Origin of the sequence: Streptomyces sp. NPDC016562 (assembly GCF_043076955.1) — a bacterium.
Classification (GTDB): Bacteria; Actinomycetota; Actinomycetes; order Streptomycetales; family Streptomycetaceae; genus Streptomyces.
On sequence record NZ_JBIBRZ010000010.1, the window covers coordinates 109,703 to 215,445 of the forward strand.

89 protein-coding genes and 13 pseudogenes (1 of these 102 cut by a window edge) are annotated in these 105,743 nt (G+C 69.6%); 52 read left to right on the forward strand and 50 right to left on the reverse strand.

What is annotated here, in order from left to right:
- Nucleotides 1-1,510: the 5' portion of a TROVE domain-containing protein gene (locus ACF059_RS30880; protein WP_392063678.1), read on the reverse strand. The gene continues 95 nt to the left of window position 1, outside the view; the window shows 1,510 of its 1,605 coding nt (coding positions 1-1,510); the start codon lies at nucleotides 1,508-1,510; the stop codon falls past the left edge of the window.
- Between the two features lie 739 nt (nucleotides 1,511-2,249).
- Here ACF059_RS30880 and ACF059_RS30885 point away from each other — a divergent pair.
- The 3 genes and pseudogenes from ACF059_RS30885 to ACF059_RS30895 form a co-directional block, all read left to right on the forward strand.
- Entirely contained in the window at nucleotides 2,250-2,672 is a 423-nt protein-coding gene (locus ACF059_RS30885) for an STAS domain-containing protein (protein ID WP_392063681.1), read from the forward strand.
- A 1,060-nt stretch (nucleotides 2,673-3,732) separates the two neighbouring features.
- Complete coding sequence (locus ACF059_RS30890; protein WP_392063684.1) at nucleotides 3,733-4,764, forward strand: hypothetical protein; 1,032 nt, start codon at nucleotides 3,733-3,735, stop codon at nucleotides 4,762-4,764.
- A gap of 131 nt (nucleotides 4,765-4,895) precedes the next feature.
- A pseudogene (locus ACF059_RS30895) lies at nucleotides 4,896-4,978 on the forward strand (VOC family protein); the annotation flags it as partial.
- A gap of 100 nt (nucleotides 4,979-5,078) precedes the next feature.
- On the opposite strand, the gene ACF059_RS30900 reads toward ACF059_RS30895, so the two are convergent.
- Nucleotides 5,079-5,447, reverse strand: a complete 369-nt coding sequence (locus ACF059_RS30900; protein WP_392063687.1) for a hypothetical protein — start codon at nucleotides 5,445-5,447, stop codon at nucleotides 5,079-5,081.
- Between the two features lie 978 nt (nucleotides 5,448-6,425).
- On the opposite strand from ACF059_RS30900, the gene ACF059_RS30905 reads away from it, so the two are divergent.
- The gene (locus tag ACF059_RS30905) at nucleotides 6,426-6,746 is read left to right on the forward strand and encodes a hypothetical protein (protein ID WP_392063689.1); all 321 of its coding nucleotides are present in this window, start codon (nucleotides 6,426-6,428) and stop codon (nucleotides 6,744-6,746) included.
- Nucleotides 6,747-7,059: 313 nt separating this feature from the next.
- Here ACF059_RS30905 and ACF059_RS30910 read toward each other — a convergent pair whose 3' ends face one another.
- The 3 genes from ACF059_RS30910 to ACF059_RS30920 form a co-directional block, all read right to left on the reverse strand.
- Nucleotides 7,060-7,314 carry a hypothetical protein gene (locus ACF059_RS30910; protein WP_392063693.1) on the reverse strand — a complete coding sequence of 85 codons (255 nt, stop codon included), beginning with the start codon at nucleotides 7,312-7,314 and terminating at the stop codon, nucleotides 7,060-7,062.
- Nucleotides 7,315-7,641: 327 nt separating this feature from the next.
- Nucleotides 7,642-7,992, reverse strand: a complete 351-nt coding sequence (locus ACF059_RS30915; protein ID WP_392063696.1) for an alpha/beta hydrolase — start codon at nucleotides 7,990-7,992, stop codon at nucleotides 7,642-7,644.
- Between the two features lie 207 nt (nucleotides 7,993-8,199).
- The gene (locus ACF059_RS30920) at nucleotides 8,200-9,270 is read right to left on the reverse strand and encodes an alkene reductase (RefSeq protein ID WP_392063699.1); all 1,071 of its coding nucleotides are present in this window, start codon (nucleotides 9,268-9,270) and stop codon (nucleotides 8,200-8,202) included.
- A 298-nt stretch (nucleotides 9,271-9,568) separates the two neighbouring features.
- Between ACF059_RS30920 and ACF059_RS30925 the strand changes: the two genes are divergently transcribed.
- Together ACF059_RS30925 and ACF059_RS30930 are read left to right on the forward strand one after the other, a co-directional pair.
- Nucleotides 9,569-10,021: a MarR family winged helix-turn-helix transcriptional regulator gene (locus ACF059_RS30925; RefSeq protein WP_392063942.1), complete on the forward strand. Its 453-nt coding sequence runs from the start codon at nucleotides 9,569-9,571 to the stop codon at nucleotides 10,019-10,021.
- Between the two features lie 308 nt (nucleotides 10,022-10,329).
- Nucleotides 10,330-10,911, forward strand: coding sequence for a hypothetical protein (locus ACF059_RS30930; RefSeq protein WP_392063702.1), 582 nt, complete (start codon nucleotides 10,330-10,332; stop codon nucleotides 10,909-10,911).
- 474 nt (nucleotides 10,912-11,385) lie between these two features.
- On the opposite strand, the gene ACF059_RS30935 is transcribed toward ACF059_RS30930, so the two are convergent.
- Nucleotides 11,386-12,693 (reverse strand): phytase, encoded by a 1,308-nt coding sequence (locus ACF059_RS30935; protein ID WP_392063705.1) that lies wholly within the window; start codon nucleotides 12,691-12,693, stop codon nucleotides 11,386-11,388.
- 695 nt (nucleotides 12,694-13,388) lie between these two features.
- Here ACF059_RS30935 and ACF059_RS30940 point away from each other — a divergent pair.
- Nucleotides 13,389-13,769 carry an FKBP-type peptidyl-prolyl cis-trans isomerase gene (locus tag ACF059_RS30940; protein WP_361950030.1) on the forward strand — a complete coding sequence of 127 codons (381 nt, stop codon included), beginning with the start codon at nucleotides 13,389-13,391 and terminating at the stop codon, nucleotides 13,767-13,769.
- 229 nt (nucleotides 13,770-13,998) lie between these two features.
- A complete protein-coding gene (locus ACF059_RS30945) occupies nucleotides 13,999-14,892 on the forward strand; it encodes a GyrI-like domain-containing protein (RefSeq protein WP_392063708.1) in 894 nt (297 codons plus the stop codon).
- 482 nt (nucleotides 14,893-15,374) lie between these two features.
- Here the strand turns inward: ACF059_RS30945 and ACF059_RS30950 are convergent, their stop codons facing one another.
- Both ACF059_RS30950 and ACF059_RS30955 read right to left on the reverse strand, forming a co-directional pair.
- Complete coding sequence (locus ACF059_RS30950) at nucleotides 15,375-16,451, reverse strand: tetratricopeptide repeat protein (protein WP_392063711.1); 1,077 nt, start codon at nucleotides 16,449-16,451, stop codon at nucleotides 15,375-15,377.
- A pseudogene (locus ACF059_RS30955) lies at nucleotides 16,448-17,814 on the reverse strand (ATP-binding protein). The gene ACF059_RS30950 and the pseudogene ACF059_RS30955 overlap by 4 nt, the downstream one beginning before the upstream one ends.
- Before the next feature lie 275 nt (nucleotides 17,815-18,089).
- Here ACF059_RS30955 and ACF059_RS30960 point away from each other — a divergent pair.
- A pseudogene (locus tag ACF059_RS30960) lies at nucleotides 18,090-18,280 on the forward strand (IS5/IS1182 family transposase); the annotation flags it as partial.
- 480 nt (nucleotides 18,281-18,760) lie between these two features.
- The gene (locus tag ACF059_RS30965) at nucleotides 18,761-19,354 is read left to right on the forward strand and encodes a hypothetical protein (RefSeq protein ID WP_392063714.1); all 594 of its coding nucleotides are present in this window, start codon (nucleotides 18,761-18,763) and stop codon (nucleotides 19,352-19,354) included.
- Between the two features lie 421 nt (nucleotides 19,355-19,775).
- Here ACF059_RS30965 and ACF059_RS30970 read toward each other — a convergent pair.
- Nucleotides 19,776-20,389 (reverse strand): annotated as a pseudogene (locus tag ACF059_RS30970) (IS5 family transposase); the annotation flags it as partial.
- A 512-nt stretch (nucleotides 20,390-20,901) separates the two neighbouring features.
- Here ACF059_RS30970 and ACF059_RS30975 point away from each other — a divergent pair.
- On the forward strand, nucleotides 20,902-21,987 hold the full coding sequence (locus tag ACF059_RS30975) for a hypothetical protein (protein WP_392063717.1): 1,086 nt from the start codon (nucleotides 20,902-20,904) through the stop codon (nucleotides 21,985-21,987).
- Nucleotides 21,988-22,148: 161 nt separating this feature from the next.
- Here ACF059_RS30975 and ACF059_RS30980 read toward each other — a convergent pair whose 3' ends face one another.
- The 4 genes from ACF059_RS30980 to ACF059_RS30995 form a co-directional block, all read right to left on the reverse strand.
- The gene (locus ACF059_RS30980) at nucleotides 22,149-22,937 is read right to left on the reverse strand and encodes a hypothetical protein (RefSeq protein ID WP_392063720.1); all 789 of its coding nucleotides are present in this window, start codon (nucleotides 22,935-22,937) and stop codon (nucleotides 22,149-22,151) included.
- A 737-nt stretch (nucleotides 22,938-23,674) separates the two neighbouring features.
- Nucleotides 23,675-24,400, reverse strand: a complete 726-nt coding sequence (locus ACF059_RS30985; RefSeq protein ID WP_392063723.1) for a dienelactone hydrolase family protein — start codon at nucleotides 24,398-24,400, stop codon at nucleotides 23,675-23,677.
- A gap of 183 nt (nucleotides 24,401-24,583) precedes the next feature.
- The gene (locus ACF059_RS30990) at nucleotides 24,584-24,793 is read right to left on the reverse strand and encodes a 4-oxalocrotonate tautomerase family protein (protein ID WP_392063726.1); all 210 of its coding nucleotides are present in this window, start codon (nucleotides 24,791-24,793) and stop codon (nucleotides 24,584-24,586) included.
- Nucleotides 24,794-24,829: 36 nt separating this feature from the next.
- The gene (locus ACF059_RS30995) at nucleotides 24,830-25,558 is read right to left on the reverse strand and encodes an SDR family NAD(P)-dependent oxidoreductase (protein WP_392063729.1); all 729 of its coding nucleotides are present in this window, start codon (nucleotides 25,556-25,558) and stop codon (nucleotides 24,830-24,832) included.
- A 119-nt stretch (nucleotides 25,559-25,677) separates the two neighbouring features.
- Here ACF059_RS30995 and ACF059_RS31000 point away from each other — a divergent pair, with 119 nt between their 5' ends.
- Complete coding sequence (locus tag ACF059_RS31000) at nucleotides 25,678-25,941, forward strand: LysR family transcriptional regulator (protein WP_392063731.1); 264 nt, start codon at nucleotides 25,678-25,680, stop codon at nucleotides 25,939-25,941.
- 341 nt (nucleotides 25,942-26,282) lie between these two features.
- Here the strand turns inward: ACF059_RS31000 and ACF059_RS31005 are convergent, their stop codons facing one another.
- Nucleotides 26,283-26,675, reverse strand: coding sequence for a hypothetical protein (locus tag ACF059_RS31005; RefSeq protein WP_392063734.1), 393 nt, complete (start codon nucleotides 26,673-26,675; stop codon nucleotides 26,283-26,285).
- A gap of 7 nt (nucleotides 26,676-26,682) precedes the next feature.
- On the opposite strand from ACF059_RS31005, the pseudogene ACF059_RS31010 reads away from it, so the two are divergent.
- The 3 genes and pseudogenes from ACF059_RS31010 to ACF059_RS31020 all read left to right on the forward strand — a co-directional run.
- Nucleotides 26,683-26,961: pseudogene (locus ACF059_RS31010) on the forward strand (Tn3 family transposase); the annotation flags it as partial.
- Between the two features lie 163 nt (nucleotides 26,962-27,124).
- Nucleotides 27,125-27,859 (forward strand): MerR family transcriptional regulator, encoded by a 735-nt coding sequence (locus ACF059_RS31015; protein WP_392063737.1) that lies wholly within the window; start codon nucleotides 27,125-27,127, stop codon nucleotides 27,857-27,859.
- The gene (locus ACF059_RS31020; RefSeq protein WP_392063740.1) at nucleotides 27,856-28,695 is read left to right on the forward strand and encodes a hypothetical protein; all 840 of its coding nucleotides are present in this window, start codon (nucleotides 27,856-27,858) and stop codon (nucleotides 28,693-28,695) included. The genes ACF059_RS31015 and ACF059_RS31020 overlap by 4 nt, the downstream gene beginning before the upstream one ends.
- A gap of 422 nt (nucleotides 28,696-29,117) precedes the next feature.
- Here ACF059_RS31020 and ACF059_RS31025 read toward each other — a convergent pair whose 3' ends face one another.
- Nucleotides 29,118-29,261, reverse strand: coding sequence for a hypothetical protein (locus ACF059_RS31025; protein ID WP_392063743.1), 144 nt, complete (start codon nucleotides 29,259-29,261; stop codon nucleotides 29,118-29,120).
- A 252-nt stretch (nucleotides 29,262-29,513) separates the two neighbouring features.
- Here ACF059_RS31025 and ACF059_RS31030 point away from each other — a divergent pair, with 252 nt between their 5' ends.
- Nucleotides 29,514-30,197 (forward strand): maleylpyruvate isomerase N-terminal domain-containing protein, encoded by a 684-nt coding sequence (locus ACF059_RS31030; protein WP_392063745.1) that lies wholly within the window; start codon nucleotides 29,514-29,516, stop codon nucleotides 30,195-30,197.
- Nucleotides 30,198-30,301: 104 nt separating this feature from the next.
- Here the strand turns inward: ACF059_RS31030 and ACF059_RS31035 are convergent, their stop codons facing one another.
- Nucleotides 30,302-30,439, reverse strand: coding sequence for a hypothetical protein (locus tag ACF059_RS31035; RefSeq protein WP_392063748.1), 138 nt, complete (start codon nucleotides 30,437-30,439; stop codon nucleotides 30,302-30,304).
- A gap of 255 nt (nucleotides 30,440-30,694) precedes the next feature.
- Here ACF059_RS31035 and ACF059_RS31040 point away from each other — a divergent pair.
- Nucleotides 30,695-31,197: pseudogene (locus ACF059_RS31040) on the forward strand (IS5/IS1182 family transposase); the annotation flags it as partial.
- A 121-nt stretch (nucleotides 31,198-31,318) separates the two neighbouring features.
- Here the strand turns inward: ACF059_RS31040 and ACF059_RS31045 are convergent.
- From ACF059_RS31045 to ACF059_RS31055, 3 genes are all read right to left on the reverse strand, one after another.
- Complete coding sequence (locus ACF059_RS31045; RefSeq protein ID WP_392063750.1) at nucleotides 31,319-31,648, reverse strand: hypothetical protein; 330 nt, start codon at nucleotides 31,646-31,648, stop codon at nucleotides 31,319-31,321.
- A gap of 309 nt (nucleotides 31,649-31,957) precedes the next feature.
- Nucleotides 31,958-34,411 (reverse strand): SpoIIE family protein phosphatase, encoded by a 2,454-nt coding sequence (locus ACF059_RS31050; RefSeq protein ID WP_392063753.1) that lies wholly within the window; start codon nucleotides 34,409-34,411, stop codon nucleotides 31,958-31,960.
- A 39-nt stretch (nucleotides 34,412-34,450) separates the two neighbouring features.
- Complete coding sequence (locus ACF059_RS31055; RefSeq protein WP_392063756.1) at nucleotides 34,451-39,022, reverse strand: HAMP domain-containing protein; 4,572 nt, start codon at nucleotides 39,020-39,022, stop codon at nucleotides 34,451-34,453.
- A 478-nt stretch (nucleotides 39,023-39,500) separates the two neighbouring features.
- Between ACF059_RS31055 and ACF059_RS31060 the strand changes: the two genes are divergently transcribed.
- Nucleotides 39,501-39,911 (forward strand): hypothetical protein, encoded by a 411-nt coding sequence (locus ACF059_RS31060; protein ID WP_392063760.1) that lies wholly within the window; start codon nucleotides 39,501-39,503, stop codon nucleotides 39,909-39,911.
- Here the strand turns inward: ACF059_RS31060 and ACF059_RS31065 are convergent.
- A complete protein-coding gene (locus ACF059_RS31065) occupies nucleotides 39,898-41,160 on the reverse strand; it encodes an MFS transporter (protein WP_392063763.1) in 1,263 nt (420 codons plus the stop codon). The genes ACF059_RS31060 and ACF059_RS31065 overlap by 14 nt on opposite strands.
- Nucleotides 41,161-41,591: 431 nt before the next feature.
- Between ACF059_RS31065 and ACF059_RS31070 the strand changes: the two genes are divergently transcribed.
- Both ACF059_RS31070 and ACF059_RS31075 read left to right on the forward strand, forming a co-directional pair.
- Entirely contained in the window at nucleotides 41,592-42,026 is a 435-nt protein-coding gene (locus ACF059_RS31070; RefSeq protein ID WP_392063766.1) for a hypothetical protein, read from the forward strand.
- 323 nt (nucleotides 42,027-42,349) lie between these two features.
- Entirely contained in the window at nucleotides 42,350-42,826 is a 477-nt protein-coding gene (locus ACF059_RS31075; RefSeq protein WP_392063769.1) for a hypothetical protein, read from the forward strand.
- 194 nt (nucleotides 42,827-43,020) lie between these two features.
- On the opposite strand, the gene ACF059_RS31080 is transcribed toward ACF059_RS31075, so the two are convergent.
- Nucleotides 43,021-43,518, reverse strand: a complete 498-nt coding sequence (locus ACF059_RS31080) for a hypothetical protein (RefSeq protein ID WP_392063772.1) — start codon at nucleotides 43,516-43,518, stop codon at nucleotides 43,021-43,023.
- A 604-nt stretch (nucleotides 43,519-44,122) separates the two neighbouring features.
- Between ACF059_RS31080 and ACF059_RS31085 the strand changes: the two genes are divergently transcribed.
- On the forward strand, nucleotides 44,123-44,401 hold the full coding sequence (locus ACF059_RS31085; RefSeq protein WP_392063775.1) for a GlsB/YeaQ/YmgE family stress response membrane protein: 279 nt from the start codon (nucleotides 44,123-44,125) through the stop codon (nucleotides 44,399-44,401).
- Between the two features lie 308 nt (nucleotides 44,402-44,709).
- Here the strand turns inward: ACF059_RS31085 and ACF059_RS31090 are convergent, their stop codons facing one another.
- The 5 genes from ACF059_RS31090 to ACF059_RS31110 form a co-directional block, all read right to left on the reverse strand.
- Nucleotides 44,710-45,033: a hypothetical protein gene (locus ACF059_RS31090; RefSeq protein WP_392063778.1), complete on the reverse strand. Its 324-nt coding sequence runs from the start codon at nucleotides 45,031-45,033 to the stop codon at nucleotides 44,710-44,712.
- Nucleotides 45,034-45,134: 101 nt separating this feature from the next.
- Nucleotides 45,135-45,278 (reverse strand): hypothetical protein, encoded by a 144-nt coding sequence (locus ACF059_RS31095; RefSeq protein WP_392063781.1) that lies wholly within the window; start codon nucleotides 45,276-45,278, stop codon nucleotides 45,135-45,137.
- 178 nt (nucleotides 45,279-45,456) lie between these two features.
- Nucleotides 45,457-46,209 carry a hypothetical protein gene (locus ACF059_RS31100; RefSeq protein ID WP_392063784.1) on the reverse strand — a complete coding sequence of 251 codons (753 nt, stop codon included), beginning with the start codon at nucleotides 46,207-46,209 and terminating at the stop codon, nucleotides 45,457-45,459.
- Between the two features lie 528 nt (nucleotides 46,210-46,737).
- The gene (locus tag ACF059_RS31105) at nucleotides 46,738-48,462 is read right to left on the reverse strand and encodes a BCCT family transporter (protein WP_392063945.1); all 1,725 of its coding nucleotides are present in this window, start codon (nucleotides 48,460-48,462) and stop codon (nucleotides 46,738-46,740) included.
- Nucleotides 48,463-49,341: 879 nt separating this feature from the next.
- Nucleotides 49,342-50,268, reverse strand: coding sequence for a CehA/McbA family metallohydrolase (locus ACF059_RS31110; protein ID WP_392063787.1), 927 nt, complete (start codon nucleotides 50,266-50,268; stop codon nucleotides 49,342-49,344).
- A 215-nt stretch (nucleotides 50,269-50,483) separates the two neighbouring features.
- Here ACF059_RS31110 and ACF059_RS31115 point away from each other — a divergent pair.
- The 3 genes and pseudogenes from ACF059_RS31115 to ACF059_RS31125 form a co-directional block, all read left to right on the forward strand.
- A pseudogene (locus ACF059_RS31115) lies at nucleotides 50,484-50,684 on the forward strand (IS481 family transposase); the annotation flags it as partial.
- Nucleotides 50,685-50,690: 6 nt separating this feature from the next.
- A pseudogene (locus ACF059_RS31120) lies at nucleotides 50,691-50,789 on the forward strand (IS5/IS1182 family transposase); the annotation flags it as partial.
- Between the two features lie 489 nt (nucleotides 50,790-51,278).
- A complete protein-coding gene (locus ACF059_RS31125) occupies nucleotides 51,279-52,448 on the forward strand; it encodes a DNA gyrase subunit B (protein WP_392063789.1) in 1,170 nt (389 codons plus the stop codon).
- 130 nt (nucleotides 52,449-52,578) lie between these two features.
- Here ACF059_RS31125 and ACF059_RS31130 read toward each other — a convergent pair whose 3' ends face one another.
- Entirely contained in the window at nucleotides 52,579-53,268 is a 690-nt protein-coding gene (locus ACF059_RS31130) for an SMI1/KNR4 family protein (protein ID WP_392063791.1), read from the reverse strand.
- A 249-nt stretch (nucleotides 53,269-53,517) separates the two neighbouring features.
- Here ACF059_RS31130 and ACF059_RS31135 point away from each other — a divergent pair, with 249 nt between their 5' ends.
- A complete protein-coding gene (locus ACF059_RS31135; RefSeq protein ID WP_392063794.1) occupies nucleotides 53,518-53,745 on the forward strand; it encodes a hypothetical protein in 228 nt (75 codons plus the stop codon).
- A 277-nt stretch (nucleotides 53,746-54,022) separates the two neighbouring features.
- Here ACF059_RS31135 and ACF059_RS31140 read toward each other — a convergent pair whose 3' ends face one another.
- Complete coding sequence (locus tag ACF059_RS31140; RefSeq protein WP_392063797.1) at nucleotides 54,023-54,337, reverse strand: hypothetical protein; 315 nt, start codon at nucleotides 54,335-54,337, stop codon at nucleotides 54,023-54,025.
- 437 nt (nucleotides 54,338-54,774) lie between these two features.
- Here ACF059_RS31140 and ACF059_RS31145 point away from each other — a divergent pair, with 437 nt between their 5' ends.
- Nucleotides 54,775-55,746 carry a quinone oxidoreductase family protein gene (locus ACF059_RS31145; RefSeq protein WP_392063799.1) on the forward strand — a complete coding sequence of 324 codons (972 nt, stop codon included), beginning with the start codon at nucleotides 54,775-54,777 and terminating at the stop codon, nucleotides 55,744-55,746.
- 627 nt (nucleotides 55,747-56,373) lie between these two features.
- On the forward strand, nucleotides 56,374-57,108 hold the full coding sequence (locus ACF059_RS31150; RefSeq protein ID WP_392063802.1) for a hypothetical protein: 735 nt from the start codon (nucleotides 56,374-56,376) through the stop codon (nucleotides 57,106-57,108).
- Nucleotides 57,109-57,111: 3 nt separating this feature from the next.
- Here ACF059_RS31150 and ACF059_RS31155 read toward each other — a convergent pair whose 3' ends face one another.
- Complete coding sequence (locus tag ACF059_RS31155) at nucleotides 57,112-57,621, reverse strand: hypothetical protein (RefSeq protein WP_392063805.1); 510 nt, start codon at nucleotides 57,619-57,621, stop codon at nucleotides 57,112-57,114.
- Nucleotides 57,622-58,057: 436 nt separating this feature from the next.
- Here ACF059_RS31155 and ACF059_RS31160 point away from each other — a divergent pair, with 436 nt between their 5' ends.
- On the forward strand, nucleotides 58,058-58,351 hold the full coding sequence (locus tag ACF059_RS31160) for a chaplin (protein WP_392063808.1): 294 nt from the start codon (nucleotides 58,058-58,060) through the stop codon (nucleotides 58,349-58,351).
- Nucleotides 58,352-59,924: 1,573 nt separating this feature from the next.
- On the opposite strand, the gene ACF059_RS31165 is transcribed toward ACF059_RS31160, so the two are convergent.
- Entirely contained in the window at nucleotides 59,925-60,323 is a 399-nt protein-coding gene (locus ACF059_RS31165; RefSeq protein ID WP_392063812.1) for a hypothetical protein, read from the reverse strand.
- A 237-nt stretch (nucleotides 60,324-60,560) separates the two neighbouring features.
- On the opposite strand from ACF059_RS31165, the gene ACF059_RS31170 reads away from it, so the two are divergent.
- From ACF059_RS31170 to ACF059_RS31185, 4 genes are all read left to right on the forward strand, one after another.
- Nucleotides 60,561-60,770, forward strand: a complete 210-nt coding sequence (locus ACF059_RS31170; RefSeq protein ID WP_392063815.1) for a hypothetical protein — start codon at nucleotides 60,561-60,563, stop codon at nucleotides 60,768-60,770.
- A gap of 603 nt (nucleotides 60,771-61,373) precedes the next feature.
- The gene (locus ACF059_RS31175) at nucleotides 61,374-62,468 is read left to right on the forward strand and encodes a serine hydrolase domain-containing protein (protein ID WP_392063818.1); all 1,095 of its coding nucleotides are present in this window, start codon (nucleotides 61,374-61,376) and stop codon (nucleotides 62,466-62,468) included.
- 286 nt (nucleotides 62,469-62,754) lie between these two features.
- Nucleotides 62,755-63,750, forward strand: coding sequence for a helix-turn-helix domain-containing protein (locus ACF059_RS31180; RefSeq protein ID WP_392063948.1), 996 nt, complete (start codon nucleotides 62,755-62,757; stop codon nucleotides 63,748-63,750).
- 120 nt (nucleotides 63,751-63,870) lie between these two features.
- The gene (locus ACF059_RS31185; RefSeq protein ID WP_392063821.1) at nucleotides 63,871-64,758 is read left to right on the forward strand and encodes an oxidoreductase; all 888 of its coding nucleotides are present in this window, start codon (nucleotides 63,871-63,873) and stop codon (nucleotides 64,756-64,758) included.
- A 126-nt stretch (nucleotides 64,759-64,884) separates the two neighbouring features.
- Here the strand turns inward: ACF059_RS31185 and ACF059_RS31190 are convergent, their stop codons facing one another.
- The 5 genes and pseudogenes from ACF059_RS31190 to ACF059_RS31210 form a co-directional block, all read right to left on the reverse strand.
- Nucleotides 64,885-65,757: an NAD(P)H-binding protein gene (locus ACF059_RS31190; protein WP_392063824.1), complete on the reverse strand. Its 873-nt coding sequence runs from the start codon at nucleotides 65,755-65,757 to the stop codon at nucleotides 64,885-64,887.
- Nucleotides 65,754-66,686: an alpha/beta hydrolase gene (locus tag ACF059_RS31195; RefSeq protein WP_392063827.1), complete on the reverse strand. Its 933-nt coding sequence runs from the start codon at nucleotides 66,684-66,686 to the stop codon at nucleotides 65,754-65,756. The genes ACF059_RS31190 and ACF059_RS31195 overlap by 4 nt, the downstream gene beginning before the upstream one ends.
- Before the next feature lie 124 nt (nucleotides 66,687-66,810).
- Nucleotides 66,811-66,954 (reverse strand): annotated as a pseudogene (locus tag ACF059_RS31200) (nuclear transport factor 2 family protein); the annotation flags it as partial.
- 265 nt (nucleotides 66,955-67,219) lie between these two features.
- Entirely contained in the window at nucleotides 67,220-67,624 is a 405-nt protein-coding gene (locus ACF059_RS31205; RefSeq protein WP_392063951.1) for a nuclear transport factor 2 family protein, read from the reverse strand.
- Nucleotides 67,625-67,885: 261 nt separating this feature from the next.
- Nucleotides 67,886-68,362 (reverse strand): annotated as a pseudogene (locus ACF059_RS31210) (hypothetical protein); the annotation flags it as partial.
- Between the two features lie 122 nt (nucleotides 68,363-68,484).
- Between ACF059_RS31210 and ACF059_RS31215 the strand changes: the two are divergent.
- Complete coding sequence (locus ACF059_RS31215) at nucleotides 68,485-68,934, forward strand: SRPBCC family protein (protein WP_392063830.1); 450 nt, start codon at nucleotides 68,485-68,487, stop codon at nucleotides 68,932-68,934.
- A gap of 534 nt (nucleotides 68,935-69,468) precedes the next feature.
- On the opposite strand, the gene ACF059_RS31220 is transcribed toward ACF059_RS31215, so the two are convergent.
- From ACF059_RS31220 to ACF059_RS31230, 3 genes are all read right to left on the reverse strand, one after another.
- A complete protein-coding gene (locus ACF059_RS31220; RefSeq protein ID WP_392063833.1) occupies nucleotides 69,469-69,798 on the reverse strand; it encodes a hypothetical protein in 330 nt (109 codons plus the stop codon).
- 396 nt (nucleotides 69,799-70,194) lie between these two features.
- A complete protein-coding gene (locus tag ACF059_RS31225) occupies nucleotides 70,195-71,031 on the reverse strand; it encodes a cupin domain-containing protein (protein WP_392063836.1) in 837 nt (278 codons plus the stop codon).
- Nucleotides 71,032-71,064: 33 nt separating this feature from the next.
- A complete protein-coding gene (locus tag ACF059_RS31230; protein WP_392063839.1) occupies nucleotides 71,065-72,387 on the reverse strand; it encodes a DUF2254 domain-containing protein in 1,323 nt (440 codons plus the stop codon).
- 146 nt (nucleotides 72,388-72,533) lie between these two features.
- Between ACF059_RS31230 and ACF059_RS31235 the strand changes: the two genes are divergently transcribed.
- On the forward strand, nucleotides 72,534-72,740 hold the full coding sequence (locus tag ACF059_RS31235; RefSeq protein WP_392063842.1) for a hypothetical protein: 207 nt from the start codon (nucleotides 72,534-72,536) through the stop codon (nucleotides 72,738-72,740).
- 131 nt (nucleotides 72,741-72,871) lie between these two features.
- Here ACF059_RS31235 and ACF059_RS31240 read toward each other — a convergent pair whose 3' ends face one another.
- Nucleotides 72,872-73,747 carry a hypothetical protein gene (locus tag ACF059_RS31240; RefSeq protein WP_392063845.1) on the reverse strand — a complete coding sequence of 292 codons (876 nt, stop codon included), beginning with the start codon at nucleotides 73,745-73,747 and terminating at the stop codon, nucleotides 72,872-72,874.
- A gap of 1,033 nt (nucleotides 73,748-74,780) precedes the next feature.
- Here ACF059_RS31240 and ACF059_RS31245 point away from each other — a divergent pair.
- Nucleotides 74,781-76,021: pseudogene (locus ACF059_RS31245) on the forward strand (IS110 family transposase).
- A gap of 3 nt (nucleotides 76,022-76,024) precedes the next feature.
- Here ACF059_RS31245 and ACF059_RS31250 read toward each other — a convergent pair.
- Nucleotides 76,025-76,720: a hypothetical protein gene (locus ACF059_RS31250; protein ID WP_392063848.1), complete on the reverse strand. Its 696-nt coding sequence runs from the start codon at nucleotides 76,718-76,720 to the stop codon at nucleotides 76,025-76,027.
- Nucleotides 76,721-77,662: 942 nt separating this feature from the next.
- Between ACF059_RS31250 and ACF059_RS31255 the strand changes: the two genes are divergently transcribed.
- Nucleotides 77,663-78,037, forward strand: coding sequence for a hypothetical protein (locus ACF059_RS31255; protein ID WP_392063851.1), 375 nt, complete (start codon nucleotides 77,663-77,665; stop codon nucleotides 78,035-78,037).
- A gap of 1,321 nt (nucleotides 78,038-79,358) precedes the next feature.
- Here ACF059_RS31255 and ACF059_RS31260 read toward each other — a convergent pair.
- Nucleotides 79,359-80,696: an MFS transporter gene (locus ACF059_RS31260; RefSeq protein WP_392063854.1), complete on the reverse strand. Its 1,338-nt coding sequence runs from the start codon at nucleotides 80,694-80,696 to the stop codon at nucleotides 79,359-79,361.
- Nucleotides 80,697-80,794: 98 nt separating this feature from the next.
- On the opposite strand from ACF059_RS31260, the gene ACF059_RS31265 reads away from it, so the two are divergent.
- Nucleotides 80,795-81,919 carry a DUF5937 family protein gene (locus tag ACF059_RS31265; RefSeq protein ID WP_392063857.1) on the forward strand — a complete coding sequence of 375 codons (1,125 nt, stop codon included), beginning with the start codon at nucleotides 80,795-80,797 and terminating at the stop codon, nucleotides 81,917-81,919.
- A gap of 650 nt (nucleotides 81,920-82,569) precedes the next feature.
- Nucleotides 82,570-83,298, forward strand: a pseudogene (istB, locus tag ACF059_RS31270) (IS21-like element helper ATPase IstB).
- 14 nt (nucleotides 83,299-83,312) lie between these two features.
- Here istB and ACF059_RS31275 read toward each other — a convergent pair.
- A complete protein-coding gene (locus ACF059_RS31275; RefSeq protein ID WP_392063860.1) occupies nucleotides 83,313-83,969 on the reverse strand; it encodes a class I SAM-dependent methyltransferase in 657 nt (218 codons plus the stop codon).
- Nucleotides 83,970-85,073: 1,104 nt separating this feature from the next.
- Between ACF059_RS31275 and ACF059_RS31280 the strand changes: the two genes are divergently transcribed.
- Nucleotides 85,074-85,796 carry an endonuclease domain-containing protein gene (locus tag ACF059_RS31280; protein WP_392063863.1) on the forward strand — a complete coding sequence of 241 codons (723 nt, stop codon included), beginning with the start codon at nucleotides 85,074-85,076 and terminating at the stop codon, nucleotides 85,794-85,796.
- 609 nt (nucleotides 85,797-86,405) lie between these two features.
- On the opposite strand, the gene ACF059_RS31285 is transcribed toward ACF059_RS31280, so the two are convergent.
- Nucleotides 86,406-87,170 carry a hypothetical protein gene (locus ACF059_RS31285; RefSeq protein WP_392063866.1) on the reverse strand — a complete coding sequence of 255 codons (765 nt, stop codon included), beginning with the start codon at nucleotides 87,168-87,170 and terminating at the stop codon, nucleotides 86,406-86,408.
- A 213-nt stretch (nucleotides 87,171-87,383) separates the two neighbouring features.
- Between ACF059_RS31285 and ACF059_RS31290 the strand changes: the two genes are divergently transcribed.
- Together ACF059_RS31290 and ACF059_RS31295 are read left to right on the forward strand one after the other, a co-directional pair.
- Nucleotides 87,384-87,692: a DUF6247 family protein gene (locus ACF059_RS31290; RefSeq protein WP_392063868.1), complete on the forward strand. Its 309-nt coding sequence runs from the start codon at nucleotides 87,384-87,386 to the stop codon at nucleotides 87,690-87,692.
- Nucleotides 87,689-87,949, forward strand: coding sequence for a hypothetical protein (locus ACF059_RS31295; protein WP_392063871.1), 261 nt, complete (start codon nucleotides 87,689-87,691; stop codon nucleotides 87,947-87,949). Before ACF059_RS31290 ends, ACF059_RS31295 begins: the two co-directional genes overlap by 4 nt.
- A 71-nt stretch (nucleotides 87,950-88,020) precedes the next feature.
- Here ACF059_RS31295 and ACF059_RS31300 read toward each other — a convergent pair whose 3' ends face one another.
- Nucleotides 88,021-88,155: a hypothetical protein gene (locus tag ACF059_RS31300; protein ID WP_392063874.1), complete on the reverse strand. Its 135-nt coding sequence runs from the start codon at nucleotides 88,153-88,155 to the stop codon at nucleotides 88,021-88,023.
- A gap of 582 nt (nucleotides 88,156-88,737) precedes the next feature.
- Between ACF059_RS31300 and ACF059_RS31305 the strand changes: the two genes are divergently transcribed.
- The 7 genes from ACF059_RS31305 (at nucleotide 88,738) to ACF059_RS31335 (ending at nucleotide 98,227) form a co-directional block, all read left to right on the forward strand.
- The gene (locus ACF059_RS31305; protein ID WP_392063877.1) at nucleotides 88,738-89,208 is read left to right on the forward strand and encodes a hypothetical protein; all 471 of its coding nucleotides are present in this window, start codon (nucleotides 88,738-88,740) and stop codon (nucleotides 89,206-89,208) included.
- A gap of 473 nt (nucleotides 89,209-89,681) precedes the next feature.
- The gene (locus ACF059_RS31310; RefSeq protein WP_392063880.1) at nucleotides 89,682-91,301 is read left to right on the forward strand and encodes a Mu transposase C-terminal domain-containing protein; all 1,620 of its coding nucleotides are present in this window, start codon (nucleotides 89,682-89,684) and stop codon (nucleotides 91,299-91,301) included.
- Nucleotides 91,298-92,041, forward strand: a complete 744-nt coding sequence (locus ACF059_RS31315) for an AAA family ATPase (protein ID WP_392063883.1) — start codon at nucleotides 91,298-91,300, stop codon at nucleotides 92,039-92,041. Before ACF059_RS31310 ends, ACF059_RS31315 begins: the two co-directional genes overlap by 4 nt.
- A gap of 131 nt (nucleotides 92,042-92,172) precedes the next feature.
- Nucleotides 92,173-93,306, forward strand: coding sequence for an AAA family ATPase (locus tag ACF059_RS31320; RefSeq protein ID WP_392063886.1), 1,134 nt, complete (start codon nucleotides 92,173-92,175; stop codon nucleotides 93,304-93,306).
- Nucleotides 93,307-93,420: 114 nt separating this feature from the next.
- A complete protein-coding gene (locus ACF059_RS31325; protein WP_392063889.1) occupies nucleotides 93,421-95,757 on the forward strand; it encodes a hypothetical protein in 2,337 nt (778 codons plus the stop codon).
- A 188-nt stretch (nucleotides 95,758-95,945) separates the two neighbouring features.
- Nucleotides 95,946-97,631: a helix-turn-helix domain-containing protein gene (locus ACF059_RS31330; protein WP_392063891.1), complete on the forward strand. Its 1,686-nt coding sequence runs from the start codon at nucleotides 95,946-95,948 to the stop codon at nucleotides 97,629-97,631.
- Complete coding sequence (locus tag ACF059_RS31335; RefSeq protein ID WP_392063894.1) at nucleotides 97,631-98,227, forward strand: hypothetical protein; 597 nt, start codon at nucleotides 97,631-97,633, stop codon at nucleotides 98,225-98,227. The genes ACF059_RS31330 and ACF059_RS31335 overlap by 1 nt, the downstream gene beginning before the upstream one ends.
- Before the next feature lie 107 nt (nucleotides 98,228-98,334).
- On the opposite strand, the gene ACF059_RS31340 is transcribed toward ACF059_RS31335, so the two are convergent.
- From ACF059_RS31340 to ACF059_RS31350, 3 genes are all read right to left on the reverse strand, one after another.
- On the reverse strand, nucleotides 98,335-98,901 hold the full coding sequence (locus ACF059_RS31340) for a hypothetical protein (protein WP_392063897.1): 567 nt from the start codon (nucleotides 98,899-98,901) through the stop codon (nucleotides 98,335-98,337).
- A 117-nt stretch (nucleotides 98,902-99,018) separates the two neighbouring features.
- Complete coding sequence (locus ACF059_RS31345; RefSeq protein ID WP_392063900.1) at nucleotides 99,019-99,246, reverse strand: hypothetical protein; 228 nt, start codon at nucleotides 99,244-99,246, stop codon at nucleotides 99,019-99,021.
- Nucleotides 99,247-99,271: 25 nt separating this feature from the next.
- Complete coding sequence (locus ACF059_RS31350; RefSeq protein ID WP_392063903.1) at nucleotides 99,272-99,604, reverse strand: DUF6233 domain-containing protein; 333 nt, start codon at nucleotides 99,602-99,604, stop codon at nucleotides 99,272-99,274.
- 363 nt (nucleotides 99,605-99,967) lie between these two features.
- Here ACF059_RS31350 and ACF059_RS31355 point away from each other — a divergent pair, with 363 nt between their 5' ends.
- The gene (locus ACF059_RS31355) at nucleotides 99,968-100,123 is read left to right on the forward strand and encodes a hypothetical protein (RefSeq protein WP_392063906.1); all 156 of its coding nucleotides are present in this window, start codon (nucleotides 99,968-99,970) and stop codon (nucleotides 100,121-100,123) included.
- A 62-nt stretch (nucleotides 100,124-100,185) separates the two neighbouring features.
- Nucleotides 100,186-100,950 (forward strand): hypothetical protein, encoded by a 765-nt coding sequence (locus tag ACF059_RS31360; protein ID WP_392063909.1) that lies wholly within the window; start codon nucleotides 100,186-100,188, stop codon nucleotides 100,948-100,950.
- A 770-nt stretch (nucleotides 100,951-101,720) separates the two neighbouring features.
- On the opposite strand, the gene ACF059_RS31365 is transcribed toward ACF059_RS31360, so the two are convergent.
- Nucleotides 101,721-102,167, reverse strand: a complete 447-nt coding sequence (locus ACF059_RS31365; RefSeq protein WP_392063911.1) for a hypothetical protein — start codon at nucleotides 102,165-102,167, stop codon at nucleotides 101,721-101,723.
- Between the two features lie 272 nt (nucleotides 102,168-102,439).
- Between ACF059_RS31365 and ACF059_RS31370 the strand changes: the two genes are divergently transcribed.
- Nucleotides 102,440-102,883: a hypothetical protein gene (locus tag ACF059_RS31370; protein ID WP_392063914.1), complete on the forward strand. Its 444-nt coding sequence runs from the start codon at nucleotides 102,440-102,442 to the stop codon at nucleotides 102,881-102,883.
- Between the two features lie 52 nt (nucleotides 102,884-102,935).
- On the opposite strand, the gene ACF059_RS31375 is transcribed toward ACF059_RS31370, so the two are convergent.
- The gene (locus ACF059_RS31375) at nucleotides 102,936-103,079 is read right to left on the reverse strand and encodes a hypothetical protein (protein WP_392063917.1); all 144 of its coding nucleotides are present in this window, start codon (nucleotides 103,077-103,079) and stop codon (nucleotides 102,936-102,938) included.
- Between the two features lie 366 nt (nucleotides 103,080-103,445).
- On the opposite strand from ACF059_RS31375, the gene ACF059_RS31380 reads away from it, so the two are divergent.
- Complete coding sequence (locus ACF059_RS31380) at nucleotides 103,446-104,678, forward strand: GNAT family N-acetyltransferase (protein ID WP_392063953.1); 1,233 nt, start codon at nucleotides 103,446-103,448, stop codon at nucleotides 104,676-104,678.
- 146 nt (nucleotides 104,679-104,824) lie between these two features.
- On the opposite strand, the pseudogene ACF059_RS31385 reads toward ACF059_RS31380, so the two are convergent.
- A pseudogene (locus ACF059_RS31385) lies at nucleotides 104,825-104,935 on the reverse strand (site-specific integrase); the annotation flags it as partial.
- Between the last annotated feature and the right edge of the window lie 808 nt (nucleotides 104,936-105,743).

The following is a 105,743-nucleotide window of genomic DNA, read 5'->3' on the forward strand; positions in this document are numbered from 1 at the left end:
TGTGCCGGTGGGGGCCCGAAGGGATGTGGGCCGGCTGGTACCCCGCCAAGTTCCAGGTGTACACGGGGACCTCGGACGGTACCGGTTCAACCGGCCGGCCGCGGCCGTCGTGTGCGGCCTGCTCGTCAGTGACGATCAGCACGCGGTCGTGGTCCCGGTAGTGGGCGCGGAGGGCCGCCGTCGTCTGTGTGCCCCCGAGGCTGTGGAACCGTTTCAGCACCTCCAGTACCGGTTCCCCTGCCGCGAACGGCACCGGCGCACTGGACCAGCCGAACTCCACCAGGTCCGCCTGCTGGGCGCGCATCGCCAGGGCGGCGCCGAAGACGGCCGCCGCGTCCGCGCGGCTCAGCGTGGACCGCTCGGAGACGGTGTCCCAGAACATCGAGTCGGACCGGTCCACCAGGATCAGCGTCCGGCCGGGCAGGGCCGGTACGTTGGCCAGGGAGTTGCCCAGTGCCCGTTCCAGCGGTGCGGCCCAGCGCGGCGACGGCGCCTGCCGGTGGGCGGCCAGGTACCGGAAGGGGAACTGCCGGGACCGGGCGACCTCGTCAGCATCACTGATGCGTGCCGCGACCCGCGCCGCCACCTCGTCCGAGACCCCTGCCTCGTCGAAGTTCCGCAGGTTCCGCAGGAGCGCCATGGGGCCCATCGAGGGGATCACCGCTTCCCAGACGGCGGCGTCCAACGGCCCGTGGAGCCAGCCCGCCAGGGCCTCCCAGGTCATACCCGCCGCAGCCAGCCGCTCAGCGCCGCCCGGCCCGGTCACCGCGGCAAGCCGCGCTTCCAGCGGCACCTCCATCAGCGCCCGGTGCTCGCTCAGCAACCGGTCGCCGGCCGGGACAGCCGCCTGCTCCGGGTGGTGACGGCGGTCCAGTGCGTGCCGGAAGAGGGCGCCCTGCCAGGGCTTGTGCGGGTCGGGGGACGCGTGCACGAGGTTCAGTACGTCCCCGAAGCGGAAGGCCTTGGAGGCAGTGTCGTACTTCAGCAGGGACCGCGAGGAGTACAGCCGGCGCACCGCGTCGGCGATGCCCCGCTTCACGGGCTGCGGCACATTGCGCCCGTACCGCGAAGTCCAGTAGGAGAGGAGCTCTCCGGGCTCATCGGCGCGCTGGAGCACCGAGTCGATCACGGACCGGTTGGAGGGACCGCCCACGGACCCGGCCTCGAGCCGGGCTCGGACGTATGTGGCCGCGCCCACCAGGGACGCGGTGCGCATGTTGCCCTCACCGCGGAGCCAGCGCAGCAGGCCGGCCGTCCAGCCGGGGTCCTCGACGGCGAGTTGTGCCACGAGGCCGGCGTATCGGCCGTCGCGCTCCTGGCCGCTCTCGTAGAAGGTCCACTGGGAGCCGAAGTTGCCGACGGCCAGGAGGAAGAGCTCCTCCCGGGGTTCGCGGACGAAGGCGGGACCGCCTTCGTAGGTGCGCGCGGCCCGGTTGGCGCGCCAGTGATGGATCGCGGGTGCGGACGGGGTACGAGCGGCGGCCGCCGAGACGTGCGGGGCCACGAGCATCTCGGACCAGACCTTGGAAACGCGCTGGGTGTAGCGAGGCAGTGAATCCCCCCGGATCCAGAGAACGGACGGCCCCGGCCAAGAGGTCCACCGGGGCGAGGTGCGGCCGCGCCGCCCGAGATCAAAAGGGGCGGCGGCATCACTTGGATGTCAGAAGGAAGTAGCCGCAGCCGGGCGCATCGGGGGCGCGGTCGCCATCACACTCAAGCACGCCAACTGACCTCCCGCCAGCGATTAAACGGCGGGAGTGCGCCGCCCTGCCGAGCGGGGCCTGCTGCGCGAGGCCTGCTGGGCGAGGCCGGATCGGTCCGCGGGACGAGCGACCAAGCCGCGATACAACTCCCTGGCGCGTCGTCATCTCCCCGAGCCGCCGGCCGTTGAGATGAAGTAGCAGGGGTGCTGGTACGGCGGCGGGCTCTACGGGTGGGGCGGAAACCGCTGGGTGTGGAAGCCCTCGCTTCGCCGACTGCTGCAGGATCTTGGGGGCCGCAGCGCCTATGGTGAGGGCCGCAAGGGCCCGGCAACCTGCCCTGAGGCGGCGAAGTCCGCGGTCAGCACCCATCCCCACACCCAGCGGGAGAGGAGGGAGAGCGCCGGGTGATGCCGGTCGTCTGGCAGGCGCCCGACTGCCTCATCCGGGTGGAATCTTTCCCCCTGTGGGGGATCGGTGCTGGTCGCATGGGGTGAAAGGGACGCTTCGCTCGTGTCCCGGCACCGGGCGGGAAGCGTTGAGGGGGACGTGAGTACCTCAAGCACCGCCCCGATACTGTCCGCCGATCTCCCCACTCAGGTCCCGCCCACCGTGCACGACTCCGGCGCGGACACCGAGCCCGGCGTCATAGTCGTCCACTCCTGCACCACCCTCGGCTCCACCCTGATCGTCCGCCTCGCCGGCGAGATCGACCACTTCAGTGCCGCCCCGCTGCGGGCGCTCCTGGCCTCCGCGGCGGACGACGGCTACACCGGTCTCGTGCTGGACACCCGCCGCGTCACCTTCGCCGACTCCGGCTTCCTGGCCGTCCTGGACGGGTGGCCCCGGCACGGGCGCCGACTCCGGCTCGCGAACCGTTCCCGGGCCGTGAAGCGCCTCCTGCGCGCGGCCGCCGCGACGACACAGCGGCCGGCCCAAGCCGGCTCACTGACGGCGGCGGCAACGTCATGACGTTCATACTCCTGACCTGCACTCCGATGCTCGCGGCGGTCCTCCTGCTGCACTGGGAACCCCGCGAGCCGCGCCGCCGCCGGCCTAGGCTGAGCCAGCCGCGTCGGCGTACACCCCGCAGGAACCTGATCCACTGTCCACTGGCACCCCCGGCCCTCACCCTGCCCGGCATGGCCTGACCCGGACAAGGGGGTGGGTCCGTGACGGCCACGGGCCCACCCCCTTGTCCTGAGTGGTTCTTGACCCCGCCCCGCCCGGACCCGCCCTGGCCATCACCAGCGACCGCCACCCAGCGAGGGACGGTGACCCGGCGCAGGACCATCGGTCAGCCGATGCTTCGCCCGCGGTCTCCGGTCCGCTGCGGTGGGACGCTGCGCAGCCGACGGGAAGGACGCCTGCTCGGGCCAGTCCCGCGGGCCTCCTCGTCGCAGGACCGGGGTGCGGCCTGGTCGGCTTCCGCAGGCGCCACCGCCGGGGCGAGCGCGATCGCAGCGATGACCGCCATCACTGCGACGAGGATGATTCCGATACTCACGGACATGAGTCCCGCCTTTCGCCTTGACCTCTACAGCTTGTGGCTACTCAGCGTTTCCAATATGGAGCCCGATAAACACAGCGAGTGATATTCGGGGTGGGTCGGCGAGGCAGGGCCGCCGTGATCGCCTAGCCGCCGCCGGGCGGCGGCTCCAACCTCCCAAACGGCCAACACCGCCTGCCGTGGCGTCGTCCATGACCCGGACCCTTGCAGATGCACCGTGCCACTGGGGAATCAACTGGAACGAGGCGTTCGTATGGCTGACCAACAGACGTTCTGAAACCCCTCATAGCCAGTGCAGGCTCCGAACTCCTCCTTGGGCGCGCCCCGCTCTCCTGCTGAAAATGCTGTCCAGGACGCATTGTCGATGTGATAGCGGCCGGTACGCACTCCCCACGGACGCCAGTTGACACGTCGCACTCCGCAACTCATACCTTGGCCTCAGAGGTCGCTCACCCGGCTGGGGGAGGGAGATCGTTCCGGCGGCCGACGCCACCGTGCCGAGGTCGATGCGACGTTCAGAACATGACCAGTGCGGAACGAACGATGAAGGCGCTCTGGAGCGCCTGGTGGCAGCGATGGCCGGGCTGGGTGGCCTGGGCAACGACGTTGTGGGCGGTGCTGTATACCGGCTTCGGCCTGACGTGCGTGCTGAGCGAAACCTCCTTGTTTCCCCACGGCGGTGACTCAGGTGCCTCCGGACTGGGCTGGGCCGTCGTCGCGGTGGGCGTGCTGGGGACGTTGGTCAGCGGGGCGGTTTTGCTGTTCGGGTTGTTGCCACCGTTACGGGTGCTTCTCTGGGTGGTCTGCAGCCTGGCCGGGATCACGGCATTCAGCTTGCTGATGGACGTGATCACGCTGATGTTCGGTCAGGGACTGGACAACCGCGCCTCCGCCGCCAACAAGGCCCTGGCTGCGGGCGGGGCGTTTCTGCTGGCGGCCACGGCCCGGTCCGACCACCGGCCCGCCGGTACTGCCGTACGCGCGCCGCCCACCTCACCCGATCACGTCCAACTCGCCGCATGGGCCGGCACGCTGGCCTTCGCCCCGTACGCAGCGATGAAGCTGGTCTGGGCGTCGGGCGGCACGTTCGCGGGGATCACCGGCGAGGAGATGCTCGCGGTCTCAGAGCGGAACGGCGCCTCGGGCATCTTCCTCACCCTGGAGTCCTGGGGCCTGGACCCCACCGTACTGCTGGCCGTGCTCGGCGTTTTCCTGCTCTGGGGCCTGGTCCGCCCGTGGGGGCGGGTCTTCCCGCGCTGGACGCTGTTCCTGCGCGGCCGACGGGTGCCGCGCTGGCTCCCGCTCGTGCCGGCTCTGCTCGGCGCTGCGACGCTCGCCCCGTACGGCGTTGTGGGGGTCGGATACCTGACCCTGGCCACGGCCGGCGTGGTGACGATGCGGCGCGGCGACTTCCACTCTTCGGGCGACGCCCTGCTGGTCGGCTGGATCGGGTTGGTCGCCTTCGCCGTTTACGGCATCGCCCTGACCATCGCGGCTCGCTCGTACTGGCTTATGACGCGTCCCGCCTGCCGGACGAGCACCAACGCCGAATAACCGTCTGCGGCGAGGTAGATCCGCTCGAACTGGCCGCCCGAGGGGGGATGCCAACTGGCCAGCAACATCCACGGGCCTGAAACCTTCCGGGAGATGGACGTCGACCAAGGCCTCGGCCGGGCCACGCGGGACTCGCCCTCGGTGCCAGGCCCGCCGACATCGGCGAGACCGGCACCGAGAACTGGTATGTCCTGGCGGTCCGGAGGGCAACTAATTCTGCCTGCTGCCAACAACCGGCTGCAGCCCCGCTGACCACCTGCGTCCTGATCCCGAGCCGCTCGGCCGTTCATGTCCGAGGCCGTGCCCGCCCCGGATCAGGAGACGCGCTTCAGCTGCCACGCGTTGTTGAAGAAGCTGGGGGTGGACGAGTAGACGCAACTGCTGCTGTAGTACGAGCTGGTCTGGATCCAACCGGCGGGCTGGTAGGTGGAGGCGCATGCCTGGACCACGGTGCCGACGGGCAGTCCGGTCAGCTGCTTGATCTGCTTGATGTTCGGGCTGAAGCTCTGCGTGCCGCAGCTGCTGCTGTAACCCCAGCTGACGTCGACGTAGCCGGTCGGGGTGAGAACGCTCGAGCAGGAGGTCGTGACGTCACCGGGAGCGGCCTGGGCGGGTGCAGCGGTCAGGGCGAACATCGCAGCCGCGCCGGCCAAGGCCATGGATGTGGTGCGAAAGCGAGTCATGGGTGGTGGCTCCTTCTCATCACGGACGGCCGGTCAGGCCGAGAACCCATTACTACGTGTCGTAATCGGCTCCGGACAGCGGGTTTCCAGCCTGAAGGTGCACGTATTTTCGAGCCGCGGCGCGCCGGCCGGGAGTCGGCGGCTCCCGGCCGCCTCCCTGGCGGCTCGGTTGCGGTGATCCCGAGCACGACTTGCGCTGCCGTCGTAACCGTCGTAGCCGGCGCCGTCGCCGAGCCCGGCGCCTTCGCGCGTGGAGGCGAAGGGGTACTCGTCGCACCACCAGCCGTCCAGTGGACGCGGCTTGACCGCATCGCAGGCAGCTGTACGGACACGGGCGGTTCCGCCCGGCGCCCGTTCGCCTCCGCCCGTTCGCCTCCCCGTACGAGGCAGTCTGGTTCGCTGGGCGGGACAGGGGCTCGCCCGATCCGACCGAGCCGGGCACGGCCTTGCCGGCCTTGCGTCCCGGATGTACGGCAACCTGGGCTGCCAGGCCGTCGAGTCCGGCGGGCGGTGGGTGGGGCGAGCGCCGCCGCGTTCCTCGACGATGCCGATGAGCGGGGAGGTGCGGCGTCAGACGGGGAGGTGTACCAGTTCCGCCACGTCGGTCCCGCTCCAGCGCTGCCTCGGACCCACGTTCCGCAGCCGGCACCGGGACGTCGCACAGGCCACGTCCACGCCCCCCGAGCAGCTCGCCACGACCACGTACAGGGCGCCGGGCGGCCCGGGAAGGGCGCGGACCGCGGGTCTTTCGGCTGCCGGTCACCAATGGCCGGTGGCGTGGCCTGTCGGCCGGGCGGCGCGGGACACCACCATCGGGACGTCCGGCTCGCGGCAGCTCACCCCCGCCGGAGCCTCCTCGACGGAAGGATTCCCCATGACGTTCCTGCGCCTCACCCCACTCGACCCCGGACCAGGACCTGCCTGTCTGATCGGGAACGCCCGTGTTCTTCCAGCAGCGTTCATGGAGGGCTGAACGCCATGACGTCAACCAGAGAGAACACGCCCGCCCAGGACTTCTTTGCGAGTCTCTTCTTCCTGGCTATCGGCGCGGCGATCATCTTCGTCGCGTACAAGATCAATAGCTCGCCCGCAGACTGCGGCGGCGAAACGATGTCAGCGGGCGACACCTGCGTCAGCTACTCAGGCAGCCACCAGACCGGGACCAACAATCTGGACGAGCAGAAGTCCGAGAACTCGACCACCGCGAACGTGGCCTTCGTCATCGGAGGACTCGTGGCGTTCGTCAGCGCCTGGTCGAGCGTCGGAGCCCTGCGACGTATGGCTGGTTCCTCGCGCTGATCCGTCCACTGCCTGCTCCCCTCTCTGGCATCGGTACCCACACAGGGGGCGACCGCGCCGGACCGGGAAGACACTCACCGCAGTCAGCTTGGCGGGCGGTCAGCGCAACTTCGCATGCCGACGACCGTTCAAGACGGGCCCCGGGGGATCAGCCATGGCGTCCCCGAGGCCCGGCTCGGAGAGCGCACCCGTCCAACGACGTTGCGCCCCCCCGTCACGCGGTCGGCGGCTGCGGCTCCTCCAGCACGCGGGCGCGCTACCTTGCCAACTCCGCGATGGGCAGAGGCAGGTAGGTGTCCAGCACCGGTGCCGGTTACCTGGTCGATGTGCGGGGGACAGGGCCACCACTCCGGCCGGCATCGAGGGCATGTTCCGTCGCGCCGGATGCGACATCACCACTCCGGGCCCGGACGGCTTCGCGATCTCGCCGCAGAAGCTGGCCGGCTTCGGTCATGAGATGCCAGTCGATGATCTCCGCTGCGGCCCAATCGATGAGTTCGGGGTCATCGTAGAACTGGACGTGCGCGTCGATCGCGCCCAGGTGGCGGAGCTCGTGGGGGCTGGGCATGCCGTCCAGGAGGGCTTGGACGTGCGGGGGAGGGGTGGCCGATTTGTCGCCGACCACTACCAGGGAGCTGCTGGACGGCCTGGTCCGCACGGTGCCCCCAGAGGGCTTCCTAACCCATCTCGGCGATGCGGTTCTCCCATAGGCCGTGGCAGCGCCACGCCGGCCCGCGGTCGGCCCAGCGGATGTAGAACTGGTAGGTGGGGAGGGGGGCAGCAGACAGTCCGGCGCGTCCGCGGTGCCGACGATGGGGATGTAGTCGACCTTGCCGGTCGTTTCGTACCTCTCGCGGGCTTCACGTCCGCTTTCGATGCGTTCGACGGCGGTGGTTCAGCCCTGGAACAGGACCTCGAAGAAGGCGTCGGCCGCCGGCGGGTAGAGGAAGTGACCCGACACCAGTGACAGGCGTCGGATGCGGGGGTCGGCCACGGCGGCGTCGATGGCCCAGTTGGCGCCCTGGCAGATCCCCAGGACGGACAGCCGGCCGGCATCGAGATCGGGGCGGGTGGATGTGTAGTCGATGGCGGCGCGCACATCCTGGGCCTTGGCCGTGGGCTTCTCGAACTGGCAGGGCTGTCCGCCGCTCTCGCCGAAGTACCGGGGAACGAAGGCCAGTGCCGCGACCCCGCGAGAGGCGAGGCGCGTCGCGTACTGCTTGGGTGATCGTTCCTTGACGCTCACCCGGCCGCCGTTCAAAGCGCAGGCGGGTCGCGCCGCCCCGGGGCCGGGGCGGCGCGATGGCTCCTGCTTTGTTGGCCCGTTCTTCGTCTCGCCGGTGCCGCAGCGGCAGGTTCGCCACGGTGGGTACGAGCGAATGCCTGGTGCTGCAGGCCCCGCTGGGTCCGCGTCCGGTGGGGGGACGGCTGAGCGCCCCCCGCGTTCAACATGTCAGGCGGTGAGGGTGGGGTAGTCGGTGTAGCCGCGCTCGTCCCCGCCGTAGAAGGTGGCGGGGTCGGGGGTGTTGTAGGGCCCGTTGGCGGCGAGGCGGGCGGGCAGGTCGGGGTTGGCCAGGAACAGCGCGCCGAAAGCGATCATGTCTGCCGTACCGTCCTCGATCAGTTCCAGCGCGTCCGGGCCGGTGGTGTCGGGGTGGGTGAAGGGGTTGAGGATGAAGGCGGCCGGCCATTCCTTGCGCAATTGGAGCGTGAGGTCGCGGTGCGGCCCTTCGAGCACGTGCAGGTAGGCCAGGCTCAGCGGCGCCAGCTGCTTGACCAGCGCTGCGTAGGTCGCGGTGAGATCGTCCTCGGCGATGTCGTTGTAGGGGTTGCCGGGCGAGATGCGGAAGCCGACCCTTTCGCCTCCGATCGCCACGGCCACGGCGGCGGCGACCTCGACGCCGAAGCGGATGCGGCCCTCGACGGAGCCGCCCCAGCCGTCGGTGCGCTGGTTGGCATTGGGAGCGAGGAACTGGTGGATCAGGTAGCCGTTCGCACCGTGGATCTCCACCCCGTCGAAGCCCGCGGCTATCGCATTGCGGGCCGCGGCCGCGAAGTCGGCGATCGTCTCGCCGATCTCGGCCTCACTGAGTTCCTTGGGAGTGACGAAGTCCTTGGGGCCCTCGTGGGTGAACACCTGACCCTTGGCCGCCACCGCCGAAGGCGCCACAGGGTGCAGCCCGTCGGGCAGCAGAGCGGGGTGGCTGATGCGGCCGGTGTGCATCAGCTGGGCGAAGATCACTCCGCCCTCGCGGTGAACCGCCTCGGTCACCTTTCGCCAGGCCGCGACCTGCTCCTCGGAGTGCAGGCCCGGAGTGTCGGGGTAGCCCTGGCCCACCGCTGAGGGCTGGGTGCCCTCGGTGATGATCAGCCCGCCGCCCGCCCGCTGCGCGTAGTAGGTGCTCATAGCGGGCGTAGCGCTCGCACCGGGACCGTAGGCCCGGCTGCGGGTCATCGGCGCCATGGCGACCCGGTTGGCCAGTCGCACGGATCCCAGGTCGATCGGGTCGAATGCAGTAGTCATGTCGTTCCCTTCACCAACGGACGCGCCCCGGACATCCATGAACCGCGGCGCATTAACTGTCCGAACAACTAAACCTCGGGAAGGAGCATTCCCCTGGGTTGTGGTGATCCACATCACAGCCATAACGGTCGTGTCGCACCGGCATGGACGGCGCGTGGGTGGGGGGCATGGCAGACTGATCTGGTAGCTGCTCGGGCAAGTTTCATGGGAAGGATGCGCAGTCGTGACACATCCGCCTTCGGGCGAGGCCAAGGGGCGGGCGACAGACCCAGCGGCAGTCAGCGCGGCGACCGTGCCAGTGCCGTCATCCGCCCACGCGGGCCCGATCAGTCACGCCATCTTCCGCGTAGCCCGCCTGCACCGCATGATCGCCGGGCAGCTCCTGCGCCGCGTCGGCCTGTATCCGGGCCAGGAGCTGGTGATGATGCAACTGTGGGAACTCGGCCCCCAACGCCAGACCGACCTGGTACGCCTGATCGACTCCGACGCCGCCACCATGACCCGCACCGTCCAGCGCCTTGAGAACGCCGGGTTCGTACGCCGTAGCCCCTCGCCCACTGACAAGCGCGCCGTCATCGTTGAGCCCACCGCCGCCAGCCTCGCCCTGCGGCGGGAAGTGGAACGTACCTGGTCCGAACTCGAAGCCGCCGCTACCAGCGACCTCAGCGCCGACGAGCGAACCGCCGCCCTGGACGTACTACAGCGATTGGAACAAAACCTCGTCCAGAGCGCGGCCGCACCCGAAGAGTAAGAAGGCGCCCCCCCACGACCAGGTGGCCGGGACTGATGACGCCGTCAGTACCTGCCCTCACGCCGTGGCGGGCCAACGCCTCTGCTGATCGGTGCCGCGGTGACCGCACTGCCGGTCGTGGCGGAGGCCCGGACCGGCTACCAGTGGACCTCTTTCAGGCACTGGAACGCCGGCGATATTGCGCCCGACGGTTGCGTCACCCGCGTCTCACTTGCTTGTCGTGCACGGTTCAGGAGGGGAAAAGGCTACGGGACGCGGAGCACCATGTGTGAGACTCCCTCTGTTGATCATTCGGGGGGAGTTTCGCGTTGAACGCGCTGTTGAAGAGGGTGTGGATCGGGCTGGCCGCGACCTTGGTCGTGAGTCTGGCCGCCGTGGTCCTGCCGAACCGCATCCAGATTGCCGACGACGGGCGCATCCACCTGGGCGCGCCCACGTCCACGCCGTACCCTTCAACGGCGGCGCCCACACCGGAACCCACGTCACCGCCCCTGACCCGGGACGCCGTTGACGAGGTGATCCGGACCGCGGTCAGCGCGGCGGGCCTCGACCCGGCGCAGGGCCGCCCGACCGCCCCGGCCGGTGCCGATTCGAACAGGACGGGCTGGATGGCCGTCCGCGAGAAGACCGCCGCACAGTCGGAGATCAACGCGATCTGCGCCGACCTCGAACGCCAGGGATGGACGCTGAACCCGAACGGCGACCGCCCCGACGCCTCCCGCAGCTACAAGCGCGGCGGCTGGTACCTGCTGGTGAGCACGCGCGGGAAGACCCAGGCGCCGTCCTCCACCTCCGCCTTGACCGACTCGCAGACCTACCTGACCCTGACCGGGCTCCAGCTGAACCTGGCCGACATACCCCTCCCCGAGATCACCGTCCGCATCGGCTGATGCCCCGCATATTCGCCCGATGCGCGACAGCGCACAGCCGGGCAGCCGGGACGGCCTCCTGGTACCGCATCCGCTCTGAATAGTTCGAGGCCGCCTTGCTGCCGGATGCCGACGAGGAGCGGGAGTCGGTGGACGACATCGACGTCGAAGTGAGGCTGGCCGATGGTTCGCGGTGGCGCGCGACCGCGTGCACGATTCCCCGGGTCGAGGTCCTGATGGAGCGGTGCGGGCATCCTGTTCGTGCTGCATACCGGGTGTCCACTCGACGACGGCCCGTCAGTCCGGCTCCGCGCTCTCGTACCGGCCTTCGGCGTCGGCGCGAAATCCGAGCCGTGATCGCACAGCCCGCCGACGAGGCCGCCCCGTCGCGATTGCGACCACCCTGCCCGGTCGGCGCGTCGCGCGGGGACCCGAGGTCCCCGCGCGACGTCAAGGGCCTGCCGTGTCGGGATGCCGACCGCCCATAGGGAGCGGTCAGTCGTCGAGGGCGTTCATGACCTTGCCGAGGTCCACGAACTTGAAGTTGGTCGCGGCGCGGTCGCCGTCGCCCGGGGCGTCGTGCCCGTCCTGGACGACGAGGAGGCCGTTGGGGTACTTGGAGCCGAGCGGGGCGTTCAGGACGGCGGCGCCGTCGCATTCCTCGGAGCCGTCGAGGATGTCGTTCGCGGCGGTGACCCGGAAGCCGCCCTCGTACTCGTTGGCGTCCTCCAGCTCGCGGTCGTAGGCGGCGAAGGTGTTGTCGCCCTGGCTGGAGGCGAGGATGTAGCCGTCACCGTCGGACTCGGTGAGCAGCGTCAGGCCCTCGACGTCGGCGGAGATCTTCGTGCCGCCGAAGCCGGGGTCGGCGCCCGGAGTGCATTCCTCGGTCTCCTCGTCGTAGACGCCGGGAACGCCGTACTCGCGGACCTTGTCGATCAGCTTCGGCGTGCCGGTGAGGTCGGCGCGCATCCGCCAGATGCCGATGTCCTCCTGGCCGGCGTAGAGCATGCCGTTGGCCGGATCGACGACCATGCCCTCGACCTGCGGCAGCTCGCCGGGCTCGCCGCACGGGGACCACGAGGTGCCGTTGGGCAGCCGGAAGGAGGAGGGCAGGTCCAGGGTGCGCACCTTGCGGTAGGTGACCTTGCCGTCCGCGACCGGAAGCAGTTCCAGGAGGGCGATGCTGGTGCGCTCGCGACGGCTGACCAGGGCGTAGGACTTGCCGGTCGCGGGGTCTGTCCAGGTAGCCAGGCCGTAGGCGGTGCGCTGGTCGTTGATCTCGGCCTGGTCCTGGGAGAACACGGGCGGTGCGGCGGGGTCGGTGACGTCGGTCAGCGGGCCGCCGGCGCGGTCGCGGTCGATGCGGTAGAAGCGCAGCAGGTCGTGGCCGCGGTCGCTGGTGACGGCCAGGTCGGCCTTCCCGGAGGAGAGCCGAAGGCCGTGGACGAGGTCCACGTTGTTGAACCGGCCAGGGGCGTCGTCCTCGCCTGCGGCGGGGGGAGCGGCTATCGACTGCACCAGCTTCGCGTCGAGGTCGTAGACGCGCAGGCCGCCCTTCTTGGCGGTGGCGACGACGAGGCTGCGGTCGGGGGCCGCCGCGTTGCGCCAGATGGCGGGGTCGTCGGCGTCGGCATTGCCGCCCTCGTCGTCGTCGTGCAGCGCCGGCGTCTCCGCGCGGGGCGTCACGGTCGGCAGGGTGTCGGCGGACACGCGGTCGTGGGCCTGGGCGGGCACGGCCAGCGCCGCCGCGAGAGCCGCGGCCACGGCCACCACGGCTGATCGGACGATGGTGGAGCGATTCATGCAAGCCTTCTCTGCAAAAAAGGGGGGATGGACCCGCGCAGCCTGATTGCGGAGAGTGTCGGTACGGTAACCGTCGCACGGCAGGTAACACCGGACCCTGGTGTACGTCCGGTGAACGATCTTTGGCCGTGCCGGTCACACCTGCCCGCGGCCGGGGAGACGTGGCAACCGCCTGGCTCGGGTCGGGCCGCCGCCCGCCTCGCCAAACGCCCATGACTACGGCCGCCGCTGATACCCGCTCATCTGATCTGGCGACCGAGCACGAACGGCGGATCACCGCGTGGGAGACCGAGCCGCTGGCCGCGCAACCCGGCCGCAGCCGTGACCGCACACGGCATCCGGACCGTACGCGCCTCACCTCCCCGCCCTGTTGTACGCGAGCATTCGACGACGACCGGGGTGATTGCCCCGCGATCAGCGAGACGGCCCAGTCCAACCCCCCAGCTCGGCCAGAGCTGCCGGCAGGGCGCCCTCCCCTGCGATGTACTGCTGGAGGCCCTCAAGGCCCTCAAGGCCCTTGCGTCCCACGGCCCGCGCGTCTGGCTTCTGGGTCCGCCGTAGGTGCCGTACTCCGGTGGGTGGGGTGCACTCCGCGAGATCAGCATGCCCGATAGCGTGATCACCTACTGCATGGAGTGACCATGCGTCCGGTTGGTCCGTACGAGGGCTTCCGGCGGAGGGTGAATGAGGCTGCGATGAGTGAACTGACGAAGCCCGAGATCGACCTTCCGGAGGGTGATGCTCCCACCGAGCTGACCATCCGGGACCTCGTCGTCGGGGACGGGCTCGAGGCGAAGCCGGGCAGGGTCGTCCGGGTTCACTACGTGGGGGTCACCTTTGAGTCCGGAAGGGAGTTCGACGCCTCCTGGGACCGGGGCGAGCCGTTCAAGTTCGCCGTGGGCGGCGGCCGGGTCATCAAGGGCTGGGACCGGGGGATCAGGGGGATGAAGGTCGGCGGCCGACGCGAGATCATCGTTCCCCCGCGTCTCGGCTACGGCAAGCAGTCGCCCTCGCCGTTGATCCCGGCAGGCTCCACGCTCGTCTTCGTGGTGGACCTGCTCTCGGTCGCTGTCTGAGGCCTCCTGCTGCCCGGCCGCCCCTTTGGTGACAGCGGCGCATCAGCGTGAGCAGGATCTGCCGAAGCCGCAGCAGCCGACGCCTCCCGTAGCAGCGGTGCCCGTCGCTCCGGGCTCGTGACGCGAGCGATCCGCAAGCGATCACCCGATCGTTCCGGGCACGGATCATCGGGCCCCGGCAGGGAGGCGATTCGTACGGTGAAGACATCAGAGGGAAGGACACGCACCCGTGCTGGAACAGCTCAACGAGGCGCTCGACCACATCGAGCGCTGCCTCGAAGCGGAGGCCGGCCGGGAGGTCGACATCGTCGAAGTCGCCCGGATCGCGGTGACGTCGGAATACCACTTCCGGCGCCTGTTCTCGGCGCTCGCCGGGATGCCGCTCTCCGTGTACGTACGGCGCCGGCGCATGACGCTCGCCGGGGCCGAGGTGCTGGGCGGGGAGCGGACGCTGCTCGACGTGGCCGTGCGCTACGGGTACGGCTCGGGCGAGGCGTTCGCCCGGGCGTTCCGGTCGGTGCACGGCATCGGGCCGGGCGAGGCCCGGCGCACGGGTGCGACGCTCACGGCGCAGCCGCGCATGTCCTTCCGTGTCGTCGTCGAAGGGAGTATGACCATGCGGTATCGGATCGTCGAGAGGGAAGCGTTCCGGGTCGTCGGCAGGAAGGCGCGGGTGCCCCTCGTACACGAGGGGGTCAACGCGGCGGCCGCGGCCCACGTGGAGAGCCTGGACGAGCAGGCGATCGTCACGATGAAGAAGCTGGCCGACGGGGAGCCGGCGGGGGTCCTGTCGGCGGTGGTGCACCTGACCGACAGCCGGGAGGAGGGCGCTGAGGTGGACTACTGGATCGGTGTCGTCACCGGCCACGACGCGGCCCCCGAGGAGCTCGACGCCCTTGACGTACCGGCCGGGGCCTGGGCGGTCTTCGACAACCACGGGCCGTATCCGAGCGCCTTGCAGGAGCTGTGGCGCGACGTGTTCACGCAGTGGTTCCCCTCGAACCCGTACGCGAGCCGGCCGGGCCCGGAGCTGCTGCGGACGCAGCCGGTGGAGATCGGCGCGGAGACGGACTCCCAGCTGTGGATCCCGGTCGAACGGGTGAGCGCGAGCACGGGGGAGTGAAGACCGGGACGTGGACGTCGCCTATCGGGCGGGCAGGCGACGTCCACGTCCACGTCCACGTCCGAATTCAGGGTGCCCGAGCCGTCCCTGCCGAGCATGTCGGCGAGCAGTCGGGTCACCGGTTCCCGGACGGGCGAGCCGTCGGGCAGGAGCGCCACCGCGTGATCCACCCCTGAGGCAGCGGATCTCCAGCCGTCGGCCGCCCTCGGCACGGCTGCGGTGAACCGAGACCGACAGCGCGAAGTCCGGCCCACTGCTGCTGGTCGTACGACGACCGCTCGCCAAACGTGGCGTGCAGGAACTCGTACGTGACAGCACGCGGCCGTCTCGGACGGACTGGGCGCGTTGGACGAAGAAGAACCGGGCGATGCGTCCGCCGACGGATGTCGCGGCCGCCCTCGCCCTCGCCTACGTGTGGACCCCGCCGGGGCGCTCTGGCATGGGGCAGTCCGGGGGATCCGCGGTTCGGGTCGCAGCGCTGCTTACCCGGTCTTCCTGCGGTCGTACGCCATGGTCGACAGCGGCACCACCAAGCCGGCCCAGAAGAGGACCTGGGGCACACTTCGATCGGTCCACGGAATCTGGGATATCAGCAGTGCGCAGAGCATGGTCCACGCAGCCTGTCCCAGCACGATCCGGGCCCAACGGCCACCGCGTACGAGGGACCGGATGTTCAGCTGCACTCCGGTACGCAGCCGGCGGTAGCGCAAGAACGCGCCGAAGCCCCAGATCGCGGCCATGACCATCAGCACCCAGATCCGGTTTCCGAGCGGTACCGGCAGCTCCCGCAAGGTCGGGTCCTTGGCCGTGGCGAAGAGGTCGATCATCGTTCCTGCAGCTGCCAGGCAGACGAGCGCGAGCCAGCGTGTTCCCCGCAGCAGGCGGTACGTGGCATGGTCGAGGCCGCTTCGCAGCATCGGGGACTGGGGTGCACCCGCCAGGCCCGCGGAGTACATCTCCGCGGCCTGTGCGGCCGTAACGTCCGGGGTGTTGGCCATCGCGTCGGTGTGCATGGCTTGTGCTGTCTCGTTGGACGGGTCGAGGCGCAGCCATTCGACCAGCGCCCGCTTCGCGACGTCCTGACGCTGCGTGCGTACGGCCGCGAAGCACAGGGCCTGGTACGCGTCGGGCTCCTGCGGGGCGAGGCGCACGGCCTCGTGGGCCGCTTCGTACGCCCGCTCGTGATCGGCAGGCGGGGCCGTGGCATAGGCGACGAGCACGCCGGACAGCGCGAAATGGGAGGACCACTTGTCGGGCGCTCTGCGGACGGCCTCCTCGGCCGCCACCCGGGCCTCGGACGGCCTGTCCTGGCGGAGCAGCACCCGGGACAGCAGAATGAGCGCGCCGACGTGCCCGGGCGAGATCCGGAGCATCTCGGTCGCCGCCCGCTCCGCGAGCTCGTACTCGCCGAGTCTCTCGTGGGCGACGGCGAGCAGCTGCCAGGCCCATTCGTCGTCCGGCTCCTCGGCGAGGTGGGGGGCCAGCAGGGCCTTGGACTCCTCGAACCGTTCTGCCGCCTGCAGCGCACCGGCGCGCGCCACCACCGGATTCACGCTCACAGCTTCCGCCTCTTCTTCAGGTACGTCACCAAGTCGTCGTACATACCGCCTTCGTTGGCGAACATCGCCACGTTCCGCGCTGCCGCGAACCACGGCTCGGTCGATGGGACCACCGACTTCGCAGCGTCGAGCAGGTCCTTGGTTCCGATCATGCGGATCAGGCCGGTGCGTACCGAGTCGAGCAGCGCGCTCTCGGCCGCCGACTCGCACACATGGGCCAGGTCGGCACCCGAGAGGCCGTCCGTCACCTTGACGAGACGTCCCAGATCGACTGCCTCGATGGGACGTTCGCGCAGGTGGTAGCGGAGATCGCCTCGCGGGCGGTGGCGTCGGGCGGCAGGACGAGCAGGGTGCGGTCGAGCCGTCCCGGGCGCCGGAGCGCGATGTCCACGTCCCAGGGGACATTCGTGGCGGCGAGGACGAACACGCCTTCATTGGCGGCGGAGTGAATGCCGTCGAGCTCGGTGAGGAGCTGGTTGACGGTGTTGCGCATGCCGCTGTGCTGCGTACGGCTGCGCTTGGCTCCGAGCGCGTCCAGTTCGTCGAGGAAGACGACACAGGGCGCCTGACGGCGGGCGGTCTCGAAGACCTCGTGCATGTTGCGTTCGGAGTTGCCCATCCACATGTCGAGGACGTCGTTGACGGACACGGACAGGAAGCTCGCGCCGAGCTCGCCGGCGACGGCGCGGGCGATGAAGGTCTTGCCGCAGCCGGGCGGACCGTAGAGGAGGAGCCCGCCGCGCAGGCTCTTGCCGTACAGCTTGCGCAGTTCAGGATTGCGCATCGGCGCGAGGAACGCGGCTTCGAGGCGGTCCTTGACCTCCTGCATGCCGCCGACGTCCGCGAGCCGCACGGTGCCGGGCGAGGACACCTCCCAGGCAGCGGCGTCCCCGGGGTCGTCGCAGGCGCTGAGCGGGGGCTCGACGAAGCGGGGCTCGACGAAGCGAGGCTCGACGATGCCGTCGACCTCCTGCTCGGCCGCCCGCCAGTCGAACCCGGCGCGACGGGACGACTCGTCGGGGGCGCCTGCCGGATCCGCCGGATCCGCCGGCGCCGCCGACACGGCGGACGCGGCCGGCTCGCCGGACGACACCGGATCAGCGCCCGTGGAGGTGTTCTCGGCCGCGGGCACGGGGGCTGCCGGCATCCCCATCGCCCGCACCATCAACTCCCGCGCCGCCGCGTCCCCCGGAGCATGCTGCAAGGCCGCCGCCACCTCCGTCACTGCGGCGTCGTGCAGACCCGCGGAGAGCAACAACTCCGCGAGGTGCAGCCGCAGAGGGACATCCCCAGGGGCAGCGGCCACGGCTGTGCGCAGGCTCTGTATCAGCGGGGATTCAGGGGCGGGAGAAGCTTCCGGCATGATCCATGTTTACTCGGAGCCGCCGACGAGAGTCCAGGCGGGGTGGTGTGCGGTGGATCACCGAGGCCCTCGAGACCTGCGCCGCCGCTCGGAAATACCGGCGGCCTCACCCCTGCCCGTGTCCGCCGCAGGTTCAGGAACCTGCACGCGCAGACGGGCGCCAGCCCGTGCACCGAAACCCAGCAGGCCCGGCCCCGGCCGCACTTCCGGCTCGAAGAACCAGAGACCGGCTTCCCGTTAGGCCTGGACGCGTCCTCGCCACCGGCGAGCCTCACGTGCGGCAGCTTGCCCCGCTGCTCGGTGTCTCGAAGTCGGCTGCGGACCCGATCACCGACCACCTCGGGCCGTCCATCACACTCCGCCCCGCAAGCGGTTCGCCAAGGCCACCGTGCCGATCCTCGACGACACCCTGGTGCCCACCCGCGACCAAGCCACCGCCGAGTGGTCGAAGAACTACCGGTACACCCACCTGCGCCGTAGAGCCGCATGGCCGGCCAGGGTCCGCGCGCTGTGACCATCCCGCCGCCCCGCCAAGAGCGGGGAGGGGGCCGCCTGCCTGGGCTCCCACAGCACGCGGCGGGTCGTCTGGGCGCGGGCGCGGCAGGGCAAGCGATTCGTGTGCACTCCCCGGCCAAGACCGGAGGTGCATCCGCCATTCGAACCGGTCAACGCTTTGGTGGCGCGGCTGCTCGCGCACGACAAGGTCGGAGTGCCCACCGTGATCGTCAGGGAGCGTTGATTCCGAAGTCCTGGTCAGTTGTTCGTCGTTCCGGGGCTGAGGAGGTTGCTGTTCGTGCTGATGTTGTTGAAGAGCGGGTATCCCCGCCCCGCCCTCCGAAGCACCGTAGGCAGGCAGGGTCGCTGGCACCGAACGCGCGTCGTCCTTGTCATCTTGTGATCGTTTGTGGTGTTTACTCTTGACCCAGGAAGTCCCGGGGGAGACGAGTTGATTACGGAGTACCAGCAGAAGCTGCGTGAGCGCTACATCGACGCCACCGTCATGCCGGCTCCGGAGCCATGGCAGCTGGTGCTGGACCGCCGAACCCCCATCGGGGGTCTGCTCGGCGTTGGCTTCGCCGTCCATCCCGAAAGCGGGCACGACCTCGTCATGGTCGTGTCCAGCGACGGCCATGGACTCTTTGACGCGGTCACCGGCGAGAAGGTCGCCCGCGATCGGGACCCAGACCTCGACACCAGCACTCCGGACGCCTCGCCCGAGCTCACCTGCCCAGGGCTCGGGCCGATCGAGGGCACGCCGGTACGTATCGCCGGGCTCTTCGGGGGTGGCCTCCACAGCACCACTCCAGACGGTTGGACACTGCACGTAGTGAGCCCCGAGTGGCCCAACGAGCGCGTCATCCTCTCCGCCGACGGCGGGTCTCACAAAGGCCCGGCGGGAGGGACGTGGTGGCACATCTTCCACTCCGACTACTCAGAACTCCGAGCAGCCGGCTTCTCTCCTTCCGGACTGACCCTGGCGGTCGCCACCAGCAGCGACCTCACCCTCTGGACCCGACCTGAACTCCACTTTGTGAACTGATCGGACAGCGATTCAGCAGGCGAATGCACGCTTACGCTCCTAAGACGTCATCTCATTTGGTGCTGGATAGGTTCCTTGACACGAGCACAGCGAGCTGGTGCAACCGTTGGCAGTACTGGGTTCCTACAGGGTCATTGATCTCAAGGATGACTCGGTCCAGGTCCTCGATGCGGCTCTGCAGGAGGATGCTGTTCTTCGAGTCGAGAGGGCTGCTGTTGTCGAGCCAGCGAAGAACGCAGCCGGCGATGTCCAACTCGAGGAGCCATACGTCTATGCCCCCGAAGGTGGCATGTCGCAGGCTGTCGGGGAACGGCTCTTGGCGGAATTCCTGCCAGAGGCGATCTGTGGTCTGCGCCTGCTCAGTCGATTCGCTCACTTGAGCCATCTTGCCGTAGCCGTTGAGTCGGTTTGCGTCCGTCTTCAAGCGGCGGTAGCAGATGAGGGCTGTAGCGATGCCTACGAACGCCAGGAAGTGTTCGGCCTTCCGTTCGCAGCGCCGGTGTAAGCGACGGCAGCCCGAGAGCCAGGACATCGTTCGCTCTACGACCCGTCGGTGCCGGCGAGCCGGTTCGACGGCTCGATTCCCTTGCGGGCGATGCGGTGACCGATCCCGCGGTTGCGCAGCCATCTCCGCAGGTGGGCGCAGTCGTAGCCCTTGTCGCCGTGGAGCGTGCCGGGGCGGCGGCGACGTGGTCCGCGGCAAGATCTGATCGGTGGGATGCCCCGGACCAGAGGCTGGAGGGCCTGGCTGTCGTGGAGGTTCGCCCCAGAGATTCCGACGGAGAGAGGCAGGCCGGTCCGCTCCGTGATCAAGTGGACCTCTCGGGTGCCGAGTTCGTCGAGGGCCAGGCGGTGGAGCTTGGCCCACACCCGGGCCTTCGTCCATTCGGAGAACCGCCGGTGGGCTGTCGCCCCCGACGGCCCGAACGACGCCGTGGGCAGTTGCTGCCAAATACACCCCCACGTAGCCACGAACAGAATCGCCGCCAGCACCTCCCGGTCACCATGCCGACGCCGGCTACCGCCTTGAGGCCGCGATGTGGGCTCCCAACCATCAGCCTTGTAAAGGAACACCGGGTTGTCGACCGCAGTCAACGAGGGGTGCCACTCCATCGTGCAGCCGCCGTTCGCGAGGTGGAGCCACGACGCCGGCACATCCTGAGTCCGGTTCCGTTCGTCGGTGCTGACCGCGCGGCCAGTCGCAGAGGTGCCCGAGTAGACGGTTGCCCGTCGTCAGAGAGGCCAGCCTGCTGTCGGAGCAAGCTGGGCGTCCGATTCGCCGCTCCGCCTTCTCTACCTCAGCGAGGGCGATCGGTGGGAACAACGGTTCACGGGGAGGATCGGCGTAGCAGAGCGCCGGCCCAGTCTCATGCGCCCGCGAAGGCCCGGCGTGAGCCCCCTTCGGGAGCCCTGATGTGGGATCGAGGATGGCGCCCAGCGTCTGCATCGCTGCTGGCAGGACAGCATCAGCGTCTGCACTGCTCACCTATGCTGCCGGGATGACCGTACCGTCTCCTCCTGCACTGACCTTGGAAGCAGCCCGGGACATGCAGAGCATGATCCGGGCCCAGATCGGGCCGGGCCTCTCGGAGCGGGAGCTCGATGCGGTCGAGGCGCGATTCGGCTTCACGTTCTCGGCGGACCACAGGGTCTTCCTTGCTGCCGGACTCCCGTACGGGTCGCCACGCTGGCCCGACTGGCGGAACGGCGACCCCGAGGACCTGGCCGAGCGGCTTGCCCGCCCGGTCGAGGGGGTGCTTTTCGACGTGGAGCACAACGGCTTCTGGTACCCCGCCTGGAGCCCGAGGCCCCCGTGGGCATCCGAGGCGCTGCGGATCGCGCGGTCCGAGTTGGCCGCCGTTCCCCAGCTGGTCCCCGTCTACAGCCACCGCTACCTGCCCGGCACGGCGGGCGAATGCGGCCACCCCGTACTGTCCGTCCACCAGACCGACATCATCATCTACGGGAACGACCTCGCCGACTACATACGAAACGAGTTCACCGGCCGGGCCAGCAGCCTCCCCGCCCGTGCGACCGTCGACTTCTGGTCGTACTTCGTCCACGGCGGCCCCGGCACCGACGTCGCCGCGCCCCTCCCGTACGCCCCCTACGCCGTCAGCGCGCAGGAGGCCGTCGAGTGTCTGCGGATGCTGGCACTGGAGCGCCTGATCGGCCGACAGCACTACCCGCACCAGCTGATCGAGGCAGCCCTCACAGCGCTGGTCCTCGAAGTCGAGACGGAGTCGCTTCCGCTGCTCGCCGGCCTGCCGCGTGCCGAACAGGAGAGCGCCGGTGCGCTCTTCGACCAGGTACTGGCCGAACTGGGCCTGACCGAGGGCCTTCCCGCCGATGACACCGACGTTCCTTGGGAGGCGGCACGCTGGGAACTCGTGCGCTGGTGGCTCCGGCTGATCGTGAACGGGAGCCTGGCCGCCGAGGCCGGCGGTGACGTGATCGCGTACGAGGGCTGGGGCGCACTGGCCCGGCCCCAGTCGCTTCGGCCGCTGGTCGACAAGGTCGAGGCGTACAACGACTGGGAGGCGATCCGGCACGGCACATCCGAGCAGCTGGCCGGAGCAATCATCGCGGAGGTCGAACGCCTGCTCACCGGTCCCTGGCCCCCGCTGGCCTGACCTTCCAGAGAGCCGGTGCCGATCGCCCTCCGGCTGAGCCCGGCGGCCAGCAGTGGACGGTCGCTTGATTGATGCTGCCTGCCCAGCAGTCTGCCGGTTGCCGGCCGGGAGACGAACGGGCCAAGGTGCAATGAGATCGGCAGCCCCTCAACTCGTACCGGCTACCCCGCCTGCTTGCGCAGGACCGCCACCTCTCCGGCGTCCGGGTCGCCCATCAGCACGAACAGCTCCGGCCGCGGCTCAGTCCCTGCCACCTCCCACCTCAGCTCCGCCTCCTTGCAGTCGGGGATGGCCAGGGCCACGCCCGCCCGACGCCCGTACTCCGCCTCCGCGGGCGCCCACGTCCCGTGTCCCGAGCAGTGGTCCACGACTTCGAACCCGTCGTGGACCGGCAGCACCTTCGCCGTCACTTCTCCGCCGGCGCCGAGCTCCAGGATCACCCCGTCGCCCGCCCATGCGCCGACGTAGTCGGCGCGCTCGAGTACCGGCGGTTGGTACGCCGGCGCCGCTGCACCGAGGCAGAAGGTGGCGATCACCGCGGCCACGAGGGGCGCCAGCGCGTAGCGCCGCACTGTGCGCCTGGGCACCTGCCGCATCCGTGCGAACACCGCCACCGCCACGGGAGGTACGCCGACAGCCGAGATCCAGCAGAGCGTGGCGACGTACGAGCTGCCGCTGAGCAGGGATATCGGTACGGCGTAGCCAAGGGTGAGGACGATCAGCGTCGGCAGGGCCCAGTACGGCGCGGCCATCCGGCTGCGCACACCCGCGAAGTTCGAGGCCGTCATCACCGGCGTTGTGAAGAGCAGGCTGTGTGCGAAGCCCAGCGCGAGCACGATGAACGGGCTTCCGAAGAACAGCACGACCAGCCAGAAGAGCGCAGCGATGCCACCACCGAAGCCCCTGTTGTAAGGCTCTTCGGCGAAGGAGAGGAGCCATGCGTACAACACGGCGCAAAAGAGCAACCCTCCCCCCACTGTCTCCGCACCGGGCGCAGTGGCGCTCCAGGCGGTGTCAGTGGGCCGCTGTCCTGTTGTCCCGATGCCATCACTCACGACGATCCCCCACCTTGCTTCTTGAACACGTTCAAACAGTGCGGACCATACACCTTCCCTGGCTCGCGTTGCACATCCACGTCGCTCTACCGCGACCGGCGGGTCCGGCGAGGAATGTGGGTGCCGTCGGTACGAGTGCGGCGGCCTGATCGCGGTGCCCTGGTGCGTCGAACGCGGGAGGTAGCAGGCCCGGCCTGGAGTGGCACCCCGCGGCGGACTCCGTTGCCCAGTGCTGGCTGCGAGCAGAAGCCTTGTTCCTTCGGTGCGTCCGTGAATGCAGTGGCGTTTCAGCGGTGAAGGGGAGGGTCCGGGGGAGTGAGCCACTACTTCCGGCCCTGTCGGCCGTGTGTGGGGGCGGCCGGTAGAACCACCGGGTGATGATCTGGCTTATGCGGGGCGCCGCTGCGGCCGCCGCTGCCTTCGCCCTGTCTCTGCCCCCCGCCGCGGCAGCGCACGCCGCCCCAAAGCGTGCGGCGCTGCCGCAGGTTCTTCCGATCGGTGTCGCGGTGTCCGCGCTGCCGGTCTGCTGAGGAGGCCGTTCACCAGCTGCACACCGGCGACAGCCCCGCTCGCCACGCGACGGGCGTTCTGGGCGGCCTGTGTGCCCACGACAGCAACGTGGGCAGAAGCGGCTACTCCGTTACGGGCAGGCACTCGGTGAGCAGGTCGAGGACGTCGCGCCAGGCTCGCTGCGCGTGCTGCGGGTGGTAGCCGACGCCGGGGACCGTGGGGTGGTCGACCGGTGGGTGGTGGAAGGCGTGCAGGGCGCCGCCGTAGACCGTGAGGCGCCAGTCGACGCCCGCGGCCTGCATTTCAGCGGTGAACGCGTTCCGTTGCGCGGGCGGCATGATCGGGTCTTCCGACCCGACCCCGGCCCACACCGGGCAGCGAATGCGCGCCGCCTCGCCCGGTCGGCCCGTGGTAGTCGCGTTGACTGTCCCGATCGCGCGCAGGTTGACGCCGCCGCGCCCGAGTTCCAGCGCGATGGCGCCTCCGGTGCCGTAGCCGATGGCGGCGATCCGGTCGGGGTCGGTCCGCGGTTCGGCGCACAACACGTCGAGCGCCGCATGGCCGATGCTCCGCAACCGGTCGGGGTCGGCGAGCAGCGGCATGCAGCGGGAAAGCATCTCCTCGGGGTTACCCAAATAGCGCCCGCCGTGAAGGTCGAAGGCCAGCGCTACGTATCCCAGCTCGGCGAGAGCATCGGCCCTGCGGCACTCGACGTCGCTGAGCCCCATGCCCTCTGGTCCGAGCAGCACCGCGGGCCGGCGGTCGACACCGGCCGGGAGGGCGAGGTGCCCGATCATCGTCAAACCGTCGGCCGGATACTCGACCGTGCGCGTCGTAATCGTCGTCATGAGACTGGACGGTAGCGATCAACGAGCCCGGTCCGGCCGGTGTTCTGCCGCTTGCAGAACAGCCAGTTCCGCCTGAAATGAAGCCCGGTCGACGGCGGCGTTAGGCGGGTTAGGGAGTGTCTTTCGGATCATGCCGGGCCCCCGGCGTCCGGGGGCTGGTCCGGCCTGATCCGAAAGGCATGCCTAACCGCGGGCTTGGCGGCGGCGGTACTCGTCCGTGGGGACGCCGCCCACGCCCCAGTCCTCGAGGGCGACCTCGTCGATGAGGACGAAGGTGGTCGCCGGGTCCTTGTGGAGGACCTTGACCAGCAGGTCGGTGACACCGGCGATGATCTCGGCCTTCTGGGCGGCGGTGGCGCCCTCACGGGTGATCTTGACGTTGACGTACGGCACGGCGGAAGTCCTTCCGGAGAGGGTGGTGAGGAGTGGTCAGGAGCGGCCGGTGACGTGGCCGCCGTCCACGCGCAGTGCGTGGCCCGTCACGAAGCCGGCGCCCGCGAGGTACAGCACCGCCTCGGCGATCTCCGAGGCCTCCCCGACCCGGTTGAGGAGGGCGAGCCCGCCGAAGGCGTCCACGTCGGCACCTTCGTGCAGGGGGGTGCGGATGATGCCGGGGGAGACGAGGTTGACGCGGATGCCGTCGGCTGCCAGCTCTGCGGCCAGGGTCGTGGTCAACCCGTGGACACCGGCCTTGCTGACCACTGGCGCGCTGGCCGGGAAGCCGGCCAGCCCGTGGTCCACCAGGACCGTGCCGATGTTCACGATGCTGCCGCCCTCGCCCTGCGTGCGCAGGGCTCGTACCACGGCCTGGGTGGTGAGGTAGGTGCCCTTGAGGTTGCCGGTCAGGAAGCCGTCGAGTTCCGACTCGGTGACCTCGGTGAAGGGCTTGGGGGCGAAGGTGCCGGCGTTGTTGACCAGGACGTCGACGCGGCCGAAGCGCTCCAGAGCCGTACGCACGAGGGCCTCGCCGGTCTCCCGCTCGGCGATGCTGCCCGCGACCCACGCGGTGCGTTCCGGGTGGCCGAGTCCGGCGGCGGCCCTGGCGAGGCGGTCGGCGTCGCGGCCGTTCAGGACGACGTTCGCGCCGCTCGCCAGGAAGGCCCGGGCGATGTCCAGTCCGATGCCGCTGGAGGAACCGGTGATGAGAGCAGTGGTCATGGCGGGTGCCTTTCGGGGCGGGGTTGCCGAACTGGTCCGTCCGGCTGGCACCTCAGAACCTATGGACCCCCAACCCATAACACCACGACGTATATTGGAGCTTGTGATAACCCCCGGTTATGGATGTGGGCCTGCGTGACCTGGAGCTCCTCCACACCACCGCCGCAGCCGGCTCCCTGAGGGCCGCCGCCGAGCGGCTGTACGTCAGCCAGTCGGCCCTCAGCCAGCGGCTCACGCGGTTGGAGGCCCGCCTCGGCATGCAGCTCTTCGACCGCAGGGGCCGCCGCCTCACCCAATGCAGCGGGCCGCCGGTTGCTGGTCCCCACCCGCCAGATCTTCAGCGAATTGGAGTCGGCCTCCCGCGACCTGCGGGAGATGCGTGACGGGCGCGGTCGGCGGGTCCGTACACCGCGCAGTGCAGCACCACCATCCCGTGGCTGCCGCCCGTGCTACGCGCCTTCCGCGCGGGGGAGGCGGACATCGACGTGCGCATCGAGGCCCTCGCCGACGACCCCCCGATTCCGGCGCTGCTCCCCGACCTGGTCAACGGCGCCGACCTGGTTTTCAACGACAGCTGCGACCAGAGGCGCATCCCGTCGACGCCGCTCAGTCGAGGGCATTCGGCTGTCAAGCGCTCGCACACTTGGGTACCTGCCGCCCGCCGTCGACGGTGTGAACCGGTTCCCGTGGCTCGGATTGGCCGCGGATGCTCGCAAGAGGATGACTAGGTCGCAGGACTCCGGCGGCGGGGCACGGCGGTGGGGACGGCCCAGACGCGGCGGCGGTCGTCGGCGAGGTCGTCGCCGCGGCTCTCCAAAGTGGCCAGCGCCTGGAGCTCGGCGAAGACGTTTCCCTCGGGGAGGGATCCGCCCTGGTGGCTGAGGGCGACCACGAGGATCTTGTCCGCCTGGTTGGCGAGGTGCACGCTGACGCGGCGTCCGCCGCCCCGTACAGCCGCGTCGTCCAGCAACCGTACGGCGGCCCGAAGATCCGACTCGTCCAGTCCTGGGTAGCCCCAGCCGCGCACCGTCGTCAGGGTCTGGTCGGCGGCCTTCTTGGCGGCCCACTGGTCCGTCCGGTAGATCAGGGCCGCGGTCTGCCGGTTCCGGATCTGCATCCGTGGCATCGCCGAGTACGGCCGGATCGCCAAGACCGAGCACCTGCTCCGCGTCGTCGACCCGGTCGACGACACCTCGGGCCTGGTCCTCAACGCGGTGGTTCTCTGGACCACCCGGTACATCAACGCCGCCGTCGCCCAGCTCCGTGCTGAGGGCCAGGAGATCCGGGACGAGGACATCGCCCGCCTGTCCCCACTCAAGCACCGCTACCTCAACGTCCTGGGCCGTTACAGCTTCACCGCCTCCACCCCGGCTGGCGGCGCCCTGCGCCCGCTTCGCAACCCGGACACAGTGGAACTCGACGAGGACGACGAGAGCGGACTCTGGCCAGATATGTGCGCTGGCGAGGCCGTACTACGCCAGTGTGTAGACGCGCTTGAACCGTTTTGCGCCCGACGATGCTTTCGCCCCTTGACCTTGACGCAACGGCAGGGTTTCTACTGGCGGCATGCGAATCGGAGAAATCGCCGCGCTCGTGGGGCTCACCACCCGGGCGATCCGGCACTACCACCATGTCGGGCTGCTTCCGGAGCCGGAGCGGCGCCCCAACGGCTACCGGGCCTACAGCGTCCGCGACGCCGTCGTGCTCGCCAGGGTGCGCAGGCTCACCGAACTCGGCCTCAGCCTCGATGAAGTGCGCGATGCCCTCGCCAACGATGCCGGGCGTGAACTGACCGAGATACTGGAAGAACTCGACGCCGACCTGGCCCGCCAGGAAGCCGACATCAGGGAGCGCCGCTGCCGGCTAGGCGCCCTGCTCGCCGAGCGGCCCGGCGCGACCGGGCCCGTCTCACCCGCCCTCGCCGCACTGCTGGCACAGGCTCCCCGAACAGACTCGCCGAGCGCGGCCAAGGACCGGGAGTACCTCGCGCTGCTGGACGCCACCAGCACCGGTAACCAAGAGGTACTCGGGCTGCTCGGGACGCTGGTCGCCGATCCCGCAGTCGTCGAACTGTATGAGCGCCTCGACGCTCTCGCCGAAGCCCCCACCGACGATCCGCGGATCGCACCCCTGGCAGCTGACCTGATGGCAGCCGTCCCCGCGGAGCTGTTCGCTGCGATCCCCGAGGAGGGGGTGGTCGTGACCGGGCTCAAGGAGGCGCTGCTCGCCGAGTACACCCCAGCGCAGGCGGAAGTCGTGGGCCGGCTCATGGAGGCTTTTGTGGAAAGGGGCCGGGGATGAGGGGCCGGCCAAGGGGCGTACGGGCGGCACGGGTCGCGGTAGCCGCCGTACTGCCGGCGGAACTGGCACTGGCGGCCTGCCTGGTGGCTGGGGTCCGGCCGCCCGAGTGGGCGCTGGCGGGCGCCGAGGCGCTGGTGCTCGTGGTGCTGCTGGTGGAGGCCTGGGTGCTGCGTTCGCTGTACGTCGCCGCGCGTGCCCGCGGTGCGGACCGCCGGGCGGCGTGGCGGTCCGCCGTGCAGGAGGCGGTGCCGGTAGCGGTCCGCCGCCTGGTCCTCCACGAGCTGCGCGCCCTAGCCTCCCTGGGGCGGTGGGTCCGACGTGGCACGCACGGGGTGCGCCCCGAGGACCACGCTGCCGCCTACACCGGTCCCCAAACCGCGATGATGTACGGGCTGCTCTTCGTGATGGTCATCGAGACGGTGGTCCTGGCCCTCCTCATCCCTTGGCCGGTGGTCCACCGGGTGATCCTGGTAATCGACCTGTACGGCGTCGTCCTCGTGCTGGCCCTGCACGCAGCCTGCGTCACCCGGCCGCACGTCGTGCGCCCCGACGGCTCTGTGCGGATCCGCTACGGAGCCCTCTTCGACCTCGCCGTACCGCCGGACGCGGTGGCCTCGGTCCGGGTCGACCGGCGCTATCCCGAAGGCAGCCTGATCACCCTCTCCGAGGACGGGGTCCTCGACCTGATCGTGGGCAGCCAGACCTCGGTGACCCTGGAGCTGAACCGGCCACTCCCTTTCACCCGTCCGCTCGGTGCAACGGAAGAGGCCCACACGATCCGCTTCCACGCAGACAACCCGCGCGCACTGGTCAGCGCACTCCGTCAGCTCGCCTGAGCACACAGATCGGTTCCGACCGCAGAGACGGAGCGGGTACTCCGGCGCCGACCGGCGGCGCGCTCGTCGGCCGAACCGACGACCTCAGCGGAGGAGCTCGCGGAGATGCGGGCGACGGCCTCGGGCGAGTTCCTGGCGACCACAGGCTGCGCAGCAGGGTGGCGCCGGACTCGGGGCGGTGGCCGGGGAGCGGACCGGGCGCCCGAGCACGCCGGGCACAGAGTGACGAGACGAGCGGGCTTGGTGTGCGCCAGGCGCCCCACCGGGGTCCCTGGGCGCGGCAGCGGCTGCAGATCCGGGCCCGGCCGACGAGTTCCCCTGTCATCTGTTCCCAGCGGTCGAGCAGGTCGGCGTAGGCCCTCGGCAGGAAGAGGCCGCTGTCCGAGCGGGTCATACTCCAGCGGCCTGGTGTTGCCGATGCTTCATCGGCTGCCGCTGGACGCCGCGAGAAACTCCTCCCAGGCCAGTTCGCCCGGCAGCCCGCTGGCGCTGATGGGCTGCCAGCTGGCGTCCTGCTCTTCGTACAGTCGCTCCAGCTGGTGCGCGTGCCGGGCATGCCAATACATCCAGGAGGCGATCTGTGCCCGCCAGTCGGCCTGGCTCCGTTTCTCCGGGTCCTGGTCTCCGGGCTCGTGGTCCGGCGGCAGCTGAACTTCGACGACGTCGCCGGGGTCCAGGCGGAAGTCGGCGAGAACCTGAGCGGCGCGGCGGATGTCGCGTTCGTCGTAGGTCCACTTCGGCCCATATACCTCTGCCCGATGCGGGCGGGTGGGCTGGCGGGGTGTCCTTTGACAGGCAGCCGTTTTATCCTCGCGGGCATGCCTTACAAGGAAGAAGGACAGCGTCCGGCCGACGTACTGCGCGCGGCCTACGGTGCCTTCGACGCCGTCGTCACGACCATCACAGATGAGCGGTCGTGGCTGGCGACCGGCTGTGCCGGCTGGTCGGTGCGCGACCTGGTCTTCCACTGCCTGAGCGACGCGCAACGCGGCCTGGTGGCGCTGCACACCCCTGCCGGACAGACGCCGGACCGCGACGCGGTCACCTACTGGGAGGATTGGCGCCCGGACGCCGTGGGCGCGGCCAACGGTCGGAGGTTCACTCGGGTCGTCGCCAGCATGTTCTTGCACGTCGACCAGCTGTGCGAGCTGTATTCGCAGACGGCAGCCGCAGTGGTTGACGCCGCGGCCGGTGCCGCGCCCGACCAGTACGTCGCCACCCAGGGCCACGTGCTGAGTGCCGGTGATCTGATCCGCACGCTGGCCGTCGAGGCGACGATTCACCATCTTGACCTCGTCGTGTCGCTTCCCGATGCACCAGGACCCTCGGCGGAAGGGCTCGGCCAAACGCGCCGTACGCTGGACGGGCTACTGGGCCGCCCGGTGCCGGTGCCATGGGACGACGCGCAGTACGCGCGCGTGGCGACCGGACGCGCGTCGTTGTCCGATATCGACCGAGAGCGCTTGGGTGTGGACGCCGCCCGATTTCCCCTGTTCGCATAGCCACCTGCCCACAGCCGGAGAGATCACCGCCGTGATCAAGTGGCCGGGAACAACAGAAGGCAAAGAAGGCGCCGCGGGCGCAGGCCGCCGACCCCTGACGGCCGTCAGGGGCTGATGATCAGCCCCACTGTTGCCAAGGCGCCGCCCGCGAGGGCCAGGAGCGCCATTCGCTGGGCGTTGCGTACGTAGCCCTGGCGGCGCTTGCGCTCCCTGTGGACCGCGACCTTCGTCCCCAGGTGCACCCGCCCGGTGTTCTGCGGTCGAAGACGAGGGGGTAGCTCTGTCCGACGACGTGGGCGCGGCCCACGCTCGCACCCTTTTGGGGTCGGCCGGAGCCTTCCGGGGACTGCCACTCGTAGACAGCGCTCGCGTAACCGTTGGTGCCGAACGGCACTAAGCTCAGCAGCTCCGCTCGCACCTCGACGCCGGATTCATAAAGCTCCGTCATCTTCTTGAGCTCCGCTCCTTCGCCTTTGATCAGCATCAGCCGAAGGAGCAGAAGGCTGCGTTGCGTCCAGGCCGACGCCGATGCCGAGGGCCGGATCGACTGGAGCATGGTCAGCGTCGATTCCACGACCTGCCGCGCTCATCAGCCCGCGGCTGGCGCCTCCACCCGCGCCCCGAAGATCCCGGGTCGGCGCAGGAACCCGGGCACGTCACCGATCCGATGAGGCCCTGGGACGCTCGCGAGGCGGACTGACAAGCACGATCCACCTCGCCGGGGGAAGGCGGGTGCCGCCCGCTCGGATTCGTCATCACGTCCGGCCAGTGGGGCGACGCACCGCAGATGATTTCCACCCTCGAAGCCATCTGCGTGCCCCGACAACCTGGCGGTCGACCGCGCACCCGCCCCGACCACGTCGGGGGCGATAAGGCGTGCTCATCACGCCGCAACCGGCGTCACCTGCGCAGACGCCAGATCAAGCACACGATCCCCGAGCCGAGAGACCAGCGAGCCAACCGCCGACGCCGCGGCAGCCAAGGCGGCCATCCCAACGGAGCCGCGCAGGGCCGGGCCGACCGCAACGTGATCCGGGTCCGGCCATGCGGACTCGTTCGAGTGAATGCAGCACATGGGCGCCTTCCCGTTCCGCCCATTGCGTGAGGGCCGCCCGCTGCTGTCAGCCCGTGGCCCCGGGCAGAGCCGTGAAGGTCGCGCTGGCTGAGCGCGAGGACACTGCCCCTTCTACTGCGAGTTCTCCGTCGATGGAGATCGTGCACTGGAGCCAGCCGTCGGGATGTCCGGGGTTGGACGTGATGATCGTGAGCATGGGCATCGCGTCGATACCCGCCATCACGACGCTCTGCTTCCACGGTGCGACGCAAGCCTTGACCTGCTTCTCCTCGCCTTTGAGAAGGTCGCCGGTGGCATAGGTCACCTCGAAGGAGCCTGTGCCGGTTACCTCATAGGTGACTTTGGTCCCGCGTTGGCGCCGGAAGGGGTTGTTCATGTGTGGCCCCTGCGAAAGCGGACAAGGTGAAAATCTGGATCATCGTCGCACACACGGCACTTCGGCCCGAGGACAGGACCGCTTGAGATGCAGGCCTTTCTCGTCCTCGGTGACGTCGAAGGTGACGACCTCGCCCTTCGGTCTGAGCCCGCGGAGGTGCATGCTTGAGCCCTTGGCCGGGTCTTCGCAGCGCGGTGACGGGCAGGCAGCGGCGAACGGCGTGCGCATGGCCGCCGTAACCGCCATGCCCGCCGTCCCCCCTCGTCGAGGTCGGGCAGGGCCTGCCCACTCTCCCGGATTCACCTGATGTCAGCGGACCTCGATTCCGATCAGGCAGGTGTCGTCGTCGGTATCGGAGGCGCTGTACGTCAGGACGCTGTCCAGCCGCTTCTCCAGCGTGTCAGCGGAACGCGAGGCGACGGCGAGTAGCTGAGCGAGCGAGTCGGTAACGGCGATGTCTCTGCGTTCGACGAGTCCGTCCGTGTACATGAGCAGGATGTCGTCCGCTTCGAGCTGCACCTCTTCCTCCGAGAACGTCTCGTCAGGCAGGGCTCCGAGCAGCAGCCCGGCGCTGAGGGGGAACGACTGGGCGTGGGAGCCCCTGACCAGGACGGGTGGCAGATGGCCGGCGCGCGCCCACTGCAGGGTGCGGGTCTTGGGGTCGAAGAGGGCGCAGACGGCGGTGGCGGTGAGGTTGCTCGTGAGGTGGAAGGCGACCTGGTTGAGCCAGCCGAGCAGTTGCGCCGGGCCGGCGCCGGTGACGGCGAGGCCGCGCAGCGCGTTGCGCAGGACGACCATGCCGGTGGCGGCCTGGATGCCGTGGCCGGCGACATCGCCCACGCTGAGGAGGATCTTGCCGTTGGGCAGGACCACCGAGTCGTACCAGTCACCGCCGACGAGGGATTCCGATTCGGCCGGTCGGTAGCGCACCGCGATGCGGATGCCGGGTACTTCGAGGGGCGCCGGGGCCGGCGGCATGATGGCGTGTTGCAGTTGGAGGGCGAGGCGGCTGCGGTCGGCGGATTCTGCCTCGGTGTCCGCGAGCTGATCGCGGGTGGCGGCGAGCGCGACCTCGGTCCAGTGCTGGGAGGAGACGTCCTGGCAGGCGCCGCGCACCGCGTAGAGGCGGCCCTGGTCGTCCAGGACGGGTTCGGCGACCATCCGGATGTGTCGGGTGATGCCGTCGGGCCGTTGGAGGCGGAACTCTACGGATGATTCACGCTGGCTGTGCAGGATGGTGCGCAGGAAGCGCCCGATGGAGTTGACGTCGTGGGAGTGGGCGTGGGCGGGGAGGTCTTCGAGGGGGACGGGGGAGGCGGTGATCGGCAGCCCGAACAGGGCGAACAGCTGCTCGTTCCAGCTGATCTCTCCGCTGTGCATGTTCTGTTCGAAGCCGCCGACCCGGCCGAGACGCTGTGCGTGCTGCAGCAGGTTGGCGAGGCGTACCTTCTCGTCCTCGATCTTCCAGATGAGGAGGAGGGCGGAGGCGTGCCGGCTGATGCGTACGTCGGCGACGGTGGTGAGGGGTACCTCTCCGACGAAGGTGGTCAGGGTGGTGCGCAGTGCCTGGCAGGCTTCGCCGGTGGCGTAGGTCCTTTCCAGTTTGTCGAAGAGCCCCGAGTCCTCGGCTGCCGCCGGGTAGATGTCGAGGAAGTGGCGGCCGGTGATCATGGAGCGGGGCCGGCCGGCCGGGTCGATGAAGCTGTCGTTGACGTGGTGGATGCGGAAGTCGGCGAGGCGGCCCTGGGCGTCGAGAACGGGTACGAGGACGAGGACGGTGTCGTCGATGTGGCCCGCGAGGTCGGTGAGTTCCGCCAAGGCTGCGTGGTGCGCGGCTTCGGAACCGTCCGGGGAGCTGTGGGGCGACTGTTCTTCGAGGGTGTGGGCGCACAGCTCGGCCAGCGCTTCGAGCTGGCGGATGATCTGTACGGGCTGCGGGGGCAGGGGCTGGGGCCAGCCGATTTCCAGCACGCCGTGGATGCGGCCGCCGGTCCCGGCGGGGATGACGACGCGGCCGCCGTCGGGGTGCTGGCGCCGCCCGATGGTGGGGAGACTGGCTTGGGAGAGGCTGCTGACGACGGAGAGCTCGCGGTGGGTGAGGGCGAGCCGGGCGCAGGTGGCGACCTCGGGTGGGACGTAGCGCCAGCGCTCGGCGTCCTCCGGCGTGAAGCCCGCCTGGCCTGCCAGGGTGAGCGAGGCGTCGGCTCCCGCGACCCAGATGGCGACCCCGTGAGCACCGAGAGGGGCGAGCGCGTTGTCGAGGAGCGCCGCGGCGACGGCCGGGCTGTCACCCGCCGCCAGGGCGCGGCTTTCCGCTGCCCGCAGCCGGATGGCCGGCGTCGCCCCTGGAGTCGCCTCGGCGACGGCGGTGGCGAGGAACTCCTGCGCTACCTCGCTGACGCGATCGCGGGCCGCCTGGTTGATGACGTCGACGGCGAGTGCGAGCAGGGTGGTTCCGGACTGTGCGGCAAGTTTGGCGAGCTGCCTCGACGCCTCGGCCGGTCCGCATCCCAGGCTCCCGACGAGGATGCCCTTGGCGAGCTCGACCAAGGCGCGGCCGTCGGCTGCGGATTGGGCTTCCAGAGCCTCCTCGCGCAGGCGCTCCACGGTCGCCGCAAGCCGACCGGCCTCCGGGTTCGTGGAGGTCTCCGGCCGGGTGCGCTGCGCCGGACCGGGTCCGCCGTGTACGGCTTCCGTGCCTGCGTCCGCGCGGGGAGAGGCATGGGTGTGGGTTGTTCCGCTTTTGTCAGAAGTGGTGTTCACCGTGTCGGTCGCTATTCCTCCGTAGGGCGGTCGGACTGGTCAGGCCGGGGCGGAGCCTGAGGTGTTCTGGGCCGGCAGCCACCGGCGGAGGCGGGTGATGAGGTCGTTGGCGTCGACGGGCTTGGTGACGTAGTCGTTCGCGCCGGAGGCCAGGCTCTTCTCCCGGTCGCCGGGCATGGCCTTCGCGGTGACCGAGATGATGGGGAGATCGATGTATTCGGGCATGCGCCTGATCTCGGTGGTTGCCGCGTATCCGTCCAGTTCCGGCATCATCACGTCCATCAGGATCAGGTCGATTCCCGGGGTGCGGGTGAGGGTTTCGATGCCTCTGCGGCCGTTCTCGGCGTGCAGGACGTGCATCCCGTGCAGTTCCAGGATCCCGCTGATCGCGTAGAGGTTGCGCGGGTCGTCATCGACGACAAGGACCGACCGGCCGGCGAGGCTGGCGTCGACGACGGCGTGTTCGGGGGCGGCGGCGTGGCTGTCGGCGTGCACGAGGGTGGGGACGTCGCCCGGGCGGTCTGCCGACAGGTGCAGGGCGATGCGCTCGCGGAGCTCATCCAGGCTGGAGAGCACTTCCAGCGGCAGAGCGGCGGCGCGCTCGGAGACTTCCGCCTGCTGCTCCCTGGTCATACGCCGGTTGTCGTGGGCGAGGACCGGCAGGGAGGCGAGCGCGCTGTCCCCGGCGAGGGCCTGCAGGAAGCGCAGCCCCTCCCCGTCGGATCCGAGTTCGAGGACCACGCAGTGGAAGGGTGTCTGTGCCAGTACGGCTGCCGCGTCCGCTGCGGTGACGGCGGTCACGACCTCGGCGCGATCGGCGGGCACGGTGACCGCTCGACCTGCGGTCAGGTCCCCGGCCGCGCTTTCGGCGACGAGGCTGAGGAGACCGTTGCTGCGCTGCTCGATGACCAGAATGCGCCGGGGATGACGCTCTTCGAGGGCCTCCTGGGCAGCGCCGTCCGACTGCTCGAGCTCTGCGCCTGCGGGCTCCGCGCTCTCGAGGGCAGCCGGTGCCCCTTCGGTGAGTTCGCGTCCCGAGACGGGGAGGTAGAGGGTGAAGGTGGAGCCCTTGCCGACCTCGCTGCGGGCGGTGACGGCGCCGCCCAGGAGGCGGGCGATCTCCCGGGTGATGGACAGGCCCAGGCCGGTGCCGCCGTACTTGCGGCTGGTGGTGCCGTCGGCCTGCTGGAACGCGGCGAAGATGGCTTCCAGCTGCTGCTCGGCGATCCCGATACCGGTGTCGATCACGCGGAAGGCGACCACGGATCCGGCGTGCGTCAGCTCGTCGGGGAGTTCGGCCGCCCTCGCCGGTTCGATCTTGAAGTGGACGCGGCCGTGTTCGGTGAACTTCACGGCGTTGGACAGCAGGTTGCGCAGGATCTGCTGCAGCCGGGCGTCGTCGGTGAGGATGTCCACCGGCACGCCAGGGGTGGTGGTGATGTCGAACTCGAGGCCCTTTTCGCTGGTCAGCGGCCGGAAGGAGGCTTCGAGGTAGGTGAGGAGCTGCTTGAGGGAGACCCGCTCGAGGTTGACGTCCATCTTGCCCGCCTCGACCTTCGACAGATCGAGGATGTCGTTGATGAGCTGCAGGAGGTCGGAGCCGGCCGAGTGGATGATGCCGGCGTATTCGACCTGCTTGGGGGTGAGGTTGCGGGTGGGGTTCTGCGCGAGCAGCTGGGCGAGGATGAGGAGGCTGTTGAGCGGGGTGCGCAGTTCGTGGCTCATGTTCGCGAGGAACTCGGACTTGTACTTGGAGGCCAGCGACAGCTGCTGGGCCCGGTCCTCCAGTTCCTGCCGGGCCTGTTCGATTTCGAGGTTCTTGGCCTCGATGTCGCTGTTCTGGCTGGCGAGGAGGGCTGCCTTCTCCTCCAGTTCGGCGTTGGACCGCTGGAGTTCCTCCTGCTGGACCTGGAGTTCCTCTGAGCGTGCCCGGAGCTCTGCCGTGAGCCGCTGGGACTCGCCGAGGAGCTCGTCGGTGCGGGCGTTGGCGACGATCGTGTTGACGTTGACGCCGATGGTCTCCATCAGCCGGCCCAGGAAGTCGCGGTGCACGGGCGTGAAGGGGGCGAAGGAGGCGAGCTCGATGACGCCCAGCACCTGGTCCTCGACGACGATGGGCAGGACGATGAGGTGGGCGGGTGCGGCGTGTCCCAGGCCTGAGGAGATGAGGTAGCCGGCCGGTACGTTGTCGGTGGTCAGGATGCGGCGGCTGCGGGCCGCCTGCCCCACCAGGGTCTCTCCGTGCCTGACCCGCAGGGCAGCCGGGCTTTCCGCCGGCCGCCCGAAGGAGCCGATCAGCGTGAGTCCTGCCTGACCGTCGATCTCCTCCCCGAGGTAGAAGGCGCCGTAACTGGCGTCGACGAGGGGGGTGAGTTCGTCCATGACGAGTTCGGCGACGACCGCGAGATCGCGGTGGCCCTGCATCAGGCCGGAGATCTGGGCGAGGTTGGACTTCAGCCAGTCCTGCTCCTGGTTGGCCCGGGTCGTCTCCCGTAGCGAGCCGACCATGGAGTTGATGTTGTCCTTGAGTTCGGCGACCTCGCCGGAGGCGTCGACGGTGATCGAGCGGGTCAGGTCGCCCTCGGCGACCGCGCTGGCGACCTCGGCGATGGCCCGGACCTGGCGGGTGAGGTTGCCGGCCAGCTCGTTGACGTTCTCGGTCAGCCGCTTCCAGGTCCCGGACACCCCCTCGACCTCGGCCTGCCCGCCGAGCCGGCCCTCGCTGCCCACCTCACGCGCGACGCGGGTGACCTCGGCCGCGAACGAGGACAGCTGGTCGACCATCGTGTTGATGGTCGTCTTCAGCTCCAGGATCTCCCCACGGGCGTCCACGTCGATCTTCTTCGACAGGTCGCCGTTGGCGACCGCCGTCGTGACCAGGGCGATGTTGCGGACCTGACCGGTGAGGTTGTTCGCCATCGAATTGACGTTGTCGGTGAGGTCCTTCCAGGTCCCCGCCACGTTCGGCACCTGGGCCTGACCGCCCAGCCGCCCTTCGGTGCCCACCTCACGGGCGACCCGGGTGACCTCGTCGGCGAACGCCGACAGCGTGTCGACCATCGTGTTGATCACACCCGCCAGCGCGGCGACCTCGCCCTTCGCCTCCACCGTGATCTTCTGCGACAGGTCGCCCCGCGCGACCGCGGTGGCCACCTGGGCGATCGACCTGACCTGTCCGGTCAGGTTCGACGCCATCACGTTGACGTTGTCGGTCAGGTCCTTCCACGTGCCCGACACCCCCCGGACCGTGGCCTGACCCCCCAGATTGCCCTCGGTACCCACCTCACGGGCGACCCGGGTGACCTCGTCGGCGAACGCCGACAGCTGGTCGACCATCGTGTTGATGGTCTCCTTCAGCTCCAGGATCTCGCCGCGGGCGTCCACCCGGATCTTCTGCGTCAGGTCGCCCTGGGCGACCGCGGTGGTGACCTCGGCGATGGAGCGGACCTGGGCGGTGAGGTTGTCCGCCATGAAGTTCACCGAGTCGGTCAGGCCGCGCCAGGTCCCCGAGACGCCCTTCACGTCCGCCTGCCCGCCGAGCCGGCCGTCCGTGCCCACCTCGCGCGCCACGCGGGTGACCTCGTCGGCGAACGCGGACAGCTGGTCGACCATCGTGTTGATCGTGGTCTTGAGTTCCAGGATCTCGCCCCGCGCGTCCACGCGGACCTTCTGCGAGAGGTCGCCCTGCGCTACGGCGGTCGCCACCTGGGCGATGGAGCGCACCTGGGAGGTCAGGTTGCCGGCCATGAAGTTCACCGAGTCGGTCAGGTCGCGCCAGGTGCCCGAGACGCCCTTCACGTCCGCCTGGCCGCCGAGGATGCCCTCGGTACCCACCTCCCGAGCCATACGGGTCACCTCGCCCGCGAACGCGGACAGCTGGTCGACCATGGTGTTGATGGTGTTCTTCAGTTCGAGAATCTCACCGCGGGCGTCGACGGCGATCTTCTGGGAGAGGTCGCCCTTGGCGACCGCGGTGGTGACCTGGGCGATGTTGCGGACCTGGTCGGTGAGGTTGCCGGCCATGAAGTTCACCGAATCGGTGAGGTCACGCCACACGCCGCCCACTCCGGGCACCTCGGCCTGGCCGCCGAGCCGGCCCTCGCTGCCCACCTCGCGGGCGACGCGCGTGACCTCGGCCGCGAACGCCGATAGCTGGTCCACCATCGTGTTGACGGTGTCCTTCAGCTCCAGGATCTCACCCCGGGCCGCCACGTCGATCTTCTGCGAGAGGTCGCCGCGCGCCACCGCCGTCGCCACCTGCGCGATGTCGCGGACCTGGGTGGTGAGGTTGCCGGCCATCGCGTTCACGGAGTCCGTGAGATCCGCCCACGTACCCGACACCCCCGGTACCTCGGCCTGGCCGCCCAGCGTCCCCTCGGTGCCGACCTCACGGGCGACGCGGGTGACCTCGGAGGTGAACAGCGACAGCTGGTCGACCATCCCGTTGAAGACCGTGGCGATCTCCCCGAGGAGACCGTCGGCCTCGTCAGGCAGCCGTGTGCCGAAGTCGCCGTCGCGCACCGCCGTCAGGCCGACCAGGAGCTGCCGCAGCTCCGGCTCGCCGACTTCCCCTACCGCCGTCGCGCGTGATGAATCAGCCGCCCTGGCCATCGCAGTCCCCACCTCTCGTGCTGCCCACGGGACACACCCGCAACCCGCAAGTGTCCCACCGCGTAGTCCATCACATATGTCGGGCCCTTAGAGCCAGAGGTGCACAAGTGTGCGAACGCTGCCCTGGAGTGCCGCAGGGGAGGGGGCACTCCAGACGCCACCCGGCCTGGTACGGCGAAAAGCCGATGTACGGCGCCTGAGGGGCGCAGAGAGGCCGGGGCCGGGGATGCGCCGGGAGGAGGCTGGACCGTTACTTTGGAACGTGGTCTTCCGCGGGGGACCGTGGGTCTGACCGGAGGCGGGACCCCCCTAAATCGGACATGCACTGTTCTTGTAGGGCAAACCAGACGAGCAAGTCCCCTCGCGAGGGGGCACCCCTTCCCTCGCGATACGGGAGGGCGTCAGGGCCGCGAGCTGGCGGTCAAGGGGTCTGCCTGTCTGCCGTTCTCGCTGATGAACTAGGGTGCGTGCCGTGGATATGCGAGCGACTGTCGAGGACCTGACGGAGGAAGCCGAACGGCTGATCCGCGAGCGGGCGTGGGTCGTTGCCCCCGCCGACCGTGACGTCGCCGCGAAGGCCGCCGCCGACCTGCTAGCAGCCATCGGCACCTCGCAGGCCCAACAGGGCCTTCCTGCGGTCGAACGGCTGGGACATCTGAGAGAAGCGCTGGCCGCCCTGGCCATCGCCCTCGCCCACGTCCACGGACGCATGGCATGGTTCCTCGGCGCAGCTGCCACAGCACTCACCCCCGTCCTGCACTGGCGCGCCCTGCCCGCCGAAGACGCCTCCACCTTCGGTGCCGTCACCCCGACCCTCCAGCAGTACAAGGAAGCCGAAGACGCCGTCCGCCGGCTGCAGCGCACCCTCGCCGGCATCACGGTCGCCTGACCCGACCCCGACTCGGTCGAGCCCTTCGATTCCGGGATGCACGTGCGGTACACGCGGCGCCCAAGCCGAGAACGGTGATCGAGGCAGCTGAGAGCGACAGTGTCGCCTGGGCTCCGAGCACGGTGACCAGCGGGCCACCCAGCGCGGTGCCAAGCGGGACCGAGAGGGTGCGGACCGCTGAGCTCGCTGCCAGGGCCTGAGGAAGCGACTCACGGGGAGCCGAGCGCTGAAAGAGGGTGGTGGAGAGCGCGGCATATGGAGGCCAGAGCAGGCCGACGACGGCGAAGCCCCCGATAGCTGCGGCCACCGGCGCTCCCAGGCCGACCGGGAGGAGAAAGGCGCCGAAGGAGACGACGATGCCGATCGCGGTCGGCCACATCGGCAGCCGGCTCAAGTACCCCGTCATCAAAGAGCCGATGACGGCACCGCCGCCGAAAGCGGTGTAAAAAGCGGCCAGCACGACGGCGGGCTGGTCCAGGTCGTCCGACACGTACAACGGCAGGGCCACGTACACGGGACCGAACAGGAAGAAGAAGACAAAACTCAGGCTGAGCAGTCCCAGCAGAACCGGCGTGCGTCGGATGACGGCCAGACCTGCGGTGCGTGAATCTTGCTGCTCGGGGTCGGGTGCGCTGTCTTGCCGCACACCGGAAAGGAACGTGATGCCGAGCACGAGGAAGGTCACCGCGTCGACGGCGATCACGGTCGCTGCACCACCCCAGGCGATGAGGGCGGCGGCCAGTGGCGGTCCGATGACGTTGGAGAGCGAGCCGACACTGGAGAGGACGGCGTTGCCGGCCAGAAGGTCGCGTTCCCGGAGGAGACGGGCCAGGATCGTGTAGATGCCGGCCTGACCCCACGAGTGCAGGACGGAAGAGGCTGCCAACAGTGCGACGTACAACTCGATGGTCAGCGTCCCGAGGGCGTGGCATAGAGGTATCGCGCCGAGGGCAGTGGCGCGCAGCAGAGCGTCCCAGCCGACCAGTTGGGCCGGGGAGCGACGCCGCAGTAGCCGCGCCAGGACGAGTCCGCCGACGGCACCCGGGACGGTGTAAGCCGCCGCAGCCAGTGCCACCCACATGCCGTGATCCGACGCTGGTGCGAGTTCGATCGCCAGCCAGCTCACGGCGACCACCGCCATGCCGTCGCCGAGGGAGGAGACCGTGAACCCCGGTAGCAGACGTCGCAGCGTCGGGTGTGTGAGCACCGGCCAGTAGGGCGAGGCACGGATCATCCGGGTTGCTGTCACAGGCACAAAGTCTCCAAGGGCTGAGGGATCTTCACCCCCTCACATGTCCAGGCACCGTGCCGGCAGCGCAGCTTTCACGTTAGGCATAAGAGGCCGCGCGGATGGGCGCGGTCATCAGCGGCGATCCGGGCAGTTGTCCCAGCAGTGGGGCGTCCATGCCGGCGGCAGGGCGGGCGCTCGGGCAGCAGCGCCGCGCATTGGTCCCGGAGCGGGTCGGTCAGCCACGATGGCGGGGCGGGCACAGGCCTGCCCCAGCAGTCACAGAGCGTCGCAATGAGAGCCACGCTGGCCAGCCGCCACCAACCCGTTGCAGGCCATCTGGACGCGTCATGGTTTCCCCCAACGGGTGGGCTCGTTGTCCCCGGTGCCTTCCGGCTCAGAGCCGAATGGCGGGAGCAGGACCCGACTTCCGACAGGTGAAGAGAGTGCCCATGCGCAAGACGATGGTGACCACACTGGTGGCCTTGGCCGTGTCCGCCACTGGATTGGCGTCGCAGGCGCCGGCCAGCGCCCAGATGTCGGGGGCCGTATCTGCCAGCGCGCAGGAGGAGGTCCTCCTGACGTATGCCGAGCCGGTCAGAGAGGGACAGGAACGCATCACCTGGCGATGGACGATCTCCAACGATGGCCAGGCGGTGGACGAGGTCGTGGTGACCCACCGCGTATCGCCGGTCATGCCCGTGTCGTTCAGCGCGCCCTGCGAGGGCACGGCGGAGAAGATCACTTGCAAGCTCGGTGAGCTCAAAGCAGGTGAGAGCTGGGAGGGCGAGATCGTCGCGGAAGTGCCCGAGGGCCAAAGCGGGACCGCCGAGATCAGGGGCACCGTCACCTGGAAGGAAGGTTCCGCAGCCGAACCGGTTGCCTGAACCGAAGCACGACAAGCCGGCTGCTGCTCAGCAGCTGGCATCGTCCGTGCCGACCGCTCGGCACGGACACACTCGGCTTGTCCGTGCGGGAAGGCCGGCCGCTGGGCCTCACCAAATCCTTGACGGGCCTCGAGGGACGGGGAGGGTCCATCGGTCTGGTGGTGAAGGAGGAGCGGCCTCGTCATCGCGCTCCGGGGTCGGGAACCGGCCATGTGTGGAGGAGTTTTCGTGAAACGTCGGACTCGGCCCGCCTGCGTGCTGGAGCATGCTGATTACGGCCTCGCTCCACGGAGGCGGCGGCGTCTGACCGCAGGGAGACACGGATGAAGCGTTCGACGAGGCGGTTACGCAAGCCACAGCTGCTGGGCGTGGGAGTGATGACGCTCCTCCTCGGCCTGGTCGCCGCCCCCACCGCGCAGGCGGCCCCGGCCCCGGCTGCCGCTGCCGAGCAGTGCACCGGCAGCTGGGACGGCAAGACGTATTGGGCCAAGGATCCGGCCGGCCGCAACGGCGGCGGCTACGCGCGGACGTACTGGAACAGCTCGACCAAACGGAACTGTGCGAAGTTGTGGTCCAGCCCGTACGACGGGCTCGCTTCCCACATCACCCTGGCGATCTTCGACGAGGGCGGCGACTACTCCATCGATCCGCCGAAGGAGCACCCGGCCGACTATCACTACTACGCCGGCCCCATCTACACGTGGTTCGAGGCGACCGGCCAGTGCATCCGCCTGAGCGGCTCCCTGGTCCGAGGCGGAGTGACCTACCGGCTGGAGACCGGGCCGATCCGGTGCGGCTGATCCGTCACCGTCCCACCTGACGCTATGGCGGCCCATCATGAAGGGCGGGCCGCTACCGCGGTGACCGGGGTCCTCGCCCTAGACCGTGCCCGCCCCCATCGCGCACGCGCTCGCCGCGCAGCCCGCCCCAGCTGGCGGCGTGCCGCAGGTACCCACGGGGGACGACCGGGAGCCGCTTACCGCGCCGGTGTTCCTCAACCGGCCGATTGCAGCGCCTCCGGCACCGCAGGGGCGTGTACACACGCGCTGCTGGCCGAGCTGGTGGGGATGCGCATACGTCGCAGCAGGTCCCGTGTCGTGCGCCCGGTCAGGGTGCTGCGCCAGGTGATACCCGGGTGGCGGGACCGCAGGTGGGACAGGGCGCGGGTGGGCAGTCCGCTGGCCAGGAAGCGTGCGTCGATGTCGACGCCGGTGATCACACCTTCTGCGCAGCTGGTGCAGAGCCGGTAGTGGACCTGGCCGACGACCTTACGGACGTGGACCAGGAGCAGGCACTCCTGCCCGGGACCGGGGTCGCCTGGGATGCGGGTGGAGAGGAACTCGATGTCGCGGTACGCGAGGATCCGGCGGCGCAGCCGCCTTGCGAACCCCTCGCGGCGCCCGTGCCGTGCTGCGCGCGGAGGCGCTTCGTGGGCGGGCGCGGGGGTGGCACGGAAGAGGGCGCTGGTGGGGCGTGCGTGGTCTCCGGACATGCACTGCGTGTGCCCAGACATCTGCCCCTGACGCACCCGCGGTGAGCCGGTGTGGCGGTGGCTTGCTCCACGGTCATCCTGTGCGCCCTCGTGTGCTCCTGTACGCCCACGTCTATCGATCATGGTGGGCTGCTGGAGGAACATCCGCGGGCCGGTCCTGACCACGCGCCGCATCGGGGGTCTGTCGTCTGGACGGCGCCGGTGGGAGCTACCAGCGTGATCCGAGGCGGAATCGCATCTCGTCCGCCATCGTCGTGGGCGCACCGGATCTTCTCGCCGAACCGAACGCGGCCGGCCGCCTCGACTGGGCAGGGCCTGCGGTGGACGGCTTGCACATCCGCACGAAAAAAGGGGAGCCGACATCGGGTTGTTCGTCCGTTCTCGCTCTGTTCCGCGAGCGTTCGCTCACCTCGCCGACACCGTCGAAACCACAGCCCGGCCCCGGTGGGGAGAACTGGCTGCTCCCGGAGCGCCAAAGCGAAGGGCTTGTCTCAGTTCTCTGCCGTCGCGGGCGCCGGATCCGAAGAGTGGGACGTTTGAAAACGCATACGCGGTGCAGACGATCGCTGACACAACCTTTAGACATCGAGGTAGGAGACGCGTCATGGGCATTCTGGCTTGGATTCTCATCGGGCTGCTCGCGGGCCTCATCGCGAAGGCGATCATGCCGGGCAAGGACCCGGGTGGCATCATCATCACCATGCTCATCGGGATCGCGGGCGGTCTGCTCGGCGGCTGGCTCGGCAAGGTCATCTTCGGCGTCGACTCCATCGACGGCTTCTTCGATCTCTCCACCTGGATCGCCGCCATCATCGGATCCGTCATCCTCCTTGCCCTCTACCGCCTGGTCACGGGCAACAAGCGCCACCACAGCCACGCCTGACCCACGCCTCACCACCGCATACGGCAAACGGCTCCCCCTCACCCGAGGGCGGAGCCGTTTCGTCCTTCCCGGAACCTGCAGGGCCCAGCCTGATACGGAGGCCGGCCTGCCCATGGGACTCGACCTCTGCTGGCACCGGTCATCCCCGGACTGGCGCGGGGCTGGCCTCGGTTCTCACGCGGCCGCGGCATTCCGGAGTCGTCGAAGGCCACGTCAACCGGATCGAGATGCTGAAACGCCAGATGTTCGGCCGAGCAGGCTTCGAACTCCTCCGCAAGCGCGTTCTGCTCTACTCCTGCTCTTGCCGTTCAGCCTTCAGCCTCCGGCAAAGGTGAGTCGTTTTCGGCGGCGAGGGTGACCTGGGCGGTCCATGACCAAGGCTCCTGGGGCGGATCCCAGTTCACCTCGACGTCGGTGTCGTGGAAGTCGCGCGCGAGTTCCGTTACCATCACCGCCGCAGCGGCCCGCGCCTCTTGCGGGTCGGCGTTGATCGGCACGTCCAGCCGTCCGCAGAGATTTCCGCTTGCGGTGAGGACGCTGGTGCGCCATCCCTCCGGCGTCGCAAAAAGAAAGATCCCCTTCGGAACGCCCCAGGCGGGCCGCTTCTTCTTCTCCTTCTTGCGTCTCACCATGCCGTCTATCCAACATCGTCGCGTTCATGGTGATGAGGGTGGGTGGAGGATCAACCGCCGCAGCACGAGTTTGTGCCGGCCTTGCGCCGCAAGCCGAACCTTCAGGACGGATCGTCGATGAGCCCGAAGCCTTCCGGGAACTCCTCCAGGAACGCACGGCGAGCGGGGTTGGTCTCGGCAGCTGCCATCGTCCCGAGCAGGACGATCAGCTCCTGCTGCTGATCATTCGGCAGCGTGCTGATCATGTGGGCGACGCCCTCCATGATCCGTGAGCCTCCACGGAAAGTGGACCAGAATCCGAGATCCAGCAGCGATTGTTGGTCAGCGCTGAGAACGGTCTGCGGCCGACAGAACCGATGTTGCTGAGTTTCAGAGGCAACGTCGGTACGGCAGTTGACCATCTCGCGCGATACGGGACTGCGTTCAGGTGGGCCACGTACCGAGCGCGTGGGCCAGTCGGTGGCTCTGGTCTCGGGTGATGCCCTGAGCTATGCGTGTTCCGCACCGAGGGCTTCCTGGCTTGTCGCAGTAGAGGATGCCGGTGAAGGATTCCTCGCTGCCGGAAAGCGGGGATGCGGGTGGCAGCGACCATCCGGCCGGCTCCCAGTACGGATGGTCCACAAGCAGGGCTTCGACTACTCGGTGGGTTTCCGTCTCTGGCGCTCCCGCCCACGTGAGCGAGCCGCGAAGCGTATCGGCCGCGTCGGTCGGCAGTTCGCTGTCGCCCAGGGCGGGCAGGAGAAGGAGCAGGCGGGCGTTCGGGTCGTGGACTCCGGGGGCGGTCGGATCAGGCGTGCGAGCGATGTGGATCAGCTCGCGCCACGACAGGCCGGGGCCGGCCTGGTGTCCGTCGAGCGTGGCCAGATGTCCGAGCCGCCCCCACGAGGGGTGCGTCATAAGGTATTCGGTCCCCGCGTCGTCGGCGAGATTACGCGCCAACACGACGGCGCTGTGGCCTCCGCGGAACGGGATTCGGAACACGGGCCATCGCTCCTCGTCGGCCAGCGCCTCGTACGCAGCATCGGCGTCAGCCTCGTCCGCGCCGAACCACGCCGGGTCCGGCTCGTCCTCCTCCGTTTCGCACAGCCACATCAGGTAGGCAGCCCAGAACCCCGGCAGAGACAACAGCTCCTCCCCGGCGACCAGCGGGGCATCCTCATATCCGTCGATCAGCACCCGGCCAGGGTGCCAGCCACCGCCGACAACCTTCCCACCGCCCCTGTACCCAACGACAGGTGTCGCTACTTCTCACTACCTCCTGCAAGCGATGAAGCCCACCGTCGTGGCCAACCCGATTGCGTCCATCGACGGCGCCTCGCCTCTAGTTCGGCCTGCGGGTGAGGGACGCTGGCCAGCGGCTCGTCGGTGTCGTGGTCGACCCAGGCGCCATGTGGGTACCAGCCGCCCGCGAGGAGTGTGGCGATGGCGGCGGCCTTCGCCTCGTCGCGGTCGCCTTCGGACGGGACGTGGAGGGTTTCCTCCACCTCCGTGGTCTGGTACCCGAGCAGCCCCGTGACCTGCTGGCCACCACCCAACCCGTTTCGCCGGGTCGGCTCATGGCGAGCTGCGGCCGCTGCTGGAGGGGTGGCGGCTTTCAGGGGGGGCGTGGGTGGCCGGGCCCGGAGCTCAGGAGCGGCCGGGCCCGGCGGCAGAGGGCGAGTGTGCCCGTCAGAAGGCGGGGGTGGGGGAGGGGGCGCAGGGTCTTCAGGAGGGCGGGGGTGGGGCTCCGGGGTCTTTGCGGTCGCGGTCGTCCTTCGTTTCCCGCGGTGCCTCGTCCTGCGCCGGGCCGATACGGATCTCGAAGTCGCCCGCGTACTTCTCGTGGCCTGCGATGACGGCTTCCTCCACCGCCTCCTCGGCGAGTTCGCCGCGGACGATCAGCGGGTCCTGGCGCAGGTCCCGCAAGAGGGCCCAGCACATGCCGATCATCACCAGCGTGAACGGGGCCGCGACGAGGATTGTCAAGTGTTGCAGGCCCGCGAGGGCGTCGCCCTTGCCCTGACCGACGAGCAGCATCACGGCCGCCACGCCACCGGTCACCACGCCCCAGAAGACGACGACGAAACGGGCGGGTTCGAAGGTGCCCTTCTGGGAGAGGGTGCCCATCACGATCGACGCCGCGTCGGCGCCGGAGACGAAGAAGATGCCGACCAGGATCATGACGAGCAGGCTCATCACGCCGGCGATCGGGAACTCCTGAAGCACGCCGAAGAGCTGGGCCTCCGGCGTGGTCGCACCGCTGAGGTTCCCCTGCTCCTTCAGGCGCATGGCCGTACCGCCGAAGATGGCGAACCAGACCAGGCTCACGGTGCTGGGCACCAGGATGACGCCGCCGACGAACTGGCGGATGGTGCGGCCGCGGCTGATGCGGGCGATGAACATGCCGACGAACGGCGTCCAGGAGATCCACCAGGCCCAGTAGAAGACCGTCCAGCTGCTCAGCCATTCGGCGACGTCACCGCCGCCGGTGGACGCCTCGGTGCGCCCGATCAGCTGGGGCAGCTCGTCGAAGTACGCGGCGAGGGAGGTGGGGATCAGGTCGAGGACCAGGATGGTGGGGCCGACGACGAACAGGAAGACGGCGAGGATGACGGCCAGCACCATGTTGATGTTGGAGAGCCACTGGATGCCCTTCTCCACGCCGGAGACGGCCGAGAAGACGAAGCAGACGGTCAGCACGCCGATGATGGCGACGAGCAGGCCCGTCCCGGCCTTGCCCAGCCAGCCCACCTGGTGCATGCCGCTGCCGATCTGGAGCGCGCCGAGCCCCAGGGACGTGGCAGAGCCGAACAGCGTGGCGAAGATCGCCAGGATGTCGATCACCCGGCCGGGTCCGCCCTCGGCACGCTTCTTCCCGAGGAGCGGGACGAAGACGGCGCTGATCGTCTGCCGCCTGCGGCGCCGGAAGGTGCTGTACGCGATGGCCAGGCCGACCACCGCGTAGATGGCCCACGGGTGCAGCGTCCAGTGGAAGAGGGTGGTGGCGAGCGCCGTCTGCATGGCGTCCGCCGGGTCGGCGGGGTCGGTGCCGGGCGGCGGAGTGGTGTAGTGCGCCAGGGGTTCACTGACGCCGTAGAACATCAGGCCGATGCCCATGCCGGCGCTGAACATCATGGCGACCCACGAGACGGTGCTGAACTCCGGCTTCTCGTGCTCCTGGCCCAGCTCGATCCGTCCGTACCTGCTGATGGCGAGCCAGAGCGCGAAGACGACGAACCCCGAGGCGACCAGGACGAACGCCCACCCGCCGTTGTGCATCAGGCCGTTCAGCAGGGTGTCGGAGACGCTCTCCAGCGTGCTGGTGGCCGTGGCACCCCAGATCACGAAGCCCAGGGTCAGCACGGCGGTCACGCCGAAGACCACCCGGTCGGTGACGGGCGCCTGGTCCTCGTGCGGGTGGCGGCCGGGCAGAGCCGCCTTCACGGGCAGCCGCAGCCGTTGCCCCCGTTTACGTTGCTCCTGAGTCACAGGCGGTACCTTTCGCGATCACGGCCGATTTGGCTCCTTGTATCCCGTATCACGGCGCGCACACATGTCCCGGCACCAACAGGCATCGAGCGGTCGCCCCAAGGGAGCCGATAGGCCGCACGGGTGTCGAGGAGGAACGGCAGGGCGCGCCGGCCGATCGAGCCCCGCCCCCACCGGCCGGTTCCTGGGGCTCTTCGGCGCCGCCGGACTGCTCGAAGGCGCCCGCGACAGCCACGAGACGGGACCCGCTTCGAGTACACCCACTTCGACCTCCTCGCCGAGCACATCAGCTCGCTCAGCTTGACCGCCTTTCACATCGTGGGAGTCATCGGCGCGTAGCCCGAGGTGGAGCCAGAGCCGGACCAGGTCCTCCTACGGAAGGTCCCAGTGGGCGCCGAAGGCGCATTCGGGAGTACTTAACGGGGGTGGGCGACGAGAAGGAGGAGCTCGTCGACGTTGGCCGCCGGCGTAATCTCCACGGGGTGAGACCGAGCTTCTCGACCGCGTCGCGGAACAGGACCCGGTGACCCCCCACAGTCGCACTGGGGGCGCTGCCCCTCGTAGAACAGGGTGCACACCCATCCGGATTCACCGGCGCGGGCTAGGTCCAGGACGAGCGGGGTGCCCGCGTAGTCGGTGAAGGCTCGGTGCGCGGATGTTCTTCGCCGCCCCCGGCGCTTCGGTACGGGGCGCCGCCTCAAGCTGGAACTCGGTCCGCAGTCAGTGCAACTGGTCGGACGTCAGCTCGCCATCGGACAGGCATCGGAGTGCGGGCCAGAGCATGGCAGGACTTCCTTCGTGCTTGGATGGGCAGGGCAGGGCCGTTCCGTGATCGTGGCTTTACGCCCCGGTGCCGGTGGTTTCCGGCGGTCCCAGGTGGATCGGGTTGCTCCAGGCACGGCCCCCGGCGTCGTCCTCGACGGTGACCCGGCAGTACCCCTGGCCGAACATCGCCACGGGCAGTGAGCCCTCCGTCAGGGCGTCTTCCTCCAGCACCTGCAGGCCTGGGGCGCCTCCGGTGACCAGGATCTTGCGTACCGGCGAGCAGCGCACCGTGATGCGGCCCTCGTCCATGCGGATGTCGTGCAGCTCGGGGCCGGTGCTGGAGTAGTAGTGGCCGGCCTTGAGCGCCGAGAGCAGGGCTTGCGGGTCGAGGGACTCGGCTCTTACCTGTACCCACGCCGCGCACCCCGGCGGATCCTGCGGCTGGAAGTGGGCGTCGTCGGCGGCGTAGGCGTTCAGCCGATGCCCGCGGTTGAGCAGGACGTCCGTCAAATGCCAACTGTCGCCCCGGTGCTCCCGGTCCGCGAGCGCGTTGTAGACCTCGACGGCGTGCGCAGCGTCCAGGCTCTCGGCATCGTCGATGCTGAGCAGCGAAGCCGCAGGGTGGGCCATGCCGATGAAGGCACCCGCGGCCCGCGCGCGGCGCGCCAGTTCGGGCCCGGTCTCCGCAGGCGCGGGAGGCGCGAAGCTGAGCGGCAGCCCGACGGCGACGATGTGCCACTTCGGCCCCGCCTCGGTGCGCGGGGCGTGAAGCTCGGCCCCGAGCAGCGTGGTGAAGCCGGGGGTGCGCAGGGATCGGGTGTCCGTCAGCGGGAATCCGTACTCGGCCCGGAAGTGGTCGGTGATGGCCAGGAAGTCGTAACCGGCCTCCCGGTAGCGACGCACCACCTCCGCCGGGGAGAGCGCACCGTCGGACTGGTCCGAATGGGTGTGCAGATTGCCCCGCCAGAAGCGGCCGGGTTGATCGAACGGCAGATCCAGCACAAACAACCCCCGTGCGCGACGTGACCAACTCGCGTTCACTGTAAGAGACTCTGACAAATAAGTATGACGAATGCGGCCCGGGTGGGAGTGGTACGCCGGGATCTCAGCCGGCAGTACGGGGCTGAGCTGGCCCGGCGGGCGCACCGTCACCTCCGCTGCGGCTCTGGGCGAGAGGACGGGGTGGTTCCACATGCGCCTGCGGACCGAGCGCCAGCCCGGCGTGGATCGGCCCGGTCCTGGGCCTGCCCGCCTCGACCATGCACCCGATCCTGGCCCGGCACGGCCTGAACCCCCTGGGCTTCCTCGACCGGCCCACCAGGCAGGTCATCCGCTGCTACGAACGGTCCCGGCCGGGCGACTTGGTCCACGTCGACATCAAGAAGCTCGGCAACAATTCTGACGGGGGCGGCCTTCGATCACAAAAGACCTTCCGTGCGGTCGCGACCCGTTACGACAAGAGGGCCTACGTCTTTCACGGGACGGTCATCGTCGCCTCGATCCGGCTCTGGCTGCGCACCTGAGCCTCGCTCTCCTCTACTCGAGGAGGCGTTCCGCGTCAGGCGGAACCCCGGGAAAGGGGACGTCGGGCCACCGTGCACCGGTTGGAACATCATCACACCAGCAGGTGAGCGCCTGCAGACCGGCGTCCTCGGATATGGGCGCGTCCAGGTCGTCGGCCACGTCGAGCGCCCAGATGAGGGTGTCACGGACGATGCCTCGCTACGGGCTCCGGAACGAGCTCGGCTTTGAAGCAGGCCGACACGGCTTTTCGGGCACGCGTGTTACGCGTCGAAACCGGGGGCTGCGGGCCTGCCGGTAATGGTGTCGGGAGCGGTCTCCGCGGGCCCCCGGCCGCCCTCCGGCAACGGTTCGCGACCCTTGGGACGGCCTCCTCCAGACAGGCTCCCACCCGCCCGCCCACGCCTTCGACGCATAGGGTCTGACCTGGTGTTCTCTGTCGATCTGCCTAGGCTGGGGACTCCGCTGGAAACACCGCTGGAGGGGACTTCATGAGTGACGCCGCCAACACGTACGACGCCAGCCACATCCAGGTGCTTGAGGGGTTGGAAGCCATCCGGAAGCGGCCCGGGATGTACGTCGGCTCGATCAGCGAACGTGGGCTGCATCAGATGGTGTTCGATGTCGCCTACCGGGCGGTGAACGAAGTCCTGGCCGGCCGTGCCAGCGCCGTCGACGTCACGCTCACCCCCGACGGCGGCGTGCGTGTCGCCGACGACGGGCCGGGTATCCCCGTCGAGGCAGCCGGGGACACCGGAGGTCCCGGCCTCGAAACCCTGCTGACCTCCATGCACCCCGGGGCCGAGCCGGGCGGCCGCCACGCCGTGGCCACGAGCCTCTTCGGCGTCGGGCCCTGCGTCACCAACGCCCTGTCGAGCCGCATGACAGCCGAGGTGCGGAGCAAGGGAGTCCACTGGGTCCAGGATTACGCGCGTGGCGTCGCGCTCACCCCGCCCACCGTCGCAGGACCGACGACAAGAAGCGGGACCACCATCGCCTTCTGGCCCGACACCGACATCTTCGGGACGGCGGAATGCTCCTTCGTCGTGCTCTCGGAGCGGTTCAGGGAACTGGCCTTCCTCAACCGAGGCCTGGACATCGCGCTGACCGACGAACGCCCCCCGGGCGGTTCCCGGTCGGTGCGGCACAGTTTCCCGGGTGGGGCTCGGGACCTCGTGGCCTTCCTCGATGCGCAGGCGGGAGCGCCCGTTCACCCGCAAGTCATCGGCTTCGAGCGGGAGGAGCCACGGATGGCCGGGACGGTCGAGGTGGCCCTGCGGTGGCATGTCTCCCGCGAGGAACGGCTTCAGGGTTACGCCAACAGCGAGCCCACCCCCTACGGCGGCCGGCACATGGAAGGCTTCCGCGACGGGGTGGCGGCCGCGGTCAACGCGCACGCGCGAGAGCGGCGGCTCCTCGCTGAGGCGGGCCCCGATCTCAGCATCGACGAGATCTGCGAGGGACTGACGGCGGTCGTGTCGGTGAAACTGGACCGGCCCCAGTTCTCCGGCTCCACGCACGGCGTGCTGGACGGTGGTGCCCCAGTGCGCGCCGTCGTCGCGGAGGCCGTACGGGAATACCTCGACACCTGGGTGGAGGGACACCCGGAGCATGCCGCGGCCATCGTCAACCGGATCATCCAGGGTGCACGACGGGATTGAGGGGCTGCACATCACCCCGCTGCCGGTTCCTGAACTTGGGCGCGGGGTGATGTGCAACCTGCCGCCCGTTATCTACGGAGCCCGTCCGGTCGCCGCGCCAACTAGCCTGACTCCCCCCTTGTGTTCAGCGTCACGTGTTCGTAGATGGCTGGCGTGCAGTGGTCTCCGCCTCGTCCAGCCAGTCGCTGTACCAGCGGGTGAAGGTAACCGGTTTCCCCGTCTCGTCGAGGAGCGGGGCAAGGTCGGCTTCGTCTGCCCGGCAGTCGGACCAGATGGTGCCGCGGTGGGTTCCGCTGATGATCAGCCACTCCCTTTGTGCGCAGCCCCGGTGGGAGATCACGATGGCGCCGGCGGTGCGTTCGGGGGCGAACATCAGGGTTTCCCAGCGTTCGTCCCATGCTTCGATGGCGTCGTCGAAGTCCTCGATCTGGTCGAAGGCCTCTTCTTCGGGGCGTTCAACGAGCAGTGCGTCGAGGGATTCGGGGTCCGGGCCGTGCTCAGGGAAGGGCCGGGCGAGCATGGCCAGGTCGGCCAGGTCGGCGCCGTCTCCTTCCCAGCGCCAGCGGCCTTGTACGCGGCGCACGGGGAAGAGGCCGTATGCGGGACCTGCGCCGCCGGCGCCCACGCCGGTGAGGAAGTCCCGGTAGTCATCCGGCAACCGCACACCCACCTGCGCTTCGAGTTCGGCAAGGGCGTCGTCGTCCAGCGCGTCTTCCAGGACCCACCTGTGCCCGAGCGAGCCAAACACCTTGCCGCTCGACGGCTGGGCAGCCAACTCGGCTACACGCTGGCGCACACCGCTCCACTGCTGTTCAACCATGCGCAGACCGTACGCGCAGCCAGTGACAGCGGAAGCAGCCGGGGCTGCCACACGCCGACAGGCCAGCTACGACGCCAGCCTGATCGGGTACGGCCTCGGGACTGGTAGGCCCCCATGTTGAGGCGTCGCGGGTTCCAGCTTGGACGGCTCTCGTTGGCCACTCTGGGTGGCGAGGCCAGTGTTCGTGGTCCGTCTTCGGACGGATAGGTTCACCGTGGTGTGTTCGAGCCACTTCTGGAGGGGTCACCGGTGGACATTGTCGCGATCATGGAGGCGCTGGCCGAACAGGGCATAACCGTGCTGTTCAAGGCTGATGCTGAGCGGATGGCAGAGAGGCGGAAGCCCTGGACGTTCGTGGCCAGTGGCGCTCCGTTGCGTGACGACATCCTCGTGCGCACCGATGCTGCGTCCGTGGAGCAGTGCCTCGAAGCCTGCCTGCCCCGCCTGCGTGAACTGGGCTTTTCGCTGCCCGAGTGATGGGAGTGGCCCCGTAAAGCGACATGCTGGTTCACCGTGTGTGATCACCGGGGGCGTATCGGCTCCCGGTCCCGCCAGCTTCGGTGACCAGGCGGGTGGTGGTCTTGTCATGGTGGCCGAGAGCCCGAGCGGTCAGGGGGTCCGGGGCTTGGAGGACGAGCTGACGGATCGCGGAGGTCCTGCTGGGCTGCGGAGGGACGCCGGTCTCACGCAGGTGCACTTGCAGGCTGACCGGGTCCATCGGCTGTCCGGGCTGACGGCCGGAGAACAGCCACTGTCAGCTCCTGCTGCTGGCGTAGGGCAGGTGCCGGTGGGAGTGCAGGTAGGCCCGCATCAGCTCGGCGACCGGGCTCGGGTAGCTGGGACGGCGGTCTCCCAGCCGGACGGTGCTGACGGTCTCGTCGTCGCTAGTGAGGCGGACGATGCGGCTGACGGGTTGCGCATAGAGGAGAACGAGGGCGCCGGCGACCCGGGCCCGCACGGGCAAGGAGTCCTCATTGAGGACCCGGCGGAGGATCGCGAGCCGGCGGTGCTGGTGCAGCGGTTCCGAGTCCTGAGTGATGACCGCGGGCGGCAGCGAGAGGCGGGGCATCCGGCCGGTCTTCACGCACCACCGCAGGAATGACTGGGACGGGCAGCGGGTTGCCAGGCTCTCGCTGTGCCCGCGCCCGCATCCGCGCGGCAGGGCGCGTAGAGCTGCACCGATCAATGTGCATGAACAAGGGCCACCGATGGAATTGACTGACCTACAGGAACGTGACTCCCGCCAGGCGTCGATCCCCCGCAGCTGTGTCCGCGATCCCGGGTGATGACCGCTCACGGGAGCCAGCTGCGGTGCGAGCGCAGGCAGAGCCGTGGTGCCCGGCCCGGCCGACCGTCGACCGCGTTTCGTCACCTGGGCAGGCCCATTCCGTCGGTGGCACCCTTCTCCCACGTGGGCACGAGACGGCTACGACACCTCACCGCGAGCGGGAATCGGATCGCCACCAACGGAGTTGGTGAGGGAAGTCAGCCGTTTCAGGAGGGGTCATGCGAGCGATTCAGGTTTCCGAAGTGGGCGGTCCCGAGGTGCTGCGACTGGTTGACATTGATCAACCGGCGCCCGGCCCGGGCCAGGCGGTCGTGGAGGTCGCCGCGTCCGGCGTCAACTTCCTCGACGTATACCACCGCCAGGGCCGGTACACCCTCCCGCGGCCTTTCACCCCGGGCACTGAGGGCGCGGGCACGGTCCTCGAGGTCGGACCGGGCGTCACCCATGTCGCTGTGGGAGACCGGGTCGGCTGGGTGGAGATTCCCGGCACCTATGCCGAGCAGGCCGTCGTGGACTCCTCCCGGCTCGTGCCCCTGCCTGACGGCGTCGACTTCGAGGCCGCCGCCGCCGTGCTGCTGCAGGGCATGACGGCGCACTACCTCGTCAAGGACGCCTACCCGGTCCAGCCAGGCGACACGGTGCTCGTGCACGCTGCTGCCGGCGGCATGGGGCTTGTGCTCACCCAGCTCATCACCCATCTCGGCGGCAGAGTGATCGGCACCACCTCGACACCGGAGAAGGCCCAGCTGGCGCGGCGCGCCGGGGCCGCCGAGGTGATCCTCTACTCCGCAGTGGACGATCTCGCAGCCGAGGTGAAGCGGCTCCATGGCGGCCAGGGCCTGCCCGTCGTCTTCGACGGCGTCGGCAGGGACACCTTCGATGCGAGCCTCGCCAGCCTGCGAACCCGCGGCCACCTGGTGCTCTTCGGCGCCGCGAGTGGTGCGGTGCCGCCCTTCGACCCCATGCGGCTCGCCCAGGGCGGTTCGCTGACCCTGATCCGGCCAAGCCTCAGGCACTTCATCGCCGATCGGTCCGAGCTGCTTCGACGCGCCGCCGACGTGCTTGAATTGGTGCGCACGAAGGCGCTGGAGACCACCGTGACGGCCCGCTACCCGCTCGCCGAGGTCACCCAAGCTCACCGCGATCTGGAGGCTCGGCGTACCACCGGCAAGCTACTCGTCATCCCCTAGGACTACCGACGGAATTTTGACTGACCTGCAGGAATGTGGCTTTAGCCAGGCGATGAGCCCGCGCAACTCTGTCCGCGATCCCCGGTGATGACCGCTGGCGGGAGCCAGCTGCGGTGCGAGCGCTGGCAGAGCCGTGATGCCCGGCCGACCGTCGACGGCGTTTCGTCACCTGGGCAAGCCCATTCCGTCGGTGGCACAACAAGGCCCGCACAGCGAACGAGGGCGTGCCCGCACTCCAGATCGCTTCCCTCGTCGGATGGTTCGGTGAGCTTCTCCGAGATCAACCCGGACACGACCCGCAGCCTCCCACCGCCCGACCGCCCGGACAGTCCGCTGTCAAGCACAATGGACCCGGGCGGCCGGATCAAGCCGCCCGGCCTGTCGGCAAGCGATCGTTTGACGACACGGAGGCGTCGTGTCCAATGAACCGATGCAATCAGGGGGTTCGAGGCGGCGCGGATCCCATCAGATCCGATGGTGGTTGCTGAGGGGTTTGACGACAGATAGGGTCCGATCCTCCGTACGGAAGGGGCCCGTCGAGCGGGTCTCGACCGACCAGCAGTCCACCGCCCGGCAGAACCTCGTTCTGGCCGAGGCCGGGATCGCGGCACCGGCCGCATCCTCGACGTGCTCGACGTCCTCCACCGCGACCGAGTGGCGCTGCGCATCCACGACGGCGGGCTGTCCACCGTGAAGTTCATGGTGCAGACCCTCGCCGCCGCCGGCGAACTCCAGCGCGCACTCCAGTGCGAGCTGACCTACGACGGACTGCGCTCCGCCGAGGCCAAGGGCAGCAAAGGCGGACCCCGCCCCGACGTCCCGGCCGGCAAGACCGCCGACGTGTGCACCGCGTACCGGGAAGGCCGCTCCATCGCCGCCCTCGCCCGCGACCACCGGGTCAGCCGCGGCGCGATCCGCACGGCCGTCGCCGACCTTCTGCCCGGCCACACCGCCACCGAGGAGGACGCCCCCGCCCGGGAGTCGCCGGTCACCCTTGAAATGTCGAGCAAGGTCGTCGACTTCCTCCGCACCGCCGAACTGGAGCCCGCCGAGCGGGCCGCGCTCGACCAAGGGGCGGCCGTACGGCGCGGGCAGGGCTACACCCTGCGCGTGAGCGCCGTCCCCGCCGTACACCGACAGCTCCTCGCCCGCTGCCAGCCGCTCGACGGCAGCCACGGTCTCCCCGCCGTCCCGGCCAGCGCAAGGCCCGCCACGAGTACGGGAACCGGTCAGCACGCTCACGCCCTGACCGAGAGCGTTCTCAGCGATACCCGCTGTACCGATGTTCCCCGAGGCCGAAGAGACCCCTGGGTTCAGCGAAACCGAAGTCTGTTCAGCGGGAACTCGCGGGTCGGTCCGTAGGCATCAGCTGGGCGAATCCGTGGGTTCGGCGGGAACCGTGGGGTGGGCTGCGAGGCGGCGGGCTTCGGCGGTGACCTCGGCATCGACCTGTTCCACCGTTCTGTCGCCGTATTCGAGGATGTCGTACTCGTCATCGAGTTCAGCGAGGCGCTCGGTCAGGGGAAGTGCATGTCCGTGACGCTGGTGAATCCGGAAGGTGAACTCCCGAAGCGTGAGCTCTCCGGCGAGCATGCGGCGTGCGAGGGCTCGGGCGGCGGCTTCCTCACCGGCCTCGCTGCCGACCGGATAGAAGGCGAGGCCGAGTTCGTCGAGCGCTGCGGGAAGCAGGTCGTGGACGTCGTAGTCCGCCTCGGCGCGCGTGCAGGCGGCGAGCATGCGGAGGCCGGGGGTGTCGAGGCCGGCGACGAGCGCATCACAGGCGGCATCCACCATGTCGTTCGCGCGGATTTCCCTCATGCTCCAGAGAGCGGCATGGTCCTGTAGAGCGATTGCTGCTGCTTCGGTCGACGTCACTCGTCCATGATTCCCTTCACGGTGCGTCCGGGTCGAGTAGATTTCAGCGAGGGTGCTGTTCAGTGGCCTGTTCCAGCAGGGCCCGTGCGGAGTCCGCGTAGCGCACCGCTCTGCCGTGATCGCGGTGCTGCGCCCGAGATCGTGCTGAAGGTCGAATGGCTCAGGCGCCGGGGGCAGGGCTGGGGCGCGGACGCAGGCCTCCATGCCGCCCTCGCGCGCTCGGCGCGGGGGTCCATCTCGTTGTTGGGATCCCCGCATGGTTCCTTCTGGGGGCTCTGGGGTGACGGTGGTAGATGTCGGCCCGGGGGCTCTTTTGAGGGAGGGGCGGTCGGGTCACCATTCGGCCTAACTTCTGTGACCGACGGGAGGGTCGTGCTGTTGGGAGGGTGTCCGTGCCGCGCTACCTGCGGCGGGTCCAGCTTTCAAGGAGATCTCCATGTCGCGTTTCGCGAAGTCGGTAGCCGTAAGCCTCGCCGCTGGTGCCATGGTGGCCGGGGGTGCGGGGATGGCCGCCGCTGACGCCGTTGCCGAGGGCGCTGCCATCGGCTCTCCCGGCGTGCTGTCCGGCAACGTCGTCCAGGTGCCCATTCACATTCCGATCAACCTCTGCGGCAACACCGTCAACGTCGTCGGCGTTCTCAACCCGGCCTTCGGCAACACCTGCATCAACAACGGCGGCGGCGGCTTCAAGGACAGCCACCACAAGGCCGACCACAACGGCGAGCACTGACAGCACCACCGCTCGTGGCACCCTGCTGAGAGCAGGGTGCCTGCCGCAGATCCGCCAGCTTCAAAACAGCCGCAGGGCAACCGCCCTGAACAAGATGTCCTTCCCTCACCCTCCAGGGGAGGGCGCGGGCGTACCTGGTACGGTCGCCGGACCGCGCCAGGGCGCCGCCGACGCCGAGGTGGGGTTCGGGGGGCGGGCTGCCACCACCGGCCCAGACTTCATACGGCGGGGACGCGGATCGCGGGCCCGGACGGCGGCGTCGGAGATCGCTCGGCACCCCGGGCACAACTTGCGGTCGACGATTCGGTGGCTGGTTCTGTCCAGGTCGCCGTCCACGTTGCGCACGGCCCAGTCGAAGCGACTGGGTGCGACAGCCGACCGCCGTGCCAGCGTTCGCTTTGACCTGCAGGTGAACCATCACCTGCACGGGTGATGCTCGGGCCGGGGGAGCTTTCCGCAGCCCGCCCTCCTTCCGCACCGGCACCCCCGCCCATCCGGGCAGCGCACGCGCACGGTTCTATCGGCGCCCGAAAATTTCGGCGTGTCCTGGCGCAGGCCCGGACGCCGTTACAGGATTGCCGCGGTGTTGCCCTTCGGGGGCCTGTTGCGTGGCAGGGAGCCCCACGGACACGGGTACGGCTCCCTGCCAATTTCCACGTCCTGCCACAAAGGCGTGGGAGTCCGCGCTGTTTGCGGCGCCGGTCGGTTACGCAACGCCATCGGGACCGAGTTGGGAAAACTGGCCCGTGCTGGCGGCAGCCCTGTGTCTGGGTCCCATGCCTGCGAGGTACTGCCTGCCATGACCGATTCCTCACTTTCCTGCCGATGCCGCGCCGCGCATCCCGGGGCTGCTCGGCGTGTGACGGCCCCCCCGGACGCGCTGCGTGCTGACGACGGCGCCGGCGCAACCAGCACCATCGAAGACCTCCACCCCCCTGGGCCCGCCGACCCAATCGCAACACGCCGCATGGACCGGCTGCGCCACGCGGTCAACATCACCCGCTGGCGTGTGAACGGCATGACACGAGACCGGCTCCTCCTCCTTGCCAGTGGTCGGCTCCCGGCCTACCGAGCGCGACCTGCTCCTCATCGCTGATGCCGCCGGCGTCACCGTCGACTGGCTACTGCACGATTGAGCGCCCCCCAGAGGCCGCCTGCCGACACTTCCTGGAGGGAGGCTTAGGGCTCCGCCCTGGTCGGGCGTTTCGTGGAGGTGACCCTCCACTCCCTGACGGCGATGCCGTCCCGCGCCCGCCGCCTCCGGGGTCCGGGCCTTTCCGGGCGCCGCCCGCTTCCGCTCTGGCTGCGCAGCCAACTCACCCACCGGCTGGCTGTTTCCCGGTACCCGCCCCGGCCAGCACCCAACTCGCCCAGCACCTCCCTCCAGTTGTTCTGGCCCCACTCCTCGGCCTGCACGTCATCACCGCCACTCAATGGCGCCGCCGCGCCGCAACAGACTGGACCGCCTCTCTGAAAGCCCGCACGCCACAAGGGCGCAGCTGATCCCCGTCTGCCCGTCGTGGCGATGCGGGGCGCGAACGACACCGGCGAGAGAGGACCTGCCCCACGTGGCTCAGTTGTCCGGACCGCAAACGCCACCGCCGGGCCGCTGACGCGAGTACCGGACGATGGCTTCCTGCGAGGTCGAGGAGGCGCTGCCGTCGGCCGGGGTGAGCGTGTAGAAGGCGATGATGGAACCCTCGGTGACGGCGTCCAGGACGCCGTCCCACGGAATCGTGTAGTTGGCGGAGGTGGTGTCGGCGGTGATGTTCGTGACGCCCTGGATCTCCGCGGCCGACGTCTGCCCGGCGGCGTCGCTGCAGACCGCGATGTGGAAAGTGACCTCGTCGCCGGTCTTGAAAGGCATCTGGTCCACCACGACAAGGACGCCATTCCAAGGCTTCTGCCAGCAGGTGATGCCGCCGGGAGTTTCGGAGTAGGGGAACTCCGGAAAGTCGAGCTTGACGGACACGCGGGCTCCTGATCGGTCGAAGGGCGGGGCAAGAGATCGGGCCCCGGGTCCATGATCAGGGACCCAACGCCAAGCCGGCCGGATCCGTGAGGATGACCAGACTTGCCCGCCACGAAGGCGGTCAGGATTACAGCACACCTCGGATAGCGCTCCCCGCCAGCTGGGGCGTCGGCGTGGACGCCCGCGTGACGTGAGGCGTACGCGAACGACCAGGACCAGCTCGCTTCGCTGGTGGCGGTGGCGGCGCGTTCGAACCGGTCGAAGGCGGACCAGGATCCGGCCCAGTGGCTGCTGCCGGCGCCGGACGCGCTGTGCCGGTACGGAGCGGCGTGGACCGCGATGAAACTCCGCTGGGGCCTTGCGGTCGACGAGGCCGAGCGCGACCGGCTGCTGGACATCGTGGCCGGCTGCGGTGGCACCTACGTGGAGTTCACCCCCGCCCCGTAGAACCGACCGAGCGTCGCCCGTGGTGCACCGCGTACCGGGGTCCACTGAGAGCGGTAGGGGCCTCGCGGCAAGAGGAGGCGGGTGCCAGGTCGCCTCGAACTTCTGCGACGGCGGAGCGCACTGTCATGGGTGTGAGAGATTGCGACGGTTCCTCTGCCACAAGGCGATATTCGTGCAGGTGGCGCACTGATACGAAACCGAGAGATCGCAGCTGGCTCGGTGCCTTCGGTGCGCTCTTTCGGTTTCCTGTCAGTGGGCGGGTGACAGTGGCGCATCTACTCGGGCAGGAGCTTAGGCGTAGGCCAGTGTGGGGCTCAGCTGTTCGTTCTCACTGTCGCGGAAGCAGAGAACGGGCCCTGTTCACTGTCATCTGGTGAGAGATGCGCAGGGCGCGTACTGACACGAGAGCGAGAGATCGCAGCCGAGGGCCTGGTAGAGGTCTCGCCCGCCATGTGCCGCCCGCCCGCACCCCGAGGGGGGATGGGGGTGCGCTCCGGGGCGGCTCAGGGTGATCACCGACGATCAACAGGGCAGGCGAGGGCGAGGGTTGGTTCAGCGCGGGTACCGCGCTGGACCGAGCCGATCCGTTTTCAGGAGCCACCGATGACCACTCGTCCCTGCGCCGCCCGCCGCCTTACCGTCACCTGTATGGCGATGGCCGCACTTACCACGGGTCTGGCTGCCGCCCCTGCGGCTACGGCCGCACCCAGCGGGCTCGCCTCCCACGACCTCCCCGACACCCGTGACGCGACCGCGGTGAGCACGCTGCTGGCCACCCTGCCCGACAAGGTGACGGACGCGGCCCTGGTACGGGTCGCCGGCCGGGGCATGCACACGCCGTACACCGGAACGGCCGGCCCTGTGGAGGCGGGCGCGCGCTTCCCGGTGGGCAGCGTGACCAAGGTCTTCACCGATGCGCTCGTACTCCAACTGGTCGCCGAGCACCGGATCGGCATCGACGAGCCCGTCCGACCCCACCTGCCCGACCTGATCCCCGCCGCCTACGCCGGAGTGACGGTACGCCAGCTCCTGGACCACACCAGCGACCTGCCCCGTCCGGTCCGGGTCCCGCTCGACCCGCACGCGGTGGTGGTCGCCTCCTTCGAAGCAGACGCCGTAGCCCGCCCCAGCCGCACCCCGGCCCCCGGAACCGTCCAGCAGTACAACGGGCTGAACAGCTTCGTCGCCGGGTTGCTCGTGGAGCAGGTCACCGGCCGCCCCTTCGCCACTGAGCTCGACCGGCGGATCTTGCGCCCCCTGAACCTTCGCTGCACCGCCCTCTCCGAAGACCCCTCGATAGCCTGGGCGTGGTCGGAGGGGGGCCTGATGTCCACCGCAGCCGACCTCGACGCGTTCATGCGCGCCCTCCTGGACGGGCGGCTCCTCCCCCCGGCCCAGCAGCGGCACCTCTTCGAAGTGCCCGCGCTACCCAGTGGCCCCGAGAACACCAACTGCCCCACAGCCGCGGCCTGCTTCAGCGCCGGCGGGCTGATGGGAATTGAGCTGAACGGCACCAAGGTCTGGGGCAAGACAGGCTCCAGCGGCGGCTGGACCAGCGGCATCTTCGCAAGCACCGAACAGCGGCGCCGGACGGTCTACACCCTGCGGCCCAACGCCTCGGCAACCCCTGCAATGCAGCGCACGCGTGTCGAGGCAGTGGTCAAGGCAGCTCTCACCGAGCACGTGACGGCACAGTGATCCTGGGCGGATTACGGGGCGTGGCACGTCGCCATGGCGGCCCGATGGTGACGGCCCGGGGGGCCGCTCCCTGCGTCGGCTGCCGTGTCCCGTCTGAAATCCAGTGGGTGGGTGGCGCCGCCGCACACTGACACGGAAGTGAGAGAAGGGAGCTGTCACTGTCACCTGGTGAGAGATGCTCAGGGTCGCGCACTGACACGAAAGCGAGAGACCGCACCGCATTCCTCGCCGCCACGACGAGAACAGCCCCTTCCGGGGGAGGACGGAGAAGGCAGCAGTGATCGGCATGCAATTCCGCACCGACGACGTTCCCGTGGGCGAACGGTTCGACAGCTGGAGGGAACTCATCGATCGCAGTCGTGCGAACGACACGACCAGCCCCCATGCCGCCGGCTTCCGGGCGGAGATGCGTCTGCTCGAGCTGGGGCCCGTCACGGTGTGGCGCACCTCGTTCTCGCCCGCCCGCTTCCGGCGCAACGCCCGCCGGATCCGCCGCAACGACTCCGAGTATTACCATCTGTCCCTGCTCACCGCAGGCGGGTTGACGCAGATTCAGGAGCGTGGCGCAAGCGCCACGATCGGCCCCCGCGGGCTCTTGGTGGACTCCAGCTGGCAGGCGTGCGAGGCGCTGGCGCACGACACCCGCCCTACGTCCGACGGCCGCCCGGGCACCGTCGCCGGCGTCGGCGTCGACCTGCCCCGCACCCTGCTACCTCTGCCCCAGGGCCAGGTGGAACGGCTGCTGGGGCGCGGACTCTCGGTACGGACCGGCCCGGGAGTCCTCCTCGCCGACTTCCTTCTCGGGCTCGACCGGCAGGCGGACGTGCTTCGGCCCGCCGACGCGCCGCGCCTGGGCGAGGTCACCCTCGGCCTCGTCTCCGCCTGCTTCGCCCACTTCCTGGACGCCGAGGACACCCTGCCCGCGGAGACCCGGCACGAGGTCCTGATCCGGCAGGTGCGCACCTTCATCCAGCAGCACCTGGCCGACCCGGAGCTGACGCCCGGGACGGTCGCCGCCGCACACCACATCTCCCTCAGCCATCTGCACCGTGTCTTCGGCGAGCAGTGCCCGGGGGAGACGGTCGCCGCCTGGATCCGTTCCCAGCGCCTCGAGCGCATCCGCGCCGACCTCGCGGACCCCTCCCTGCGCAACCGGCCCCTCCACGTGCTCGCCGCCCGGTGGGGCATACCGCGCGCCTCCCAGTTCACCCGCGCCTTCCGCACCGCGTACGGAATCTCTCCCCGCGACTTCCGCCACCAGGCCCTCTCCGGTCGGTCCTGACGCGGACCGCGACGCATCGTCAAGACGGAGCGGACGCAATGGCAACACGGACGGGTGGCTACCGGGCATTCTCGCGGTGCGTCACCCGAAGGGTGACGCCCGAAAGCAGAGGAGGGGGACATGAGCACATACGAACCGGTTCCGGGCACGCCCACGCCCGGGAGGGTGTGGCTCGTGACGGGGGCCACGTCCGGCTTCGGCCGGTGCATCGCGCAGGCGGCGCTCGACGCGGGCGACACCGTCGTCGCGGCTGCCCGCCGGCCGGCGGTTTTGGACGACCTCGCCGCGTCGTACCCCGGCCGGCTGGTCCCGGTGGCCCTGGATGTCACGGACGCCGACGCCGTGGACGCGACCGTCGCCGACGTGGTCGCGCGCTTCGGCCGCGTCGACGTCCTGGTCAACAACGCCGGGCGCGGCCTGGTGGGCGCGGTGGAGGAGACCTCCGACCAGGAGCTCCGCGACCTGATGGAGTTGCACTTCTTCGGTCCCGCCCGGCTCACCCGCGCGGTCCTGCCGCACATGCGGGAGCGCAAGTCCGGCGCGGTGGTGCAGATGAGCAGCATGGGCGGCCGGCTGTCCTTCGCCGGTGTGGGCGCCTACTCGGCCACCAAGTTCGCCCTCGAAGGGCTGAGCGAGGCGCTCGCCGTCGAGGTCGCCCCCTTCGGCATCAAGGTGCTCATCGCCGAACCCGGCTCCTTCCGCACCTCGTTCGCCGGTGGCGACGCGCTGGGCCAGACCGCCGAGATGCCGGAGTACGCCGAGACCGTCGGCGCCGTCCGCACGGGCCTGCCCGAGCGCGACGGCAAGCAGCCCGGCGACCCGGCCAAGGCCGCGGCCGCCATCCTGAAGGCCCTCGACAGCGAGAACACCCCGCTCCGGCTCGCCCTCGGCAACGACGCGTTCGACGCGATCGCCCAGCACGCCGACCTCTCCCTGGAGCAGGCCCTCGCCTGGGAGGCGCTCAGCCGCGGTACGGACTTCGACGACCTCGAGGATGCCGACGACTGACCGCGCACGGCCGGAGCCCCTCGCCCGAGGCGAGGGCTCCGTCGCGTTCGCCGGTCCGCCCGCGGCGCTTCGACCCGGAGGCGGCGGCGCACGAGCCGCACGCCGCCGCCCGAAGGTGAGCCGCGGTCATTCCGCCCCGGGCCGGGCGAAGGCCGCGCGGTGGGCGGCGGCCCAGTCGCGGAAGGAGCGGGGCGGTCTGCCGGTCACCTCCTCGACGGTCGGGTAGACCCGGGACTCGTCGAGGGTGCCGTCGCCGTAGAAGGAGAAGAACGCCCGGATGTACGGCTCCGGCACGCCCGCCGCCGCCATCTCGGCCCGGCCCTCCCCGTCCGCGAGGGCGTGGAAGCGCAGCTCGCGGCCCAGGGCCTCGCCCAGGATCGCCAGGCGCTGGGCCGGCAGCAGCGGTTCGGGTCCGCTCAGGGCGTGGACGCGCCCCTCGTGACCCTGGTCGAGCAGGGCGCGGACGGCGACGGCGGCGATGTCGTACGGGTCGACCGACGCGACCGGCACCGTGCCGAACGCGTCCCGCACGACGTCGCCCGCCCGCAGCTGCGGCAGCCACCGCAGGGCGTTCGACATGAAGGCGTTCGGGCGCAGGAAGGTCCAGGCGAGCCCGGACTCCCTGACCGCCGTCTCCGAGTCGATCATGTAGGCGGACAGGACGTTACGGGTGTCGGTGGCGACCGTCGCGAGGCTGGAGAGCAGCACGATGCGCTCCACCCCGGCCCGGCGCACCCGGTCGAGCAGCCCGGGCATGTCCCGGTACCCGGGGAGCAGGAACACCCCGCGGACGCCGTCGAGGGCCGGGACGAGGGAGTCGGGCTCGTTCAGGTCGCCGACGGCCTGCTCGACCGTGTCCGCGTGCCCGGTCTCCTCCGGCCGGCCGGCCGGAGGCCCCCCGGGCCGTCGGACCAGGGCCCGCACCGGCTCCCCGGCGCGGGCCAGGGCCTCGACGACCTCTCCGCCGACGTTTCCGGTGGCTCCGGCGACGAGGATCACGAGAGCGTCCGGGCGAAGTGCGCGGCCACGGTGTCGACCGCGATCGTGACCTGCGGCTCGGAGTCGTAGAAGTCGAACTGGGTGCCCTCCGTCCACAGGATCTCCTTCGGACCGACGAGCCCGGCGTGGAAGCGGCGGGCGCCGTCCGGGATCGCCGCGTCCTCGCTGTGCACCAACACGGTGGGCCGGTCGATCCGCGGCGCCAGCGCGACCGCGTCGTACGTGAGCCAGTCCGCCCAGGACATGACGGCGAAGCGGTTCGGCCAGGCGGGGATGCCGCCGCGCTCGGGGTTCAGGTAGAAGTCGATGTCGTACGGCATGGCGGCGCGCTCGTCCGTCGCGGAGACCACCGGCACGTAGGCGACCTCGCCCGTCTCCTCGTACTGCGCGCGGGCCTCCAGGCCGGCCTTGACGCGCTCGGCGACCGCCTCCGCGCCGCCGTAGGCCGCCTCGCAGATCTCGGCGTCGTGCAGCCAGGGGGCCACCAGGGCGAGCGACCGGACCCGGGGGTCGCTCGCGGTGTTGTCGGACATGTACATCACGGCCGCGCAGATGCCGAGGGCGCCGAGACGGTCCGCGTCGACCGCCTCGTGACCGGCCAGGAAGGTGACGGCGTGGTGGATGTCGCGGACCTTGCGGACCGGGTTCTCGACGTCGCGCGGCGCGCCCTCGGACTCGCCGAAGCCGGTGAAGTCGAAGGAGAGCGCGGCGTATCCGCGGGCGGCGAGCCGCTCCGCGTACCGGTCGGCCATCAGCTCCTTCACGCTCGTCCAGGTGCCGGCGACGACGACGCCGGGCAGCGGGCCGGCCGTGGCGGCGCCGTCGGGCAGGAACAGGTTTCCGGCCGTGGCGGCGCTGTCGGGCAGGAACAGGTTTCCGGTCAGGGCGACGCCGTCGCTGTCGAAGGCGACCTTGAGGGGCTGAGTCATGCGTACTCCCACGTGGCTCGGGTGATCAGTCCGTAAGTGAGGTTCAGGCGGTAGCGGGCGAGGAAGCCGTCGCCCGCGCCGCCGGGCGGAAGCGGAGGTGGTCCCGCCGGGGGTCGAGCAGGGTCTAGGCGCCACCGACGACCTCGGCGGCGGCCCAGCGCCGGATGGCGTCCCGGCCGCTGATCTCGCGTCCGACGTCGACGACGAGGCCGTCCGGGGCGAAGGTAGCGGCGACGGCGTCGGCGTCCCGGGCCGCCACGGCGTCGAGATGGCGCCGGGCGGCGGGGTGGAGCGGGGCGTGCGAGACGGCGGGCGCCGGCCGGGGGAGAAGAGGCCGGGGAGGCGGATGCGGTGACGGGTGGTGCGGTGACGGCCGGTGCTGTGCCGGGGCCGTCGGCGGGCGCGGGCGCTGTGGCGGCCTCGCGCGCGCGGTCTCCCGTGGCGCGTCGCACCGGCCGCCGCGCCGGCGGCGACCAGGGCGAGCGCAGCCGCCGCCGTCCTCGCCGCCGCCAGCCCGGCCGAGGCGGAGGTCCTCATCGCTCCCCGTCGCTCCAGACGCTGGTCATCACCACGCTGGTGATGCGCCAGCCCGCGCCCGTACGGGCCAGGTCGAAGCGGTAGTCGCCGCCGAGCGTCCAGCGGGAGTCTTCGCTCTTGAGGTGGGTGGCCTGGAAGGTGGCGGTGCACACGGCGGTGTCGCCGTCGATTGCGACCAGGTGGTTGCCGAGGAGGTGCTGGGTGGCGGCGTAGGCCCCGAGTCCGGCCCGCCAGCCCTCGATGATCTGCGCGGGGGCGAGGGTGACGGGCTCGCCGCCGTTGAGGCTCGTGTAGTCGAGCGTCACCTTGTCGGCGAACACGTCGGCCAGCGCGTCCCAGTCGCGCCGGTCCGCGTACCAGGCCATGCGGTTGCAGGTGTCGATGACGTCCAGTCGGTCCATGAAGGTGTTCCTTGGCCTTGGAGGGTGTCTTTCCGATCTTGCCGGGCCGTCGCCGGACCGAGTTGTCGTCGCGTCCCCGATTTCTCGCCGTCGCGTCTCCACACGCGATTCCCGGCACTCGTTCGGCCTGTGGCCGGATCGGCGGCCCGTCCGGGCGTCCGGCACGGCGGCCGCGGCGTGGGAACGGTGCCGGGCCCGTCCGCCGTACGTCAGGCGCCGCAGCACGACTTCGGCAGGCCCGGGCCGGCCTCGGTCGTCGAGGCGCAGGGTGACGAGCACCGAGGCGAGCCAGACGGCCACGGCGACGACGAGCACGGTCGCCGTGGGCCGGGAGCTCCGCCCGGCGAGATCGAGCGTGAAGGGGAGGAGCAGGAGGAGCCAGGCCCTCGACTGGAACAGGCAGCCCACAGGGAGCGCCGCCCGAGTGCCGCGAGGGCGCGGCCCACCGGGGCCTCGGGCCGGATGACGCGCGCCGCGAGAAGGCCGAAGACCCACCAGGCCCCGACCCGCCTGTGTCCAGCAGTGGCTGGTGATCCGGTACCACTGCAGGTATAGCGCGGCCCCGCCTGCGTACGCCTTCGTCGTGAGCTCGGCCCGGTCTCGACGGAATCGAAGGTTCCGCAGCCACTGATCGGCGACCGCGACGACCTCCAGATCGTCATCCAGAACCGTCCAGTACTTCTGCCCGCACGGCGGCATGACTACGCCTGTCGTGATCGCACCGTAACGACGGACCATTTCGCTGGGACGTCTGTTCGGGGGTCATGGGCGCGGGAATCGGGGGCACAGGGATGTGCAGGGGAAGGGCTCCCCGGGTACGGCCGGGCACTGCCCGGCCGGCGAAAAGGAAGGATGTTCCTGTGTCGCAGGTCGAAGAGTCCGTCGAGGTCGACGTCCCCGTACGCACTGCCTACAACCAGTGGACGCAGTTCGAGTCGTTCCCGCACTTCATGGACGGAGTGGAGCGGATTGAGCAGCGCACCGACACCCTGACGCACTGGGTCACGAAGGTCGGCGGGGTGACCAAGAAGTTCGATGCGGAGATCACCGAGCAGATCCCCGACGAGCGGGTCGCGTGGACCACGCTGGGCGGTGATGTGAAGCAGGCCGGTGTGGTGACCTTCCACCGCCTGGACGAGAACAAGACCAAGGTGATGCTGCAGCTGGACTACGATCCGGAGGGCTTCGCGGAGAACGTCGGCGACAAGCTCGGGGTCGTCAAGCGCCAGATCACCGGTGACCTGAAGCGCTTCAAGGAGTACATCGAGGACCGCGGCCGCGAGAGCGGCTCCTGGCGCGGCGAAGTCTGACGGCGGCCTCGCTGGGGGTGAACACCAGCCTCCCCGGCACCCTTGCCCATCCTCCCGGCCAGGGACAGATGGGAAGCTGGGCGGCGAGACCCGAGGCGCGGGAACACGGCGGGGCCAGGGGCGTGGTGCGCCCCCTTGGCCCCGCCCTTGCGTTGCCCGGTATCCGATGCCTTCTACGGCGTCCGGGGGGACCGGGTCACCCGGAGCCAGTTGTCCGCCTGCTCGGTCGGCCGCAACGACCACCAGGGCCAGCTGCGCGCGGTCGGCCGCACGGTATCCCTGCGCCCCGACGCCGCCCGGCAGGTTGCCGAGCAGCTGACGGCAGCCGGTCCCGAACACTCCTGGCGGGGCGTCACGATCGCCGGGGGGGAGCCGCGACATCCGGGACGTGGTGCCGGTATGCCCGGAGCTGGTGGCGGAGGGCAGCGCGGATCGGGGGCTGGACCGGGGCGGAGTCGGAACGCCGACGGCCCTGGCCTGCACCACGTGGTGCAGGCCAGGGCCGTCGGCGTTCAGAGCAGCCGGGCCGCGGGGTTATTGCGTCCAGCCGGTCGCGGAGCGGATCGTCTCCAGCTCCTCCGCGGTGGGCGTACGGAACTCGAGCAGCTCGTCGTACCAGTCGAGCACGCCGCGGCGCAGCTCGTCGGTGATCTCCTCCAGGCAGTCGGTCTCGAACATGTCGTTCGCGTCCGCCGGCCTGCCGGGGGCCTCGGTGTCGTGGCGGATGACCTGGATGTAGCCGAAGGTCTCGCCGCTGCGGTCGTACGCCATCTTGCCTGCGGCCACGCGCAGGTAGAAGGCGCGGCCCTCGGCGTCGGCGCCGATGCCTAGCAGTCCGTCCAGGGTGGAGTAGTCCTGGCTCATCCTCGTGCCTCCCTCACCACCACCGGCGCCACCCCCGGCGGCGGTGGTAGACGTGGTAGCTAGTCTTCCACTTCTGCGACGGCTTGTTGCGCCACATGCGGCCCGCCAGCCAGGACCTGGCGCAGCCGGCGCGGAGACCACCGCCCATGCCCTTCGCGGCACGCGCGACAAGGACGATGCGGTAAGCGCGGTAGGCCCAGACGGCAGCGCCGGCGCCCGGCACGAAGAAGCTGGCCGCTGTCAGGGCGATGTCCCACTTGTGGCGCTCTTCCCCCCAGCGTCAGATTCGGCTCCTAAGCCGTCCCTCCGGCCACGGCCAGCGCGCCCCTCGGACTCCGCCGTTCACACCGCCGCCGAGCACTTCCGTGCGGAACGCCCGTGCCTCAGCTATGTGGATCACAGGAGTTCCAAATCGTCGTAGTCGAAGCCGGGAGCGACGACGCAGGAGACGAGGGTGGGTTCGTCACCGGCCGGTGTTGCGGTCTGCCAGACATTGCTCGGCACGAGAAATTGTGGCTGCTGTCCGCTTTCGATATCTGGTCCCACCACTGTGGCGGCGGGTTCCTTGTCGGGTGTGGTCCCGGTGCCGCCCACGCGCAGGGTGAGAGGTCCGCCCCGGTGCCAGAGCCACAGTTCGTCCGAACGTACGCGGTGCCAGCGGGAGGTCTCACCGGGGTGGAGGAGGTAGTAGATGGCGGTCGCGCAGGGGCGGGAGCCTCGGGAGGTGTCCATGAGGGCTTCAGGTACGGTCTGCCAGGTCCGCCGGAACCAGCCGCCCTCGGGGTGCGGCTCGAGTCGGAGGTGCTGCACAAGGGGAGAGATCACGCCCATGGGTAAATCTTGCCCGGCACGACGTCGTGGTAGGCAGCGACGTGCGGGCACGGCCGTCTTGAATTCCATCAGGCACTGGTGGACCGGTCTGTGTCGGCCGTACGGATCAACCGCCGTGCCCCGGGCGCTCGGGCCGCTGCCGTACCAGTCCTCTGCGCCGGAGCCTCGTAGGCCGCGGCGACGGGCGGCACCTCCGAGCAGCCCCGGGTACGGAACAGGGCCGTCTCGGGCACCCGGCTGCCCCGTGTTCGCCCCACGGGCGGACTCCGGCATTCGCTCTCCAGGGCCCGGTCGGACACGGGCGGCCGTCGTGGACCACCGGCAGAGACGCTGAGACCAGGGATCGGGCCGGGCGATACGAGACATGCCCGCACCATCCACGCGCTGCGCACGCCGGATCATGGCCGGTCGGTGCGGAAGTCCGTTGCAGTGGGATCAGCCGATGCCTTGGCGATCCGGTTGTAGCGCGAAGGCACGTTCGGCGTGGTCGCCGTGCGCTTGGTGCACGGCCCGTTCGAGCAGGGTCTTGTGCCCGAGCAGAGGTTCTCTTCGTCCTTCGGGGACCAGGGCGAGGAGGTCGTTGATGCCGGCGAGGAGACGGCGGGTCACCTGGGCCTGGCCGACGGCAGCGGCACGGAGTTCGGCGATGCCGACGTCGACGACCTCCGGCCACCTAGGTGCGGCTTGCACGAGCCGCACCTGGCCAGCTCGGTCGTGGTGGGCGACGGGTCCCAGTCGTTGTGTGACGAGGGTTGCCAGGAGGTGCACGATGTGGTCCAGGCACTGCACCGCGGTCGTCGGGTCGTTCACCGCCGCGGACAGCGCTCGCAGCGCGATGTCGGCGAGCTGCCTGAGGGCGAATCCCCTGTCTTGGAGGGCGCTGCGTTCGCTGCCCACCCACGTCACGTGTCCCACGGTGGCCGGGGGCGCGCCGCGACCGCCGTGTACCGCCAGCAGTGGGATGCCGGGCAGCAGGTAGTCCCCGACTCGCGGAATCGTCCGCAGCACCACACCGTGCTGGCGGGCGCAGCGCACCAGCCGCTTCACATCCACCGCGCGCAGGACCCCGGGCCGCCCCTGGTAGGCGATCAGGCCGGTCTGTTCCGGGAGCTGCGGCGGTGCTCCGGCGGGTGCCGGCAGCCGGTCGAGGGCGTGCAGGGCTTCGCGGGTGATGTGGTCGACAACCGGGCCGACCTGCATGAGTCGCACCGTGGAGGTCACATACGCGATGAACAGCAGCAGACTCAGGCCGACCAGCGCGAGCGTCAACAGCGACTGCAGGAGCGGCACCGGTGCGGTGCGCTCCTCGATGAGCGGGTCGTTGTATGAGCTGAGGACCAAGAGCGAGAACATGAACGTGGACAGAAACACGGTCAAGGTCGCCTTGGTGATACGGCTGCGGACGAAGATCCGCACCACCCGCGGTGTCAGCTGACCACTGGTCATCTGCAAAGCCACCAGCGAGATGCTGAACACGACTCCGAGGAACGTCAGTATCGCCTGGCTGACGGTGGTGACGATCGTCTTGGCGTCGTCGGTGAAGTCCCGCACCCCGGTCCCGGCATCGGCGAGGATCTTGGCCAGTTCGGCGTCCCCCAGTCGGGCGATGTCCCACAGGACGAATGTCACGATGAGCCCGGCAGTGGGCGCGAACCACAGCGTGTCCCGCAGATGCTCCCGCCACTGCGGGAAGCCGCGCGACGTCCTGAATCCGGGCAGAGGCCTCATAGAGGGAAGATAACGGCAGAAAGCCTGCATTCATGGGCAACCTGCGTCTTGAAGGCTCTGTGAAAGCACTGGTCGTGTGGTGCCGTACCACCGGTTGTCGCGGTGAAGCCGCCGGTCCGTCGAGTGAGGGTGCGCCGGACTAGGGCAAAGTCACCGGACGCCCAGCGACAAGGGCCATGCCGCCGGACGCTGGTGCGGCGGCGGACCAGCGGATCGTCCAGCCGGACGACGTCGGTGTCCAGGTCGGCGCGCCGCAGGAATTCGAGGAGGTCGGCGGGGCCGAGGACACCGCCGAGGATCTCGCCGTCGCAGCGGACGCGGCGCCCGCTTCCTTGGCATCCGGCGGAGAGACGACCACACGCGGGGCAGGGCTCATCCCTTGACCGTGCCCGTGCCCGGTCACTGGGGATTTGGGGTTTGGTCCGATGGGTTTCGTCACCACGCAGGCGAGGCCATCCGACCACTCGCTCATGGAGTGCAGTCTCCGAGCCAGGTCAGGACCGGCCCGACCCAGTCAGCGGGAATCCGTTGCGTCGTCCTCGGACGGGCCGGGGGCTGCCACGCTGTCAGCGGCCTGGCCGGCGGCTCGTTCTGCGCGGAGTTCTCCGGCGACCTCGTAGGCCCGGCCCGGGTCGTAGAGGGTGACCGAAGTGGCAGGGCTGTACAGCGCGGCGGCCCGGGGCGTGTACCTGTAGATTTCGACGCCGCGCCAGGCGGCTATGTCGTCGACCTCGTCGACGGATACTCCCCACAGCTCGGCGATGTAAGACTGGGTCCACCACTCGTCCGGACGCAGGAAGTCGCGCTTGACCTCCGTCTGACGTTCCACCGCCACGTGGACCTGGCCGAGTTGCTCGGTCAACCAAGCGGTCAGCGCCGGTGCGTCGACCCGAGCCAGCGGTGCGGACGTCCCCGGTTCGCACTCCACCGCCTCGCTGCGGGTATGCAGTACCACCTTGATCGACTGTCGCTGCCCCAGACTGAGTCGCTCTATGACGACGACTCGCTGCAGATCAGCCATCGCCATGGTCGACGAACGCAGAAAGCGGGCGATCACGACCTGGGCCGGAGATCCCAGGGGGCGGAGCTCGACCCACCGCACCGTCATGGAGAGCGTGACGTACATCATGGCCACGGTGAGCACGATCACTGCGACGACCGTGAGCGTCAGTAGGACCCAGAAACCGCCCCAGACGAGTGAGCTCCCCGTGATCACGGCGACCACCAGAGCGGGTAGCAGAAGTGGGCTTGCGACCACCGGGGGAACCATGACGCTCCCGCCGAGCGAGGCAGCCAGCTCGCGGGCCCGGCTGGGCACGAACAGCAGCCGCCATCCCGCTGTCACGGGTGCCACAACTTCCGCCAGCGGGCCGGGCTGATGAGTTGTCATATCTCAAAGGTAGGACCTTGCAGAGGAGTTCGTAAGGTCACCGCGAGCCGTACCTTCTTGAGGACGGGAACCGCAATGCGCTGCTCGTGTGGGACAGCGAGGCCGGTGCCCTGTCGTTCGAGGGGGTTGCAGCGCTGCGCTGCCGCCCGCACGCGCAGCGCTCCCGCGCTGGCCGAGAAGCTGCCGGCCCTTTTCCGCTTTCGACGTCCTGCAGGTCGGCGGCATCGAGCTGCCGGCCCTGCCCTACGCCGAGCGCCGCCGACGCCTGGAGGCCCTCTTCGCGGCCCGCACACTGACCGCCCCGTGGACGCTGTGCCCGATGACCACCGACCCGGACAAGGCCAGGGAGTGGCTGGAGGACTGGACGGACGTCTCCGGCGCCACGACCTTCATTACCGCCGGCAGGGGTAGTCAGACGCCGGCCGTCCGGTGCGCTGCGCAAGGTGGACAAGCCCATGTGGACGCGGCCCTGTGACAGTTGCACCGGAGCGCGGCTGGAGGGTTGCTTGTAGAGGTGGGCTAGGAGTTGTACCGGAGGTGTGACCAGGAGTGGGACCCTCCCTTTTGTGATCTTGAGCCTCGTGCCTGGTCAGGCCCGGTGGGCAAGCCCCATCGCCACGACGACACCTCTAATTCGTTAGCAATTAGAGGTTCTGGATCTCTGAGGCGCCCGGGGCGGCGTTGTCCAGCCTGGGTCAGGACGTGTGTGGTCCGGTCGGTGCCGTGGTGACCCCTACGACACCTCCGACCGTGTGAGTTCTGCAGAAAGACCGGTGGCGCCGTGGTGCCGGCCGGTCCTCGCACGTTCTGGCACCGCGGGCCCGTCGAGTTCGGGATCCTCGATGGATGAGCTGCCGCACGGTGACGCGTTTCTCCTCACGAGCTCCGAGCTCTGGACACGGCGCGCGCCCGTGCGGCCTTGCGGCGCCGCGCACGGCTGATGAGGTGGCGGACCACAGAGTCCTGGAATTAGTGCGCCGTGCGGCCCCGCGTGCTCGCCTTCGAGAACGGCACCGGAGAAGGGGCGGGATCCATGGACGTGTTCTGCGGGATCGACTGGGCGGAGGGACACCACGACGTCGCGCTCGTCGACGACACCGGAAGGCTGCTGGCCAAGTGTCGGATCAACGAGGACCTGGACGGCTACCGCCTGCTGCTCGACCTGCTGGCCGAACACGGCGACACCGCGGAGCTCCGATCCCGGTGGCCATCGAGACCAGCCGCGGGCTGCTCGTCGCCACACTGCGGCAGGGCCCCCGGAGGATCTACGCGGTCAACCCGATGGCCGCCTCCCGCTACCGCGACCGCCACGGCGTCAGCCGCAAGAAGTCGGACCCGGGCGACGCCCTGGTGCTGGCGAACATCATCCGTACCGACGCGCCGGTGCACCGCCCGTTGCCCGCCGACACCGACCTGGCCCAGGCCGTCGCCGTCCTGGCCCGCGCACAGCAGGACGCGGTCTGGAACCGCCAGCAGGTCGCCAACCAGCTACGGTCCCTGCTGAGGGAGTACTTCCCGGCGATGATCGAGGCGTTCAAGGACAAACCGGGAACCCTGACCCGCCCCGATGCCCGCCGCATCCTCGCCGTCGCGCCCACACCTGCCCTGGCCGCCAAGCTGCAGATGTGGAAGCTGACCGCCATGCTCAAGCGAGCCGGCCGCCGCCGCGGCATCGAAACCGACGCCGAACGAATCCAGCAGCTCTTCCGCCAGGAAGCCCCTCGACAGCTGCCCCTCGTCGAAGACGCCATGGGCAAGCAGGCACAGGCCCTGCTGCTGCAGCTGGACGCAGCCTGCCAGGCGGTCGATGACCTGGCGCGGGCGACCGAGGAAGCCTTTCGGTCACACCCGGACGCGGCGATCATGCTGAGCTTCCCCGGGATCGGCCCCCAGGTCGGCGCCCGCATCGTGGGCGAGATCGGCGACGACAGGAGCCGGTTCGCTACGGCTGGAGGACTGAAGGCGTACGCCGGCTCGGCCCCGATCACGCGGGCTTCCGGCAAGCGCCGTTACGTCGGTCGTCGGTTCGTGAAGAACAACCGGCTCAACCACGTCGGGCATCTGTGGGCCTTCGCCTCTATCAGCGGTTCATCCGGCGCGGACGCCCACTACCGGCGCCGCCGGGCCCGAGGGGACTGGCACATGCAGGCTCTGCGGCACCTGTTCAACCGCATGCTGGGGCAGCTGCGTCACTGCCTACTCGCCCGCATTCCTTTCGACGAAGCCACGGCTTTCCCTCCAGGGGCTGCGACGCCCCAGCCGGCCAGTTCATAGGGCTCAGGGCATGAGGGCAGTCGACACGCGAGCCAGGTCTTCCGGAGAGAGGGCGAAGCCGTTGGACGGATTCCGGTACGAGTACGCGCCGTCGTCCACGCGGACACCGTTCCTGCTGGACCAGCGGGAGGTTCCTCCCGCCCCTTGGCCCTCAACGAGAGCGGCAGCGAGTTCTTCGGGGGCCTCAACGGCAGTAAGGGCGCTGAGAGCTGCCATCAGGCGGGGCCCTGCATCGTCCGGGATGTTGTCGTCTCCGAGCGCGGGCAGCAGCAACAGGAGTCGTCGGTGTGAATCGGCTGTACTGCCACCAGGCAGCCCGTTGTCGACAGCGGAGAACAGCTCGGGCCAGGACAGGGCGGGACCCATGAAGTGCCCGTCGTCCTTGGCCAGCAACAGTGCCCGCTCCCAGCTGGGGTGATGCAGGAGGTAGTCGACACCGGGGTCGTCCTTCCACGCGCGGTAGACGACGTGGAGGAGGTGACCGGCGGCCAGCGGGATGGTGAAGACGGGCCACTCCGCCCGCTCCCGCAGCTCCCGGTGGAACATCTCGGCCGCCTCGTAGTCCGCACCGAAGAGCAGCTCTTCCGCGTCCTCGTCGTGCGCACACGAGTAAAGGTGGCCAAGCCAGAAGAGCGGTTCCTGCAGCAGCTCTGGCGCGTGGACGAGAGGCTGACCGTCGTACCCGGGTATCTCCATCATGCCGAGCATCATGCCGCCTACCCGGCTGCCCCTACACGGTCGGCCCCCGATGCTCCGGGGCCAGGCCGCGAAGCCTCGCGTGCGTCGTCACGGCGATGCTGACTACGAAATCCCACGGTGCATCTTGACGGCTTAACTGCATGAGGTGTCTTTCTCCGCGATAGCCGGAGGAAGGGGCCTGCTTCTTTTCAGGGCCGCGGCGGCCTTCACCACCACAGTCCAGCCCAGCTCAGCTCAGCTCAGGCCGGCACGGGCCGGCCCCTACAGCCCGGCCCGCTCCCCGGTCACCGCCCAGCGCGGCGCCCCCTGCCGCGCGGCCTGCCCGGGCGCACTGCGTGCGTCCGGGCGTGAAGACGGGCCCGGACATGGCGAAGAGGCCCCGCCTTCCGGCGGGGTCTCTTCGGGTGGGGCTGGCTCGGTGCATGTCCCAGTCGACGCGACGGTGCTGGGGGGCTGGACGCTGAGTCGCAGCGCCAGCCGGACCGCCATGCGGTCCTGCTTGTGTGCCGCCGGCTGGAGCGGGGCCTGCTGCCGTCCTTCACGAAGGGGGACGGCAGCGGCCGCTCCTGGTACTGCGGGTGCGCGGGGCGGTGGGTACGGACCGTCTCGGGGTTCCTCACCCCGGCTACGCCGCAGGCCGCCCCTACGTCGATGTCCGCCAGGACGCGGAGTTCACCGCGGACATGTCCCCGGCGCCCTGAACGTCCAACTCGGCTCCCTGGTTGTAGCCGCAGCCGCAGCCGCAGCCGCAGCCGCAGCCCCCGTAGCCGCAGCCCCCGTGGGTGCGGTCGTGGTCTGCGCCCACGGCGAGCGCGACTGGCCGCCGCCAGCGTCCTGGAACACGCTGGCCACACCGGCATCGCCGTCCGCGACGGCGGGGGCCGCCGACTACGCCCGAGCCCACGGCCGGCAGCTCGTCCAGGGAGCCGGGAACGTCACCTGGTGAGCACCACATACCCCACCGGCGCACGCGGCCGGCCTGTACGGCTTGGCCTGCGCGAGAATCGCCTTCAGTTCACGCTGCTGGTCATCGTCAGCATCTGCGTCGGCGGCCTTGTCGGCCTGGATCGCATCACCGTCCCGCTGATCGGCTCCGAGATCTTCGGCCTGACCAGCGACCTGGCCCCCTTCTCATGCATCATCGCCTTCGGCCTCACCAGGGCGTTCACCAACTTCGCCGTCGGCGCCTTCACCGCCCGATTGCGCCGCAAGCAGCTCCTGGTTGCGGGCTGGCTGCTCGGTATCCCGGTCCCCTTTGCCCTGGCCTACGCGCCGTCCTGGGGCTGGGTTGTCGCCGCGAACGTACTGCTGGGCTGAACCAGGGCCTGACCTGGTCGATGACGGGCACCATGAAGATCGACGTCGTCGGCTCCGCCCGCCGCCGGCCCGCCACAGGACTGAGCGAGGGGCGGCTGGCTACACCGCGGTCGGCGTCACCGCCCTGCTCACCGGCTGCCTCGCCACCTCTTATGGCCTGCGCCCCGTCCTCGAACTGATCGGCGTCATCGGTCATGGCCGGTCCGCGGCCATCGGTCACCCGTCCGCCACGGCCTCGCCCCCCTCTCCTGGGCAAGCCCCGGCGGTACAAGCCTGAGGCTTGCCCATCCCCGGGGAGGCTTGCCCGCAGTTGCCTGGGCCGGTCACGCGCAGGCTTGCCCAACCCCCCGCGGCTTGCCCGGTCGGTGACGGGAGGCTTGCCCTGCTGGAGGGCAAGCCTGCCGTCTGTGCTTTTAGGGCTGCGGGCAAGCCTTCGGGCAAGCTTTTGGGCAAGCCGGTCTGAGGAGTGTGTACGGCACGAGATCCGAAAGGAGACGTGCCGTGTACGACGCTTCGCACCCCGCCGTCGGCGGCGGGTACTTCGACCGGCTGGACGCCGACTGGGCCGCGCTGTGCGCGGACCGCGCCGTGCGCCAGGCGGTGACCGGCTCGGTGAGCGAGGGCCACCTGACCGACGGCATCGCGGCCGTGACCGGTTGCGGGTCCGGCTCCCTGACGCCCGAGCAGCTCCTGGCCCTACTCCGCCCAACGGCCGACGGCGTCAGCGATGAGCTGACCGACACCGTCCTGCACACCGTCCTCCAGCGCGCCGCCGGCCGTGACCGGTCGGCCGTCCTCGCCGGCCGCGTCATCGTCCAGGCGATGCTCCCCGCCGTCTTCCGCATCACCCGCGGGCAGGTCCGTACGACCGGCGGCCGCACCCGCGACACCGTCGCTCACGTGACCGTGACCGCCCTCTACGAAGTCGCCCGCGCCGGCCGCATCCACCTGCGCCCCGGCCGGCCCGCCGCCAACCTCACCCTCGACACCCTGCACCGGGTCCTGGCCGAACTCGCCGCCGAGCAGAGCCCGGCGGGGGAAGACCTCACGGCCGCGGAGCAGATCACCGACCCGGCACCGGGCCCCTACGAGATCACCCGCGCCCGCACCGTGCGCGCGGCCGCCGCGGAAGCCGGCCTCCTCACGGGCCCGGCCGACGACGCCCCGACCATCCCGGCCCGGATGGAGCTCCTGGAGCTCCTCGTGGACGCGGTCCGTGCCAGCGTCCTGTCGACCGCGGACGCGCAGGCGCTGGCGCTGGCCTGGCACCACATCAGCGGCGGGCATCCCAGGTATCCCAAGGGGGGCTGTTCACAGCGGACTACGCGTGGGAGTCGACCGAATCTCTCCGCTGATCCGGGACAAGCGGCCTGGCACCAGCGGCACGGATGTGCGACTCCTGGTGGCCATGCCGGTCGTGCCCGTCGTCCCCATCGTGCCGGTCGTGCCGGTCGTGCCGTGTTCCGCGGTCCTTTTCGGTGGTGATGGCTCCGGCGGATAGAACCGTTGCGGCCGCGAGGCTGCCCCAGAGCGTGGCGGGGCCGTAGGGGGCGAGGCCGGTGATGACCGCCGGGGAGATTGCGAGGCCGAAGCCGGTGGAGAGTTCGAAGCGGGCGAGGGTGCGTCCCAGGAGATGGGCCGGGGCGAGGACGGTGACGAGGGCGGTGGCGCTGCCGGCGTAGAGGATCTCGCCGAGGGTGCAGAGCACGGACACGGCTGCGACGGCCGGGGCGCCCCAGCCGTGTCCGAGCGTGGTCGCCGCGAGGAAGCCGAGGTAGGACACGGCGAGGACCACGCCGGCGAGAGCCAGCACGGCCCGCCGCGAGAAGCGGGACATCAGGACGGTGACGGGCACCTGCAAGGTGACCACCAGCACCGTGTTGGCCGTGAAGACGGCCGCCGGCCACACCGGTGACGCGTGCAGCTGGGTCACCAGGACCAGCGGGAGCGCGATCTCGGGGACGTTGAGGCAGAACGCGTAGAGCACGTTGGCGGCCAGCAGCGCGCGCATCCGGCCAGCGGGCTCGCCGCCCGGCCCCCCGGCCGGGGTGGTGGCCGGCCGCGCGCGCAGCCGGACCGACCATGCCAGGCCCGCCGCGGCGAGATACGCGAGCCCGGTGACGGCCGCCAGCGCCTGCAAGGCGGTGGTGCCGCCCGCCAGGCAGACGGTGGCCAGCAGCGCACCCGCGCCCATGCCGGCGTTGCGCAGGGCGCGGCCCGCCGCCAGAGCGGTATCGCGCTCACGGCCGTGGGCGACGGTGGCCACGAGCGCCGCGTGGGCGGCCGGCCACGCCTGGTTGCCGACGCCGAGGAACAGCGCAGCCGCCGCGAACGGCCACAGGTGCCCTGCCGGGGTGGCCAGCAGCAGCACCACACCGGGTACGCGGACCAGCATCGAGCACGCCACGACCGTGCTGCGTGCGCCCCGGTCCAGCCACCGCCCCACCGCGGGCATGCACACCAGTCCCGCCACGATCGCGGCCGTCATGGCGATGCCGGTGGCCGGCGCGGACAGCCTCAGTACCGTGACCCCGTAGAGCAGCAGGAAGGGCCGCAGCAGGCCGGTGCCGAGGGCGTCCACGAGCAGGGCGACGGCATAGCGGGAGCCGCCGCAGGCACGGACGAGGGCGCCGAGCCGGATCTTGAGGGTGGTGGTCATGGCGTCACCCTGCGCGCGGCCGCCGGGCCGGGCACGCGGGTTGACGGACATCGTCAACCGACGCCGCCGCCGGCCGCCCGGTCGGTGATGATGACGGGGTGACGTTGAGGATCGACATCAGCAAACTGCCGTCCGAGCGGCTGCGGTTCGCCGCCTCCCCGCTGGCCGAGCTGACCGCGATGCTGCACGTACTGGCCGAACCCGGACACCACCCGCACCTCGCCGGCTGGGCCGGGGACGTCTGGGCCCGGTTGCGGCCGGAGCTGGCCGAGCGCCTGCGGGAGGCGGAGTTCCTCTGGCGTTCCTCACAAGCCGACTTCCTGATCCCCGCCCGGCCCCGGCCGACCCTCGCACAGGAGTTGGACGACGTGGACCGGATCGACGACGAGACGTACGTGACGGCCGCGCTCGTCACCACGTGCGGCAGCAGCCGCTTCCACTCCACCGGCCCGTCACCTTCATCACCGTCGACGACGCGGTCCTCAGCGCCCTCGCCGCTCACCGACCCCACAGCGCGCGAGCGGGCCCTGGACCTGGCCCAGGCCCGCGGCGGGCGCCAGGAAGCCTTCGCGGAACGCCTCCTCGCAGACCCCGCCGCCGTACGGGCCCGGGTGCGCCAGACCCTCGAACAGTGCGCCGAGGCCTTCTTCGACGCCGCCTGGGCGGATGTCGCCGTACCGCTCGCCACCGACCTGCGCCTGAAGAACGACCTCTTGAGGCACCAGGGCATCGGGGCGGCGCTCGCATCGGTCTCCGGCGCCGTCACGCTGGCACCGGACGGCGACTGCATCGTCGTGGACAAACTCCAGGACAAGACGACCGCCGCCCGCGAGAGCGCAGTCACTTTCATCCCCAGCGTCTTCGGCCGCCCCCACCTGGTGGCGGTGCACGCACCCGGATGGCACCCGGTGGTCCAGTACCCCGTGGCCGGACCGGGCCCGTGCGAACCGGTACCGCTGGAGACGGTCACCCTCCGGCTGGAGGCACTCGCACACCCCGTCCGGCTGCGGCTGCTGCGCACCCTGGCCCGCGGCCCGCACACCACCGGCGAACTGGCCCACACCTGGGAACTCTCACCTCCCGAGGTCTCCCGCCACCTCGCCGTCCTGCGCCGGGCGGGCCTGCTCACGGCCCGACGGCACGGCCGCTACGTCCGCCACACCCTCAACCTGCCCGGCCTGACGGCGCTGGGAACAGACCTGCTCGCGGCCGTACTGCGCTGACCCCGCCCGGGCCGCAACCGCTGCGAACGGAAAACGCCCCACCTCCCGCACCGGACCATGCCACCCGCCCCGGCCGCAGCGCTCACGCCAGGGGACGCGTGGCCATCTGACCGGGGCACGACGACCGAGGCCACGGCGCCGGCCCGGCTCCGCCCGACCCAGACCGGGCACCATCCCTCGACAACATCGAAGGCGATGAGGACGTCCGCCGCGAGGCCGTCATCGATGCTCTCCTCGACCCATCCAACGCCCAGGCCTCGGTGTCCCGCTCCCCGCCCCCCACAACCTCCCCACGAGGCCGCAGCCTGCCGGAAACGGTGGAACGACACCGTCAGCACCTCCCAGGCCTCCACGCCGGCGACGGCCCCCACGGCCTCGTCGCCGGAGCGGAACCCGGCAGCCGCGGCCACGGCATCCCCGCTCGTGCCCTCGACGGCCGGCCGGTCCCATGTCACGTCCCTGGACTCACGCCGTTTGGCTCACTGCCACCCGACAGGCGGCCGTTTCCCCCGGCCGCCCACTACGACCAGCTGCTGCGACTGCGCCGGCCGGACCGCCCCACCCTGAAGGAGAACGACGGTGACCTCCCCCCCCGCCAGCGAGGGCTCACCGAGCAGGCCGCCACCGCAGCAGTCGACCAGGCATGCCGGATGCTGCGGCTGCCGACATCCGCACACAGTTCCCCGAACTCACCGAGACCGCCGGCCGCGAGCAGATGTCCTAGATGGGCTTCCTTGCCGGACTTCTGCCGGCCGAGTGCGACGACCGGGCCCGACGCCGGTCCGAGCGACGGATCAAGGCAGCGGGCTTTCCCCGCGACAAGTCGCTTCGCAAGGTCGACTTCGACGCCAACCCGAATATCGACGCGGCGTTGATCCACACCCTTGCCATGTGGGGATGGATCAAGAAGAGCGTGCCGCTCTGCCTCACCGGAGACTCCGGCACCGGCAAGTCCCACCTCCTGACCCGTCGGCACCGAGGCCGCGATGGCCGGCTACCGAGCCACATATGTGCTGGCCACCAAGCTGGTCAACGAGCTCGTCGAAGCCGCCGACGAGAAGCAGTTGACCAAGACGATCGCCCGCTACGGACGTGTTGATCTTTTGTGCATCGACGAGCTCGGCTACATGGAACTCGACCGCCGCGGCGCCGAACTCCTCTTCCAGGCTTTGACCGAGCGGGAGGAGAAGAACAGCGTGGCGATCGCCTCGAACGAGTCGTTCTCCGGCTGGACCAAGACCTTCACCGACCCTCGGCCCTGCGCTGCCATCGTCGACCGTCTCACCTCCGGCGGCAACATCATCGAGACCGGCACCGACTCTCATCGCCCCGCCACCACCCGCGCCCGCGCCGGCCAACATGAAGCCGCCGCGGGCTGACCTTCCTCAGCCCATCACACGTCGGCGATCAGGGCATACCGTTCATCGTCCACTGGACCACCCCACAAATCAGGGTCGCTGCCGAGCGGTTCAATTCGCACAGCGGCAACAAGAGGGCGCATGGCCGCAGCAAGGTCTTCGGCGCTGATTCCGCCGTTCCACGGCAGCGATTCAGCGCCGGCCACGTACGGGACGTTCCTCTGGCCTGCCTCACGCCAACGCCCCTCCACCAGCAGCAGCCGGCCTCCCGGCCTCAAGCGTGTCACCCACTCACGCAAGGCGGCCTCCGGATCAGGCAGCGTCCACACCAGATGCCGCGACAACACGACATCGAACCGCTGTTTCCCGGTCGGGGGCTTCATGGCGTCACCGACCAGGAAGCGGCCGGCAAGGCCGGCGGTCTCGAACTTCGTGCGCGCCTGCTCAACCATGCGCGGCGCCAGGTCGACCCCGGTCGGCCGGTGCCCGGCCTCGGCCAGCAGCAAGGACACTGACCCGGTGCCACAGCCGATGTCGAGAACGTCGACCGGATCGGTTGGCATCAAGGAGTACAGGAGCCGGGCCCACGCAGCGCGTGTGTTGTCAGCCCTCAGCCCGTGGTCGGGCTCGTCGTCGAAGGCCGCTGCAGCGGCATCCCAGTAGGCAGTGATCGAAGCAGTGCGGTCAGTCATGACTCGATGCTCTCAGCAGCCACTGACACTCCAGTGCCGTGTCCAGCGGCGGTGTCGGCTCGGCCTGGTCGTGTCGGTCCGCGCCCGCGGGGATGATCCGGGCGTGACGCGGTACGACGACAGCCACGACACGTCGGCCCCGCGCTCGCGGGGATGGTTCCGGCGGCCACCCTGGCCACTGCCAGGTGCCTGGGTCGGCGGCTGCGCCTGCTGGGATGGTCCCTAGACGGGGCCCAGGACGTTGTCGCGTCTTCGACCCCGCCCTTGCGGGGATGGTCCGCGCCCCTGCACCAGGAACAGACGCGGCCGGCGTCGACCCCGCGCTTGCGGGGATGCTCCGAGAACGGACGCTGTCTTCCCGTGTTCTTCTGGCTCTCGGCGGAGGCGGTCTCGGTGGCGCGGAGGCGAGGGTGAGCGCTCGCGAGGTCCTGGCGGTTCAGAAGCCGGAGCGGGCCGAGGAGGACGATGTGCTGACGGTGGTGAGCGGAGTTGGTTTCCAATGCCGGCCACCATGCCGGTGGGGCCCCTGGCGACGCCCCGGACATGCCAAGGGTTCCTTCCGGAGCAGCCGGTACCGAGGTTGCAGGGCCTGTTGTCAGTGGCGGGTGCGAGGCTGGCGGGATGATCACTCCACAGCTGGCTGCGGCATACCTGGCTGATGAGATGGAACGCTGTCCCATTCCTGTGGCGCCAGACCGTTTCCGTTACAGGTACAACCGGGACGCCAGGCACGACTTCGTCTTCTTCGGACACCAGCCTGTGCGCGCGTACAAGCGGTCCAACCGGTGGATGTTCCATGAGCCAGAGGTCCGGGCCGCCGGGCGTGCCATTGCCGCGCTGCCATGGGACCCGCACGACTTGGTCGACTCGCGTCCAGGCGGCCCGAGCAGGCAGGGCGGCAGTCTTCTCCAGCCCACGGGGTGGCGCGCACAGGTCCATGGGCTGGTCGACAGGGCCGCCCGTACTGCACACGATCAGAGCGGCTGCTCCTGCGACACCCGGTGGGGATACGGCCATGAGAAGAGTTGGGGCCTGCGGTGCGGACTGACCACGGACACCCTGCGCCGCCAGTACAGCGAGTACGCGATGGCCTGCGTACTGCCTGTGCCTGCCCTGGTATGGACGCACGACACCTGGCTGATCCCCCGGGCACTCGCCTTCATCCTCGACCAGTGGGAAGAGACCGACGCAGCCCTCGGCCGCACTCCCACCCCCTGCAAGGTGTGCGGGACCACGGTTGGCGAACCTGGCCTACGCCCGGCCACCACCACCAGCGGCGGGCAGAGGCTGTGCCCCACCTGCGTGCAGACTGCGCTGCTCAGCTATGACGGGCAGTTCCAGGGCCGCGCCTACTCCAAGATCCGTGAGGACGGACCCCGGGCCGAGGACTACCTGTGCCTGCTGTGCGAGCCGGCGCGCCCGGCTGCCGTCTGGGACCACTGCCACGACCACGGCCTGGTCCGCGGTCCGCTGTGCGGCGGTTGCAACACCATGGAGGGCCACGGCAAGGAGTTCTTGACCCTCAAGGGCGCCACGGCACATCTGCTGCGGTGCGCACAATGCCGTACCCGCCGAACCCTGCCCACGAACCACCGGCTCGCCGCGTTGCGCCGACATCTCCACCGCGAACAGGCAACAGAAGGCCAGGACTGCCCCCTGCACATGTGCGTGCAGATCACTGCAGAGGACGACGGCGGATACACCTACACCGTCATGTGCGCCGACCGGACGCAGTCCTTCCACCTGCCCGCCGAGGAAGCATCCCGCATTCAGGCGGAGGCAGCCAGAGAGGGACTCACCTATCCGTCCTCGCCCAAGAGGCATTGAACACCTCCCCGAGACCACGTCCTTGGGACGCACCGTGCTGGACCGTGGTCGAGGCGCTCCCAGGCGCTCCGGACGTCGCCTCTGCTGAGTGGGTGGCGCACTACAACGCCCGGAAGACGACGGCGCTCTGCGTGATGGGTCGTCGTGTGTTGTGCATGGGGTACGCGCCATCGGTTTTCACTGGTGCTGGTCTGGGGTGATGGCGCCGGGGGTGTGTCGTTTTGTGGGTGAAGGCCGTTGTCGTTTGGCGGGTGGGTTGTATGTCGCCCCTGCGGGTGGGTGTAGCGAAACGCTGGGCGGGGCCGTGTCGTGTCTGGCTACGCATCGGTGGATGCCGTCGTTTGCGGATGATCCGCGTCATGAGCGTCTTGTCGCTGTCCTGGTGCCGTTGTTGCGTCGGTCGTGCCCGCCGGACGGGGGGGGTTCGGCGGGTCGTACGAGCTCCGGCTCGGTGTCGATGAGGCGGATGAGCTATAGCGGACGCGGAGCGTTGCGGGTTTCGCGGCCTGGCTCCACGACATGGGTCAGGGGACGCATCCGGACCCCCTTGCCGCGTTCCCGGGCCGGGCGTGAGCGTGCGGGACAGGCCACAGCCTCAGGCTCCTCTGTTCACGGGACCGGGGACTCGGGTAGGTCATCGGCGCGCAGAATCGCGCGGGCTGCTTCGACGACCTTGTCCAGCGTGTCACCCGACTGCGTGTACAGGACCTGCCGGATGTCCTCCAACGGGGGCAGCAGTGTGTCCCTCAGCAGGACTTCCCGCTGGCGGTCGTCCAGCCACGGCAGGTCGTCCAGGGCAGTGCGTGCCGCGCTGCGAAAGGCCAGTTGTTCACCTTCGTTCTCCTCAACGGCGTAGGCAGTGCGTAGGTCGCCGAGGAGGTTGTAGGCGCGGTGGGCGGGCTGGTGGAGGGGGTGTTCGGGTTCGATTCGGGCAAGGTGGCGCAAGGCCCGTCCAGCCTCTCCTCGGCTGAGGGCTATCTCGACGTGGGCTTCGACGGCGTCGATGACCTTGTTCAGCAGGGGGACAGTGGCGGTGGGCACGACAAGTTCGGCCTGCCCAGCCAGGCGCAGGGTGTCCTCGTAGTTGGCTTTGATCTGGTCGTCCTGGTCTGGGTAGACGAAAGCCAAGGCTGCCTGCTGGACGGTTTCGCGCGCGGCCCGGATGAACGCGGCCAGCTCGATGCGGCGTTCCTCACGGAGCGCAGCAAGGCGGTCGGCTTCAGCGGTGATTCTGGCGGCCATAACGGCCGCATTTGCTTGGGCTCTGCCACCCCAGGCTTGGAGCGCCGATCCAATCGCGTTGCCTACGATCCCTCCGGCGATACCGAGCGCCGCGACAAGAGCGGCGAACACTTCGGGATTGTTCTTGATCATTTCCAGGAGTCTGTGCACGAGCTCATCCTGGCGCGCGGCTGAGCCGTCCGGGTGAACACGTGGGGTCCCGGGGCGGCGGGCAGACGCATGCCTTCAGGTCCTGTGACCCGGCACCCTGCGCCAAGGCGCTTGCGCGTCCGCCGGAACCGTCACGGCCTGGGCGGACGGCGTTTTACCGTTGCGGGTAGCAGCACCCACCGCGAGGAGGAGCCGATGAGCGCCCAGCCCGATCACACACCCGCCGCCGCGTATGCGCCCGCGCCGGGGGCGCCGGCCGAACTCCTCGCGCAGCTGCGTGAGGATCGGCGGGCGGAGCGGTGGGTGCCGGCCTTCGAGGAGGAGTGGGCGCAGGCGCTGGAGGAGTCACGGCGGACGTTCTCCTTGAACACCTTGTACGAGGTCGTCCACGCCTGGCAGGCCCGACTCGCCTCCGCCCCGGCGGTCGACGCGTTCGTGGCCTCCGGCCGCGAGGAGAGCGGGTTCGTGGACATGGCCGAGCTCCGCGGCCGGCGGCGCCGGTGAGCCTGCAGCCGTACGCGGTCCGCCTCTCGACACCGGCCGCGAAGGTCCTCGCCGAACTCCCCGAGCACGCCGAAGGGACAGTCTGGGACCTGCTCGACGCCGCCGCGGCCGACCCGTGGGGCTTCGCCCAGTGGGACCCCGCAGATCCCGAAGGCGAAGACGTCCGGATCGCGTCCGCCGGCCGCCTGTCCGTCATCTACTTCGCCAACCGCCCGCTGCGGCACCTGTCCGTCCTGGACATCGTCTGGCTCGGCTAGATCCTGGCCGCCGCGGCGGCGATGCTCAGTGCGTGGCAGTAGGGACGGCCGTGACGGGGGCGCATCACCTTCTACTCGTACAAGGCGGCACGGGCCGCGTTGGCCAACCTCGCCTGGATCTCGGCGGCCCGGTCTGCACGGCGGCGGCTGACGAGGCCGGGATCGCAGCGGCCGAGCGCACCGAGGACGGTACGTGCCCCGGCCACGACGGCACCCCGTGCGGACGCCCGGTCCTGACGCTCGGGCTGTGCGGGTCGTGCCGGATCAAGGTCGAATTTGCCCGGCGACAGGCTGGGCAGGAGTGGGAGGCAGCGCGGGACGCAGCTGTCACCACCATGGAGACCAGCCCCGGGGGCCAACCTGCCGGGGTGCCGTTCTAACGGCTGTACGCCGCGCTGAGCCTCTCGAAGCGACTCCCGCACCCCGGGTGCCGACGGTGTCTGAACGGGGCTCAGCGAGGCGCCTGCGGACTCGGGTTGTGAAGGGGTGAGCATGACGACAGCTCCCCCGGGCGCAATCAGCAAGCCCCGGCGGCGGGGCTTGCTGATCAAGTTAGTGTCCTGCGCCGGAGATTCCGTCGGCAGAAGCGGGCGAGAGAGTCGAGGATTTCCGGATGAACAGCTTGGGGTCTTCGTTCCAGTTCTTGACCACTTGCGGGTGTCGGCTTCGTGGGCCTGGACGTTCTTGTGTGCTGTCTGGTCGCTCAGATGGCTGCCCGGGTCCGGGTCGTTGCGCCTGTCGCATGAATCGAGGCACGGACCCGTCGGGCAGACCATATTTTCGACACCATGATCAGTCAGATAGTTACCCTCGTCGGCGTCCTCATCGGTGCCCTGACCTCGTATCTGGCCACGGCCACGGCCGAGCGGGCTCGGCACCATCGCGCCATGGCGACGCGCTGGGATGAGAAAAAGCTCGCGACATACATCGAGTACGCCTCCTGCGTGAAGGAGGTAGCCGACCTCTCTAAACGAGCCTGGCGGGCGAGAGAAGGATCGGAGTCTCGTGAGGAGTTCCTCGCTGCGATGGAGGAGGCGGAACTGCGGCGCTCGACGCTCTTCGAGACCCTGGTGCTGCTGGCGTCGCCGGCAGCGATCGCTTGTGCCTATGAGGTCAACCTCGCCGTGTGGGTCGGGCTGGAGGCGGCCCGCGATCACGTGACACCGCCCGAGAGGGATTTTTCTGCTCTGATGAACGCCTATCACGAGCAGGCCAGGCTTGATCTGGGCATCCCCCGAACCGACCCCCGGCCCGGCTAGTGTCCGGCGCCGCCGGAGATCCGTCAGCAGAAGCGGACGAGGGAGCCGAGGATCTCCTCGGCTGTCTTGGTCCAGATGAACGGCTTGGGGTCTTCGTTCCGGAGAGCAGCAGCGGCTCCAGCTTCGGGCCCCGACGAGAAACAGACGCACCAGCAGTAGAAGTCATGTGCGATTTCTCGGTTTGGTGACAGTGGTGTGAGGGACAGCGCGTCTGTGTGTGTTGATGCTGCTCGGGGGTTGTTCCGGGTAGTGAGGGCGCTGTTTTGGGGGTGAGAGGTTGGTGGGGGTTCGCTGTTGTGGGCCTTTATCGCGGGAGGTGTGATGCTGTCTCAGTTTTGTGAGTTCTGATCCATCGGCCGGTGGGTGGTTGGTGTGATCGGGGGGTGGATGAGGGGACTGCCCCGCGGGGGCCGGGCGGGGATACGGACGCGGTGTTGCCGGCCGTGTCGGTGCGGGCGTTGCGGGGGCCTGCGGTGCGTCATCTGCTGGCTTTGCGTGGGGAGGGGAAGCTCACCACCCGGCATGTGCGGGTGGTGGCGGATGCTTTGGGTGTGCGGGAGCGGGCGGTGTGGCGGTGGCTGGCCGCGGCCGAGGAGGACGAGGCCGCAGCTGTGGCGCCGGGGGAGCGGGCCCCGTATCCGGGCAGGTTCACGGTCACCCCAGAGGTGCGGGCTCTGCTCGGGCTGTGGAAGGGGAACGTCGCCGCTGTGCACCGTGAGCTGACCGCCCGCGCGGCTCGGGGTGAGGGTGATCCGCCTCCGTCGGTTCCGACGCTGCACCGTGCGATCCGGCGGGACCTGTCGCCGGGGGAGCGGGCGGGGCTTGCCGGCGGTGAGCGTGAGGCCCGCAAGCATGATGTGTTCCTGGCCCGGCCGCGGGGGTGGCGGAACCAGGCGTGGGAGGCCGATCACGTCCAGGCCCCGGTCCTGGTCGACGTCGAGGGCGCTGCGCGCCGGCCGTGGGTCACCTGGTTCGTGGACTGCGCGTCGAACACGATCATGGGTGTGGCGGTCACCCCGGGGCATCCGTCGCGGGAGTCGGTCCTGGCCGCCCTCCGGGCGGCCGTGGTGCGCGAGGAGCCGTTCGGGCCGCAGGGCGGACTCCCGGAGAAGGTACGCGTGGACCGGGGCAAGGACTTCCTGTCCAGGACGGTGACCGCCGCGTTCCACGCCCTCGACGTCACCGTCGAGGACCTGCCCGCCTACACCCCGCACTTGAAGGGCACCGTGGAGGGCTTGAACCGGGCGGTGGAGTCGATGTTCCTGGCCGCGCTGCCCGGCTACACACGCCAGCCACGTCCGGGTCGGCGCCGGGCGCGGCCGAAGAACGAGGCGCTCCTGGACTTCGAGGACTTCACCACCCGCCTGCTGGACTGGGTGGCCTGGTGGAACACCTCCCACCACCCCGGGCCGTTGAAAGGCCGCTCCCCGCTCCAGGCGTGGGAGGCGGATCCGACGCCGCTGCGCGAGATCGGCGCGGACGAGTTGTGGACGTTCACCCTGGAGGACGACGGCCGTGTCCGGGTGCTCTCCTCCAAGGGCGTCCGCTTCAGGAACCGCGACTACGTGGCCGCGTGGATGACGGGCCTGGCCGGTGAGCGGGTGCGGGTCCGGTTCATGCCCCACCACGACTGCCGGATCGAGGTGTTCGACGCCGCCACGAGCCGATACCTGGGTTCGGCCGAGCTCGCCGACCAAGCGAGTCCGGAGCAGATCAGCGCGGTCCGTTCCGCACGGGCGGCACGCGGCCGGCGCCTGCGCAAGGACCTTGCCGCGGTCCAGCAGGAGCGCTACCGAGCCCAGGCCCGGCCGGGCCGGCCCGAGCAGTTGCAGGCACTCACCTCACAGGAAGCAGGCCGGGAGCTCGCCGAGGAGAAGACGGCGGACCTCTCCAGGCTGGCGTTGCCGGACCTGATCCCGCCGGCCGTGCCGCCGCCCGGCTGGCGCACACCAGCTTCCCTCGCCGCCCGCACCCGCCCCACCCCTGCGGATACGCCGACCGCCGACGAGCAGCCCCGTCCAGGCACTGCCGATGCCCACAGCCCCGGCACTGCCGCAGATGCCGACACCACCGGCGAGGGAGAACCACGGTGACCGAGACCGCCTACCAGTACGCCGACCTCCCGGACGCCCACGTGGTCGCGACCCGCGCCCTGCTCACCGCCCGGGAGAACATCACCGACACCGTCGCGGCCCGCGCCATGATGTGCATCCACGGCGGGGCCGGCTTCGGCAAGACCCTGGCCGTCAACACCTGCCTGCGCGCACTCGAACCCGGCGAGGACATCCACAAGATCACCTTTCGTGCCCGGCCCACCGCCCGCGCGGTGCGCTACGAACTGTTCACCGCGCTCGGCCTGCCCGGCGAGCCACCACGCCACCCCAGCGAATTCGACCGCCTGCTCAAGACCACACTGGCCGAACACCCCCGCACCTTCCTGGTCGACGAGGCCCAGTGGCTCAGCGGGGAGGCATTCGAATACTTCCGCTACCTGTGGGACGAACCCGCCACACAACTCGCGATCATCTTCGTCGGCGGCGAGGGCTGCCACACCGTGCTGCACCGCGAGCCGATGCTGTCCTCCCGCATCTTCATCTGGCAGCACTTCACCCGCCTCACCCCCAACGAGGTCCTGGAGGTCGTCCCTCTGTTCCACCCCATCTGGCAGGACGCCGATCCCGGCGACATCACCTTCGCCGACGAACACGCCGCCCACGGCAACTTCCGCAACTGGGCGAGACTGACCGCCCACCTACGCACCGGCCTGGCCCGCACGGGGCGGGCGCGGGTGGACCGGGAGGTTCTGCGGTGGGCCTTCAGCCGCCTGGGATGACCGCCGGCACCGCGGTCACGCCTCACAGGCCATCGATCGAGCACCGCGGGCAGCGTGCGCCGGTCCGCATGCTCCCGGCCCCCGGCCGCCACAACGGCGGCGGCCTCCTTCGTCCGGTGAGGGGCTGACGGATGACGCAGGTGATCCGGGACGGCATGCTGTCCCCTACGGTGCTGGTCGAGCGCCTCCTCACGATCGATGAGGCAGGCCGGCTGCTGGGGCCGCACCGCAATGCCGCGGCGCACCTGGCCCGTGTACCGGTGAAGACGGTGACATGCTGGCTGTGGCAGGCCCGCGACGAACCCCCGCCCCGAACCGCTCCCGCCCGCGCTGGATGGTGGCTGAAGACCCCTGCCTGGGACGAGACGACATGGGCCCGGATGGACGCGCTGCTGGCAGCCGAACACGACCTGACCCGCGGCCGGAAGCCAGGCCCCCGCCCTGCCGCCGACCTGTCCACGCCCCTGTACCGGGCCCGCCGTTGCCCCTGCGAGGGCGACCACCCCTTCCGGGCTGGCCCCGACTGCGCCGCAGCGGGCGTGGACACGCTGATCCCTGAAGCGGACGTGGTGGTCACCGACGCTCTGGAACAGACCGCCTCCGCCCTGCGGCACGTCGTGGCCGCCGGCGGCGTGATGAACATCGACGGCGCCCCGGGGGCCGGCAAGACCGTCGCCCTGCAGTACGCCCTCTCCCTCCTGCCACCCGGCCCGGCCATACACCGGGTCCCGATACCCGTGGGCGCCACCGTCTCCCAACTGCGCCACGCGATCGCCGAAGCACTCGCACTCAAGGTGCGCTTCGACAACCGGTTCAACGCCACCGATCAGGCTCTGGCGATCGCGCTGCGCAGCCCGCACGTGCTGGTGTGCGACGACATCCAGCGCCTGTCCCCACCCGCCCTGGAATACCTGTGCCGCCTCGCAGCCGACCCCGGCGCACCCACTACCCTCATCCTGGCCGGAACGGGAAGCACCCGAGCCCTCCAGCGGATACCAGAGCTCGCCTCCCGCATCCTGACCCGCCAACACATCCCGCCGCTCACCCCCAGCCAGACCCAGGCCGTCCTGCCCGCCTACCACCCGCTGTGGGGCAAAGTGCCACCACAGCACATCGCCCGAGCCGACGAACGCTGCGCCCGGGGCAACTTCCGCACCTTCGCCCAGATCACCGCCCACATCATCGACGCCGTCCTGACCGACCCCCTCGCGCACTCCGGCAGCGCCCTGATCGAGGCGGCATGCCGCCGACTCGGAGGCATCTGAGCAGTCTCCGGCCGCTGCGGGAGTTCATGAAGTGCAGCGTCACTGGCGTGGGGTGAAGTGGGGATCTTGCTCGATTCTTCTTCGGCTGGGGCGCATGGCTGGGACGCTGCGTGGATGGGTGAGCAGGCGTACTCGTTTCTGCCGTTGTCGGTGTCGGCACGTCCTCCACGGCTGGTGGTAGTGGTCCCGCATGACGATGACTGGGTGCGATGGATGGCACTTGGGCTCATGCGGGTGTCGCAGGTCTGGGGAGGCAGTGGCAGCGTGCTCGTCCCTGCAGCCGCGGTGGGTCACAGCGGGGTGGAGCGGGCTTTGGCTCAGTTCGGTCCGGATCACGTTGTGGCCTACAACCCCTCGTGGGACTCGGTCGACAAGCTCTCCCCAGGGCTGGTAGATCGACTCATCGCAGGTCAGCAGGTCGAGGACCCGGCGGCTCGTGAGGCGGCCACGCAGATGCTGCGAGAAACAGCCTGGAGTCACGCTCTCGCGGGGCAGGCTGAGGAAGCTGCTCAAGACCTGCGCTCGCGTTTGGCCGTGAACCAGCACGAGGACCATGTTCAGCTCACCCACCTCTTCGATGCCCGTTCCCCGTCCGAGCTCACTGCGCTGGGGGACGTGGCTCGGGTGCCGTTGTACGGGGTGCCCCGTGGGCTGGTGACGACGCCCGAGGCACTGTCCTGCGCGATGACGATAGGTGTTCAGGAGCAGTTGGGCACGGCGGAGGTGGATATCTCCGCGTGGCAAGCAGCCACGGTTCACCAGGCTGAGCCGGAGGCGGTAGCCGAGGCCCGCGTGGCCGCAGGTCCGGATGCCCTCGCTGTCAGGTCACACGAAGCGGCGCTGTGCATATCCGTCCAGCGTGGGATCCCGAACCGGGACACGTTGCTCGTGTTCGGGGGCAAGCCCGAGGACTACGCCCTGGCCGAGGCGCTGCGGCAGACGCACAGCCGTGTCTTTTGGGTTCCGTGGAGCGAGCCGTCCCGAAATGAGGGATGGCTCTACGTCCGGTCCTATACACAGGACCGGATCCTGGCGACGAGCGCGTCCTTAACTTCCGACGAGGTCCGGGACCGGGCTGGCGCCAGCAGGGGACTGCGCATCCCGTCCGTGGACCCCGACCGAGACGTGAAACCTGAGGTGGTGGCTTCCGCAGAGGTTGATTTCTCCTGCCGGCAGATGGTGGTGCTACGCGACGCCTGGGAGCAGCCGCGATCGCTGCCGGTTCGGGTGGGCGAAGAGGGAACCCTCGCCGCAGCGCTCAGCCTGCCGGGAGAGGTCCCTGCCGGCCTTGACCCCGATCGGCACCGATGGCAAGTGACGCTTACGGCCAAGAACCATCCCGTGCCGCCTCTCCACGCACTGACGAGCTCCGTTGTGATTGCAGCCGATCAGAACCCGTGGGAGACCTTCGTCAGGCCTGCGGATGGAGGGATCACCTATTGGTCCCATCGGTTCGACTTCGTTTCTGCGGGCGCGCCTCTCGCCGGGCGGCTAGCGGCTCCCAAGCTGTCCTGGCCGTCTATCGGGAAGGTGCTGCAGCAGGCTGCCGCAGGGCAGACCATGGCGATCCGCCCCAGTGCGGCCGGCAAGCGGGCCGCCATCGCGGAGAGGCTGCTAGGTTCACGCACCGAGCTGGAACAGCTTGCCTCCAGCCCCGGGTGGCCGGTGCTTCGTGCGTTCACGTCGAAGAAGACGGGCTGGGAGCTGCCACCGGGCAGCGCGTGGAACCTGAAGTCGGGGCTCGTGCTGTCGTGGGACGCGATTGCCGCGTACAAGAAGACGGACTGGAATGAGCACGCAAGGCGCGCCGACCTGGACACATGGGCGAGTCAGGGAGTTGTCCGGCGCGGGCTCGTCCTGGGCTGCTGTCACTGCCCGATCTACGAGTTCTACCCGCTCGCTGAGATCACTCAAGCCTACTTGTGCCGGCGATGCGGTGGTGAGAACAGCCTGATCCAGGAACGGTGGAAATCGCCGCTCCCTGAGCCGAGCTGGTACTACGAACTGCATCCGGCGGTACGTGAACTCGTCGAGAACGACGGAGACGTGCCCCTGCTCGCGACCCAGTTCCTCCGAACCCAGCACTGGGCCCGCCCAGCGCTGGTGTGCGAGGAGTTCGAGGTCCTTCGAAGCGGCAGCCCGTTCGTGGAGATCGACTTCGCCCTCGCCACGTTGGACCGGGTGTGGCTCGGAGAAGCAAAGAGCGGGGATGCCCTCGGGGGCAGTCCGAAGGAGCAGAAGCGCGAGGCGTGCAAGCTCATCGAAGGCTGTATTGCCCTTGGAGCAGGCGGGCTCGTCCTGGCCACATCCAAGCCCAAATGGTCTGATGCAACGGTGAGGACGCTCCAGCACGAAGTGCAGGGGAGGCGGGTTGCTTCACGCGCTACTCCCAAGATCGTTCTTCTCGCCAGCCTCGGCACGAAACCCGACGTCACCGTGCTGGACGCCTGATCAATGCACCGGGCGTGACCGTGGTCGAGGCGCGGCTGCCGCCCTACCCCGGGCGCGGGCCTCGGAATTCCATGGCTTGACCCGGCCGGTGCCGGGGCGAGGCGACCATGATCGACCTCACCCAAGCCAGTGAAGCCTTTCACGCAATTCTGATGCGTTTTCCGCATCAACTGGTCTAGAGTTGCATCATGGTGATGGGTACTGAAGAGCTCTTGAGACTCACGGTCGCTGCGCTGATGACGCGTACCGGTGAGCGCCAGAACGCCGTTGCCGACGCTCTCGGCCTGTCGCAGGCACAGGTTTCCCGCAAACAGGCGGGTCGTCAGCACTGGTCGTTGGAGGATGTCGACGGCCTGGCCGCCCACTTCGGCCTGCACGTCCTGGACCTCCTTGCCGGCCCCACCCACGCCGTCGGCGTCCTCCACGGCTCGATCCCGGCCCTGCGTCCCTTCGACGTCGCGGCCCCGCCCCTGGCAGCCCAACTGCCGCTCCCCGCCGTCGAGCTCCCCGCCCAGCCCCCGCAGCCGGCCGCCCTGCAGCCGCCCGCCCCCGAGGCTTCCGACCCGCTGGCGGCCGTGCCTGCGGCGCCGTGTGTGCTGTGCGGGCAGCCGTGCGTCGAGGAGGTCGACGGGTTCCCCCAGCACCTGAGCGCCGAGGAATGCGCGGCCGCCATCACCGCCGCAACCCCGGCCCCGGCGCCACCCGCCGCCGTCCCGCAGCAGCTCCCTGCCGAGCACCCCACCCCCGCGCCCGCACCGGAAGCGGCGACGGAGTTCGTCGTGCCGGAGCCGGTTGTGCAACCGCCCCAGTCAGAGCAACCCCCCACCGCGCCTCCGGCCCCGGCCTCGGCTCCTGCTCCGGAGTCGACGGCCGAGGTCGAGCCGGCCGCCCCGTCGGCCGGGCCGCGGGCGCCGCGGGCGTATGCGTCGGGGTCGCTGGTCGACCAGATCACCGGGCGCGTGTATGCGGTGCTGGAGGAGTGTTCCGGGGACCTGGAGGCCGCCCAGGCCGCGCTCATCAAGGGCGCGATCCCGGACGTCATGAAGTTCTTCAAGGTCTCGCGGGTGGGCGGCCGGTACGAGCACTCCGAGTTCCCGCCGACCGCCGACGTCCTGCGCAAGCGCACCCAGAAGGGCGCGGACGAGATCTGGGAGGGCCGCCCCAAGTGGCGCAACGCCGCCCTCTTCAAGGCCGCCAGGCAGGGCGAGCAGTTCGAAGTGAGCGCCCTGGACATGAACGCCGCCTACCTGTCCGCCTTCAAGTGCTGGCTTCCGATCGGACAGCTCCGCGAGGACACCAGCGGCGTCCACGACCGGAAGAAATCCGGAGTCCACCTCATCACCCCCGCCTCCTGGGAGCACACCGACCTGCCCAACCCGCTGGGCAACCGGATGGAGCCCGGCGAGTTGTGGGTGAGCGAATCCACCCTCCGACTCCTCCTCGACTGCGCCCGCGACGGCCTAGCCGACGCCCCGGTAATCCACCGCTCCCTCGTCTCCGGCGCCACCGAAGTCCTCTTGGAGAAACTCCGCCGCGCCCTGGCCGAGGTCCGGAAAACCGCCCTCGCCGAGGGCGACGAACTGACCGTGAACTACGTGAAATCCATGTATTCTAAGCTGATCTCCACCCTCGGTGAATCCACCGCGAACCGTGATATGCGCCGCCCGGACTGGATGCACATTATGCGGGCGAAAGCGTTCGCGAATCTGTGGATGAAAGCCAACAAAATCCACAAGGCAGGATTTCAGGTGGTGGAGATTTCCGGTACGGATGAACTGCACGTGATCGGTGACTGGCGGTCGGTGTTTTCCGAGGGCCGGGACTTGAATCAGGTGAAGGAAAAGAGCACCTACGTGCTGGGGGGTAAGCGCTGATGTCGGGGTCCGAGGATCTGTGGGCACGGTGGGGCGACTGGGGCAAGTACGACGCCCGCGGCCTCAAGGGCGGTGAAGCGCTGATCCTGGAACTCAACCGGATCGTGCACTCCTCCGGCATCACCTCGCCTGTCACCTCCCGCCGAGGCCTAGCCGCCCGGCTGCGGTACCTCGACAGCCCCGCTGGCCGCCAAGCCCTCGCAGAACAAGGCGTCACGCCTCGCACGCTGCGCTCCTGGATGAAGGGGAAGGCAGCGCCCTCCCCGGCGAACCGGGAGCGGGTGGACCGCGCGTACTGGGAGCGCCGGCGGGAGAACCTGATCCGCTCCGGCTGGCTCGCCCGGCACCTGGACAACGGCGGCCGCGGCCGCCGCATGGAGATCTACCCCGTGGACCAGAGCCATGTGGACGGCAAATTCCGGCGCCCCCTGAGCGACCGCTCTATCACCGTCCGCTACATCTGGGGCGATCTGGTCAAGGCGTGGGCAGACCGCGACGAGTCTCTGATCGATGAAATCTGGGACGACGTCATCAGCGATCTCGACTCGGAATATGCGGCCTACGCATACGTCTCCTCCATCGGCATCGGAGCCTGACCGGTCCTTAGGGCGCGTCATTCGGATTATGTGGTCGTTGGTCCTGGTGTCTCGCTGACCCACCCACCACAGGCGAGGGCCACACAGGATGGGAGTGCCGAACATTCCTATCGTAAGTATGGCAAAGGCGTCGGAGAACCACACAAACCCAGGAAGGCCGCAGTAAGGACCAGGAACCCCAAAATCATTTCCCTCGTGGTGAGCGGCAGGGGAGTGGACCCCAGCAATAGGGAAATGTTCCAAAATACCCAGTAGTTTAGCCACGCGAGCGAGATCCAGTAGGCCACGCGGAAGATTTTCGCCGCACGTCCACCAAGAGGTTGCAGCAAGAGCAGTCGGCGCAAGAGGGCACGGCTTGGCTGCGGTGGCGGCGCGAAGCTGGCATCCCGGGCCGACTGATAGCAGCGGTCTAGCCAGTCCTCGGCGTCGCGAGAGACGTCCGCCGCTGGTCCCAGTTGTGTCCTCGCCTGCATCCAACCACTGATGAACTGCACCTCCAAGTGAGCCTTTTCCATCTGCGCTCTATGGCGATGCCGAATATCCTTCTTTCGTCGGTAGTCCTGCAGCATAAGGCCTGCAGATCCGGCCGCGGCGGTGGCGATTGCCGTAACGACGGGGACCATCAACGTGGTCCAAAGTGGACTGGCTTCAGGTGTGGCCATGTAGCCAACCATGGGGCGAATGTTCCCCCGAATAGGAGACGACCCGGGGTGTGTCCCTCGAAAGAGGCACCGAAAGAAAATCAATTGACCACCGAACGCTTCACATAATCCAAAGAAAGCGCCCTCAGCTCATGCTCCGTTGGCGTCCGGACTCCACACGGCCGGCCCGCCGCCGCGCCACTCGATCAGCAGCGCGTCGTCCAGGCGCACGTCGTCGGGGTCCAGGCCGGCCCGCCGCAGGAATTCGAGGAGATCGCCGGGGCCGGTGGCGCGGCCGAGGATCTCGCCGTCTACGCGGACACGGCGCCCGCCCTGGGCATCGGGCGGGTAGACGACGACACGCAGACCTGGGTTCATCCCTCCACCGTGCACCGGTACCCGGTCATTCGAGCACTCCGTGGGCGGTGTCCGGGCGGCAGTGGATACAGGCCGGCACGCCCTCGGCCAGGAGCCGGCGCACCTGCTCGGCGCCGGAGGGGATGCAGCGGTTGCCGGTGTCCCAGCAGTCCCCGGTGTGGAGGCGGACCGGGAGCCGGCCCGCGCCTATCCCGCGCTCGACCAGCCACGCCGGAGGGTCGGGCGCCGGCTGCTGCCGGGTGGTGGCGGCATCAAGCTCCTCGGCGGCGGCCAGGGCCTGCTCCGTGCGGCTGAGTTCGCCGCGCAGGTAGGTGACCAGCGTCCGCAGCCGGGGCAGGTCGGGCGGCAGGACGGACACGGTTCAGACCCCGTACTGCGCCTGCCGCGCGGCCCTGCACGACGCGCACAAGGGCGAGGCCCCGACCCCGTAGCGGCAGGTCGGAGCATGGCACCGGGCGCAGGGGCCGGTCTGGCTGGGAGCCCACGTGACGGGCTGGGGTCTGGCGATGGGGGCGGGGGAGGTCATGGCGCGCTCCTGGGGTGTGCGGACTCCTCTATTCCATCATGTGTTCGATTTTCTGGCCGACTCACATCCCGCCCGGCAGGGCACGCAAGTGTGACTGAGCGTCGTAGTTGGCCACTGAGCGTTCTAGCTGGCCGGAGCCGCAAAGCCGGCCGAGCCGGAGGCTCGACCGGTAACGCGCGAGTCCGGGAAATGGAGGTGACCTGCGTCGAAGCGTTCCTCGGCCTCCTCCTCGCCGACGTCGCCACCGACATCGACGACCTGTCGGTCCTGCAGACCGCTGCCGCCGCTGTCTGGCGCGGTGCCACTGCTCCGTTCGGTGGGCAGGTCCGGCTCCGTGCACCTGCTCCCTGACGGGATGGCAGGGTCCAGTACCATGCAGCCCAATAATTGAACGTGCTCAAAGCCTGGGGGCTTTGGTGGGGGAAGAAACGACGGGCCGCCGGCTCGCCGCCGTGCTGTGGTCGGCGCTCGCGGTGGAGGTCGCGGGACTGGTGGGGACGTTCGCTTCGGCGGACACCACCCTGCTGGTGCCGACGTTCGACGGGACTCTCGTCCTGGTCTGCGCAATGCTCCTCGCCGTGGCCGTGGCGGTCCTGCCGATCGTGATCGTGGTGCTGAAGTTGCGCGATGCCCGGAACCCTGCTGCCGTCTGGCGGGCAGTCGCCTCGGGGATCCTCGCGCTCGCACTCCTGATCATGCTGGTCAGGGCGGGCACGGGGCCCTGGGTCGTCTGGTGCGCCATCGCGATGGCCGCCTCGTGCGCGGCCACTGTCCTGTGCACCATCAGCCCGAGGGGGCTGTCGATCCAGCCGGTCCGCGCCGCAGCCGCCATCACCGTCGTCGCGCTGGTGGCGGCGGTCTCCGGCTCCTGCTCCGGGCCGTACACGGACTATCCGGGAGTGTGGACCGCCTCGAAGGACGCTGCGTCCCTGACCCTGACCGAGCAGACGGCGCCCGGGCAGGGGGGCCAGTACACCCTGCGGGTCGGGACGTGCACGGAAGAGGGCAGGTGGGTCTTGGACTACCCGCAGATGTCGACTTCGGTCCAGATGTGGCTCCACCGTGAGGGCGCGCTCGCGTGCATCCCGGGCGGACCGGAGACCTGGGTGCGCATCGTCGGCGGCAACCAGGCGGCTCCGGTCATCGCGCTTCCCGGGCTGCTTCTGACGAAGCAGTGAGCGGGCCGCTCGGGCGGCCCTCGGGCACGGGGCGCGGCGTGGGGCCGGGTTGCCGATCGGATCAGCGGCGAACCGGCCGAAGCGGGAAACCTGGTCATCAGAGCGGACTGGCAGAACGGGAACGGAAACCCCTGACGTAGCAATACAGCCCCAGTCACCCGGTATCAAGATCGCGGATCTACCGCCAAAGCCCGGCCGGATCCTCCCCGGGGCCGCTGCGGCGGCCCCACGATGTGCACGGAACCACCTGGCTGATGACTCGCGGCTGAGTAGTAACCGGTTGGCCAGGCTGGCCAACTACGACGCTCAGTCACAGCAAGGGGTGACCGAGCTCGATAGTTGGCGCTTGACCTGCCGTTCCCGACGCCGGGGGTGTGACGGCAGGGACGCGGGATCGTTGGTTGAGGCATGAAGACGATCAAGCAGGTACTTGCCACTGCCGCTCTCGCGGGCGCGGCTGTCGTGTCCGTTCCGGCCGCCGCCCATGCGTCTGCGCCGGCTCCGCTGCCGTTCCCCCCTGGTGTCGGGGGTCCTCCCGAACTCAGGTCTCCTGGGCGATGCCGCGCCTGGTGACGGGGTCCTCCCGAACGAGGTTGTCCGGGGGAACGAGGGCATCTTCGCCAAGGTCCTTAAGGGCGTCCTCTGAGGGGCGAGCGCGGGGCCGCACGGGTGACCCAACCGGCGGTCCGGCGGTAGGCGAGCACATTGAGCGCCGTAGTGGTCCAGCGGGACCAACGGCGCTCAGTCACAGGGGCTGATGCGGGCGGGCGTTAGTTGCCGCCAGCTTTGGCTACGTCGCGTTCTGCGGGTGTGACGCACTGTGTGTCTCCGTCGTAGCTTTCGCGCCATACGTAGCCCTGCAGGCAGGTGTCCGGTCCGTAGGCGCCGCCGACGGGGTCACGGTAGGGGTTGGCCCCGGTGTTGCCGCCGTACTCGGTGGTGTCGTCGTTCCCGCCCTTGCCGCCACTGCCGCCCCTGAGGATGCCGCCGGTGTCGCTGGGGCCGGTGTAGCCGCCGTACTCGGTGGTGTCGTCATTGGTCCCGGGGATGTCGGAGAGGACGCCTGCGACTGCGGACGGGGCTGCGGGTGCGGTTGCCGCTGAGGCGGGCACGGCGATGGCACCGGAAATGAAGGCGGCCGAGGCGAAGGCCAGCAGGTAGCGGGAGGTGCGTCGCGTGGGCCGGGCGTGGCGGGGGCGGTGCGTGGTGTGGGACATGAAAGCGTTCCTCGCAGGTGGGTGCCGGTGGGAGCTGCCGTCGTTCGCTACCTCCAGTAGGCGTCATGCGGACCGGCTGGTCATGTCCCAAAAAGTCGTGGCTTGACAGCTGCGGGAAGGTTCCGTACACCGCCCGAACCCCTGCTCGCGGGCTTGGAAGGGGGAGAGCAGGAAGGGGTCAGAGTGATGCTCCACCCACCGATTCAGCCGATGCTCGCGCAGTCGACCCAGACGATCCCGCCTGTCGGCCTGCCGGCCTGCTGGCGGGCCAGGTGGCCTATGAGCAGAAGTTCGACGGCCACCGGATGCTGGTCTTCACCCCCTCCGAGCCGGGCGGCCGGGTGCTGCTCCAGACCCGCCGGGGCTCCCTGGTCCTCGGCGCGGTGGCAGGCGGGTTGTTCAGCGTGTCGCAAGCCAGGCACACCGGCGGGGCTGCCATGAAGGTGGACGAATTGAAGCGCGCCGCGGAATGGCAGGTGCACAGACGCCAAAAGTACGCGGCCCTGCTCACCGCGGTGCAACGAGTGGATGCTGACGACCTTGATGTCGGCACGGCACTCTCCGAGGCCTTGCTCGTCGCGAACAAACCGCTCCGAGACAAGCTGCTGAGCTTCGAGGGGCCGAAAGAACTACGCGGGCAGCTAAAGGACCGAACCAAATACGCGGAGCTCGTCGAGGTGATGACCGCCGATGTCCGGAACAGAACAGACAGCTGAGCGCCAAAGAACTGCTTGTTCTTACGAGGGCGGCAATCGGGTCGGCCCAGGTTCAGCCTAGGGTGGCGTTGAGGAGACAGACGAGCAGGACGGCCGACAGGTATGAGCACCGCAGGGTCTGCTTGGGGGCGGCGACCGCGCCCGGCGGAGCCGAGTGCGCGGGCCGTGCGGCGTGGGCGGCGGACAGGAAGGGCATGACCGCGAGGGAGAGGGCGGCGATGAAGATGCGCGGCCGACACTCGCCACGCGGTCGGGTGGAGGCGGCGGGGCCGAACACGTCGCGCCGGTCACGCAGTACGGCCAGCTCTCGGATTGCCTAGCCTCCGTCGGCGAGCATCACCGCCAGGTACACCACGACGCGGCCCAGGTCGTGCCCGGTCCCGTGCGGCCGCCCGGTGCAGAGCGCTACTGAAAGCGCTGGTGGGCGTGGCGGCGTCGGCCGGATCCGCGAGCAGACGTGAGCTGGCGTGGTTGACCACCCCGTGCCCGTCGGCGCTGGCGATGGGCTGCGAAAAACTTGTTGGACGGGAAGGCCGGGCGATGCCACTGTCTGGCTGTGACCATGATCAAAAGCTATTCCGGAGCTGTTTCGCTGCCCGATGGCCTCGCCCTGCGACAGGCGAGGCCCGCAGATCTTGAGCAGATCGGCGCGCTCCTGTCCGAGCGCGGTGAGCCGGACGACGCCATCGACCACCGGCTGGTTGTCAGCGACCCCGACGCGGGCTTGTCCGCCTGTGCCGTGGTTGTCGACGGCGACCGGGTCGTGTCCACCGCGACGCTCCTCGACGAGGAGGTGTGCATCGGAGGCGTCCGTCTGCCCGCCGGCCAGGTGGAACTGGTCGCCACCGACAGCGAGTACGAGGGACGCGGGCTCGTAAGGGCGCTGATGCACTGGGCTCACGAGCGTTCCGCTGCCCGTGGCCACGTCGTCCAGGCGATGATCGGAATCCCGTACTTCTACCGGCTGTTCGGCTACGAGTACGCGATCGACATACCGCAGGTGCTGAACGTGAACGCCTTGCCGCCCGGCGAAGGAGCGGGCACGCTCCGTGCCGCCCGCCCCTCGGACATCCCCTCCATGGCTGCCCTGCAAGCCTCGGCCCAGAGCGGGTTCGATGTGACCACGCCGCACTCGGAGGCGTGCTGGCGATGGCTCCTGGACCACGAGTCGAGCAACCTCTGGGTTCTCGAGCATGCCGACACGGTCATCGCCACCGCGCGCACCACGCCTCCCGGTGAGGAGATGCTCCTGGCCGAGGCCGCAGCACGCGACGAGGCGGCGGCACGCGACCTCCTGAGCGGCGTCGCCGCTCTGGCATCCGGCGACGACCCGCTACGGATCGTCCATCGGGCAGGCACCGTGACAGGCGACGCGTGGCAGGAGTTCATCGACCACGAACCGCGCGGGAACGCAGAGCAGTACTACATCCGCATCCCGGATGCCGCGGCACTGCTCGACAGGCTGCGTCCGCTGTTCTGGCAGCGCCTGACCGCGGCCGGGATCGACCGCACCGGCCGGGACATCGTCATCTCCACCTTCGGCGCCCACCACCGGATTCCTGTTCTCGCTGACGGACTCGGTGAGGTCGTCACCGGCGGCCCGATCCAGTCGCCCGGAGCGGTCAAGGGCGCGGGGGTGGCGCCCGACCATCTGGCCGCCCTGCTGTTCGGCCCGCACGGAATGGAGGGGCTGACCCGGATCCGCCCCGACGTCTACTCCGCGGACGAGGAGCTGTTCCAGGCGCTTTTCCCTCCACTGACCGCGGACGTACTCAGCTACTACCTCCCGTACTAGTGTCCTGCGCCGGAAGCTCCTAGGTAGTTCCGGCGCAGGCTCGAACGGCCAACGCGCCTGATCGACGTCCGGAAACCCCGGTCGCCGAGGCGCGGCAGATCTACCGACGGAGTACTTGCGCAGGTCACTGGGCCGTTTTCGTCCGTCCAGGACAGCACGGCGCCGCGGCGGGCGTTCCAGGTGTTCACCGCCGAGCGGCCCCACAGCAGCTCCAGCGCCTCTCCGATCTCCGCGTCCTCCACCGAGGCGAGCGGCCGGTACCGTCTTGCCGTCAACAGGGTTCTCATCGGGGGTTTTATCCGGCCGTCACGGCCATCGAGTGATATGAACCCCGCGAACGGCCCCGCTCCTCTTGCCAGCCGCACCCGGTTGGTTCGGGGACTACCGGTCCGCGGTTTTTTTGCGTTTTCGGTATTGGGGGTTGGTTTTCTGGGTGGTGGTGGGGTGGTTTTCGGGTTTCTACACAGCTGCGGTTTTGATGCATGAAGTCGGCTCTGGGGTTGGGGTGTTGGTGGTTGTGTTTTTGGTATTCCGTCAGGGGGTCTGTCGTTTTTGGTATTTGGGGGGTCTCGGATTGGTGGAGGGTATTTGAATGGGGTGTGGGGTGGTTGCTGGCGTGGGTGGTGGTGTAGACCTGTGGTGGGGTGCGGTTGGGGGTGTGTGTGACGGTGTGTAGTGGTGTCGTGGGTGGGTGTTGGGGGTGGACAGGGGTGGTGGCGGCCGGGCATACTGCTACACTGCTACGGAGAGGGAGCGCGCAGCGCGACCGGCACCAGCCGGTAGGGTGGCGGTCCCGCAGGGGCCGGCCCCCGAGTCAGAGCCCCTGATAGCCCCTCAAAAGCCGTCTGACCTGCTAGAATTAGCCGAAGAACCCCGCGAACGGCCCCGCTCCTCTTGCCAGCCGGTCACCGCGGACCGGTAGTCCCCGAACCAACCGGGACCACCCCGCAGTCACCGCAGGTGACTGCCCGACCGGGCTCACTCCGCCCGGCGTCGCGCAGCGACGCAGCCCCCTTGGGAGTGACGCAGTCACTCCGCGTCGTGTCTCCGCAGGAGACCGCGCGC

Excerpts from the sequence above, each read along its gene's own strand:
- ACF059_RS31225 (WP_392063836.1), bottom strand. The coding sequence starts at position 71,031 with ATGATCCGGCGTGCGCAGCGCGTGGATGGTGCGGGCATGTCTCGTATC.
- ACF059_RS31025 (WP_392063743.1), bottom strand. The coding sequence starts at position 29,261 with ATGTATTGGCATGCCCGGCACGCGCACCAGCTGGAGCGACTGTACGAA.
- ACF059_RS31095 (WP_392063781.1), bottom strand. The coding sequence starts at position 45,278 with ATGATCAGCACGCTGCCGAATGATCAGCAGCAGGAGCTGATCGTCCTG.
- ACF059_RS30900 (WP_392063687.1), bottom strand. The coding sequence starts at position 5,447 with ATGACTCGCTTTCGCACCACATCCATGGCCTTGGCCGGCGCGGCTGCG.
- ACF059_RS31175 (WP_392063818.1), top strand. The coding sequence starts at position 61,374 with ATGACCACTCGTCCCTGCGCCGCCCGCCGCCTTACCGTCACCTGTATG.
- ACF059_RS31020 (WP_392063740.1), top strand. The coding sequence starts at position 27,856 with ATGAGGGGCCGGCCAAGGGGCGTACGGGCGGCACGGGTCGCGGTAGCC.
- ACF059_RS31205 (WP_392063951.1), bottom strand. The coding sequence starts at position 67,624 with ATGGACCGACTGGACGTCATCGACACCTGCAACCGCATGGCCTGGTAC.
- ACF059_RS31250 (WP_392063848.1), bottom strand. The coding sequence starts at position 76,720 with ATGATGGAGATACCCGGGTACGACGGTCAGCCTCTCGTCCACGCGCCA.
- ACF059_RS31290 (WP_392063868.1), top strand. The coding sequence starts at position 87,384 with ATGAGCGCCCAGCCCGATCACACACCCGCCGCCGCGTATGCGCCCGCG.
- ACF059_RS30890 (WP_392063684.1), top strand. The coding sequence starts at position 3,733 with ATGACCAGTGCGGAACGAACGATGAAGGCGCTCTGGAGCGCCTGGTGG.
- ACF059_RS30920 (WP_392063699.1), bottom strand. The coding sequence starts at position 9,270 with ATGACTACTGCATTCGACCCGATCGACCTGGGATCCGTGCGACTGGCC.
- ACF059_RS31055 (WP_392063756.1), bottom strand. The coding sequence starts at position 39,022 with ATGGCCAGGGCGGCTGATTCATCACGCGCGACGGCGGTAGGGGAAGTC.
- ACF059_RS31195 (WP_392063827.1), bottom strand. The coding sequence starts at position 66,686 with ATGACTCAGCCCCTCAAGGTCGCCTTCGACAGCGACGGCGTCGCCCTG.
- ACF059_RS31220 (WP_392063833.1), bottom strand. The coding sequence starts at position 69,798 with ATGAGCCAGGACTACTCCACCCTGGACGGACTGCTAGGCATCGGCGCC.
- ACF059_RS31085 (WP_392063775.1), top strand. The coding sequence starts at position 44,123 with ATGGGCATTCTGGCTTGGATTCTCATCGGGCTGCTCGCGGGCCTCATC.
- ACF059_RS31160 (WP_392063808.1), top strand. The coding sequence starts at position 58,058 with ATGTCGCGTTTCGCGAAGTCGGTAGCCGTAAGCCTCGCCGCTGGTGCC.
- ACF059_RS31230 (WP_392063839.1), bottom strand. The coding sequence starts at position 72,387 with ATGCAGGCTTTCTGCCGTTATCTTCCCTCTATGAGGCCTCTGCCCGGA.
- ACF059_RS31185 (WP_392063821.1), top strand. The coding sequence starts at position 63,871 with ATGAGCACATACGAACCGGTTCCGGGCACGCCCACGCCCGGGAGGGTG.
- ACF059_RS31005 (WP_392063734.1), bottom strand. The coding sequence starts at position 26,675 with ATGCAGATCCGGAACCGGCAGACCGCGGCCCTGATCTACCGGACGGAC.
- ACF059_RS31070 (WP_392063766.1), top strand. The coding sequence starts at position 41,592 with ATGCGCAAGACGATGGTGACCACACTGGTGGCCTTGGCCGTGTCCGCC.
- ACF059_RS31030 (WP_392063745.1), top strand. The coding sequence starts at position 29,514 with ATGCCTTACAAGGAAGAAGGACAGCGTCCGGCCGACGTACTGCGCGCG.
- ACF059_RS30995 (WP_392063729.1), bottom strand. The coding sequence starts at position 25,558 with ATGACCACTGCTCTCATCACCGGTTCCTCCAGCGGCATCGGACTGGAC.
- ACF059_RS31320 (WP_392063886.1), top strand. The coding sequence starts at position 92,173 with ATGACGCAGGTGATCCGGGACGGCATGCTGTCCCCTACGGTGCTGGTC.
- ACF059_RS31090 (WP_392063778.1), bottom strand. The coding sequence starts at position 45,033 with ATGGTGAGACGCAAGAAGGAGAAGAAGAAGCGGCCCGCCTGGGGCGTT.
- ACF059_RS31000 (WP_392063731.1), top strand. The coding sequence starts at position 25,678 with ATGGATGTGGGCCTGCGTGACCTGGAGCTCCTCCACACCACCGCCGCA.
- ACF059_RS31145 (WP_392063799.1), top strand. The coding sequence starts at position 54,775 with ATGCGAGCGATTCAGGTTTCCGAAGTGGGCGGTCCCGAGGTGCTGCGA.
- ACF059_RS31180 (WP_392063948.1), top strand. The coding sequence starts at position 62,755 with ATGCAATTCCGCACCGACGACGTTCCCGTGGGCGAACGGTTCGACAGC.
- ACF059_RS30975 (WP_392063717.1), top strand. The coding sequence starts at position 20,902 with ATGCAGAGCATGATCCGGGCCCAGATCGGGCCGGGCCTCTCGGAGCGG.
- ACF059_RS31330 (WP_392063891.1), top strand. The coding sequence starts at position 95,946 with ATGGTGATGGGTACTGAAGAGCTCTTGAGACTCACGGTCGCTGCGCTG.
- ACF059_RS31340 (WP_392063897.1), bottom strand. The coding sequence starts at position 98,901 with ATGGTTGGCTACATGGCCACACCTGAAGCCAGTCCACTTTGGACCACG.
- ACF059_RS31325 (WP_392063889.1), top strand. The coding sequence starts at position 93,421 with ATGGGTGAGCAGGCGTACTCGTTTCTGCCGTTGTCGGTGTCGGCACGT.
- ACF059_RS31060 (WP_392063760.1), top strand. The coding sequence starts at position 39,501 with ATGCGAGCGACTGTCGAGGACCTGACGGAGGAAGCCGAACGGCTGATC.
- ACF059_RS31140 (WP_392063797.1), bottom strand. The coding sequence starts at position 54,337 with ATGCCCCGCCTCTCGCTGCCGCCCGCGGTCATCACTCAGGACTCGGAA.
- ACF059_RS31345 (WP_392063900.1), bottom strand. The coding sequence starts at position 99,246 with ATGAACCCAGGTCTGCGTGTCGTCGTCTACCCGCCCGATGCCCAGGGC.
- ACF059_RS31130 (WP_392063791.1), bottom strand. The coding sequence starts at position 53,268 with ATGGTTGAACAGCAGTGGAGCGGTGTGCGCCAGCGTGTAGCCGAGTTG.
- ACF059_RS31305 (WP_392063877.1), top strand. The coding sequence starts at position 88,738 with ATGATCAGTCAGATAGTTACCCTCGTCGGCGTCCTCATCGGTGCCCTG.
- ACF059_RS31235 (WP_392063842.1), top strand. The coding sequence starts at position 72,534 with ATGCCGCCGGACGCTGGTGCGGCGGCGGACCAGCGGATCGTCCAGCCG.
- ACF059_RS31260 (WP_392063854.1), bottom strand. The coding sequence starts at position 80,696 with ATGACCACCACCCTCAAGATCCGGCTCGGCGCCCTCGTCCGTGCCTGC.
- ACF059_RS30905 (WP_392063689.1), top strand. The coding sequence starts at position 6,426 with ATGACGTCAACCAGAGAGAACACGCCCGCCCAGGACTTCTTTGCGAGT.
- ACF059_RS31335 (WP_392063894.1), top strand. The coding sequence starts at position 97,631 with ATGTCGGGGTCCGAGGATCTGTGGGCACGGTGGGGCGACTGGGGCAAG.
- ACF059_RS30935 (WP_392063705.1), bottom strand. The coding sequence starts at position 12,693 with ATGAATCGCTCCACCATCGTCCGATCAGCCGTGGTGGCCGTGGCCGCG.
- ACF059_RS30940 (WP_361950030.1), top strand. The coding sequence starts at position 13,389 with ATGAGTGAACTGACGAAGCCCGAGATCGACCTTCCGGAGGGTGATGCT.
- ACF059_RS31285 (WP_392063866.1), bottom strand. The coding sequence starts at position 87,170 with ATGATCAAGAACAATCCCGAAGTGTTCGCCGCTCTTGTCGCGGCGCTC.
- ACF059_RS31080 (WP_392063772.1), bottom strand. The coding sequence starts at position 43,518 with ATGTCCGGAGACCACGCACGCCCCACCAGCGCCCTCTTCCGTGCCACC.
- ACF059_RS31075 (WP_392063769.1), top strand. The coding sequence starts at position 42,350 with ATGAAGCGTTCGACGAGGCGGTTACGCAAGCCACAGCTGCTGGGCGTG.
- ACF059_RS31045 (WP_392063750.1), bottom strand. The coding sequence starts at position 31,648 with ATGAACAACCCCTTCCGGCGCCAACGCGGGACCAAAGTCACCTATGAG.
- ACF059_RS31375 (WP_392063917.1), bottom strand. The coding sequence starts at position 103,079 with ATGCCCTTCCTGTCCGCCGCCCACGCCGCACGGCCCGCGCACTCGGCT.
- ACF059_RS31015 (WP_392063737.1), top strand. The coding sequence starts at position 27,125 with ATGCGAATCGGAGAAATCGCCGCGCTCGTGGGGCTCACCACCCGGGCG.
- ACF059_RS31380 (WP_392063953.1), top strand. The coding sequence starts at position 103,446 with ATGATCAAAAGCTATTCCGGAGCTGTTTCGCTGCCCGATGGCCTCGCC.
- ACF059_RS31125 (WP_392063789.1), top strand. The coding sequence starts at position 51,279 with ATGAGTGACGCCGCCAACACGTACGACGCCAGCCACATCCAGGTGCTT.
- ACF059_RS31365 (WP_392063911.1), bottom strand. The coding sequence starts at position 102,167 with ATGTCCCACACCACGCACCGCCCCCGCCACGCCCGGCCCACGCGACGC.
- ACF059_RS31240 (WP_392063845.1), bottom strand. The coding sequence starts at position 73,747 with ATGACAACTCATCAGCCCGGCCCGCTGGCGGAAGTTGTGGCACCCGTG.
- ACF059_RS31275 (WP_392063860.1), bottom strand. The coding sequence starts at position 83,969 with ATGACTGACCGCACTGCTTCGATCACTGCCTACTGGGATGCCGCTGCA.
- ACF059_RS30910 (WP_392063693.1), bottom strand. The coding sequence starts at position 7,314 with ATGCCCAGCCCCCACGAGCTCCGCCACCTGGGCGCGATCGACGCGCAC.
- ACF059_RS30985 (WP_392063723.1), bottom strand. The coding sequence starts at position 24,400 with ATGACGACGATTACGACGCGCACGGTCGAGTATCCGGCCGACGGTTTG.